Raw genomic sequence first — 112,451 nt, forward strand, 5'->3', positions numbered from 1 at the left:
GGCGCGCTGCCGCTGAGCCCCGGCGGGACGGCTGAGGCGCGGCTGCGACGATTGGGCTTGCGGGCGCCAAGAATCCGCCCCAAGTGTGAGCGCCTAGTGGGTGACCGATCCATTGCCGCCGCCGGCCGTCTCGGCCCGGCGGCCCGCCGCGAGGCCCGCGCCATGCTTCGATTCCTCGCCGTTTCGCGCCCGGCCGCCCCGGGCTTCCGGCGCGCATTCGCGTTGCTGCCGGTGCTCGTGCTCGTGCTCGTCTCGGCTCTCGTGTTCGGAGCGACGCCGGCCGGCGCCCAGTCGGCGGGCTCGGGCTCCGGTTCCGCGTCGAGCGGCAGCGGCGATGCCGTGACGCCGGTGGAGGAGTACGCCAAGCAGGTCGAGGAGCTGAAGAAGAGCTACCCGGACCTGTCGAAGCGGATCGAGGACACGACCCGCACCATCGACGAGCTCTCCGACGTCGGCAAGGCGCGCGCCGAGATCGAGGAGCTGCGCGGCATGGTCGCCGGCCTGCTCGGCGCCGTCTCCGACAACGGGACGGTCTCGCAGCTCGGCGCCAAGGCGCTGGCGCACGGGCGGGCGAAGCTGAAGGCGATCGAGCAGGACGCCCGCTTCCGGCCCGAGGAGAAGGAGTTCCTGCTCGACCAGTGGCGCAAGCTCGTCACCGAGACCGAGCGCGCCAGCGAGGATCTGGAGAGCGCCCGCAAGGAGTTCGCCGATCTCCTGCGCACCCTGCAGACCCGCGAGGACTTCATCGACGAGCTGATGCAGGTGCGCCGCGCCGCCGAGGCGATCGCCGTGATCCGCAACCTGACGCGCGAGATCCGCGACGCCTCGACCAAGCTGAAGTCGCTGATCGGTGGGCTGAAGCCGCCCGGAGTGTGAGATGCGTTTCTCTCGCGCGGCGCTTCTCGCCGCGACGTTCGTGACAGCGGCGCTCGTCGCCGTCGGCCTGTCGGCCTGCAAGCTCGAGAAGTCGACCGGCTACATCGAGATCCGCACCGTGCCGGCGAACCCGCCGCCACACCTGAAGCTCATCCTCGACTCCGAGCCGCTCGAGCCCTTGAAGAAAGGCGCCGCGGTGCTGCGCCAGCAGGTCGGCACCCACAAGCTCGCCGTCGCCGGCTCGGGCGACCCGTTGCCGCTGTGCGAGCTGGTCGTCAAGAAGGACCGCATCACCACCGTCACGGTGTCGCTGCTCGACCGCCCGCCACGCTGCCAATGCCGCGCCGCCACCGGCACGGACGCGGCGTCGAACAAGAAGTGCGAGGGGTAGGGGGGCGTCGCCCTTTTCCGTCGTTCCGGGGCGCGCACCGTCAGGTCCGCGAGCCCGGAAAACCGATCCCCCGCGCCCGGTGGCTTACGAAAGACAGGGATCACGGGTGCCGGGATCGGCGCTGCGCGCCGCCCCGGGACGACCGAGGGAAATCGAGGGCTGCATGCCGGAGGCGGAGCGAAGAGCTCGCCGGTGCGCGCCGCCGGGAACGGCCGGCGCTCCTTCCGCCGCCACGCGCGCGCCGAGCGGCGGACCGCCGCGGGCGGCGCCCCGCCGCCGCGACAGATCCTCGCTCGCCACCCCGTCGAAGCGGCGAGAATCCGCCTCGCGAGGCGGCGCGTCGTTCAGGACTCTGACGTCTCACACAATCCGATTGACAAGAACGCCTCGATCACCTATCGGCGGACCGCGGGCGACAGCCGCCTTTTTCTTCGCAACCACCAGAGAACCCGATGGACGGTTACCCTAGTAGCGGTCCGGTCTCTGCTGTGCAGACCGGCCGGACCTTCACCGACATTTTCTGCTCTCACGGTCCGTCCATGGATGTGACGGCGCGTCGCTGACGCGCGTCCCGCCTCCAGGCCGGCCGTGATGGCCGATGGAGGCGACCATGACCAAGCTCATCACATTCGCAATCGCTGCAGACCGCCCGGCGCGCCAGCTCGTGCTGCGCTGGACCGTCTGTCCCGAGACCGGCCGTCCGGTCGGTGCATGGATCCTCGAGCCCGTGCCGGCGCCCCGTGTCCAGGCGGCGACCGTCGATCGTCGGCTCGCGGCGCTGATCGATCGCCACCGGATGTTGCGAGCGGCCTGAGGCCGCGGCGTCGCGCTCGTCGGGAGAACGATCATGCGCCTCCTCCTCGCCGGAGGGCGGTGTCTTTCCGACGCCGCCCCGATCCTCGCCGCGCTCGATGCGGTTCGTCGGAAGCACCGCGTATCCGTCCTGATCCACGGCGGACACGCCGTCCTCGGCGCCGTCGCCGAGGACTGGGCGCGCGCGCACGACATCGACGTGATCCGCTATCCCGCCAACTGGAAGCTCCACGGCCGGCGCGCCGAAGCTCTGCGCAACGCGTTCATGCTGGCCGACAGCCGGCCGGACCTCGTGTTGGTCCTTCCCGGCGGCGCGGACACGGCCGATCTGATCGACCGCGCCCGCGCCGGCGGATTGCCTGTCCTTCACGGATGCGATGCCGAGGCCCGTGATCCCGTCACGCGAACGGCATCGATACTCGCGACGGCACGTCCCGCTCGCGCAGCGCGACTGCACGGTTCCTGAGAGGTTCGACATGACGGCACTCGCCACCGCTTTGACGACCTGGCTCGACGCCGGAGACGTGCACCCGATCCGCGAAGCGCTCAGGACCACGCATCCCGCCGACACGGCGAGGGAGATCGGCACGCTGCCCGTGGACCAGGCCGCGAAGGTGCTGACCGTGCTGCCCCCCGACCGGCAAGGCGTGGTGCTGGGTTATCTCGACGCTCCGTTCCAGGTTGCGCTCGCCAGAGCCCTGCCGCGGCCCGAGCTCGCGCGGATCGTCAGCAGCATGCGTCACGACGAACGTGCGGACCTCTGGAAGATGCTCGACCCCGCCGCGCGAGAGGCGTTGATGCCCGCCCTCGCGCAAGCCGAGCGTGACGACATTCGGCGACTGGCCGCTTATCCGGAGGGCACGGCCGGCGCGATCATGACCTCGGACTACGCGACGCTCCGCCCCGAGGAGACCATCCGGGAGGCGATCGCACATCTGCGCGCCGAAGCGCCCGACGCCGAGACGATCTACACCGCCTATGTGATCGACGACGATCGGTTCCTGAAGGGAGTCGTGTCGCTGCGGGATCTGATCCTGGCGGACGAAGGGTCGCGGATCCGCGACATCATGCAGGCCGATCCGGCCCGTGCCCGGGCGGACGATCTCAAGGACGCGGTGGCCGAGAAGATCGCCGCCTACGACGTGCTCGCACTGCCGGTGGTGACCGAGGGCAACCGGCTCGTCGGGATCGTCACGGTCGACGACGCCTTCGACATCGCCCGTCAGGAACGCGGACGGCGGCTCGTCCAGTTCGGTGCCGCGGCACCGCTCGCGGGCGGACCTGATCTCGACCTCCGGAGCTCGTCGTTCGGTCGGATCTTCCGCGTGCGGGCGTTCTGGCTGATCCTCCTCACGGCCTTCGGCGTCGTCACGTCGACATTCGTCGCGGCGCAGGAGAAGATGCTGTCCGAGGTGATCATCCTCGCCGCCTTCATCGCGCCGATCGTCGACATGGGTGGCAACACCGGGAGCCAGTCGGCCAGTCTCGTGATCCGCGGCATGGCGCTCGGCCAGTTCGCGCCGACGTGGCGCGACATCTGGTTCGTGATTCGTCGCGAATTGCCTGTTGCGCTGACGCTGGGCGTGGTGATCGCGGCGATCGAGGTGGTGCTGGCCTGGTTCTCGAAAGGGATCGGCTGGAACATCATGCTGGTCGTCGGGCTCGCCATGGCGAGCTGCACGGTGCTCGGCGCACTCATCGGAGCGTTGCTGCCCTTTGCCGCGAAGCGCATCGGAACCGATCCCGCGACGCTGTCCTCGCCGCTGCTGACCTCGATCATGGATCTGCTCGGCGTGATCATCTACTTCGCGCTCGCTTATCTGTTTCTCGGCGACCTTCTGACCGCGAGCTGAAGTCGCCCGCCGCGCCGCCGATGCCGCGTCGCCAACGGCACCGACGTCGCCTCCAACAAGAGGTGCGAGGGGTAGGGGGCGTCGTTCACGATGGCGCCTTTCTGCACCCTCTCCCTGAGGGAGAGGGTCGGGGCGCGCCGCCGGCGCGCACCGGGGTGAGGGTTTACGGCGCCACTTGGCTGGCCTCGGCACCCCCTCACCCGGAGTTCGCGAGGGCGCGAACTCCGACCTCTCCCCGCTGGGGAGAGGTGAAAAGAAGGCGGATCGTCTTCTTACGCCGCCAGCCGCTCGCCGAGGGCGAGGCCGACCCGGGCGGCGGTGAGGTTGAGCTCGGAGAACTTCTCCGGCGTCTCGCGCCGGATCGCCTCCTCGAGCGAGGCGGGGCGGACGAGGCCGGAGAGGGCCACGAAGGCGCCGAGCGCCACCATGTTGGCGATGCGGGCGTTGCCGGTCGCCACCGCGCGCTCGGCGAGCGGCAGCCGGTGCAGGCGCCGGCCCTGCGCCGCCGCGGTGTCGATGCGCAGATCGGCGATCACCAGCGCGTCGTGCTTCGTGAGCGCGATCGAGCGGTCGAAGCCGACCTGATCGAGCGCGATCAGCGCGTCGAGCCCGGTGACCAGCGGGAAGTCGGAGAGATCCTCGCTCACCACCACGTCGGAATGGCAGAAGCCGCCGCGCGAGGTCGGCTCGTAGCTCTGCGACTGCGAGGCGCGCCGCCCCTCCACGGCGAAGGCCTCGAACAGAATCCGGGCGCCGAGGATCAGGCCCTGGCCGCCCGAGCCGGCGAGGCGGATCTCGCGTCGGTGCGTGGCCGGCGTCATCGTCATGGCGTCGTCTCCCCGCGCAGGGTCGCGGCGTGGGCGCGCAGCCGCGCGCCGTATTCCGGCAGGTCGCGCTCGACGAACACGCCGGTCGGCAGCGCGTTCGGCCGGAACGGCTGGTCGGGCGCGTCGCGATGCGCCTCGGGGCGCATGTCGGCCTTCTGGCTGAGGATCATCTCGGGCGCCTCGCCGAGATCGTTCTTGCGGCCGTAGATCTCGGTGCAGTCGGACATCACCTCGACGAAGGAGAAGCCCTTGTGGCGCAGCGCCCGGGCGATCAGCGTCTTGAGCGCCGGCGCTTGGCGCGTCACCTCGCGGCCGACGAAGCCGGCGCCCGCCGCGGCGGCGAGCGCGCAGGCGTCGAAGGTCGGCTCGATGGCCCCGGCCTGCGTTGTCGAGGTGAAGCGGTTCGGCGCCGTGGTCGGCGAGGCCTGGCCGCCGGTCATGCCGTAGACCTCGTTGTTGAGCATGAGGCAGGTGATGTCGAGATTGCGGCGCGCCGCGTGGATCAGGTGGTTGCCGCCGATGGCGAGGCAGTCGCCGTCGCCCGTCACGACCACGACGGTGAGGTCGGGGCGGGCGAGCTTCAGACCGGTGGCGAAGGCGAGCGGCCGGCCGTGCGTGGTGTGCACCGTGTTGGCGTCGATGTAGCCGCCGACCCGGCCCGAGCAGCCGATGCCGCAGACCACCGCGAGGTCGTCCTTGGCGATGCCGCAGTCGTGCACGGCGGCGAGCAGCGCGCGCAGCGCGATGCCGTGGCCGCAGCCCGGGCACATGAAATGCGGCATGGTGGCGAGCCGCAGCCACTCCTTCGGGTCGAAGGTCGTGTGGGGCGTGGCGTCAAGCATGGACGGCGAGCTCCTTGACGGCGGTCGCGATCTCGTTCGGCGTGATCGGCTCGCCGTCGATGCGCGACAGCGGGCGCACCGGCGGGGCGTGGCCGACGATGCGCTGAATCTCCAGGACGAGCTGGCCGGCGTTCATCTCCGGCACCAGCAAGGCGCGGGCGCGCGCGGCGATCTTCTGCAGCGCCGCCTCGGGGAAGGGCCACAGCGTGATCGGGCGGAACAGGCCGGCCTTGATGCCGGCCTCGCGCAGCACCGCGACGGCGCGGCGCGCGGCGCGCGCCGTGATGCCGTAGGCGACGATCAGCACCTCGGCGTCGTCGGTCGCGAGCGTCTCGTATTTCTCGAGGAGCGCCGCGTGCACGTCGATCTTGCCGAGCAGGCGCCGCATCATGCGCTCGACCACGGGCGGCGCCTGGGTCGGGAAGCCGCTCTCGGAATGGGTGAGGCCGGTGGTGTGGACGCGATGCCCGTCGCCGGGTCGCGCCATCGCCGGGATGCCGTCCTCGTCCGCCGCATAGGGCTGGAACGGCTTGCCGGCGCCGTTCGCCCATTTGCGGTCGCGCACATGGATGGTCGAGGGCGCCGGCACGGCGACGCTCTCGAGAAGCTGCGCGATCACCTGATCGTACAGCACCGTGACGGGCGTGCGCAGCCGCTCGGCGAGATCGAAGGCGCGGATCGTCTCGGTGTAGATCTCCTGCACGGAGGCGGGGGCGAGCGCCACCACGGGCCGGTCGCCGTGGCTGCCGAAGCGCGCCTGCATCACGTCGCCCTGCGCCGGCCGTGTCGGCATGCCGGTCGAGGGGCCGCCGCGCATCACGTCGACGATCACGCAGGGCGTCTCGGTCATCGCCGCGTAGCCGATGTTCTCCTGCATCAGCGAGAAGCCGGGGCCGGAGGTCGCCGTCATGGCGCGAAGCCCGCCGAGCGACGCGCCGATCACGGCGGCGATCGAGGCGATCTCGTCCTCCATCTGCACGAAGGTGCCGCCGACCTTGGGCATCTCGTGCGACAGGTGCTCGGCGATCTCGCTCGACGGTGTGATCGGGTAGCCGGCGAAGAAGCGGCAGCCGGCCGCGACGGCGGCGAGCGCGCAGGCGTGGTTGCCGTGCAGGGCGGTGAGCCGCGTGGTGGCAAGTCCCGTCGTGCTCACCGTGCTCATGCCGGCACTCCCTCGTTGCGCACCGTGACGGCGAAGTCCGGGCACAGCCATTCGCACACCCGGCAGCCCGTGCAGGCCGTCGGCGTCTTCACGATCGCGGTCGGGCCGCTCATCGCCAGGCAACGCTCCGGGCACAGCTTCACGCAGATGCCGCAGCCCTTGCACCACGCCGCGTCGATGGTGACGCCGATGTGCAGATCGGGCGCCGGCGCCGCGACCGCCGGGGCGCTCGTCGCCGCGGTCTCGTCGGCAACGGGTGTCGTCCAGGCGCGGCCGGCATCGAAGGCGGCGCGGTTGATCTCGCGCGTCCCCTTGGGAACGATCGCGGCGATCACCTCGTGCCAGTCGGACACCGGATAATCGAGCCAGGCGGAGAGGCGGCCGAGCAGCACCGTGTTGGCGGCACGACTGTCACCCAGCGCCGTCGCGATGCCGGTGGCGTCGAGGGCGCAGCCCTCGGCGTGGCGGCCGACGACGTCGGCCGGCGTCTCGCGCGCATAGGCGGACGGCGCGCCGGGCTTGCGGCTGCGGCAGGCGAAGGGCGGCACGATGCGGCGCGTGTCGGCGATGAAGATGCCGCGGCCGGGGCGCAGGTGATCGAGCCAGCGCAGCGCCTCGGCCCATTCGAGCGCGACCAGCACGTCGGCTTCGCCGCGCGCGATGGTCGGCGACCACACCTGCTCGGCGAAGCGGACGTGACTGAACACGATGCCGCCGCGCTTCGCCATGCCGTGCACCTCGCTCTGCTTCACGGCGAAGCCGCGCCGCTGCGCCAACAGGGCGAGGGCCTTGGAGATCATCAGCACGCCCTGGCCGCCGACGCCGACCACCAGGATGTTGAGGCCGGCCGTCGCCGGGCGCGGCGCCGGCGCGGAGTCGTCTTCGTGCGGCAGCGGACGCATCAGGTGGGGGCTCCCCTGGTCACCGGCTGGATGCAGTCGGTCGGGCAGACCTGGGCGCAGATCGTGCAGCCGATGCAGGTCGTGGCGTCGATCGTCACCTTGTGGCGGCCCTCGAACAGCTCGCCCGACCAGGTGATCGAGGGACAGCCGAGATTCATGCAGGACTGGCAGGCGATACAGGCGCTGGCGCGCACCGCCACGGGCGCGCCCTTGATCTTCACCGGATCGAGCACGCAGGGCCGCGACGCGATGATCACCGACACGCCGCGATGCGCCGTCGCCTCGCGCAATGTCTGCAACAGCCGTCCGACCTCGTAAGGGTCGACGACCCGCACCCAGTCGATGCCGATCGCCCGGCACAGCGCCGCGTAGTCGACGCGCGGCGCCGCCGCGCCGCGCAGATCCCGGCCGGTGCCGGGATGATCCTGCCCGCCCGTCATCGCGGTGATGTGGTTGTCGAGGATCAGCACCGTGAGATCGGCCTTGTTGTAGACGGCGTCGATCAGCGGCGGGATGCCGGAATGCAGGAAGGTCGAGTCGCCGATGGTGGCGACGACCGGCTTCTCGGTGCCGGCCTTGGCCATGCCGACGGCGTTGCCGATGCTGGCGCCCATGCAGACGCAGGTGTCCATCGAGCGCAGCGGGTCGATGGCGGCGAGCGTGTAGCAGCCGATGTCGCCGGCGACATGGGCGCCGATGCTGCGCAGCGCGAAGAAGCTCGCGGTGTGCGGGCAGCCGGAGCACAGCACCGGCGGGCGCGCCATCGCGGTGACGTCGATCGGCGCGAGCGGCACCGGCGTGTCGACGAGGCCCGCCTTGGCGAGGCCTTCGCGAAGAAGCTCGACCGAGAGCTCGCCGAGCCGCGGGAACAGGCTCTTGCCCTCGGCCGGGATGCCCATCGCGCGGATCGATTCTTCGAGCACCGGCTCGAGCTCCTCGACGACGATGAGGCGATCGACCGTCGCGGCGAAGTCGCGGATCGCGTCGGCGGCGAGCGGGTAGGAGCCGGCGAGCTTCAGCACCGGGAACTGCGGCGCCGCCTCCTTGACGTACAGATAGGCGAGCCCGCTCGTCACGATGCCGCAGCGCCGGTCGGACCCGTCGTCGCGCTTGGTCAGCGGCGACGTCACCATCCACTGCGACAGCGCCGCCTCGCGGGCGATCACCTTCGGGTGCAGGCGGCGCGCGTTGGCCGGGATCGTCACGGTGCGGGTGTGGTCGCCGACGAAGCCGCGCGAGGGAACCTCGGTGCGGGCGCCGACCGTCACGATGCTGCGGGTGTGCGAGAGGCGCGTGGTGCCGCGCAGGATCACGGGCGTGTCGAACTGCTCGCTCAGGTCGAACGCCGCCTTGACGTAGTCGAGCGCCTCCTGGGCGTCGGCCGGCTCCAGCACCGGAACGCCGGCGAGGCGGGCGAACAGCCGCGTGTCCTGCTCGTTCTGCGAGGAGTGGATGCCGGGATCGTCGCAGACGACCAGCACCAGGCCGCCATGGGCGCCGATGTAGGAGAAGCTCATCAGCGAGTCGGCGGCGACGTTGAGACCGACATGCTTCATCGCGGCGAGCGTGCGCACGCCCGCGAAGGACGCGCCGATCGCGGTGTCGAGCGCCACCTTCTCGTTGACCGACCACTGCGCCGTGACGTCGGCGGGATCATAGGTCGCGAGGCTCTCCAGAATCTCGGTCGACGGCGTGCCCGGATAGGCGGCCGCGACCTTGACGCCGGCCTCCCAGGCGCCGCGCGCGATCGCCTCGTTACCGGTCAGCGGCAGCGCCTCGGCGGTCCGCCGGCGGGTCTCGGCTCGTTGGTCCTGCACCGCGTCGATGCTCACGTCGGGCTCCCTGTCGATCCGGTCGCGTGCGGACCGCCTCAGTTTGGAATCACTCTGGTCCGTCTCGTCGGATCGGGGGTTGAGAAAGGTCAAAGGGGTGGTGAGACAGCCAGGTCAGCGGCGCCACCAGCGTCACCTCTCCCCGCGTGCGGGGAGAGGTCGACATTCGCGCGCTTGCGCGCGGATGTCGGGTGAGGGGGCGTCACCACGAGTCTGTGCTGTCCGGAAGCGCCCCCTCATCCGACTCGCCGCGGCGCGGCGAGCCACCTTCTCCCCGCGCCCGGGGAGAAGGGACAGGGGCCGTCGCTCGGCATCATTCCGAAAGATGTCGCTGGTCCTTCACCCGCACCGCCTTGCCCTGCGAGCGGGGCACCTCGCCGGGGCGCTTGGCGACGATCTCGCAGGTGATGCCGATCGTCGACTTGATGCGGTGCTGAACCTCGTGGCCGATGCGCGCGAGCGTCGCATCGTCCTGCGCGACGTCGGGCGCGATCTCGACCTCCACGGCCATGTGGTCGAGCGCGTTGCGGCGCGTCAGCACGATCTGATAATGCGGCGCGATGCCGGGCAGGCCGACCAGCACGGCCTCGACCTGCGACGGATACACGTTGACGCCGCGGATGATCATCATGTCGTCGTCGCGCCCGGTCACCCGCATGATCCGCACATGGCTGCGGCCGCAGGCACAGGGCTCGTCGACCAGGCGGGTGATGTCGCGGGTGCGGTAGCGCACCATCGGCAGCGCCTGCTTGGTCAGCGTGGTGATGACCAGCTCGCCGGTCGCGCCCATCGGCAGCGGCTCGAGCGTCTTCGGGTCGACGATCTCGAACAGGAAATGATCCTCCCAGCCGTGCAGGCCGGCCTGCGCCGTGCATTCGCAGGCGACGCCGGGGCCGAGGATTTCCGACAGTCCGTAGATGTCGATCGCCTGCAGGCCGAGTCGCGCCTGGAGCGCGGCGCGCATCTGCTCGCTCCACGGCTCGGCGCCGAACACGCCGACCCGCAGCTTCAGCGTGTCGCGCCGGATGCCGCTACTCTCCGCGACTTCCGCGATGTTGAGCGCGTAGGAGGGCGTGCAGCACAGCACGTTGGCGCCGAAGTCGCGCATCAGCGTCACCTGCCGCTCGGTCATGCCGCCGGAGACCGGGACCACCATGGCGCCGAGCCGCTCGGCCCCGTAGTGGGCGCCGAGCCCGCCCGTGAACAGGCCGTAGCCGTAGGCGACATGGACGATGTCGTGCCGTGTCGTGCCGGCCGCGACGAGCGAGCGCGCCATCAGGTCGGCCCACAGCGCGATGTCGTCCGCCGTGTAGCCGACCACGGTCGGCTTGCCGGTCGTGCCCGAGGAGGCATGCACCCTCACCACGTCCTCGCGCGGCACCGCGAACATCCCGAACGGATAATTGTCACGCAGATCCGCCTTGCCGGTGAACGGGAAGTGGCGGATGTCGGCGAGAGTCTTCAGATGATCGGGCGTGACGCCGTGCTCGGCAAAGCGACGGCGCATGTGCGGCACGTTCCCGAAGGCGCGCGTCAGCGTCGTCTTCAGGCGGGCGAGCTGGAGGGCGGCGAGCTCCGCCCGCGGCATCGTCTCGGCGGCAGGATCGAACAAGGCCGCCACGGGGGCGGGCTTCAGGGCCGGCCGGTTCATTCATCTCCCCTTCGGTCTAGGCGCGGCCACAGGGCCGGACGCCCTGTCGCCGCGACGCGGGTGAACGATGTCGGGGGTATCGGCCGCCGGTCGATCCGGGGCGTGCGAAGAATGTCTGACGCACGGCAACAAACGGACCGCCGCGGTGGCGCGGAAGCGATCGCCTCGGGTCTGATAATGATGTTTCCATACGGGATGTGTCGGCGCAGCGCAATTGCGCAGAATGCCCGACGGACGACGCGGCGTTGCGGCCTGATCAGATCCGGCGCGTCGCGACGGTGGCCCCTGCCACCGGCTCATGTATTCGTAATGATGAAATATAGATCGCAGTTATGACACGGCGCGCGGCGCGGTCGAGCAGGCGCGCGTATCAGTTCATCTTTTGCATCATGCGGAAAATCGCATCAGCGAGCACGTGGCAACCGAGCACGATGTCGTCGTCTGTCGTGTTCTCGGACACATGATGGCTGATGCCGCCGATGCTCGGCACGAACAGCATGCCGGCCGGCAGCACGCGACCGAGCTCCATGGCGTCGTGCCCGGCGCCGCTCGGCAGCAGCATCGGCGCATGGCCGTGCGCCTCGGCCGCGGCCGACAGGGCGGCGACGATCCCGGCGTTCATCGGGGTCGGAGCGACCACGGTCGGGCGCACCATGGCGACCGCGACGCCGCCGCGGTTCTCCGCCGCGACACGCTCGGCGAGCGCCTGCTCCATCCGGTCGAGCAGCGCCACGTCGAGGTCGCGGATCTCGACCGCCATCTCGGCCTCGCCCGGCACCACGTTGGCGGCGCCGGGGCGGAACGCCATGGCGCCGATGGTCCATACCGTCTCGGTCGCGGCAAAGCCCGGGAACGCCTCGCCGATCCAGGCGGCGATCCGCACCAGCGCGGCGCCGGCGTCGCGCCGCATCGCCATCGGCGTCGTTCCGGCATGGTTCGCCGCGCCCGTCGCGGTCACCCGGAAGCGGCGGATGCCGGTGATGCCGGTGACGACGCCGATCTTCCGGCCCGACGCTTCCAGCCGCGGCCCCTGCTCGATGTGCGCCTCCAGGAAGGCGACGTGGCGGGCCGGGTCGAGCCGGAACGGCGCCGGCGCATCGGCGAGCGGCGTGAGCGCCGCCGTCAGCGTCGCGCCGTCCTCGGCGCGGGCGGCTTCGATCTCGCCGTCGCGCAGCGTCCCGCAGAAGGAGCGGCTGCCCAGGAAGGGCAGGTAGGTGCCTTCCTCGTCCTGGAACGAGGCGACGTCGATGCCGACTGGTCCGGACGCGCCGCTCTCGCGAAACGCGCGGGCGATCTCCAGGCCGTAGACGACGCCCATGGCGCCGTCGAGCCAGCCGCCGCGCGGCACCGTGTCGGTGTGCGAGCCGATCAGGATCGCCTTGCCGGCCGCCGGGTCGCGGCCCAGCACGTTGCCGACCCGGTCGAGCCCGGCGTCGAGCCCGGCCGCCCCCAGCCTGTCGACCAGCCAGCGCCGCGCCGAAAGATCCGCCTCGGAGAAGGCGATCCGATCGACCCCGGGAGTGAGGCCGCCGAAGCGGGCGAGGGCGCGCAGGTCGTCGAGCAGGCGGTCGCCGCGAATGGCGATCATCGGAGGGCTCCGGAAAACGCGATGCACCGCCGCGACCGGGGTCGCGGCGGGCGAAGCACGGGACGGAAATGCGAGCCGGGCTCAGGCCTTCGGCACGACGATGCGCCGATAGAGATGCCAGGTCGCGTGACCCAGCACTGGTAGCACGATCACGAGCCCGAGGAAGCCCGGAAGCGCGGCGACGACGAGAAGCAGCACGATCGTCGCTGCCCAGCCGATCATCGGCACCGGGCTCGTCACCACGGCGCGCACGCTGGTGATCATCGCGGTGACGAAGTCGACGTCGCGGTCGAGCAGCAGCGGGAACGACACCACGGTGAGCGAGAACAGGATCAGCGACAGCGCCGCCCCGACGACGTGCCCGATCAGCAGGAACAGCCAGCCCTCCGGCGTGGTCGTCACCACGGTGAGGAACTCCTGCATGGTCGAGAAGCTGCGCAGACCGAGCATGAGGGCGAGCAGCAGGCGGACCTGGTACATCCAGACGACGAAGACGAACAGCGTCACGAACGCCATCCAGCCGAGCTCGCGGTGGCGCTGCTCGAAGATGGTGCCGAGCACGCCCGACCAGGAGAGCGGCACGCCGGCCTCGCGGCGGCGGCTGACCTCGTAGAGGCCGACCGCGACGAACGGGCCGAGCAGGGCGAAGCCGGCGGCGAGCGGGTAGGCGAGATAGCCGACACCGGCCCAGAACGCGCAGGCGACGATCGCGAGGCCGCCGGCCGCGTAGAACGCCCCGAAGGCGAGGCCGTAGAGCGGCGCCGCCTGGAAGTCCCGCAGGCCGAGGATCACGGCCTCGGCGATGTCGCGCACCGTGACGGCGCGGACCTGCGGATCGGCGCGGCGGACGACCGGCGCGACCTCGGCCGCGCGGGTTTCGGGCGGAGTGGTGGACAGGCCGGTGGTGTGGGCGGCGTCCTGGTGGCTCATGGCGACCCCCTTGGCACGCTGACGTTTCCTCGGATCGGAAGAGTTGCGGAGACACCCAGGGGTGGCAAGGGGCTGCGGCGACGCACGCGATCACCATCGCGAGAGGGCGGCGTGCGGCGGGGCCGCGGGGCGGCACGACAGGCCTTCGCCGTCGGGGGCGTTACGGTGGGGCGGGACGGGGGCGCCGGTGCCGGGATCGGCAGTGCGGGGGATGGTGGTGCGGTTTGCGGCCCGGCGGCCGATCGCCTAGGGTCCGGCCGCGGCGATGGAGCCGTGCCCCTGGTTGCTGTTCGTCATGACCATGCCCGCCGCTCCGGCCGCCGATCCTGCGCCCGCCTTCCCTCCGCCTTCGCATCCGCGCCTGATCGTGCCGCGCCGCTTCGCCGATCGACGCGGCTGGTTCTGCGAGACCTGGAACGCGGCGCGCCTCGCCGGGCAGGGGCTCGACGTCGTCTTCGTCCAGGACAATCAGTCCTGGTCGGCGCGGCGCGGAACCATCCGGGGCCTGCATTTCCAGGCCCCGCCGCACGCTCAGGGCAAGCTCGTGCGGGCGGTGCGCGGGCGCATCCTCGACGTCGCCGTCGACATCCGCCGCGGCTCGCCGACCTATGGGCGGTTCGTCGCCGTGGAGCTGACCGCGGCGGGCGGCGAGCAGCTCTGGGTGCCGGTCGGCTACGCGCACGGCTTCTGCACGCTCGAGGACGACTGCGACGTCGTCTACAAGGTGACCGACGTCTACGCCCCGGCCTGCGAGGGCGGCCTCGCCTTCGACGATCCGGCGCTCGCGATTCCGTGGCCGGTCGCGCCGGGCGAGGCCAGCCTGTCCGACAAGGATACGACGTATGGGGGGCTCGCCGGCTTCGAGAGCCCGTTCGCCTACGACGGCGTGCCGCTGCGCCCGGAGCTCGTCGTCCCCTGACCGCGCAGCGGGCCGGTCCGTGCCCGTGGCGTCCCGATCAGACGATGTGATTCGCCCCGGTGCCGGAGAATGCCCCTCGAAACGGGACGTCGCCGGAAAAGGTCGGATTCGATCGAACCGTCTAGCGGCAGGCTAACTCTCACCATCGAAACCCGCCGACGTCGCGGGCCGCCGCACCTGCGGGTGTGGCGCCAAAGCCATGTCTTTTAAGAATTGCTGGCGAGAATAATCGATAAGGACGCCGGAACCTTGTTGGGGAGTTGGCGTTCTACTACCACGGCGCGATCGAGCTGCGACGCGCCGAGCAACACGGGGGGCTCTCGTGACCGACACGACGTGTGATGAAGTGCAGCGTGCGTGCCCGCGGACGATCACGGTGGGATCGTCGGGGCTCTACGGTCTCTCTGCGATCGCGCTCGGCGCGGCGCTGACCGTCCTGTCCGTCGGTACGGCCGACGCCTCCTATTATTACTATTACGGTCAGCCCGGGATGCGGGCGGCGCCCGGCGGTTACGTCGTGCCGGCGCAGCCGCGGCCGGCCCGCAAGGCCAAGCGCACCAAGACCGAGGAGCCGACCAAGGACACCGCCGCGGTGCGCCAGCCGCGCGGGCCGCTGGTCGTCTCGGTGTCGATCGGCGAGCAGCGCGTGCGCGTCTACGACGGCGTCGGCCAGATCGCCGAAGCGCCGATCTCGTCCGGCACCAAGGCGCACCCGACGCTCACCGGCGTGTTCAGCGTCATCCAAAAGAATCGCCACCACTACTCGAACCTCTATGCCGGCGCGCCGATGCCCTACATGCAGCGGCTGACCTGGTCCGGCACCGCCATGCACACCGGTGTGCTGCCCGGCTATCCGGCGTCGCACGGCTGCATCCGGCTGCCCAACTCGTTCGCGTCGCAGCTTTGGGGCATGACCAAGCTCGGCACCCGCGTGGTCGTCGCCCGCTCGGCCGTCGTGCCGGTGGAGTTCTCGCACGCCCAGCTCGCGCTCCTGAAGAAGAAGCCCGATCCGGCGACCCCGGTCTCCGACCTGTCGCGTGCCGCCGGCAAGACCGCATCCGCCCCCGAGGCGACGGCCACCGACGCGCCGAGTGCGGGCGCTCCGGCCGCGGCGGTGGTTCCGGCCGCGGCGGCTGTTCCGGCCGCCGTGCCGGTGCCGACCGAGGCGACGCCGGCCGCCCCGGTGACGGCCGCCCCGGCGAACGAGACGGCGCCGGTTCAGCCGGCCCCCCTCACGGCCACGCCGACCAGCGCTCCGACGACGGAGGCTCCGGTCACGGCCGAGCCGGCCGACGGGATCGTTCCGGCCATGCCGGTCGCCGAGCAGGGGCCACCGCCGCGGCCCCTGAAGCCCGGCCCGGTCGCCATCTTCATCAGCAAGAAGGAAGGCAAGCTCTTCGTCCGCAAGGGCTTCGAGCCGATCTACGACACCCCGATCCAGATCGCCGATCCGGACAAGCTGCTCGGCACCCACGTCTTCACGGCGACCGGCTTCGCCGAGGACGGCCGGACCCTGCGGTGGACCGCGATGACGCTGCCGCCGGAGCTCCGCGCCGAGGCGACGGCGGCGACCCGGAAGGGCGGCAAGGTGCAGCCCGCCGCGCCGATCGCAACCGGGCCGTCGGCCTCGGCCCAGGAGGCGCTCGACCGCGTCACCCTGCCGCCCGAGGCCGTCGAGATGCTCGCCCCGTTGATGTCGGCCGGCGCGTCGCTGGTCGTGTCGGACAAGGGCCTCGGCCCCCAGACCGGCCGCGGCACCGACTTCATCGTGCTGACCCGCTGAGAGCGGCCGCCGGCCGGGCGCCGCGACACATGATCGACGTTCGAACGGCCGGGGCTCTGCGCCGCCGGCCGTTTTGATTTGGCGCGGCGCCAAGGCGCACCTGGCCGGCGCGGGGCCGGGTCGCCGAGATAGTCCTGGAAACGACCATCTCCGTGCGTTAAGGACTCGTTTTCCGATCCTGCCGGACCGGCTTTCAGGAGTGGCGGTGCGCGTCGTGGTGCCGCCAGGACGTCGATTCGCGGCGTCCGGGTCCGGCGCTCGCGGCGCCCGTCGCCGCCCGCGGTGCCGCGCGGCGCTTCTGCCGTTCCGCGGCCCGCTCGCCGGATCGGTGCACGGGGTGGGGCATGCCGGAGGTCGGACTCGGTCTTTGGTGCATCGCGGGTTTTCTCGGGATCGGTGGCGTCGCCACGGTGCTGGGACAGCGCGCGGTCGCGACCCCGCTCGTCTACGGCCTCGGCCTCGCGGTGGCGCTCGCCGCCGTGCTGGTGGCGCTGACGACGCTTCTCGGCGGCGCCGGGCCGAGCAGCGTGGTGCTGCCGATCGGCCTGCCCGGCGTCGGCGCGCATTTCCGGCTCGACGCGCTTTCCGCCTTCTTCATGCTGGTCGTGAATCTCGGCGCCGCGGCCGCGAGCCTCTACGCGGTGGGCTACGGCCGCCACGAGCCCGCGCCGATGCGGGTGCTGCCGTTCTTCGGACCCTTCCTGGCCGGCATGAACCTGGTGCTGCTCGCCGCCGACGCCTTCTCGTTCCTGCTCTCCTGGGAGTTCATGTCGCTCGCCTCGTGGACCCTGGTCGTCTCGAACCACCGCGAGCCGGCCAACATCCGCGCCGGCTTCGTCTATCTCGCGATGGCGAGCTTCGGCACGCTGTGCCTGCTGGTCGCCTTCGGCCTGCTCGCCACGGCCGGTGCCGGCGACTTCACCTTCGCCGGCATGCGCGGCGCGACGGTCGGCGGGAGTGTCGCCGCGATGGCGACCGTGCTCGCCATTATCGGGGCGGGCTCCAAGGCCGGCCTGGTGCCGCTGCACGTGTGGCTGCCGCTCGCCCACCCGGCGGCGCCCAGCCAAGTCTCGGCGCTGCTCAGCGGGGTGATGACCAAGGTCGGCGTCTACGGCTTCGTGCGCATCGTCTTCGACGTGGTCGGCGACTACTCGTCCTGGGCCGGGCTCGTGGTCGTCGTGGCGGGCGGCGCCACGGCGGCGCTCGGCGTGCTCTACGCGGTGATGCAGCGCGACCTCAAGCGCCTGCTCGCCTACTCGACGGTGGAGAACATCGGCATCGTGTTCATCGGGCTCGGCCTCGCGCTCGCCTTCCGGGCGAACGGGCAGGGCGGGGCGGCGGCGCTCGCCCTCACGGCGGCGCTGTTCCATGTGTTCAACCATTCGATCTTCAAGAGCCTGCTGTTCTTCGGTGCCGGCGCCGTGCTGACCGCGACGGGCGAGCGCGACATGGAGAAGCTCGGCGGCCTGATCCATCGCATGCCGCAGACCGCGGTGGTGTTCCTGATCGGCTGCATGTCGATCGCGGCGCTGCCGCCGCTCAACGGCTTCGTCTCCGAGTGGCTGACCTTCCAGGCGATCCTGCTGAGCCCGCAGCTCCCGCAATGGGGCCTGAAGTTCGCCGTGCCGGCGGTCGGCGCCCTGCTGGCGCTCGCCGCGGCGCTCGCCGGGGCCTGCTTCGTCAAGGCGTTCGGCGTGGTGTTCCTGAGCCGGCCGCGCTCGCCGGCCGCCGCGCAGGCGCGCGAGGTCGACGGCTTCATGCTCACCGCGATGCTGATGCTGGCCTGGCTGTGCATCCTGGCCGGCACGCTGCCCGGCTTCGTGGTCGATGCGCTCGCTCCCGTCGCCCGCGAGCTCGCCTTCGTGTCGTTGCCGCCGCAGGCCGGCCTGCCGTGGCTGTCGCTGGTGCCGGTCGCCGACAGCCGCAGCTCCTACAACGGGCTGATCATCTTCTTCTTCCTGATCGCGTCGGGCACCACGACGGCCGTGCTGGTCCACCGGCTCGCCTCGCGCCAGACCCGCCGCGGCGCCATCTGGGACTGCGGCTACCCGCTCGATTCCCCCGTCACCCAGTACACCGGCTCGAGCTTCGCCCAGCCGATCCGCCGGGTGTTCGGCACCGTGGCGTTCGGCGTCGTCGAGACCGTCGACATGCCGCGGCCCGGCGAGCGGCGCGCCGCGCGCTTCCGCCTGCGGGTGCGCGATCCGGCCTGGCGTTTCCTCTACGGGCCGCTGGCGCGCGGCGTGCTGCGCACCGCCGTGCGGCTCAACCGGCTGCAGTTTCTCACCATCCGCCGCTACCTGGCGCTGGTCTTCGCCGCCCTGATCGTCCTCATGCTGGTGGTGGCGATATGGCGCTGACCATGGATCCGGGGCTCGCCCTCGCCCTCGCGCTGCAGCTCCTGCAGATCACCATCGTGGTGGCGATCGCTCCGCTGATCATGGGCATCACCCGAACGGTGCGGGCGCGTCTTCTCCGTCGGCGCGGGCCGCCGCTCGTGCAGCCCTATCTCGACCTGTGGAAGCTGTTCCACAAGGAGGCCGTGGTCGCCGACAACGCCTCGTGGGTCTATCGCCGCGCCCCTTACGTGATCTTCGCGGCGACCTGGGTGGCGGCCGGCCTGGTGCCGACCTACGCAACCGGGCTCCTGTTCTCCTGGTCGGCCGACCTGATCGCCGTCGTCGCGCTGCTCGGCACGGCGCGTTTCGCCCTGGCGCTCGCCGGCATGGACGTCGGCACCGCCTTCGGCGGGCTCGGCGCCTCGCGCGAGATGATGATCGCCTCGCTGGCCGAGCCGGCCATGCTGCTGATCGCCTTCGCGGTCGCGCTGATCGCCGGCACCACCCAGCTCTCCGCCATCGCGGCGCTGTTCGCCACCGGCGAGGTCGGCGTGCGGGTCTCGCTCGGCCTCGCGCTGCTCGCGCTCGTCATCGTCGGCATCGCCGAGAACGCCCGCATTCCGGTCGACAACCCGGCGACCCATCTCGAGCTCACCATGGTGCACGAGGCGATGATCCTCGAATATTCCGGGCGTCATCTCGCCATGATCGAGGCGGCGGCCCAGCTCAAGCTGGTGCTCTACTTCTCGCTGGTCGCCTGCCTGTTCGCGCCGTTCGGCATGGCGACGGCCGACAAGTCGCTCGCCGGGATGGCGCTCGGCCTCGTCACCTGGCTCGGCAAGATCGTCGCCTTCGCGGTGCTGCTGCCGATCGCCGAGACGACGGTCGCCAAGATGCGGGTGTTCCGCTATCCGGCGTTCCTCGGCAGCGCCTTCGCGGCCGCGGCGCTCGCCGTGTTCCTGCGCTTCGTGTCGCGGGGGTTCTGATGAAACGGTGCAGCCCGACATCCGGAGTCGTCATGCCCGGGCTTGTCCAGGGCATCCACGCCCTTTCGCTCCGCGCAGCCCGCAAGACGTGGATGGCCGGGACGAGCCCGGCCATGACGGAGCAGCGGGCGTCGAAGGACATCTCGGCATGAGCGCGCTGTGGTTCGACATCGCGCATCTGTTCGCCGCCGGCGTGCTGGTGCTCAGCCTGATGCTTCTTTATCAGGACCGCATCACCGCGGTGATCAACGTGTTCGCCCTGCAGGCCGTGGTGCTGTCGCTGTCGGTCGGCTGGCAGTCGATCGTCCAGGGCGCACCGCATCTGCTCGCCACGGCCGCCATCGCGCTCGTCGCCAAGGGCGTGATCATCCCGATGGCGCTGCACCGGATCGTCCGCAAGCTCGACGTTCACCGCGAGGTCGAGCGCGTCGTCTCGGGCGGGCCGACCATGCTGGCCGGGCTCGGCCTGGTCGCGTTGTCGATCCTCCTGGTGCAGCCCGTCGTCGAGACCGCCGATCCGGTCGCCCGCGAGGACTTCGCCTTCGCGCTCGCCGTCGTGCTGCTCGGGCTCCTCCTGATGATCACGCGGCGCAACGCCGTCACCCAGGTGGTCGGCTTCATGTCGCTGGAGAACGGCCTGATCCTCGCCGCCACCGGCGCCAAGGGCATGCCGCTGGTCGTCGAGGTGTCGGTCGCCTTCTCGGTGCTGATCGCCTTCATCGTGTTCGGCGTCTTCGTCTTCCGCATGCGCGAGCGGTTCGACACCGTCGACGTCAACGTGCTCGAACGCTTCCGCGGCGAGCGACGGGAGCATCTGTGATGGGGGCGTCGCGGAACAGGGAATGGTTGGATCGAGACGGGCCTCGCGGGGACGCTCCTACGTGGGGCTACCCCCCTCCCTGTCCCTCCCCCACAAGGGGGGAGGGAGCAGGCTGCGGCGAGCCGTCGAACCGCCGGATCAGAATCGATCCCGCGTATTGGCTTCACAGCGTGTCGGCTCTGGCGTTCCCTCCCCCCTTGTGGGGGAGGGACAGGGAGGGGGGTGAGCCCCGAGCTCCGGGCTCGATCGGCGACCAGAGGAACGGCCGATGATCGCCGAGCTCGTCGCCGCGCTGCCCGTGTCGCCGTCGACGCTCGTGCTGGTGGTGCCGACGCTCGCCGTGCCGGTGCTCGCCGTGATCTCCGGCTACCGGACGAGCGCCGGCCTCAACGTGCTCGCCTCCGGCCTCACGCTCGCCGCCGCGCTGATGCTGCTCGCCATGCCGCACGCGCGCGGCGACTTCCTGATCGTCGACGACTTCAACATCTTCCTCGTGGTGCTCACCGCCTTCGTCGGCTTCACCACCAGCATCTACAGCGCGAGCTACATCGGCCACGAGCTGGAGACCGGCAAGCTGACGCCGGCGTTCCTGCGCTTCTATCACGCCATGTACCAGGCCATGATGGGCGCCATGAACCTCGCGCTCCTCTCCAACAACATCGGGCTGATGTGGGTGGGTCTCGAGGTCGCGACCCTCGCGACCGTCATGATGGTCGGCATCTATCGCACCGCCGAGGCGATCGAGGCGGCGTGGAAGTACTTCATCCTCGGCAGCGTCGGCATCGGGCTCGCCTTCTTCGGCACGATCCTGATCTACATGGTGTCGTCGAGCGTGATCGGCAGCGGCGTGCCGGCGATGGCGTGGGACGAGATCGTCCGCAACGCCGCCCTCCTCGATCCGAAGCTGCTGTCCCTCGCCTTCGTGTTCCTCCTGGTCGGCTACGGCACCAAGGTCGGGCTCGCGCCGTTCCACGCCTGGCTGCCGGACGCCCACGCGGAAGGTCCGACGCCGATCTCGGCCGTGCTGTCGGGCCTGCTCCTCAACGTCGCGCTCTACGCGCTGCTGCGCTTCAAGATGGTGCTGGCCGGCAACCCGGCGACCATCGACGTCGGCGCCATCCTGACGACGCTCGGGCTGGTCAGCCTCGTCTTCGCCGGCTTCATGCTGTACCGGCGGCGCGACATCAAGCGGCTGTTCGCCTACTCCTCGATCGAGCACATGGGCATCGCCACCTTCGCGTTCGGCATCGGCGGGCCGCTCGCCAACTTCGCCGGGCTCTTGCACATGACCATGCACTCGCTGGTCAAGTCCGCGATCTTCTTCGCCGTCGGCCATGTCGCCCAGGCCAAGGGGACGCAGCGGCTCGCCGACATCGGCGGGTTGTCGTCGACGCATCCGGTACTGGCGGTCGGCTTCGCGCTCGGCGTCGTCGCGATCGTCGGGCTGCCGCCCTTCGGCGTGTTCATGAGCGAGTTCCTGCTCGTCTCCACGGCCTTCTCGCGCCAGCCGATCCTCACCGTCGTGCTGATCGCCGGCCTGGTGCTGGCTCTCGGTGCATTGTTGATGCGGATGCAACAGGTCGTGTTCGGAGAGCCACGTGGACGATCGGAGCCCGTGAAGGCCTCCTACGTGCCGCTGTTCGTCCATCTCCTGCTCGCATTGATCGCCGGCCTGTGGTTGCCGGAGGCGCTGGTGCGCTGGTTCCGCGGCGTCGCCGCGCTGCTCGGGTGACCGCGATGGCCGACCCCACCAAATCCGAGACCGCGAAAGCCGACACGGCGAAGGGCGGGGACCGCATCACGGCGCTGCTCGCCGACGCCGACGTCGCCGGGCCGCAGCGCCCGTGGCCACGCTATCGGGTCGATGCCACCGTGTTCGAGGCGATCGCCAAGCTCCTCGGCGAAGGCGAGCGCGACCTTCTCGGCCTGTGGGCCGAGACCGGGGCCGTGCATCTCGCGCTGCGCCGGGTCGGCGAGGATCCCTGCGTCGTCTCGACGCCTGTGATCGACGGCCGGTTTCCGTCGGTCGGTATCCGCCACGCGCCGGCGATCCGGCCCGAGCGGGCGATCCGCGATCTGTTCGGCTACGAGCCGGTCGATGCGCCCGACCTTCGGCCGTGGCTCGACCACGGCGCCTGGACGGCGTCGGCGCCGCTCGGCGCGGCCGGGCCTGCGGTGCCGCGCGACCCCGCGGACTACCCCGTCCTTCCCGTGACCGGGGAGGGCCTGCATCAGATTCCTGTCGGCCCCGTGCATGCCGGCATCATCGAGCCCGGCCATTTCCGCTTCACGGCGAACGGCGAGACCGTGGTGCGGCTGGAGGAGCGGCTCGGCTACGTCCACAAGGGCATCGACGGGCTGCTGATCGACGCGCCGCTCGACCGCGCCGCCAAGGTGGTGGCGCGCGTCTCCGGCGACTCGACGGTCGCTTCGAGCTTCGCCTTCGCCCGCGCCGTCGAGGCGGCGCTCGGCGTCGCGCCGCCGCCGCGCGCCGTCGTGGTGCGCGGCGTGATGGCGGAGCTCGAGCGGCTCGCCAATCACTTCGGTGACATCGGCGCGATCTGCAACGACGCCGCCTTCGCGATCGTGCTGGCCCACTGCGGCATCTTTCGTGAGAAGATCCTCGCGGCGTCGGCCGCCGTGTTTGCGCACCGGCTGATGATGGACATGATCGTGCCGGGCGGCGTCACGACGAACATAACGGCCGAAGGGGCGAAGCTGATCGTCGAGACGCTCGACGCGATCACGCCGGCCTTCGAGGAGATCGTGCGACTCTACGAGGACACGCCGTCGATCCAGGATCGCACCTGCGGCACCGGGCATCTTTCGGCGGACCTCGCGCGCCGCTTCGCCGCCGGCGGCCCGGTCGGTCGCGCTTCCGCGCGCGACTTCGACGCGCGGCGCGATCTCGCCTACGCGCCCTATGCGGGCCGCGTCTTCGAGGTACCGGTGCTCACCGCCGGCGACGTCGACGCCCGCATCCAGGTGCGCACCCGCGAGGTCGCCGCATCGATGAAGCTGATCCGCGAGCTTTTGCGCGCACTGCCGGCCGGCCCGGTCTTCGCAGCCCTGCCGGACGCGACCGAGGCGTGCGAGGGCATCGCCGTCACCGAGGCGTTCCGCGGCGATCTCCTGGTGTGGCTGCGCTTGCTGCCGGGCCGAATCGTCGCGCGCGGCCACGTCCGCGACGCCTCGTGGTTCCAGTGGCCGTTGCTCGAGGCGGCGATCGAGAACAACATCGTCGCCGACTTCCCGCTGTGCAACAAGTCGTTCAACTGCTCGTATTCGGGAGCGGATCTGTGAGCACCGGGTCGTCCGTCGGGAGCCGTAGGGTGGGCAAAGGCGCGCAGCGCCGTGCCCACGCGGTCGGTGTGCGGACCGTCTCGTGCGGCCGGTGGTGGGCACGCTTCGCTTTGCCCACCCTACGTGCTCCGAGCTCGATCGTGGATGGCCGAGCCGAGCCCGGCCATGACGGGGCCGGAAGGCCGGGGCACCTCACGGCAGGCACGAGGCCCCCATGCGCACCCTGATCCTGAAATCGCTGTTCGCGCGGCCCGTGACGCTGCCGGCGCCCGATGCCTCGGCGGCGGCGCTCGACGAGGTGGGGCGCGCGCTGGAGAGCCGGGTGCGCCGCGTCTACGGCCGCTCGCTGTCGATCCGCGAGGTCGACGCCGGCTCGTGCAACGGCTGCGAGCTCGAGATCCACGCGCTCAACAACGCCGTCTACGACTGCGAGCGCTTCGGCCTGAAGTTCGTCGCCTCGCCGCGCCATGCCGACGTGTTGATGGTGACGGGTCCGGTCGCCCGCAACATGACGGTCGCGCTGGAGCGCACCGTCGCGGCGACGCCGGCGCCGAAGTTCGTCGTCGCGGTCGGCGATTGCGCGGCGGGCTGCGGCGTGTTCGGCGAAAGCTACGCGGTGGTCGGCGCGGTCGACAAGGTCGTGCCGGTCGATCTCACGCTGCGCGGCTGTCCGCCGCGCCCGATCGATCTCCTGCAGGGCCTGATCGCGCTGGTCGACAAGGTGAGCGGCCGCGCCCCGCGCTGAGCCGCTCGCACCGGCGTCCCGAACGGAGAACGGCCGAGCGCGAGCCCGGCCGTTCTTGCATCCGCAAAGATGCGTGCCGTCGTCGCCGGCACGAGCAGGTGATCAGGAGATCGTCACCAGCGGCTGGTCGGCGTCGACCGCGTCGCCGTCCTTGACGTGGATGCCCGTGATGGTGCCGGCCTTGTGGGCGCCGATCACGGTCTTCATCTTCATCGCCTCGAGCACCACGACCTGATCGTCGACGTCGACCTTGTCGCCGATCTTGACGCTGACCTCGAGCACCACGCCGGCGAGCGGGGCGAGGCGGTCGTCGGCACCGCCCGACGGGCCGGCCCCCTCCTTGGCGGCGGGCGCCGCAGGTGCGGCGGCGGGCGCCGGAGCCGGGGCCGGGGGCGGCGCGACCGGGGCGGGCGCGGGCCGCGGCGCGGCGACCGGAGCGTAGGCGACGGGCGCCGGAATCGGAGCGGGCGTGTAGGCGCCGGACTCGGTGACGTCCTCGACGACGACGTCGAAAACCCGGCCGTCGACAGTGATCCGCAGGTGTCTCATCATGATTGGTCTCGTCCCGAACGGCGCGATGTCAGTGGTTGTTGGGCTTGTAAGGCGAGTGCGAGGCATGGTGGCGCGTGCGCGCCTGCGAGATCCAGCCGGAGCCGGGCCGTGCTTCGCCGATATAGACGATACGATGGCTGCCGAAGGCCGCCGCCGCGATCGCGGCGATCACGGCGAGGTCGTCGGCTCCGACGCCGGGGCCGAGCACCGGGGCGGCGTGCGCCGGCGCGGCGGCGGGAACCGCAGCGGTCGTCGCGGCCGGCTGGCGGCGCGTCATGATCCTCACCGTGACGATCGCCGTCAGGGCGGCGACCACGGCGCTCACCAGGAAGGAGCCGTAGAGCTGGAGGAGGAGGCCTCCCATCTCCTGAGTCATGGTCGATGGACTCCGTTGCTGAGCGTCATGGCGGTCCGTGCGTCGTTGCCTGGAAGTTGCGTCACAGCGGAATGAGCCCGTGCTTCTTGGCCGGCCGCAGCTCGCGCTTGGTCAGGAGCTTACGCAGCGACAGCGAGACCGTGGCCCGGGTCATCTCCGGCTCGATGATGTCGGTGATGTAGCCCTTGGAGGCGGCGAGGTAGGGCGAGGCGAACTCGTTCCTGTAGAGCTCGACGAACTCCTTGCGCTTCTTCGTCTTGGCGCCGGCGTCCTCGATCGCCTTCAGTTCCTTGCTGTACAGGATGTTGACGGCGCCTTCGCCGCCCATCACGGCGATCTGCGCGGTCGGCCAGGCGTACACCACGTCGGCGCCCATCTCCTGGCTGCACATCGCGAGATAGGAGCCGCCATAGGCCTTGCGGGTCACGATGGTGATCTTCGGCACGGTGGCGCTGGAATAGGCGAACAGCATCTTGGCGCCGTGCCGGATGATGCCGCCGCGCTCCTGGTCGATGCCGGGCAGGAAGCCGGGCACGTCGACGAAGGTCACGATCGGGATGTTGAAGGCGTTGCAGAAGCGGATGAAGCGCGCGCCCTTGTCGGAGGAGTCGATGTCGAGGCAGCCGGCCTTCTCCATCGAGTTGTTGGCGAGCACGCCGACGATGATGCCCTGCACGCGGCCGAAGCCGACGATCAGGTTCTTGGCGAACTGCGCGTGGATCTCGAACAGGTCGCCGTCGTCGAGAACGCGCCGCACGATGGCGTGCATGTCCATCGGGTCGGAGGCGTCGGATCGCACCAGCGCGTCCATGCCGCGGTCCGGCTCGAGATCGAGCTCCGGCGTAGGGTCGTGCGGCGGATCCTCGGTGTTGTTGCTCGGGAAGAACGACAGGAGCTTGCGGGTCAGCTCGATCGCATGCGCGTCGTCGTCGGCGAGCAGGTGGACGTTGCCGCTCACCGCGGCGTGCATCTCGGCGCCGCCGACGTCGTCCATGCTCACGTCGCGGCCCGACACCGACTTGATCACCTGCGGGCCGGTGATGAACATCTGGGCGTTCTGCCGCGTCATGATGATGAAGTCCATCAGCGCGGGCGAGTAGGAGGCGCCGCCGGCGCAGGGGCCGGCGATGATGGCGATCTGCGGCACCACGCCGGAGAGCACCACGTTGCGGTAGAACACCTCGCCGTAGCCGGAGAGCGCGTCGATCCCCTCCTGGATGCGGGCCCCGCCCGAATCCTTGAAGCCGACCAGCGGCACGCCGTTCTTCTCGGCGTAGTCCATGGCCCACACGATCTTCTGGCCGTGCATCTTGCCGAGCGTGCCGCCGACGACCGTGAAGTCCTGGCTGAAGGCGGCGATCTGGCGGCCGGCCACGTAGCCGGTGCCGACCACGACGCCGTCGGCCGGGATCTCGACCTCGCTCATGCCGAACGCCGTGCAGGCGTGCTTGGCGTGGGCGCCGTACTCCTGGAAGGTGCCGTCCTGGAGCAGTCCGGCGAGCCGCTCGCGCGCCGTCATCAGCCCCTTGGCGTGGCGCTCGTCGGTCTTCTTGGCGCCGCCGGCGGCCATGATCTTCCCGCGCCGCTTCGCGAGAGTCGACCGTAGTTCCTCGTCGAGCGCCATTGCCCGCCCCCTTCGTCACCGATGCCTGTTGGAAGACGCCGTGTCGTCCGTCCAGGATCGCACGCGGCCTTCGCTCACATCACCCCGCGACCGCGTCCGGAGCGACTACAACATAAGGCCGTGGCCTCGTCGATTCCCTCCGGCCGTCACGGCACCTCACATCAGAGCCAAAAACCAAGATAATTCAATAAGCACTGATCCGGAGTGGATTGTGACGGGGAGCCGCTATGACGCAGCGGCACGGATGGCTCTCCAGACTTTTTCGGGGGTCGCCGGCATCGTGACCGGATCTGCTCCGATGCGCAGGAGCGCGTCGGCGACCGCGCTGGCGATCGCCGACAGTGAACCGACCGTTCCGGATTCGCCGGCGCCCTTGACGCCGAGCGGGTTGGTGGCGGTCGGCACCTCGTTCTCACCCAGCAGGATCGGCGGGAAGTCGGAGGCGCGCGGCATCGCGTAGTCGGTGAACGCGCCGGTGACGAGCTGGCCGCTCGGGTCGTAGACGATCGCCTCCATCAGCGCCTGGCCGGCCCCCTGCGCGATGCCGCCGTGGATCTGGCCCTCGACGAGCAGCGGGTTGATCATCCGCCCGACGTCGTCGACGGCGGCATAGCGGACGAGCGTGACGACGCCGGTGTCGCGGTCGATCTCCACCTCGGCGACGTGACAGCCGTTCGGATAGGTCCGCACCCCGCCGTCCGAGGTGTGGGACTCGAACAATCCGGGATCGACGCCCTTCGGCAGCCTCGCCGGCGCGAACGAGGCGCGCGCCACCTCGGCGAGGCCGAGGCCGCGGTCGGTGCCGGCCACCGTGAAGCGGCCGTCGGCGAAGGCGATGTCGGCCGGATCGGCCTCCAGGAGCCCGGCGGCAATCAGCCGCGCCTTGGCGACGATCTTGTCGGCGGCGGCCACGATGGCGCTGCCGGCCGTGACGGTCGAGCGCGAGCCGAACGTGCCGGTGCCGATGTCGACCTCGGCCGTGTCGCCGTACCGGAACTCGATCTGGTCGGCCGGCAGGCCGAGCCGGTCGGCGACGATCTGGCGGAACGTCGTCTGGTGGCCCTGGCCGTGGTCGTGGGTGCCGACCGACACCGTGACGGAGCCGCCGGGATCGAAGCGGATGTCGGCGTGCTCGATCAGCCCGCCGTTCGACGCCTCCACCGTGCTCGACACGCCGATCCCGCGCAGCTTTCCGCGCGCCCGGGACTCCGCCAATCGGTGCGGGAAACCATCCGCATTCGCCAGCGCCAGCGCATCCGAGATGTTCTTGCCGAAGTCGCCGCAGTCGTAGGTGTAGACCAGCGCGGTCTTGTAGGGCATCGCATCGGCGGGAATCGTGTTGCGACGGCGGAGCTCCACCGGGTCGAGGCCGAGCTCGCGGGCGGCCGCGTCCATCATGGTCTCGATCACATAGGCGGCCTCGGGCCGGCCGGCGCCGCGATACGGCCCGGTGATCATCGTGTTCGACAGCACGCCCGTCACCTCGACTCGGATCGCCGGGATCACGTAGGTGCCGGCGAGCACGCCGAGATTGTTGAGCGGCGGGCCGGCGGTTCGGTCGGCGCCGTAATAGGCGCCGAGATTGGCGTAGGTCTTCACCCTCAGCGCCAGGACGCGCCCGTCGGCGTCGAGGGCGATCTCGGCGTCCGTGATATTGTCGCGGTGATGCTCGTCGGACAGGAACGTCTCGCTGCGGTCGGCCGTCCAGCGCACCGGGCGGCCGGTCAGCTTCGCCGCCAGGCAGGCGAGGGCGTATTCGGGGGCGACTTGGCCGCGCGCCCCGAAGCCGCCGCCGACATTCTCCGAGATCACGCGGAGGCGGGCCTCGGGCATGTGCAGGATCTCGCCGGCGAGAATCCGGCGCAGCGTGTGGGGCGCCTGGGTGGTGCAGCGGAGCGTCAGGCGGCCGCCGCGCGGATCCGGCTCGGCGAGGCAGCCGCGCGGCTCCATCGGATTGGCCAGCACCCGGCTGATCGTCAGCCGCCGTGTCACCACACGGGCAGCGCCGGCGATCGCCCGCGCGGTCGCGGCGGCGTCCCCCAGCGCATGAAAGAAGGCCTCGTTGTCCGGGCAACCGTCGTGGACGGCGAGCGCGCCGGGCGCGATGGCATCGGCCAGCGTCGGCACCGCGGGGCGAGGGGTGTACGCGACCGCGACCGCCTCGGCGGCGTCCTTGGCCTGGTTCAGGGTCTCGGCGACGACGAGCGCCACCGCCTCGCCGACATGGCGGACCCGATCGGTCGCCAGCATCGGCTGCGGCGTCACGAAGGCCGGCGACCCGTCTCGTCGGGTTCGCCGGGTGTGGGGGCGCTGGGTGCCGAGCGCCGCCGCCGCGGCGTCGCGCCCGGTCAGGACCAATACGACCCCCGGCATGCTCCGGGCCGCCTCGGCGTCGATCCCGAGAATGTCGGCATGGGCGTGCGGGGAGCGGACCACCACGGCGCGCAGCTCGCCCGGCAGTGCCACGTCGCCGACATAGCGGCCCTGCCCGCGCAGCAGGTAGGGATCCTCCTCCCGCCGCACCGGCTGGCCGATCCCGAACTCGCCCATCGCTCCCCCCACATGGTCATCCCGGGCGCCACAGGTGCCCCGACGGTCGTTTATAAATGTCTGTTATGCCGAGGCTTCGAGCGGCTGCAAGCCGCCGCGGCGCGTCATCCGCGGATCGCGCCCGGCATGCTAGGCTTGTGACACGGGCATGCCGGCCCTTCGGCCATGATGGGACACCGTCCGGGCAGGCCGCCGGCGGCGCCCCGGTGCAGGCTCGGGGCGTCCGGGTTCAGCGGGGATCGAACCGACCGATGGATGGGATGCACCACGCTGAGATGGCGCCGATTTCGCCTAGCCAGCGAGGCCCGAGTGTTGCACATCTGCCGCACCCGGTCCCGATCGACGCGACGGCCTCGATCCATGCCCGACGAGTTTGAACCCGTGCCATTTTCCGCGCGACTACCCTCACGAGCCGACCGTTGAAAGCCGATTCAAAGACTTCGGACGACGACCTGATCGCTCGGATCGCCGACGGCGACCGGCTCGCCATGCAGGTGCTGTTCTCCCGTCATCACGTGCGGGTCTATCGGTTCGTTCTGCGGATCGTCGGTCACCAGTCGGTGGCGGAGGACTTGATCAGCGAGGTGTTCCTCGACGTATGGCGGCAGGCCGGCCGGTTCGAAGGCCGCAGTGCCGTCTCGACGTGGCTCCTCGCGATCGCGCGGTTCAAGGCGTTGTCGGCGATCCGGCGCAAGAGCGACGAGGAGCTCGACGACGAGGCGGCATCGGCGATCGAGGATCCGTCCGACGATCCCGAGGTCGCGGTGCAGAAGAAGGACAAGGGTGCGGTGTTGCGGAAGTGCCTCCAGTCGCTGAGTCCGGAGCACCGGGAGATCATCGACCTCGTCTACTACCACGAGAAGTCGGTGGAGGACGTGGCCGGCATCGTCGGCATCCCGGAGAACACCGTGAAGACTCGCATGTTCTATGCGCGCAAGAAGCTGGGTGAGCTGCTGAAGGCGGCCGGGGTCGAGCGAGGTTGGCCATGATGACGACGGACGAACGAGGTCTCGACCGCGCCGCGCTCGAGGAGATGCTGCCGTGGCACGCCGCCGGCACGCTCTCGCGCGAGGAGGCCGAGGCGGTCGAGCAGGCGCTCGCCCGCGACCCCGAGCTGGCGCAGCGCTTCGAGCTGGTCTGCGAGGAGATGGCCGAGACCGTTCACCTCAACGAGAGTCTCGGGGCGCCCTCGGCGCGCGCCATGGACCGCGTGCTCGCCGCGATCGCGGCGGAGGAGGGGCCCGCCCGCCGGACGCGGGCCGCCGGGTTTCTCGGCCGACTGACCGGTGTCCTCGGCGCGCTGTCGCCGTCGGCCCTCGCCTGGGCCGGGGCCGCCGCCGCGCTCGTCATCGTCGTGCAGGCGAGCGTCATCGCCGGGCTCAGCCTCGCTCCGCAGGAGGGCGGCAAGCTCGAGATGGCCTCCTACGAGGGCTCCGCAGGCCCGGCCGCCGAGGCGACCGGAACGTTCGCGCTGATCCGCTTCCAGCCGCAGGCGAGCGCCGCCGACATCACCCGCGTCATGGAGGCGGGCCGGATCGCGATCGTCGACGGCCCGAAACCCGGCGGCCTGTTCAAGGTCCGCCTCTCCGACCAGGCGCTCGACGACGCCGAGCTCGGCCGCGTCATCGCCACCCTGCAGGCCGAGACCGCGGTGGTCGGCTTCGTCGCCAAGTCCCAGTGATCCCGTCCCGGTGATCTGGTCGCGATGACCACGTCCCGGTGACGACATCGCGGTGACGACATCGCGGTGGCGATCTCGCCGTCAGCTCGGGCGGGATCGGCGAGCGCCCGCATGCGATGCGGCCGAACCGATCAGGTCGCAACCGCACACCGGTCCTCGTCTCTTTACCCGGAGGCTTCCGGTCGATCGATGCGCGCTTCCGATGCTGCACTGCGGCCTGAGATGTGCGGCGCATGACGAGCTGATCATCTCGGGTCGAAAATTGTCCGCGATGCCCGGTCGTCGTGCGCGACTGTTGCAGATTTGCACGCTGTTGCAGGCTTGTCGCATTATCGTGAAAAATACGATGGTGGGTGACCGAGGCATCGCCATAAAGTCGTCACTGCGGCGCGTCGCTGATTCGGTCGCCTTTCTGTACGCGAGTTCCACCCTCGGGATCTCACAGAGAACGGGCGACTCTCATGCCCACGACGATTCCGCGTGCCTTCTCGGCCGCGACCAGCCGCAAGGGCCTCGATCTGGCCGAGCGGCGCCGCGCTCATCTGGTCGACCTCTACAAGTCGGGCCGATGGCGCCGTTACTTCGACGAGCAGGAGTTCCTGGCGCGCACCCGCGAGGCGATCCGCGAGGTCGAGTTCTGGACCGCCGCCATCGCGCTCTGGGACGAGCCCGGTGCGGCCGCCGCGGCCCCTGCACCCGAGCTGGAGACCGCGCCTGCGCCGCCACGAGAGCCCGCCCCGGAAATCCGCATGGCGTCGACGGCTGCGACCCCCGATCGTCCCTTCGAGGAGATCGCCGCCACGGTCGAAGCGATACCTGCGGCGGTGGTGAGCCAGGCGCCGAGCGGTGCCGATCAATCCTCCGCGGTGCTCGCCGGCTTGTCGTGACCGGCCTCCTCGAGCCACGTTTCGGCCTTCCACCAGACATGCTCGAGCCCGCACAGCGGGCAGCGTGACAGGATCAGCGTGTCGGGCAGGGCCGCGAAGGTGGCGTCCTCGATCTCGATTCGGGTCGAGACGGGCTGGCCCCGATAGGGGCAGCGGGCCATGACGATCTTCATGCCGTGCCCCGCGCCGGAGATGTCGGCTTCGTCGTCGAACGCGGATCGGGAGCGGAAGACACGGGGCAGCGATGATCGTGGCGGTTCGGACGGGAGGCACTATCGCGTGTCGGGGCCGCCCGGCGCGTCTTGGTGCGATTACTTAGTTCGCGGCCGCGCGCGGCACGCCGTCCCCGCCGCCGGCGGCCACGGCGGCGGGTGCCGGATCGAGGCCGATGCGGCCCCAGCCGGGCAGCTTGAGGGCCGGGTGCCGCAGATCGAGGCCGGCGACGAGGCCGAGCAGATTGACCTCGACGCCTTCGACCCAGCCGGCCTTCACCCCGATCACCCCGAAGGCGCTCGCCTCGATGCCGGTGCGGCTGTCGCTCGATCCGACATAGGGGCCGGGCCGGAAATCACGGCCGATCGCGTTCGCCGGCAGGGCGACGCCCAGTTCGGGGACGGCACGCAGAACGCTGGCCACGAACGTGTTGCTGTTCGGCCCCGGCCACACCCGGTAGTCGCCCGCATCGGCCCATCGATAGGTGCGGACGGCCTCGCGGATGCGGGGGATCAGCGCCTGCGCGGCATCCCCCGACACGTCGGCGACGACGAGCGGTGGATTGCCGTACCAACGGCCGTCCGGAGCCCAGCCGTTCAGCCGCACCGGATTGCCCCAGCCGACCACGTCGAAGCGCGACCAGCTCCGCGCGCCACGCTCCTTGACGACGATCCAGCTGTGCACGGCGACGACGCCCTTCCAGCCGCCGGTCTGCCCGCTCAGCACCAGAACGCGCGCGTCCGGGTGCTCGGCCGCGGGCGGCAGGCTGCCGATGCTCGACCAGTCGGCGTCACGCCAGCTCTTCGGCGCGGCGCCGGCGGCGTGGAGCGTCGCGCGCACGGCGAGCGGCAGCAGGAAGACGGCGAGAAGGGCGAGGATCACGATGCGGCGGCGACGCGACCGAGGCCGTTTCGGCAGGGCTTCGGACGGCAGCGGTGCCGGGGAGGAAAGGGCGGGCGGCTCCGTCATGGCGCGGCATCATACATGGTGCGCCACCCGCCGGCATGCCAGGGCCGGCGACGAACGTCCGGGTGCGGGCCCCCGGGCGTTCGTCAAACGCCCCGGGCGTTCTTCGAACTCGGTGTTCGCGTTTGCCGGTTCGAGCACGCGATCCACGATAGACGCTGAAATACGATCCGAAGCCGCTCTCCTTCGTCGCGCGCCGCGAAGGCCGAGCACCCGGTACGCCGCGGCAGTTCGACTGAACGACGACCTCCGGGGGCCAGGGATTCGTCCGCCTGCGCGGACGACGACCACCGCGGGCGCGGCTGACAGGTCTGACGAAGGCGATGGATGCGCGGGTCGAGCCCGCGCATGACACCGTGCCGCGATCGCCCCGAGAGGGCGAACGCGGCCGGCCGTCGTGATCGGCACCCTGCGGGGAGCTGATCACGATGCGGCCGGCCGGCCGATCACGAGCTGCTGCGCAGCCAATCGTCGACGTCCTTCTTCACCTGGTCGCGGGTGTAGCCGTAGCGATCCTGGAGCTTGCCCTCGAGCTGCTCACGCTTGCCGTCGATGGTCGTGAGATCGTCGTCGGTGAGCTTGCCCCACTTCTCCTTGACCGTGCCCTTCACCTGCTTCCAGTTGCCTTCGATGCGATCCCAGTTCATGCGATGCCTCCGTTCGCTGATGCCTGGGGAACGGCGCCGACAGACCGCGGTTCCGCCGGCCGGTGCGGCGAAACGCCGGCCCCCGCGGCTCTTGATCGGGAGGTGGCGCGACCTACCGGGCCGCGACGGCGGCGACGAGAAGGTGCTGGAGTGCGGCCACGAGGCGATCCTGCGCAGCGATCGGACCACGACCGAGCCGGCGCCGTGACGCGGACCGGTTTCGGTCGCGCAGCCGGTGCAGCGGTGGCACGTGCACGAACACGACGAGCCGTGGTCCGCCCGACATCTGCGCGGCCTCCAGGGCGCGCCAATAGGCGTAGTTGCACAGATAGCCGCCGGCGTGGCGTGACGAGAGCGGTGCTAGGCCGCCCTGCCGCAGCGCCGCGGCGAGGTGGGCGACCGGAAACCGTCCGGGCCGAAAGAACGGCGCGCCCGGCGCGATCCTGATCTCGTCGCTGCGGACGCCGCCGGCATCCGGAACCAGGATGGTCCTGCGATTGCGCGCCACCATCTCGATTCGCACCCGATCGGCCCGCGTCGCGACGCCGAGCAGCACCACGACCTCGGGCGTCTCACGCGCGAGCAGCATCGGCAGGTCGCGATCGACCGCGTCCCACCGCGTCTCGAACACGTGGCCGACGAGACGATGCGCGGCGAGCGCCGGCCGGCGGCGCCTGATCAGGTCGCGCACGATCGCCGCGGTCGGGTTCGACGCCGCCCCGGGAAAGCGCCCGAAGCCGGTGATCAGCAGGGTGGTCATACGGCGCAACGCTGTTCCGGAGCAACCAGAATGCCGTCGTGTCGGAGAGTGGGCAAAGCCGCGAAGCGGCGTGCCCACGCGGTCGTGAAGAGAAGCTGACGATCCGAAGGTGGGCTCGCTTCGCTTTGCCCATCCTACGGACTCGCGTCGCCTTCACCACTTCAGCGCGGCGAAAATCTGGTCGACGGCGACGGCCGGCGACAGGCGGCCGTCGGCCACCTCGGCCTCGATCTGTGGCAGCTTGGCCGTCAGCGTCGGGTCGGAGGCGATGCGACCGTGGACGCGGTCCTCGACCATCGACCACATCCACTTGACCTGCTGATCGCGCCGCCGTGCCGCGAGCTCGCCCGTCTTCGTCATGGTGTCACGGTGCTCGACCACCTTGGTCCACAGCGCCGCGAGCCCGTCGCCCGTGTAGGCCGAGTAGGTGACGACCGGCACCTGCCAGTTCGGCGAGCGCGGCGACAGGATGTGCAGGGCGGCCCGGTACTCGGCCGCGGCGGCGCGGGCGCGGGCGAGATTGTCGCCGTCCGCCTTGTTGACCGCGATCATGTCGGCGAGCTCGACCAGGCCCTTCTTGATCCCCTGCAGCTCGTCGCCGGCGCCCGGCAGCATCAGGGCCAGGAACATGTCGGTCATGTCGGCGACCGCCGTCTCCGACTGGCCGATGCCGACCGTCTCGACCAGGATCACGTCGTAGCCGGCCGCCTCGCAGATCAGCATGGTCTCGCGCGTCTTCGCCGCGACGCCGCCGAGCGTGCCGGCCGAGGGCGACGGCCGGATGAAGGCGTTCGGATCGGCGGAGAGCTGCGCCATCCGGGTCTTGTCGCCGAGGATCGAGCCGCCGGTGCGGGCCGAGGAGGGGTCGACGGCCAGCACCGCGACCCGGTGGCCGAGCCCGGTGAGATGGCTGCCGAGCGCGTCGATGGTGGTCGACTTGCCGACCCCGGGCGCCCCGGTGATGCCGACCCGCATCGCCTTGCCGGTCGCCGGCAGCAGCTTCTGCACCAGCGTGCGGGCGGCCTGCTGGTGGTCGGCGCGCTTCGACTCGGCGAGCGTGATGGCGCGCGCCAGCAGGGCGCGCTCGCCGGCCCGGACGCCGGCGACGAGGCGGTCGATGTCGGACACCGACGGGACGAGGGCAGGGCGCGGATTCATGGGATTCCTCTCGCTCGTCCCCTGTGTAGAGCAGGACGGCCCGAGGAGGAACGCCCGCCGGCTCGACCGCGCCATGCGTGCGCGGGGGCGGCGATCGTTCCGCTCTTGTCTCCAGCCTCGCGATTATCGGGCATAAACAGGATGCCCGCCGGCGCGGCAGCGGCTGCCGCGTGGCTCTCGGGTCGGGCTAGGATTCCATGGTTAATCAATGGTTTAAAGGCGTGGTTAACGACGATTGAACTTTCCTCTCCCACGCGGCGACCAAACCGATATCATTGGAGAAACCGGCGCCGGAGGGGGGACACTCATGCGCTCCAAAGCACTGATGGGCTCCAAGAACCTGATGCGGCCGACGTCGATCCTGGCGCTGTCGGTCGTCGCGACCACGGTCGCTCTGGCCGTCCCGGTCGGCGCCGCGCATGCCGCCGATCTGGTCTGGGAGGTCGAGAGCCCCTTCCGCTTCTTCAAGCGCACCGCCGCCTTCGATCTGCACGAGCGTGCCTACAAGGGCGTGCGCGGCAATCCGGCCGATCCCGTGCCCGGCAACATCGTGTGGCGCACCGAGCGCAAGCTCAACGATCCCGACTGCCGCGATCCCTCGACGCCGACCTCCTGTGCGGCCACGGCCGGCCGCAACTACGAGAAGAGCCGGCTCGGCTGGGCCGCCCAGACGCTCGACATGACCTGCTACGACCGCGACGCGCGGCCGCGCCGCTATCCGACCGTCTGCGAGCGGCAGTACTCCTGGGGCAAGGCCAAGGAGGACACCATCCTGCCGGACGCCCACACGGTCGTCGTGCGGATCGCGCCCGGGCTGCTCCAGGCCACGGCCGGCGCCGCGCCGGTCGCCGGCGACTGCACCTGGACGTGGCGGCCGCGTCGCGGCGGCGCCGGCGAGACGGCGCGCCAGTCCTGCGCCTCGCCTTACGTGATCAAGCGCGTGCCCTACTCGACCAACCGGGCGGCCTCGGGCGCCGTCGTCTCGGTCAAGCTGCCGGACGGGCGCGAGTTCACCGACGCCAACGTCATCGTCGAGGACGTGCTGGTGGTCGCCATGGGCGACAGCTTCGCCTCGGGCGAGAGCAACCCGGACCGCCCGGTGGTGTTCAGCGCCGGGCGCGAGATGGTCTACGACCCGGTCAACACCCGCGACGACGTCGCCACCCGCTCGATGCGGATGCCGACCTACAGCGTCGCCTCGGCGCCCGATGGCGTGAACCCGAAGTCGCTGCCCAAGCGCCTGATGGAGGACGAGGAGAAGGGCCTGATGTTCCGGCCGACCTCGCCGGAGTTCCAGGCCGCCTTCGACAGACGGCGTGCCCAGTGGTTGTCGGCCGACTGCCATCGCTCGCAATACGGTTATCCGTTCCGGGTCGGCATCCAGCTCGCGCTGGAGGACCGCCACCGCGCCGTCAGCTTCGTCAGCCTCGCCTGCTCGGGCTCCGACACGGTCGAGGGCCTGTTCGGCCCGCGCGAGCCGCGCGAGCAGACCACCGGTCCGAACGCGCAGAAGAGCGTCGTGCCGCAGCTCGACCAGCTCACCGAGCTGATCTGCCGGCCGGGCGCGCCGCGCTCGCGCGACGTCACCTACACGCTGCCCGTCTATCGCTCGGGCTCGACCTCGATCCAGTCGCAGGCCTTCACCAAGTTCTGGTGCCCGCCGGAGAGCCGCAAGCGGCCGATCGATCTCGTGCTGCTCTCGATCGGCGGCAACGACGTCGGCTTCGGCGCGCTGGTCGCCTACGGCATCACCGAGAGCGCCGCCGATCTCGCGCCGATCGCCGGGCTGGTCGGCCACACGCTGCGCTTCGAGCCGTCGGTGGCGCGCGTCTATCTCGACGTGCTCGACCGCCGCATGAAGGCGCTCAAGGACGCGCTGACGGACGGCTTCGGCGTCGACCCCTCGACCGTGCTGCACAACGCCTACGAGCCGGTGGAGTACGACGAGACCGGCCGGGTGTGCGGCACGCAGGCGACGCTCGGGCTCGACGTGCATCCGAAGCTGCAGTTCAGCGCGGCCCGCGTCCAGCAGGTCTCCGATTTCACCCGTGAGCTGCGCGCCCGTCAGGAGTGCATCGCCGACGCCCGCAAGCGGCCCGGCTGCCCGCGGCTCGCCACCGGCACCGGCACCGGCTTCCGCTTCGTGACCGAGCACACGAACCTGTTCGCCAAGCGCGGCGTCTGCGCCCGCGATCCGCAGCGGGCGCTGGTCGATCAGGTCAACATGGCGATGCCGCGCCTCGCGTTGTCGATCGACGACTTCAAGCCCTACTCGCCGGCGGCGGCGCTGCCCTACGGCAAGCGCTGGCGGCTGATCCACAGCCCCAACGACGCCTTCCTCACGGCCAACACGCATGCCGAAGGCATCTCGCCCTTCGACATCCTTCAGCCGGCCTATGCGGCGCTCTACTCCGGCGCCTTCCATCCGACCGCCGAGGGCCACGCCATCGTCGCCGACACGGTGGTCCGCCACGCCCGCGAGATCGTCGATCATCGTGCCGTCGTCGACGCGCGCTAGAACGAGCCAGATCGCTCGTAGGCCCGACGGCCCGCCTCGTCAGCCGGGGTGCCGTCTCTCCGAATCTTGATGGGCCGGCGCGCCGAGGGTGCCGCGGCGCGTTGTCGGCGGACCGGCGCCGATGTTAGCCTCGTGACATCGGTTCCCGGCACCGTCGATGTTCACATCGGTGCCGAGGGTGCCGCCGACGAGGCGCGACGATGGACGACCGTACCGGAGGGGCGGATGCCGCCGATCGGTCCATCGCGGACCGGCGGCCGGTGGAGTCGTTCGAGGCACGCGACGAGCCGCACCCCGTCCGGCGCCGCGCCGGCCGGGAGGTGCGGGCCGGCGATCCGCGCAGCTGGGGCGACGGCCCGATCGCGCGGGCGCGCCGTCCCGCCGAGGCGGTGACGATCGGGTCGCCGCGCCGCCCTGCGAGCGTCCCTGCCGAGACCCCCCCACCCGTAGCGGGATCCGGATCGTCGGCCGCGACCGTCTCTGCCGCGGCCGTTGCGGCCTCGACCGCACCCGAACCATCGTCGGCCGTGGCGACACACCACGACAGCCCGGTGCCGGCCGCTGCGTCGGGCGCCGCCGGCGACGTCGCGGCGACACTTTCGGCAGTCCCGGAACCACACCCGATGACGGAGCGCAGGGCGGCCGGGCGCGCCGCCGACGAGGCCTCGGCGGGGGCGCGCCGCACCGCCGCGGATTCGGAACCCGCCTTGATCGACGCGGCGCGGACGCTCATCGATCGCGCCGCCCGGCTCGCCGATCCGGTCGCGGCGCGGCGCCTGCTCGACGAGGCCGACGTGAAGCTGGCGGTGGCCGCCACGCTCGGCCCGCTCTCGGCCGAGGCGATGCTCGCCTGGGCGGTCGTGACCGCGGCGCTGGCGCGCCGGGCCGAGACGCCGGCCGGAGCCGAGCGGCTGTTCGACCTCGCGGACGACCGCTTCGCCGACGCCGCGCAGCGGCAGCCCGACTGCAGCGACGCCCTCGCCGTGTGGGCCGGCGACCTGGTCGCCCGCGCGGCCGCCTGCGACGATCCGCAGGAGGCCGAGCATCTGCACGGCCTGGCCGACGCCGTGTTCGCGCAGGCGTTGCGGGTCCATCCTCGTCATTACGACGTGCTGTGCGACCGAGTCGCCGCGCTGATCGCGCTCGCGCATCGCGCCGACGACCTCGACGCGGCCGACGCCGTGCTCGACCGCGCCGAGCAGGCCTGCCGGGCGGCGCTCGCTCTGGTGCCCGACGCGACCTACACGTTCGCCTGCATCGCGGCGCTGCGCGGACGCGCCGAGGACTGCCGCGAAGCCCTGGAGGCGGCCGAGCGCGCCGCCACGCTGCCGCCGGCCGAGCACGTCGCCGCCGACGAGGATCTCGCCGCGGTGCGCGGCGAGCCGTGGTTCCGTGAGCTTTTGGAGCGCCGCCGGCCGCGGAGCACGGCGCATTGACGCTGCCGCCCGCGCCTCGCCGCGGCGCATGGGCCCTGATCTCATGATGGCGTGAGCCGCTCAGCGGCCCGGCTCGTTCTGCAGCACCTGCTCGACGTAGGCCTTAAGCGGCGGGAGGTCGTTCTCGACCACGGCCCAGACGATCGCCGGGTCGATCCGGTGATAGGCGTGGCGCAACCGGTTGCCGAAGTCGACGATCCTGGCCCAGGGATTATCGGCCGCGCCGGCTTTCACGATCTCGGGCAGGTGGCGGGTCGCCTCGCAGACGATCTCCAGCGCACGCTCGGTGGCGAACTGGAGGTAACGCTCGGCGGCGTAGTCCGTCGGCGTCTTGTCGGCCAGCAGGATCTCGATGTCGGCGATTGCTCGAAGGATGTGGCGGACGCGGTCCGCGACGGTCGGCGGCATTCGGAACACCTCGATCACGTCATCGGCGATTCGTTCGGCCATCTGAGGCTCGAGCGATCGGCGCATCGTCACCTGGGTCGGAATCCCCGTCGCTTCCTCGACCACGAGCGCCACGCCGGAGAGGTTCAGGAGCGAGAATGCGGCGTCCGGATCGACCTCGATCAGCACGTCGAGGTCGCTGTCCGGCCGCGCGTCGCCGCGGGCGCGCGACCCGAAGATGGCGAGCGCCGTCACGCCCTCGGCGCGGATGTCCTCGGCCCTGGTGCGAAGCGTCGCGATGATCTCGTCGCGGGTCATGGCCCATTCTACAGCCGGCGCCCGGCCGCCGGCCAGACGGTGCGGTCGGTCGGCCTCAATCGTCCTGCTTCGGCGGCGGCGGGTCGCCGCCGAACACGGCGCGGCCCTCGGGCGAGAGGTACTGCGCGAAGGCGCGCCACGGGATCACGACCGTGTAGAGCCCCTCGGCATAGGGACCGACCGCGTAAGGGGAAAAATGCACCGACAGCCCGCCGCTCTTGCCGGGCTCGTTCGAGGGCGCGAGCACCAAGGGCCCGAGCTTGAGGAGCGACGGCGCGATGCCCTTGAGCCATTCGTCCTTCGCCGGGTCGGCGGCGACCTCGACGTCGCGCGCCTTCTTCTCCGTCGCCACGGCGTTCCGGATCAGCGTCGCGAGCGCCCGCATGGTCGGGCCGTCGTCGGCCGTCTCGGTGAAGAGCGGCCGGACGCTCACCTGCTTCTTGGCTTGCGTGTCCCACAGGATGGTGTCGACGACCGTATTGGGATGGGCGCCGCCCGTGAACGCGTAGTCGCGCCGCAGCACGCCGACATAGCGGCCGGCGGTCGAGAACAGCGAATACGCGCGCTCGAAGCCCCAGCGTCGCCCGTCGGAAAAATCGGACGGATCCTGGCGCCAGGCCTTGTCGGCGTCGCGGCGGTTCGCCTCGCCCCATCTCTTTCCTTCGGTGGCGAGGTTCTCGAACAGGCCGGGCGTGCTCTTCAGGGCGCCGTCGACCTCGACCTTGAGGTCGAGATATTTGGTCTTGGCCGACATCACCGTGTCGGCGGCGGCGGGCGCGAGCGCGATCGTCGTGGCGATCAGCAGCACGGCGGCGGTTGCGGCGGCAGTGCGGGGGAGGTGCATCGCGGGAGGTTCCGGATCACGGGGCCAGGCTGCCGTTCGTCTGCAGCAAGGCCTCGCGCTTGGCAATGGCGCGCTCGAGCTTGCGCCGCCGCGCCTCCTTGCGGTCCTCCTTGCGGTCCTCCTTGCCGGAGCCGAGATCGCCGAAATCGGGCATGTCCTCGAGCAGGATCACCAGGAGCCCGGTCACGATCAGGATCGCCAGCACGAGCCAGCGCCGGCCGATCGCGACGATGATCGCGCCGGCGGCGAGCGCACCGCCGATCCCGATCAGCGGGTGGTCGGTCAGCCAATTCAGCTTGAGGCCGACCAGAAAGCACAGCAGCGCCAGCAGCGGGATCGCCAGCACGGCGAGCACGATGTCGCGGGTGCGCATGTGGTTCCGCATCGCGTGGAGGGCCTTCAGCTCGCGGGCGAGCCGGCGGCCGCGGCGCCCGGACACGGGCCGGGCGAAGCGGGACGGCATCGGGGCCGAGGAGGCAGAGGGCGGGGAGGCGGAGCGCGAGGGCATACGGGGGGCACCTGTGAACGAGCCGGCCGGCCTTCGGGGAAAGGCCGGTCGCCACAGGCTTGGTCTCGCGGGTGGGGAGGCGGGTTCAGCCGTTCACAATAGGCTTTGGTGATCGGCTCGGCTGGTCGTTCCGGGGCGGCGCAGAGCGCCGAACCCGGAATCCAGCCCAGGATGTGGAATTTGCCGCTGGATTCCAGGTTCGCAGCTTCGCAGCGCCCCGGAATGAGTGCGTTGCTACTCCGCCGCCTCGCGGGTGTGGCCGAGGCGCTGGTTGAGCTTCTTGACGAGCTCGAGCGCCGCGTCGGCGATCACGGTGCCGGGCGGGAAGATCGCCTCGGCGCCCGACGCCTTCAGGGCGTCCCAGTCCTGCGGCGGGATGACGCCGCCGACCACGATCATGATGTCGGGCCGGCCCTCCGCGGCGAGCGCCGCCTTCAGCTCCGGCACCAGCGTCAGGTGCCCGGCGGCGAGCGACGACACGCCGACGATGTGGACGTCGTTCTCCACGGCCTGGCGGGCCGCCTCGCCGGGCGTCGCGAACAAGGGGCCGATGTCGACGTCGAAGCCGAGATCGGCGAAGGCCGAGGCGATCACCTTCTGGCCGCGGTCGTGACCGTCCTGGCCGACCTTCGCCACCAAGATGCGGGGCCGGCGGCCCTCGTCGCGCTCGAACTGGGCGACCATCTTCTGCACCCGCTCGATCCCCTGCGCCATCGCGCCGGCCTCCCGCTTGTAGACCCCCGAGATCGCCCGGATTTCCGCGCGATGCCGCCCGAACACCTTCTCCAGCGCCAGCGAGATCTCGCCGACCGTCGCCTTCTTCCGCGCGGCGTCGATGGCCAGCGCCAGCAGGTTGCCCTTGGCCGGGTCGGCGGCCGCGTGGGTGAGCGCGTCGAGCGCGGCGTCCACGGCCGTCGGGTCACGCTCCTTGCGCAGCCGCTCGAGCTTCTCGATCTGCATGGTGCGGACGGCCGAGTTGTCGACCTTGAGCACGTCGATGGGGGCCTCGTTCTCGGGCTTGTACTTGTTGACGCCGATCACCGACTGCACGCCGGAGTCGATGCGCGCCTGCGTCTTGGCGGACGCCTCCTCGATGCGCAGCTTGGGGATGCCGGCCTCGATGGCCTTGGCCATGCCGCCGAGCGCCTCGATCTCCTGGATGTGGCCCCAGGCGGTCTTGGCGAGCTCGTAGGTGAGCCGCTCGACGTAGAACGAGCCGCCCCACGGATCGGCGATCCGGCAGGTGCCGCTCTCCTGCTGCAGGAACAGCTGGGTGTTGCGGGCGATGCGGGCCGAGAAGTCGGTCGGCAGCGCGAGCGCCTCGTCGAGCGCGTTGGTGTGCAGCGACTGGGTGTGGCCCTGCGTCGCCGCCATCGCCTCGATCGCGGTGCGCACCACGTTGTTGTAGACGTCCTGCGCGGTGAGCGACCAGCCCGAGGTCTGCGAGTGCGTGCGCAAGCTGAGCGAGCGCGGATCCTTCGGGTCGAACGGCTTGATCAGCTTCGCCCACAGGAGGCGGGCGGCGCGCAGCTTCGCCACCTCCATGAAGAAGTTCATGCCGATCGCCCAGAAGAACGACAGGCGCGGGGCGAACTTGTCGATCGTCAGCCCGGCCGCGATGCCGGCCCGCACATACTCGACGCCGTCGGCGAGCGTGTAGGCGAGCTCGAGATCCTGCGTCGCGCCCGCCTCCTGCATGTGATAGCCGGAGATCGAGATCGAGTTGAACTTCGGCATGTTCTGCGAGGTGAACGCGAAGATGTCGGAGATGATCCGCATCGAGGGCAGGGGCGGATAGATGTAGGTGTTCCGCACCATGAACTCTTTGAGGATGTCGTTCTGGATCGTGCCGGCGAGCTTCACGGGCGGCACGCCCTGCTCCTCCGCCGCGACGATGTAGAGCGCCATGATCGGCAGCACGGCGCCGTTCATGGTCATCGACACGCTCATCTGGTCGAGCGGGATGCCGGAGAACAGCGTGCGCATGTCGTAGATGGAGTCGATCGCGACGCCGGCCATGCCGACGTCACCCGACACGCGCGGATGATCGCTGTCGTAGCCGCGATGGGTCGCGAGGTCGAAGGCGACCGAGAGGCCCTTCTGGCCGGCCGCGAGGTTGCGGCGGTAGAAGGCGTTGGAATCCTCGGCGGTCGAGAAGCCGGCGTATTGTCGCACCGTCCACGGCTGCGTCACATACATGGCCGGGTAGGGCCCGCGCAGGAACGGCGGCATGCCCGGATAGGTGTCGAGGAAGTCGAGCCCGGCGAGATCGCCACTCGTGTAGGCGGGCTTCACGGCGATGCCTTCCGGCGTCACCCAGGGCACCGCATCGGCTCCGGCCGGAGCGGGCGGATCGGCGGTGTCGGCGAACGCGACCGTGGCGAAATCCGGAATCCTCGTCATGTTCGAGCCTCGTGCGAGATGCGACCCGCCGGCCGCCATGTCCTCATCAGAGTATGCCGCGCCCGCGTCGCGGGCGAAGGGTCGTTCCGTCGCGTCGTTCTGGTCGACGACCCCGTCACGGCGCGAGGCACGCCCGTGCGGACAGAGGCCCGCACGGGCGGCCGCTGTCGCCGCGTCTCACGCCGCCGTCGTCCCGGCCAGCGTCTGCGCCTCCGTGAGCGTCGCGAGCACGTCGCAGCCCATGAAGATCGCGTGGCCGATGCCGGCGGCCTTGAACTCCGCCTCGCGCTCGCCGGGGCGGCCGGCGAGGTAGATGGTCGGGCAGCCCGCCGCGGTCAGCGCCTTGGCGGCTTCGACCGCTTCGGCCGCGTAACCGTCGTCCGACGAGCACAGGCAGGCGAGCGGCGCGCCCGACGCCTTGTAGGCGGCGGCGAGGGCGGCCAGGTCGGTCTTGCCGTCGGCGAAGAAGCCGTCGTTGGTGACCGCCTGGATGCCGCCCGCCTCGAAGAAGTTCTTGGTGAAGGTGGCGCGCGCCGTGAAGCCGGCGAGCTTGCCGAGATTGGCCAGGAACACCTTCGGCCGCGACCCGGTCTTGGCGAGCGCCGCGTCGGAGGCGTCGCGCAAGGCCTCGAACGCCTCGGCGGTGCGCATCGGCGCGAGCGGCGTCAGCGTCACGCCCGCCGGCAGCGGCGCCACGGCGGGCGGGGCGACGTCGAGCACGGCCGGAGCGCCTTCCGCGATGTTCGGGAACTCGCTGACGCCGGTGATCGGGTCGCGCCGGCCGGCCGCGGCCTTTTCACGCGCGGCGCGCACGCCCGCGACCTTCGTCTGCAGCAGGCCGCCGGTCAGGGCCGGCCAGATGCCGCCGGCGCCCTCGATCTCCTGGAACAGCGTCCAGGCGGTCGCGCACAGCTCCTGGGTCAGCGTCTCGATGCCACCGGCCCCGGCCGCCGGATCGGCGACCTTGGAGAGATACGACTCCTCCAGCAGGATCAGCTGCGTGTTGCGGGCGATGCGGCGCGCGGCGCGATCGGGCAGGCCGAGCGGCGCCGTCCACGGCAGCACGGTCAGCGCGTCGGCGCCGCCGACGCCGGCCGAGAACACCGCAACGGTCTCGCGCAGCATGTTCACGGCGGGATCGCGCTTGGTCATCATCCGCCACGCCGTCTCGGCCGAGACGAAGATGTGCGACGGTGCGAGGCTGCAGGCCGTCTCGACTCGCGCCCACAATTTCCGCAAGGCGCGAATTTTCGCGATCGTGAGGAACTGGTCGGCGTCCGCGGCGACGCGGAAGAACACCGTCTTGCGCGCCGCATCGAGGGGCACGCCCTCCGCCTCGAGCGCCCGCACATAGGCGAGCGCGACCGCGAGCATGGTGGCGAGCTCCTGCGCCTCCGAGCCGCCGGCGTCGTGGACGACGCGGCCGTCGGCGACCGCGAACGGCCCCTTGAAGCCGCGCGCCGCGAGATCGCGCACCCGCACGACGAACTCCTTCGTCATGTCGGGCCAGGCGATGCGCGCCTTGCCGAAGGCCGCCATGGCGCCGATCGGATCGATGCCGAAGCGGATGTCGAGGGCCGACGGCGAAAGACCCCGCGCCGCCACCAGATCGGCGAGGCGCTGCGGCGCTTCGCGCGCCTGCGGCGAGAGCTGCAGCTCGAGCGCGATGGCGTCGAGCCGCACCTGATCCAGAACCTTGGCGAGCGTGTCGGCGTCGCCGGCGATGCCGTAGCCGCGGGCGCCGAGGCTGCCGGCGAACACCAGAGTCAGGCCGGTGGCCCCGTTCTCGAGATCGTGCAGCGCCTGCGCATTGGCCGCTTTCGGATCGGGATGATCGACCCGCTGCATCACCTGCCAGGGCGCGCCGCTGGCGCGCGCCGCCACCGGATGGGCGGAGCGGTCGCCGGCATAGAGCGGCTCGATGCGCAGCCCGTCATAGGTCTTGGAGACGAGCCGTTTCTCGAAGGACGCGCCTTTCAGCGTGCCTTCGACGAGCGCGAGCCACTGCTCGCGGGTGGCCGGCGGAAACTCGCCGGCGAGCGTGAGGTCTTCGGCGGTCTGGGTCATGGCGCGGAAGATGCCACGATCGATGCGTTTCGCCAAGGAAACGATGGCGCCTGCATGGCTGGACCACCATGGGATCCGGGTCCGTCGCGGCAGTGCGTAAGTATAGGTCCGTATTTGCTGGTGCGGTCCGGCGCCGGAGGCGCGCGGCAGCCTCCGGCGATCTACGGATGCGACGTTATTTGCTCGGCAGTCTGGTGATGTCGCGTGTGTCGACCCGGCTCACCAGATCCCGCACCGGTGTGCCGCCGAGCAGACAGTCGGGTGCGATCTCGGCGAGCGGCACCAGCACGAAGGCGCGCGCCGCCGCGCGCGGATGCGGCAGTGCGAGATCCGGCGTGACGAGCGTCACCTCGCCGGGCGCGTCGTCCGTGCCGGAGGCGTCGCGATACGTGACGATGTCGATGTCGACGGGGCGCGGCCCCCAGCGCCGCTCGCGCCCGCGGTCGCGGCCGAGCGCCGTCTCCACGGCGCGGGCGCGGCGCAAGAGATCGTGCGGCGCGAGCGTCGTCGCGACGATGGCGCAGAGATTGACGAAGGCCGGCTGGTCGGGATCGCCCCACGGCGGCGTCGCGTAGTCAGAAGAGCGCGCGACAAGCGTCACGGCGCCGTCCTCGCACAGCATCTCCAGCGCGCGCGCGAGTGTCGCGCGGACGTCGCCGACATTGCCGCCGAGCGAGAGGACGGCCTCAGCCATTCCGCTTGCGCAGGATCGACACGCCGACATCCGTGAAGGTCGCCGGGATCGGGGCGTGCGGCTTGTGCACCGTGATGCGGATGTCGACGACGCGCGGGAACTGCGCCAGCACGGCGTCGGCGACGGCGGCGGCCGCCGCCTCGATCAGCCGGCAGCGCTTCTCGGCGAAGGCGCGAGTCGCGCACTCGACCACCTGGTCGTAGGAGACCGTGGTCGAATGCTTGTCGGTGCGCGACGCCTCCGACAGATCGGCCGACAGCGTGAGATCGAGATGGAAGGTCTGGCCGACCGTGCGCTCGTGCTCCATCACGCCGTGATAGGCATGCACGGCGAGGCCGGTGATGAAGACGGTGTCGTGCGCGGTCGTCATTCTGCGGTCCGGATGGCGGCGGCGACTCTCAGCGCCTGGACGGTCTCGGGCACGTCGTGGACGCGCACGATGGCGGCGCCGTCGAGGACGGCGAGGAGATGAGCGGCGATCGAGCCGCCGATCCGCTGGTCGGGAGGAGCGGGCGACACGCTGTCGATGAACCGTTTTCGCGAGGCGCCGATCAGCAGCGGCCGGCCGAAGCCGAGGAACCGTCTCGTCGCCGCGAGCGTCGCGAGGCTCTGCGCCGGCGTCTTGCCGAAGCCGATGCCGGGATCGAGGACGATCTGCTCGGCCGGCAGGCCCGCGTCCGCCGCGACGGCGAGCGAGCGGGCGAAGAACGCCTCGACATCGGCGACGATGTCGATCGCCGGGTCGGCCGTCTCGCGATTGTGCATGACGACGATCGGCACGCCGCGGCGCGCGGCGAGCGGCGCCATCTCGGGATCGCGCTGCAGGCCCCACACGTCGTTGAGGATGGCGGCGCCGTGGTCGAGCGCCCAGGCGGCGACGGCCGCCTTCATGGTGTCGATCGACACCGGAACACCCATCGCCACCACGGCCGGCAGCACCGGGGCGAGCCTCGCGATCTCGTCGTCGGCCGTCACCGGCTCGGCGCCGCCATAGGGACGGGTCGACTCCGCGCCGACATCGACGATGTCGGCGCCGGCCGCGACCATGCGTTCGGCCTGGGCGATCGCGGTCGCCGGATCGAGGAACTTCCCGCCGTCCGAGAACGAATCCGGCGTCACGTTGAGCACACCCATCACCAGCGGCCGGCCAGCACGCAGGAGATCGGCGAGGCGTGAAGAAGCGGCGAGGGCGGGGGAGGCGGTCATGGCCCGAGGGCTTTGCGCGGCGGCAGAGCGGAGTCAAGCGGGGGCGAGGCTTTGTTCCCTCTCCCCGCACGGCGGGGAGAGGTCAGCCGCACGCTCGGCGCCGCGCCTAGTAGCTGATCTTGACCGGCAGCTCCTTGGCGGCCTCGATCCAGCGCTCGACCGCCTTCTCGGTCGGCAGGGTGCGGACCAGCTTGCGGTGGCGGTTCACCTCGGCCATCCGCTTCGCCAGATTGGAGGGGTTGCGGTACTTCAACTCGCGCACCGTGTCGACGCCGGCCGCCTCCAGGAGCTCGGCATAGTCCTCGCCGACCCCCTTGATGCGCATCTTGTCGGCCATGTTGGCGATGCGCAGCAGGCATTGCGGCGCGAGCCCGGTGCGCTCGGCGAGCAGCTTGCGCCCCTTCGGATCCTTGGCCGCCTCGAGCAGCTTGGCGGTGGTGCGGATGCCGGCGCATTTCAGCGCTTCGGCGATCCCCGGCACGATGCCGTCGAGCTCGGTGATCGAGTATCTCATCGCGCAGCCTCGCCGGCTGCGTCACCCCACGACGACGACCCTCTCGAAACGCTCTCCGGCCGTGCCTCCGCCTGGCACGACGCACCGGAACGCGCAGCGATTCGGCTGGCAACGAACACGATGGCCCCCTCTCGCCCCGGCCTCTTCCATCACACCCACGATGGCGCTGTTGGTCATTATTCTGACATCCTGGGATCGAAACACAATCACGCCACGATTGCGATCGCCTTGTTGCAGGCCCGTGTTGCGATCCCGCAACGACGTCCTCGCGCCACGTCTATGGGCCATTCCGGCGAATGCGGCGCGATGCCGCCCGGCTCGCCCGGACGAAACGCAACCAGTATAAGCCTGTATCGATCGGAGTGGCGCGCTGCCGGGCAGGCCGGGCGGGCGCGGAGCGGCGGAAGCGAGCGCGAGGCGACCATGGGCACGCTGGATCAGGACGGAAAAATCCTCGTCGGCAAGGGCGAGAAGCCTGAATATCTGACGCTGGCATTGGGCAACCGGCACGGGCTGATCACGGGGGCGACCGGCACCGGCAAGACCGTCACGCTGCAGGTGCTGGCCGAAGGGTTCTCGCGCGCCGGCGTGCCGGTGTTCGCCGCCGACATCAAGGGCGACCTCTCCGGCGTCGCGGCCAAGGGCGAGCCGAAGCCGGCCTTCGTCGAGCGGGCGAAGCAGATGGGCTTCGACTACGTGCCCGACCAGTTTCCCGTGGTGTTCTGGGATCTGTTCGGCGAGCAGGGCCACCCGATCCGCGCCACCGTCCACGATCTCGGGCCGCTGCTGCTCGCCCGCATGCTCGACCTCAACGACGTCCAGGAGGGCGTGATCAACATCGCCTTCAAGGTGATGGACGAGGCCGACGGCACCGCCGACGGCGAGGCGCAGGATCTGGTAGACCTCGCCAATCTGCGCGAGCTTCTGGCGTTTCTCGGCAAGAACGCCAAGGACATCGGCAACCGCTACGGCAACGTGGCGCCGGCCACCATCGGGGCCGTGCAGCGTCAGCTCCTGGTGATCGAGAACCAGGGCGGCGAGAAGTTCTTCGGCCTGCCGGAGCTCGACCTGTCGGACTTCATGGCGGTCGATGCGCAGGGCCGCGGCCGCATCAACATCCTGGCGGCCGACAAGCTGATGCAGAGCCCCAGGCTCTACGCGACGTTTCTTCTGTGGCTCATCGCGGAGCTGTTCGAGCGGCTGCCCGAGGTCGGCGATCTCGACAAGCCGAAGCTCGTGTTCTTCTTCGACGAGGCGCATCTGCTCTTCAACGAGGCGCCGAAGGCGCTGCTCGACCGCATCGAGCAGGTGGTGCGGCTGATCCGCTCCAAGGGCGTCGGCATCTACTTCGTCACGCAGAACCCGCTCGACGTCCCCGACACGGTGCTGGCCCAGCTCGGCAACCGGGTGCAGCACGCGCTGCGCGCCTTCACGCCGCGTGACCAGAAGGCGGTGCGGGCGGCGGCCGAGACGTTCCGGCCGAACCCGAAGCTCGACACCGCGGCCGCCATCACCGAGCTCGGCAAGGGCGAGGCGCTGGTGTCGTTCCTGGAGGGCAACGGCACGCCCTCGATGGTCGAGCGCGCCCTGATCCGGCCGCCGGCGGCCCGCATCGGGCCGCTGACCCCGCAGGAGCGCCAGGCGCTGCTGGCGTCGAGCCCGCTGCGCGGCCGCTACGACAGGGCGCAGCCGCATCGACCGTTGACCGATCTCCTGAACGGCAACGCCGCGTCGGCCGGCGAGGCCGAAGAGGCGCCGGGCAACGGCTCCGGCCGCGGCGGCCGCGCCGGCGGCGGGGCGGCCGAGCAGCCGGGGCTCGGCAGCCGTATTCTCGGCGGCATCGGGGCGTTCTTGTCGCATCCGGTGGTGCGCCAGTTCGGCCGCTCGGTCGCCGCCGTGGTGGCCCGCACCGCCACCCAGGAGGCGATGAAACGGATGGGCATGTCGCCGTCGCGGCGCAGCTACGCCCAGTCGAGCCGCGGCCGCAACCGCACCTACGGCCTCGTCGACGACGGCGGCGCCGACATCGGCGCCGACACCGGCGCGAGCGCGGCGCGCGGCCTGTTCGGCAACCCGCAGCGCACCTCCGACCGCGGCTGACGCTTTCGTCGGCTCGCCGCGCCTCGGGCCAGCACGTTCTCGATCAGGAAAGTTCGCGAAACATGACCGTTCTCGACCAGGTTCTCGCCCGCATCGATGCCGATCTCGACAAGAGCCTCGAACGGCTGTTCGCCGTCCTGCGCATCCCGTCGATCTCGACCGATCCGGCCCATGCGGCCGACTGCCGGGCGGCCGCGGCGCATCTCGCCGCCGACCTGCGCAGCCTCGGCATCGCGGCGGATCTGTCCGAGACGGCCGGCCATCCGGTGGTGCTCGGCCGCGGCGGCGACCCTGCGAAGCGCGGCGTGCTGTTCTACGGCCACTACGACGTCCAGCCGGTCGACCCGCTCGACCTTTGGGAGAGCCCGCCCTTCGAGCCGCGCATCAGAACGCTCGACGACGGCCGCAAGGTGATCGTCGCCCGCGGGTCGTCCGACGACAAGGGCCAGGTGATGACCTTCGTCGAGGCCTGCCGCGCCTATGTCGCCGTCACGGGATCGCTGCCGCTCCCGGTCACCATGCTGATCGAGGGCGAGGAGGAGTGCGGGTCGAAGAGCCTGCCGGCCTGGATCGAGCAGAACCGCGGCGCGCTGTCGGCCGACCTCGCGCTCGTCTGCGACACCGGGATGTGGGACGCGGCGACGCCTGCCATCACGACGGCGCTGCGCGGCCTGCTCTACGAGGAGGTCGAGATCACGGCGGCCGACCGTGACCTGCACTCCGGCCTTTACGGCGGCCCGGCCCGCAACCCGATCCGGGTGCTCACCCATGTTCTCGGCGGCTTGTTCGACGCCGACGGCCGCGTCACGATCCCGGGCTTCTATGACGGCATCACGGACCCGCCCGCCGACGTGCTGGTCGCCTGGCGGAACCTCGATCTGACGCCGGACAACTTCCTGAAGCCGGTCGGCCTCGCCGAGCCCGCCGGCGAGCGCGGCCGCACCGTCGTCGAGCAGCTGTTCTGCCGGCCGTCCTGCGACATCAACGGCATCTGGGGCGGCTACACGGGGGCGGGGTCGAAGACCGTGATCCCGTCGAAAGCGTTCGCGAAGGTCTCGTTCCGCCTGGTCGCCGGGCAGGATCCCGACACGATCCGCCAAGCGTTCCGCGCTTACGTGCGCGACCGTCTTCCGGCCGACTGCGAGGCGCGGTTCGAGGACCACACCGGCGCCCCGGCCGTCGCGGTGCCGTGGGATCTGTCTCAGCTCGCCGCCGCGCGAAAAGCTCTCACCGAGGAGTGGGGCCGCGACGCGCTCCTCGTCGGCTCCGGCGCCTCGATCCCGATCGTCGCCGACTTCAAGCGGCTGGTCGGCCTGGACACGCTCTTGATCGGCTTCGCGCTCGACGACGACCGCATCCACTCGCCCAACGAGAAGTACGACCTGAACTCCTTCCACAAGGGCATCCGCAGCTGGGCGCGCATTCTTCACGCGCTGGCGGGGTGAGGCGCTCACCGGATGTCGGTGTCGGACAAGCCGGCCGTCTTCAGAAGGTGCTTGAACAGCCCGAGCTTCAGTGGCTGATTCCCGTGAAACGGGATCGATAGCCGGACAATGCTGCCCGGCTTGCCGTAGATTTGATGACTTCCGTGAATCCGAAGGAGTGTCCAGCCGTCACGCTCCAGCAAGCGTGCCAGCTCGCGGCCGGACAGCGGCGTCATAAGGCGATCTCGACGATCCTCGGATTGCCTGCAGATTGCGGTGCTTCGATCTCCACCGACAGGCAGCCCTCGATCGCCTCGTGCAGGTTCCGCATGAGCTCGTCGAGCGTTTCCCCCTCCGTCGCACAGCCGGGGATGGCCGGGACTTCGGCCCAGTAGCCGCCCTCCTCCGCCTCGTGCACCACGGCCTTGATCTTCATGGTCCACCTCGCATGGTCTGCGGCCTAGTGTAGGGGGATAGCTCGGGGTTGCAACCGGGCCCGGCCGGTTTCGCCGGTCGCAAGCCGGCGTCCGGGCGGTCTTCCGCTCGGCCTGTTCCCGCACGGCAGCAATGCCTCGCGTCGCCCGTGCTTGTTTCGCCGCGGCTGAGCGGCGAGATTGCGCCCCCTCGAAACGACCGAGACATGACGATGCGGACGCGCCGTCGAGACGCGCCGCCGAGACACGCCGCGAGGTGCCATGCTGCAAGGCTTCGCCATTCTGCTGGGCTGCCAGCTCGCCGGGGAGGCGTTCGTGCGCGCCTTCGCGCTTCCAGTACCGGGGCCGGTGGTCGGCATGGTGCTGCTCGCCGTGCTGATGCTCGCCCGCACGCCGCTGCCCGCCGAGGTCGGCGACGTGTCCGGCGGGCTTCTCAAGCATCTCTCGCTGCTGTTCGTGCCGGCCGGGGTCGGCATCGTCCAGCATCTCGGCCGGCTCGGCGACGAGGGGCTGCGCATCCTGCTCGTGCTGGTGCTCTCGACCGTCGTGACGCTCGCCGTCACGGCCGTGGTGTTCGCGGCCGTGGCGCGGCTGATGGGGCTCGCGCCCGTCCATCACGAGCCGGCGACCGAGGCCGTGGAGGAGGAGCAATGAGCCTCGTCGATCTCTGGGTCTATCTCTCGGGCGGCCCGCTCCTCTGGCTCACCACGACGTTGGTCGCCTATGTGGCGGCGGACGCGATCTTCGTCGCCGCCGGCCGTCGGCCGATCGCCAATCCGGTGCTGATCGCCGTGGCGTTCGTGGCGATCGTGCTGGTCGTCACGGGGACGCCGTTCCCGGCCTATTTCGCCGGCGCTCAGTTCGTCCACTTCCTGCTCGGGCCGGCGACCGTGGCGCTCGCCGTGCCGCTGGTGCGCTACCTGCCGCAGGTGCGCCGCCTGCTGGTGCCCATGGTCGTCGCGCTGGTGGTCGGCTCGGTGACGGCGATCACGTCGGCCGTGCTGCTCGCCCGCCTGGTCGGCCTCGACGCCTCGACGGCCCGCGCCATGGCGCCGAAGAGCGCGACGACGCCGATCGCCATGGGGACGGCGGAGGCGATCGGTGCCGACCCGGCGCTCGCCGCCGTGATGGTGATCATCACCGGCATCGTCGGCGCCATCGTGGTGACGCCGCTGATGAACGCGCTCGGCCTGAAGAACTACGCGGCGCGCGGCTTCGCGGCCGGGCTCGCCTCGCACGGCATCGGCACGGCGCGGGCCTTCCAGGTCGATCCGCTCGCCGGCACCTTCGCCGGCATCGCGCTCGGCCTCAACGGCCTCCTGACCGCCGTGCTGGTGCCGATTCTGCTGCCGTTCCTGTTGAAGTGAACGGGCGAGCCGATCACATCGGATCCCCGGCGGCCAGCCGCGGCAGCTCGGCGAGGCTCGCCAGGCGATGGCGCGGCGCGAGGTCGTGATACTCGTCGGGCGCCCCGGTGCGGTCGACCCAGACGGTGCGGAAGCCGAAGGCCGCGGCACCCATCACGTCCCAGCGATTGGACGAGACGAACACCACGGCGGCCGGCGTCACGGCGAAGGTGTCGACGACCAGGCGATAGACCTCCGGGCGCGGCTTGTAGACGCCGACCGCTTCGACCGACAGCACGGCGTCGAGATGCGGCCCGAGCCCGGCCGCCTCGGTCGCGCTCGCCAGCATGCGGAACGTTCCGTTGGACAAGATGGCGGTGCGGGCGCCTTGCGTCTTCAAGGCGACCAGGGCGTCGCGCCCGTCCGGATAGGCGTCGAGCACCCGATAGGCGTCGAGGAGCACGCGGCGCAGTTTCGGATCGACCGACGGGCAGCGCGCCAGCGCGTGGTCGAGCGCGCGCTCGGTCAAGGTCCAGAAGTCGACATAGCGACCGGCCAGCGTCAGCGTCCAGGTGTATTCGAGCTGCTTGCCGCGCCACAGCTCGGACAGCCGATCGGCGTCGGGGCCGACGGCGTCGCGGTGGCCGGCGATCGCCGCATGGACGTCGAACAGCGTGCCGTAGGCGTCGAACACGAAGACCGGCATGGTGCTTCCCCTCGCGAAAGCCGCATCGTGCGGACGCGCGGCGCCGCGCGCAAGCGCGCGGCCGGGCCCGCGCGGCTCAGGGCGGCAACGGCGTGAGCAGCGTGTCGAGGGTGCGGCCGCGAATGTCGTAGACGCGGGCGAAGACGACGCCGTCGCGCACCACCTCGGCGATCACCGGGGCGTCGAGCTTCGCGCAGTAGAACTCGTTGAGCGAGATCGCGAACTCGCCGCCCTGCGGCTGCCAGTCGGTGGGATAGGCCTTGCCGAGCTCGACCCGCACGGGGCGCTGCGGTCCGCAGATCGCCACGTGCCGCTTGGTCTTGCCGGTCGGCAGCTCGCCGCGCTTCGCCAGCTCCGTGCGCAGCGCCTGTGCGGCCTGCTTCATCGACAGGCCCCAGTAGTCGCGCATGTAGCGGCCGTCGGCGCCCTGGAGGCCGCCGGCGAGCGCGTTGAAATACGTGTACTGATAGGGGTGGATGCGGATCATCGTGACGATCGGGTGGACGAGCATCACGGCGAGCACCACGGCCGCGATCGCGGTGCGGCGTCCTTCGGTCGCGGCGGCGCGGCTCGCCAGCAGCGCGCCGACCAGGCCGCCGAGCACGGCGGCGGGCGGCAGCACGAAGACGAAATGGCGGATGCCGTTGTACATGGCTGGGCGCGTAATCACCGCGAAGGCGATCGGGAAGACCACCGACACGGCGAGGAACACCAGGCTGGCGCGGCGATTGAGCGGGCGGTCGCCGTGCGCCGCCGCGGCGAGCGCGGCGACGACCCCGGCGATGGCCAGCGCCCAGAACAGCTCCGGCGTCTGCAGGGCGAACAGCTCCGGCACGTAGCGCCGCGGCATGTCGACGACCCACAGGAGCTCGCCGTCGAACAGCTCCCGCCACGGCTTCTCGAAGAAGCGCGAGAAGTAGACGAGCGCCTTCACCGGGTTGAGGGGCGACACCACCGACCACGGCCAGATCAGCGCCATCAGCGCATAGGCGACGATCACGGCCGGCGTGAGCCGCAGCAGGAACGCGCCGGCCCGCCGGGCGGCGTCGCGGACGCCCTGCCGGCGTGCCTCGGCGACGACGATCAGCAGGAAGGCGGCGGCGGCCGGCACCGCAGCGAGCGCACCCATCACGCGGGAGCCGAAGGAGAGGCCCAGCCCGAGGCCGAGCAGCGCCGTCGTCGGCACGCTCGGATGTGGATACTCCGAGAAGGCCCGCACGAAGCCGAGCGTCGCGGCCAGCATCGCCACCGCGAAGGGCACGTCCTTCGGGTTGATGAACATGTGCCCGACCCAGAGCGGGCAGGTGGCGAGCAGCGTCACGGCGGCGAAGCCGGCGATCGGTCCGCCGAGCCGGCGGGCGATCCGCCACGTCATCGCCAGCCCGGCGATGCCGATGATCGCGCCGACCAGCCGGCGGGTCTCGAACAGCTCGAACGGCAACACCTTGGCGAGGAGCGCGGCGAGCATGTCGAAGCCGCCGCCATAGGCGTAGAGGTTGACGAAGGAGAGGGCGCGGCGATCCGTGAAGCCGGAGTCGTAGAGCCGCAGCAAGAGGCCGCCGTACTCGGCGTGGGCGTAGTCGTCCCAGCCCATGCCGAAATCCCGGAAGGTCGCGAGCGCCACGCCGCAGACCATCATCAGGACGAGGACGGCGGCGACGTCGGCGGGATGCAGGCCGCGCGGTCCGGTCCTGCGCGCGGGCGCGTCGGAGATCTCGGCGGGGATCGGCGGATGCATCGGAGGCTCGGGTGTGGTCGGGCGCGGCCGACGGGGCGAGGGAAGGGAAAGCCGAGGTGAAAAGGCGACGATCGCAGCCACTCTAGGCCGTGGAGACGGCGGAACGACGGCAACGCGTCCCGCGTCGAGCCCATCCGAATGCGACGACGCCGGCGCTCGCGTGCCCGCGAGGCCGGCGCCGACGGATCATCTCACATCCGACCGGTCACTTGAAAGTCGGGTACATCGAAGCGGTCACATCGAAGCTGTCACATCGAAGCGGTCGCTTGGACGCCGGTCGCTTGGAAGCCGGTCGCTTGGACGCCGGTCGCTTGGAAGCCGGTCGCTTGGAGGCCGGTCACTTGGCCGCAGCGGCGTAGAGCTCGGCCACGTACTCCCAGTTCACCAGGCTGTCGAGGAACGCCTTCAGGTAGTCGGGGCGCCGGTTGCGGTAGTCGATGTAGTAGGAGTGCTCCCACACGTCGCAGCCGAGGATCGGGGTCGCGCCGTGCACCAGCGGGCTCTCGCCGTTCGGCGTCTTGGTGACGACGATCTTGCCGTCCTTGACGGCGAGCCACGCCCAGCCCGAGCCGAACTGGGTGACGCCGGCCTGGGTGAAGTCCTCCTTCATCTTGGCGACCGAGCCGAGGTCGGCGACGATCGCCTTCTCGAGCGCACCCGGAATCTTGTCGCCGCCGCCCGCCGGCTTCATCCACTTCCAGAAGTGCAGGTGGTTGTAGTGCTGGCCGGCATTGTTGAAGAGGCCCGGGTTCTTGCCGAACGAGCCCTTGACGATCTCCTCGAGCGACTTGCCTTCCCACTCGGTGCCCTTGAGGAGGTTGTTGCCGTTGTTCACGTAAGCCAGGTGGTGCTTGTCGTGATGATATTCGAGCGTCTCGCGCGACATGTACGGCGCGAGCGCGTCGTGGGCGTAGGGCAGGTCCGGCAGCGAAAACGACATCGCGTTGCTCCTCGAGGGTTCGGATGAAATCGGGGGTGACCATTCACGGTCCGAGAACGGCGTCCGACCCCTCTCACGTAGAGATCGGGCGCGCTCCGCGCAACCTCGCCCTGGTGCCATGATGCCGCCGACGATGTCGGGGCCGGGCCTCCCGGAGGGCCGGCAGAACCGCCGCGCGCGCCAAATTGGTTGTGGTCCGTCAAAGGCCTGGATATCTTCGCCGCGAACCGGACGCGGGTTTTCGGCGCCCGGCCGGGCGCGCCCGGTCGTCGGCGAGGACGACCGACGGGCCGTCCGGGTCGACATCGGCGAGACGGGCGCCGCGCGGCGCCGTCGGCGTGGCCGTGCTTCCGGGTGGGCGTTGAGGGTGAAGCGATGGTCCTGGTCCTGTTCTCGGTCGGCGCGGTGTTGACGGTGGTCGGCCTGGGCGGCATCGCCTTCGGTATCCCCAACAACGAGTTCGGCACCGGGAACACGGCGATCGCGGCGGGCGTCACGGCGATGACGGGCGGGCTGGTGCTGATCGGCCTGTCCGTCGTGCTGCGCGAGCTGATCGCGATCCGCACCGCGCTCGCCGCCGGGGCGCCGGCCGGCGCCGTCGCCGGAGCACCCGCAGGCCGCACCGAGCGGCCCGAGCCGCCGGTGCGCGGCCGCCCGGCCGGCTTTTCGCCCGGCGCAGCGCCGGCCCCCGAGTCGTCGCTCGGGCCGCCGTTGTTCCCCGAGCCCGAGCCGCCCTCCGCCGCGATCGCGGCCGAGCGGCTGCGTGCCGCGCCGCCGCTGCCGCGGCCGCCGGTGTCGCCGCCCGATCGCACCGACCGGCCCGAGCTGCCGCCGCAGCCGCCCCTGAAGGCGCCGCCGACCTCGCCGCCGCCGCGCCGGGGCGATCTCGATCCGGCCACGGCCGAGCCGCCGCCGTACCGGCCGCCCGTGGTGGCGCCGGCGCCGCCGTTCGCCGGCGCGCCCGGATCCGGCGATATCGGCTTGCCGGATTCGCTGCGCGCTCGCCCGGCCCCCGCCGCGGCCGGTCCCGCCGCCGATCTCCCCGAGGACGAGCCGGACTGGACCCGCGACCCGCTGGCGCCGACTCCGGGCGGCGAGCGCAAGCGCTTCTTCGCCTGGACGCGCCGTCGCCAGACCGTCGCCTCCGACGCCGAGGCGCCGCTCGACGACGTGCCGCCGCCGCCGTTCGAGCGCCCCGCCGAGCGGGGCTTCGACCGCGGTCCGGGCCGAGTTCAAGAGCGTGCCCAGGAGCGTGCCCAGGACGGAGGCTTCGACCGCGGCGGCGATCGCGCCGCCGGGGATCGTGGCTACGACCGCGCGCCGCCGTCACCCCCGCCCGCCACCCCGGCTCCGGAGGCGTCGGCGGCCGACGCGGCGGCGCCCGTCACGGTGCTCAAGTCGGGCGTCATCGACGGGATGGGCTACACGCTCTACACGGACGGCTCGATCGACGCCGCCTTCGAGCACGGCACGCTGCGCTTCGCCTCGATCGACGATCTGCGCCGCCATCTCGAGCAGAGCCACGGCTGAGCCGACGGCGCGTGACGGCGTTCGGTGACGCCGCAACGCGATCCCGATCGATGGCACGCCGTCCCGATTCCGAGCTTCCTGCCCCGGACAAGGCGCGTCGGGCCGAAAGCCCGATGCGCCGCGGAGCCGGGGCCCAGGGGCCGCACGGTCGGCGCTCCGTCTCGTCGCTCCGGGGCCGGCTCGCGGCGCGGCGCACCGCGTCCGGGACACGCGGCGTCTGCTGGTCGGCGTCCGAGACCCGCGCCGCGCCTACAGCCCCGCCAGCGCCATCAGCTCGCGGACATGGGCGTGCGAGACGTCGAAGGCCGCCTGCTCCTCCTCGGTGAAGCGGCAGGCGATGATCTTCTGCACGCCGCGCCGGCCGATCACGCAGGGCACGCTCATCACGGCGCCGTCGACCCCGTACTCGCCCTCCAGCAGCGTGCCGACCGGTAGCACCGAGCGCTCGTTGCCGGCGACCGCCCGGATGATGCGGAATACGCTCGCGGCGATGCCGTGATTGGTGTTGCCCTTGCCGGCGAAGATGTCGAGGCCGATCTGCAGGACGCGCTGACGAACCGCCGCGCGGTCGATCGGCGCGACGCCGTTGAGCGCGCAGAAGGTATCGACGTCGAGCCCGCAGACATTGCACAGGCTCCACGGGACGAAGCCGGTGTGGCTGTGGTCGCCGAGCACGTAGCCGAAGATGTTCTTCGGATCGATCCCGACATGCTCCGAGACGATGCGCATGAAGCGCGCCGTGTCGACGATGGTGCCGAGCGAGATCACCCGCTCCTTGGGAAACGACGAATGCGCCACCGCGACCTGCGCCATCACGTCGACCGGGTTGGTCACCATCAGAACGATGGCGTTCGGCGAGGTCGCCTCGGTGCGCGCGATCAGATCCTCGATGACCTTGCTGTTGATCTCGACCAGGGAGTCGCGGTTCTGCCCCCGCTCGAGCTGGGCGCCGGCCGTGATCACGACGATGTCGCTGTTGACCGTCTCGGGCCAGCCGCCGGCGATCAGCCGCGGATTCTTGGCGTAGATGAACGAGGTGGTGTGGGCGAAGTCCCAGATCTCCGCCTGCGCCTTCTCGGCGTTGCGGTCGACCGCGACGATCTCGCTCGCCGCCGTGGAGGCGAGCAGATGGCCGACCACCTCGGTGCCGACCGCGCCCATGCCGATGACCGAAATTTTCACGGGAAGCCCCCTGGAGGCCGGGCGGGCGGACGTGCCGCCGCGCCGGATGCGGCGCGCCGCGACAGCGTTCGATCGATGCGGCGCGGCCTGTGGACGCCCGCGAGGATACGCGCCCACGACCGAAATTTCAGGGCGTAGTTGCGCAGCGTGACGGAAGGAGGTGTCGTCGCGGGCGGCGCGGCGTGCGTTCGATTGCGCGACCGCGGCGGCGGCGTACAGTGCGGCCGCAATGACCGCGTCTCTGGATCAATACCGCGCTCCCTGGTGGCTGCCGGGGGGCGACGCCCAGACCATCTGGCCGGCACTGTTCTCGTCGCCGCGCGCCGCCGCCATGCCGGCCTACGCGCGCGAGCGGTGGGACACGCCGGACGGCGACTTCGTCGACGTGGACCTTCTGCCGGCACCCGTGCTGTCGGCGCCCGGCCTGCCTCGCTCCCACGGTCCGGCGCCGTGGCTGGTGCTGTTCCACGGCCTCGAAAGCTCCTCGGCGAGCCGCTACGCCGTCGCCTTCGCGCTCGCCGCACAGGCGCGCGGCTGGCCCTTCTGCGTGCCGCATTTCCGCGGCTGCTCGGGCGAGCCGAACCGCGCCCCGCGCTCCTATCACTCCGGCGACTTCGAGGAGGTCGGCTGGATCCTACGGCGTTTGCGTGACCGCGCCGACGCGCCGCTGCTCGCGGCCGGCGTCTCGCTCGGCGGCAACGCGCTCCTGCGCTTCGTCGAGGAGGCGGGCGACAGTGCCGGCGCCGTGGTGCGGGCCGTCGCCGCCGTCTCGGCGCCGCTCGATCTCGCCGCGGCCGGCGCGGCGATCGACCGCGGCTTCAACCGCCTCGTCTATGCGCGCATGTTCCTGCGCAGCATGAAGCCTCGGGCGCTCGCGACGCTCGCCCGCCACCCGGGCCTGTTCGACCGCGATCGTCTCGTCGCCGCCCGCACGCTGCGCGCGTTCGACGACTGCTTCACGGCGCCCCTGCACGGCTTCTCCGGTGTCGACGACTACTGGCGCCGCGCCTCGGCGAAGCCGCATCTCGCTCTGATCCGCGTGCCGACCCTGGTGCTCAACGCCCGCAACGATCCCTTCGTGCCGGGATGGTCGCTGCCGACCCGGGACGCGGTCGGCCCGCATGTCACGGTGTGGCAGCCCGACGAGGGCGGCCATGTCGGCTTCGCGAGCGGGCCGTTCCCCGGCCATGTGCACGCGATGCCGGCGGCCGTGTGCGACTGGCTCGCCGCCGCGTCGTGAGATCGGCGGATGCGCTCGACCTGTCGCGCGGCGGGACGCCGCAGCATCGCGGCGTGTGCGACGTGATCCGTCTCGGAAGCGGCCGCGTAACCTTGGCATCGAACCCATAGAGGAGACCCCCGATGTTCGACTCCGTCACCGTCGCCGCCCCGGTTCTGCTCCCGCTGATGACGTTCGGCGTCGTCTTCTATCTGATCCTGCGCAGCGGCCCGACCCGTCGCGCCGCCACGCGCCGGTCCTGAGCCGTCGCGAAGCCACGGGCTCCGGGGAGGGTCGCAACGACGCTCTCCGGAGCCGGCGGCCCGCCGATCGCGTTCTGGTTCCGCATCGTCACGCGCCGGACGCGACCGGATCGGGTCGCGACGGGCCGGTGCGATCGGCCGTCCGTCTCGTCGCGAAGGCGTGGGCCTCAGCGCCCGACCAGGCGCATCGCTTCCGCCCCATAAGTCTCGCGCGCCTCGGCGAGCAGCGGCGCGACCGCGTCCCGGAACGTCGCGAGCTCGGCGGCGGTCGGCGTGATCAGCTCGCAGCCGGCGGCGGCGAGCGCGCGCCGCGCGTCGTCGTCCTCCTCGCCGGTCATCACCCGCTGCGCCGCCACGGCCTCGGCGACCGCCTCGCGCATCGTCTCCTGCAACGCCGTCGGCCAGGCGTCGAACTGGGCGCGGCAGACGAACACCGGGCGCGAGACGTAGAAGTGGTTCGTCACCGTGTGGAAGCGGTGGAAGTCGTGGACCCGATACGTCACCGTGTTGGCGAGCGGGTTCTCCTGCGCGTCGAGCGTGCCGGCTTTTATGCGCGCGATCGCTTCGGTGAGATCGAGGCGCAGCGGCGTCGCGCCGAGCAGCGCGAAGGTTCTCGCCTGGACGTCGCTCGGCAGTACTCGGATGCTCATGCCGGCGAGGTCCGCGGCCGTGCGCACCGGCCGCAGCCGGTTGGAGATCTGGCGAAAGCCGTTCTCGAACCAGCCGAGGATGCGATAGCCGACCTTCTCCTCGATCCTCTGCGCGAGCCAGGCGCCGAGCGCGCCGTCCATGGCGCTGCGCGCCTGCGCGTTGTCGGCGAACAGGAACGGCAGGTCGACGACGCCGATCTCCGGCACCCGGTCGGTCAAATAGCTCGACGACTGGTAGCCGAGGCTCAACACGCCGGACTCGACGAGCCACAGGATGTCTTCGGCCTTGTAGCCGAGATCCATGATGTTCCAGACGTAGCGCACCGTCACGGCGTCGCCGAAGCGCGCCACGACGCGGTCGCCGACGATCTTCAGGGCCTTGCTGAAGCAGGTGGTGGGCGGGCCGTAGCCGCCCATCCGGATCTCGATCGGAGTGCTCATGAGGGCTCGCGGGGGGGGGTGAGGCTCGCGGGGGTGAGACTCGCGAGAACAAGGCTCGCGGGGCGTTTCCTGGCCGCGGTTCTCGAGGACGCGGCTCCGAAGATCGAAGCTTAACGACGCCCCTCCGGCCTGTCGAATGCGGGAACGTCCCGGCTGGTGCGACGAATCCGCGGGGGCGACGTCGCTTGTCTTTCGTGCGGGGGACCGCCACAGTTGCCGAACGGTCGGCATACAAAGCCGGCGACAAGAACAGTCGGGGAAACGCATGACCAGGGTTTGGCTGGCCGCGGCCTGTGCCGCGGTGCTGGCGCCGTTGGCGCCGTTCGTGACACCCATCGGCGACGCGCAGGCGCAAGGGTTTCCGTCGCGTCCCGTCACCATGGTGGTGCCGCTCGGGCCGGGCGGCTCGACCGACGTCATCGCCCGCGTCGTCGCCGAGGGGATGCGCGCCACGCTCGGCCAGCCCGTGATCGTCGAGAACACGACGGGCGCCGGCGGCACGGTCGGGGTCGGGCGCGTCGCCCGCGCGGCGCCGGACGGCTACACGTTCGGCATCGGCCATTCCGGCACCAACGTGGTCAACGGCGCCATCTATCCGCTGCAGTACGATCTGATCGCCGACTTCGCGCCGATCGGCCTGATCTCGACGCAGCCGTTCTTCATCGTCGCGCGCAAGACCATGCCGGCCAAGAACCTCGCCGGGCTGGTCGCGTGGATCAAGGAGAATCCCGGCAAGGTCACCGAGGGCACGTCGGGCGTCGGCACGCCGAGCCACATCTCGGGCGTGCTCCTGCAGAACACGCTCGGGGTGAAGTGGACCATGGTGCCGTATCGCGGCGCCGGCCAGTCGATGCAGGATCTGATCGCCGGCAACACCGACATCCAGCTCGACACGCCGGCGACCTCGATGCCGCATATCCAGTCGGGCCTGATCAAGGTCTACGCCGTGACCAACAAGGAGCGCCTGAAGGTGGCGCCCGACGTGCCGACCACCGACGAGGCCGGCCTGCCGGGCTTCTACTACACGTTCTGGCACGCGCTCTGGGCCCCGAAGGGCACGCCCAAGGAGGCGATCGATACGCTCAACGCGGCGCTCCGGGCGGCGCTCGCCGATCCGACGACGAAGAAGAAGCTCGAGGATCTCGCCCAGGTGATCTTCCCGCCCGACCAGCAGACCCCTGCGGCGCTCGCCGCCTATCAGAAGGCCGAGGTGGAGAAGTGGTGGCCGATCGTCAAGGCGGCCGGTATCAAGCCGGAGTGAGGACCGGCGCGCGCCACGGTCTCTGACCCGTCATGCCCGGGCTTGTCCCGGGCATCCACGTCTGCAGAGCAAGCCGGCTCGAAGAACGTGGATGGCCGGGACGAGCCCGGCCAAGACGGAGCACGAATTTCCGGCCCGCTATTCCCGCCCCGCCACCGCGATGGCGAAGGCGTAGGCGAGAGCGACCTCGCGCAGGCGCTCGAAACGGCCGGCGGCGCCGCCGTGGCCGGCGTCGAGATTGGTCCGCAGCAGCACGAGGTCGTCGTTGGTCTTGAGTCGGCGCAGCCGCGCCACCCACTTGGCCGGCTCCCAGTAGGTGACGCGCGGATCGGTCAGCCCGGCGAGCGCCAGGATGGCCGGATAGGCTTGGGGCCTCACGTTGTCGTAGGGCGAGTAGGACCGAATGGTGTGGAACGCCGCCGCGTCGCGGATCGGGTCGCCCCATTCGGGCCACTCGGGTGGGGTGAGCGGCAGCGTCTCGTCCAGCATGGTGTTGAGCACGTCGACGAACGGCACCTCGGCGATGAGGCCCGCGAACAGATCCGGCCGCATGTTGGCGAGCGCGCCGATCAGCATGCCGCCGGCCGAGCCGCCGTGCGCGACGACGCGGTCGGGCGCCGCGATCTTCTCGGCGATCAGATGCTCGGTCGCGGATATCACGTCCTTGAACGTGTTCGGCTTGGCGGCGAGCTTGCCCTCGCGATACCAGCGCCAGCCCTTCTCGGTGCCGCCGCGGGCGTGGACGATGGCGTAGACGAAGCCGCGATCGACCAGCGACAGCCGGCTGGTCGAGAACGCCGCCGGCGTCGACATGCCGTAGGAGCCGTAGGCGTAGACGAGCGTCGGCGCGGTGCCGTCGAGCGGCGTGTCCTTGCGGGCGAGCAGCGACACCGGCACGGTCTCGCCGTCGTGCGCGGGCGCGAGCAGGCGGCGCGTCACATAGGCCGCCGGGTCGTGGCCGCTCGGCACCTCCTGGCGCTTGCGCAGCACGCGGCGGCGGCTCGCGCAGTCGTAGTCCCAGGTCTCGGTCGGCGTCGTCATCGACGAGTAGTTGAACCGCAGCGTGTCGGTCTCGAACTCGTAGCCGCCCGCCATGCCGAGCGAGTAGGCCTCCTCGTCGAAGGCGATCACGTGCTCGTCGCCGCTCCCGAGATGCCGCACGACGATGCGGGGCAGCCCGTCGACCCGCTCGAGCCGGACCAGCCAGTCGCGCGTCACGGAAAAGCCGAGGACGAAGACGCCGGGCCGATGCGGCACGAGATCGCGCCAATGGTCGCGGCCGGGCGTCGAAAGCGGCGCCGTCACGATCTTGAAGTCCTCGGCGTCGTCGGCGTTGGTGCGGATGAACAGCATCGGGCCGCCCGCGAAGGCCGGGTGATGCTCGACGTCGTAGCGCAGCTGCTTTTCACGCGGCGTCACGAGCCGCGGCGCCGTGTCGGGCGCGTCGAGATCGATCAGCCAGGCCTCGGCGGACTCGTGATCGTGCACCGAGATCTCGGCGAAGCGGCCGGATTGCAGCCGGGCGATCGAGACGAAGAAGCCCGGATCGTCGGTACGGAACACCTCGCGGTCGTCGCTCGCCTGCGTGCCGAGCCGGTGCAGGAAGACCTTGGTCGGGCGGTGCTGCTCGTCGAGCTTCACGTAGAAGAAGGCGCGCGAGTCGGTCGTCCACACGACGCCGCCCGAGGCCTCCGGCACCACGTCGATGAGATCCTGGCCGGTCGCGAGGTCGCGCACCCGGGTCGTGAAGAACTCCGAGCCGCGGTCGTCGGCACTCCAGGCGACGAGCCGATGGTCGGGGGAATGCTCGCCGCCGCCCAGGCTGAAGAACGCCTTGCCGGCGGCGAGCGCGTCGCCGTCGAGCAGAATCTCTTCCGCGCCGCCGTCGCGCGGGATGCGGCAGATGAGCGGGTGCTCGCCGCCCTCACGGTGGCGCGAGTAGTAGGCGAACGGCCCGTCGGGTGACGGCACGCCGGCGTCGTCCTCCTTGATGCGGCCCTTCATCTCGGCGAACAGCGTCTCCTGCAGGGCCGCGGTCGGGGCGAGGGCGGCCTCGGCATGGGCGTTCTCGGCCTCCAGCACGGCCCGGATCGCCGGGTCGAGCACGGAGGGATCGCGCATCACGGCCTGCCAGTTGGGATCGCGCAGCCAGGCGTACTCGTCGACGAGCGTGACGCCGTGATGCACCGAGACGCTCGGGCGTTCCTCGACACGGGGCGGGGCGGGCGGACGGGAGACACGGTCGAGCATCGGTCGGGCTTTCGGTCGGTCGACGTCCAGGCGGGGGCGCAGGACGACGGGAGCTTGCGCAGGGACGTGCGCCGGGAAGACTTCATCTAGGGTGGCCGCGTGCGCCTGCAAATCGGCATAACGTCGACTGTCCGACACATGGTGCCGTGCCGATCGCCGAGCGTGGCCTGTGCCGTGGCGTGCGGTACGGCATTTCGCATCGCAAAAACAAGGAGTTCTCGCGCGCGAATGAGATCTCGCCGGGATGCCCGGTCGGCTCGGTCGTTCGATGCCGGTATGGGAGCCATACCGATTTGAACGTACAAGCCTGTACTTCCCCTTGTCGTTCCGACGAATAGTTGGCCTGTTCTGTTGTCGAGTTCACGCGCACTTCTACAACGGTCGAATCTCTTCTTGCTTTCCTCAGCAATGGCGATACATAGAAAGAGTTCTCGCGAGTCGGCCGCGATGTCGCTTGGCTTCGGGGGTCGGCCGGACCTGGTGGGGCATTGCCGGCCCGGGCGGGAGCGATCGGGTCATTACAAAGAGAAATGAACGTAAGATGGGCGAGAGCGCGCAGAACTATATTGAGCTGACCGCCGATATCGTGTCGGCCTATGTCAGCAACAACAGCATATCGGCAGGCGATATTCCGAGCCTGATCAACCAGATTCACTCGGCGTTGCTGCGGGTTTCGGGCGGCCAGAGCGACGCCCCCGTCGAACCGCTGAAGCCGGCCGTGTCGGTCAAGAAGTCGATCACGCCGGAATACATCGTGTGCCTGGAGGACGGCAAAAAGTTCAAGTCGCTCAAGCGGCACCTGCGGACGCAGTACAACATGACGCCCGAGCAGTACCGCGACAAATGGGCCCTGCCGCCCGACTACCCGATGGTGGCGCCCAACTATGCGGCGGCGCGCTCGCAGCTCGCCAAGCAGATGGGCCTCGGCCAGCAGCGGCGGCGTCGCACGAAGTGACGCGGTGGCCGGCCCGGCCGTCCCGTCATCACGCCATACATCACAGGCCACACGCCCGGCGTTCCGGTCGGGCGTGTCGGGCCGGGCGAGACGTGGAACCAGACAAGACCTGGGACCGGACAAGATCTGGGACCGGACGAGACGGACACCGCCGGGTGGCCCCGGCGGTTTTTTGTTTTGTGCATCCGAGGCCCGCGGCCGACGTCGGGAGCGTCGCTCCGACGCGACCCCATAAATTAGAAAAAAATCCTAGTCAACGATCGGGCCGGCACCCCGATCCGGTCGATGACCATTCTTATTCATGCTGAAATCGTGAGCTCTCGGACGTCGCCTCCGACCGTCTTGACGGGCCGCGAGTAATAGGTAAAAGTTCCTACATCCATCTCGTGCGAGGTCGCCATGCGCCATCGGGTTTCGTTCTTTCGTCCGTCCGCCCGTCGCACCGTCGAACCGGTCGCTGCGTCGCTGGTCGCGCGGAGGCCGTGGTGAGCCGGCCGCCGCGCCGGGCCGCTGCCCGGACCGCCCCGGTGTCGCCCGCTGCCGCGGCCATCGACGCGGGCGACCTGGTCGGCCCGTTCCGGGCGAAGCGACTGCGCCTCGCTCGGCGGCCCGACCCCGCGGCGGCGGCCGGCTCCGTGCTGGTCGACGAGGCGGAGAGCCCGCTCGCCTGGCTGGCCCGCCGCAAGGGGCGCGACGGCCGCGCCATGATCGAGCCGGTGCAGCTCCTCGCCGGCGAGCGGTTGCGGGCCGACTTCACCTTCGCCCAGCTCGGTCCCCGCGTGACGGTCGACTGGAGCGCCACGCTCGCCCCGGGCGCATCGGGCGGGGGAGGGGGGCCGGCTGCCATGACGGACGCCGTTCTGGCGGCGCGGCAGCGTCTCGCCGCGGCGCTGCGGGCGTCGGGCAGCGAGTTCGCCGGGCTGCTGCTCGACGTCTGCTGCTTCCTGAAAGGTCTCGAGGAGATCGAGCGCGAGCGCGGCTGGCCGGCCCGCTCGGCCAAGGTGGTGCTGCAGCTCGGGCTCGACCGGCTGGCGCGCCACTACGGGCTCGCGGCCGCGGCGCGCGGCCGCCCCGGAGCGCCGATGCGGGCCTGGCGGGCGACGGTCACGGATGCCGCGGATCCTGACGCTGCGGATCCCGGCGCCGCGGATCCTTGAGGATGTCGATCAGGGCGCGCAGGCCCGCCGGCATGTAGGCGCGGTGCGGGTAGTAGAGGAACACGTCGTCGAAGTGCGGCGTCCAATCCTCCAGGCAGCGCACCAGCGCGCCGCTGGCGAGATGGCGGCTGACCCGGTCCTCGAACACGAAGGCGAGGCCGGCGCCGGCGAGCGCCGCCTCGGCGATCAGCTCCTGGTCGTTCGAGACCACCGGGCCGTCGACCGCCACGGTGAGCGGCTCGCCGTCCTTCTCGAACTCCCATTGGAACATCGCTCCGCTCGGGAAGCGGTAGCGGATGCAGCGATGCGCGTGCAGGTCGGCGGGGCGCTCGGGACGGGGGTGGTCGTCGAAATAGGCCGGCGCGCCGACCACGGCGAAGCGCATCGGCAGGGCGATGCGGGTCGCGATCATGCCCTGCTGCAGCCGCTCGCCGAACCTTATGCCGGCGTCGAAGTCGGCGGCGACGATGTCGATGAGCGCGTCGTCGGACGAGACCTCGACGGCGAGCCCGGGACAGTCGCGCACCAGCCGGGCGATCACCGCGCCCATCATCATGAGGCCGACCGGCCGCGGCACGGTGATCCGGATCGTGCCGGCCGGCGTGTCGCGCCAGCGGCTCACCTCGTCGATCGCCTGGGCGACGTCGCCGAAGGCCGGCTTCAGCCGGGCATGCAGGAGACGGCCGGCCTCGGTGAGCGACACGCTGCGGGTGTTGCGGTTGAGCAGCCGGACCCCGAGATCCTGCTCCAGCCCCTTCACGGCGTGGCTGAGCGCCGAGCGGGTGACGCCCCGCTCCGCCGCGGCGCGCTGGAAGCTCAGGTGATCGGCGACCGCCACGAAGGCGGCGAGGTCGGTCCAGCGATGGTTCATTGGTGAAGCTTACTCACCATTGTGTCGCTCATTGTCAATCTGTGAAAAGCGTCCGGTCGGGTCTATGTAGCGGGCCGTGCAACACACGGAGGCATCCATGGACCAGAACATCACCGGCAAGGTCGTCGTGATCACCGGCGCGAGCAGCGGGATCGGCGAGGCGACGGCCCGGCATCTCGCGGCGCGCGGCGCCGTGGTGGCGCTGGCGGCGCGTCGCACCGACAAGCTCGCGGCGATCGTCGCCGAGATCGAGGCGGCCGGCGGCAAGGCGAAGGCCTACACGGTCGACGTCACCCGCAAGGAGCAGGTCGACAAGGTCGTCGCCGACGTCGTGGCGGCGTTCGGCCGGCTCGACGTCATCGTGAACAATGCCGGAATGATGGCGATCGCGCCGATGAGCCAGCGCCGCACCGACGAGTGGGACCGGATGATCGACATCAACGTGAAGGGCCTCTTGTACGGCGTCGCCGCCGCGCTGCCGGTGTTCGAGCGGCAGGGCGCGGGCCATGTCGTGAACATCTCGTCGGTCGCCGGCATCAAGGTGTTCAGCCCGGGCGGCACCGTCTATTCGGGCACCAAGTTCGCCGTGCGGGCGATCTCGGAAGGGCTGCGGCACGAGGTCGGTCGGACCATCCGGGTGACGACGATCGAGCCGGGGGCGGTCGAGTCCGAGCTGAAGTTCGGCAGCAGCGACCCGGCGAGCCGCGCCGCCCTCGAGGAGTTCTACAAGACCAGCCAGATCCCGGCCTCGTCGATCGCCCGCGCCATCGCCTACGCGATCGAGCAGCCGGCCGATGTCGACGTGAACGAGATCGTGCTGCGTCCGACCTCACAGGACTTCTGATCCGATCGCCGGCGGGGCGACGCCCGTCGGTCCCCGAACAGCGGAACCCCGCTGCGCTGCGAGGCGCGGCGGGGTTTGCTTCATGTGGCCGTGCGAGCGGGAGCGGCTCGGCCCGCTCGCACGGGTGGGGGGACCGGTCCGCCCGCGTCGCCGTGCGGCTCGCGCACGCCCCGGCCGGGTCGGCGCGGTCGAGGCCTGGGCGGTCGAGGCCTGGGCGGTCGAGGCCGGGGCGGTCGCCGTTCGCCGGATGGCGACGCCCGCGGCGCGCGTCGGTCTCCCGGAGAACGGTGCGCCTGCGACGATTGCGACGGGTTTATGAACTGGCGGACCCGGTCGGCGCGCGCTCTAATCGGGGCGATCCGCGTCGACGAGGGATCGCCATGAAAACCCGGATCATCGCGCATCTCGGCCAGTCCGAGATTCTGCTGCCGTCGCTGATCGCCGAGGCACTCGCTGCCAACGATCGCGCCAAGCTGCGCATGAGCGTCCTGCAGGCCGTCGCCCAGCAGGCCCGGCGTCCGGGCGGTCCGGTGCCGGATCTCGTGGTCGAGGCCCGCGCGGCCGGGCTCGATGCGCAGGCGTTGCGCGGCCTGGTGCTCGGCGCCCGCGCCGGGCCGGGCGAGCTCGTCGCGGCGCCCGGGCTCGACCGCCTCAAGGCGGATCTCGTCGCCGACGGCGAGGCGATGATCGCCCCCCTCGCCGCCGCCGATCCGGCGGCCGGTGCCGCCGCGACGGCCCGGCTGGAGCGGGTCGCCGCCGATCTCGCGGCGCCCGGTCCCGACCAGATCGCGCTCGCCGACATCGCCCATCTCACCGCCGCGCCGCACGATCGGGACGACGACACGCTGCACCGGCTGGTGATGGACCTGCATCGCGAGATCAACCGCCTCGCCGCCGCCTGCGCCGAGGAGACGGTGGCGGGCGCCCGCGCGCACGGGCTGACCTACGCCGACCGCCCGCTGGTCGAAGCGTTCATGCGCGGGGTCGACGCGACCCGCGGTCTCAAGTTCGACCATCCCGGGCTCGACACGCTGGCGACCCGGGTCGGCGAGCGCCTGGTGCTGCAGAACGACATCGGCACCACCGATGCGCATGTGCTGGTCGTCGCCGTGGCGCGCGACCAGGTCACGGTCACCTATTCGGACGTGCACCGGTCGCGCGCCCAGTTCTTCATCGGCCTCCTGGACGGGTTTCCGGTGCTCTGGAGCGGGCTCGAGCAGGCGCGCGCCGCCGGGCTCGGCGAGGGTGGGGCGTTCTATCTGGTCACCGGCCGGCTCGTCGGCGACGTGGCCGCGCAGGCCGCCTTCCTGGAGGCGCTCGGCGCCTCGCTGGTTTTCCTGATCGACTGGAACCGGGCGCGAAAAATCCTGCGCACGCTGCTCGGAAAGGGCGACGCCGTGCGGGTGCTGGAGCGCGCCGCCCGCATGCGGGTCGGGCATCGCGCCTTCCTGGAGCTCGGCGGTGCCGAGCTGGTCGCCGCGGCGGTGCGCCACGCGGCGCCGACCCGCATCGGCTTCGGCGAGCGGCTCGACGACGTGCTCGGCCGCGAGGCGGCGCTCGACTTCGTCGTCGGCGTGCTCGCCATCGCGACGGAGACGCTGCAGGAGGGCCGCTCGCTGCGGCTCGCCAACAACGCCGTCGAGGCCGAGCTCGCCCGTCATCTCGACCGGTCCGACAGTCGCCTCCTCGCCGTCGCGGTCCGCCAGGCGGGACTGGCCCGCGAGGTCGCCGCCCGCATCGCCGCCGACCTCGCCGAGCGCGTCGCCGGGCGGCCCGGCCAAGGCCCGGCCCTCGCGGCGCTCGCCCGGCGCATCGAGGTGAAGGCCGACCGCATCGCCGTCGAGGCGCGCGCGGCTGCCCGGCGTTTCAATGCGGGCGAGGCCATCGCGCGGCTCGTCGACACGGTCGAGGAGGCGATCGACGAGCTCGAGCAGGCGGCGTTCCTGGCCTCGTTGATCGATCGCGACACCGACACGACGGTGCTGCGCGAGCTCGCCGGCCTGTGCGAGGCGGTGGTGAGCGCGGCCGAGGCCGCCGCGGTGGGCATCGACGCCGCCGCCGACGTGCCGGAGGGCCGGCGGGCCGATTCCGACGATGCGCTCGCGGCGGCGGCGCGGCTGTCCGAGCTCGAGCACGCCTGCGATGCGAGCGAGCGCGCCCTCACGGCGCTGGTGCTGCGCGGCGACGGCCCGGCCCGCGTCCTGATCGGCCCGCTCGAGCTCGCCCGCGCCCTCGAACGGGCGAGCGACCGGCTCGCCGCGGCCGGTCATCTGGTCCGCACCCATGTTCTCGCCCATCTCTCCGCGTGAGGAGCGGTCCATGACCATCGTCAGGCTGGGATCGGGGGACGGTCCGCAATTCGAGGCCGAGGCGATCGGCGCCAAGGCCGCCAATCTGAACCGGTTGATGCGGCTCGGCGTGCCGGTGCCGCCGGGCTTCGTCCTGCCGATCGTCATGTGCGGCGCCGTGCTGGCCGGCGATCGCGGCGCGAAGGCGCAGGTGACGGCGGCGCTGAGCGAGGGCATCGCGTGTCTCGAGCAGGCGACCGGGCGCCGCTTCGGGGCGCGCCGCGACCCGCTGCTCGTCTCGGTGCGCTCGGGGGCGGCCCGCTCGATGCCGGGCATGCTCGACACGGTGCTGGACGTCGGCGCGACGCCGGCCGCGGTGCGCGGCCTCGTCCGCGCCACCGGCAATCCACGATTCGCCTTCGACTGCCGCCGCCGCCTGCTCGAATCCTACGGCGAGACCGTGCTCGGACTCCCCCGCGCGGCGTTCGCGGGGCGGCGCGACGAGCTGTTGCGCAGCGAGGGCGTGCCGTCCGAGGACGACCTCGACGGCGAGGCGCTGGAGCGCCTGGCCGCCGCCTATGAGGACGTCGTGGCGCGGGCCGATGCGGTGGTGCCGGACGATCCGATGGCCCAGCTCGCCGACGCCGCCATGGCGGTGTTCCGCTCGTGGACGGGCGAGCGGGCCGAATCGTACCGCGCACTGGAGGGCCTCGGCGACCTGCGCGGCGTCGCCGTCACGGTGCAGGCGATGGTGTTCGGAAACCGCAGCCTGCGCTCCGGCGCCGGCGTCGCCTTTTCGCGCGATCCCTCGACCGGGGCGCCCGAGCCGGTGATCGAGATGCTGTTCTCGGCGCAGGGCGAGGATGTGGTGTCGGGCCGCCGCACGCCGCAATCCGGCGAGGCGTTCGCCCGCGCGCTGCCGGAGGCGGCGACCCGGCTCGCCGCCCTGCTGGCCCGCCTGGAGCGCGAGCTCGCCGACGTGCAGGACGTCGAGTTCACGGTCGAGGACGGCACCTTGTGGATCCTGCAGACGCGCGCCGCCAAGCGCACCCCGCGGGCGGCGCTGCGCTTCGCCGTCGATCTCGTCGCGGCCGGGGTGATCGATCCTGCCGAGGCGCTGCGGCGGATCGGCGGCATCGACGCGGCGGCGCTGGTGCGCACCCGGCTGGTGGATGCCGGTCCGCCGGTCCTGTGCGGGATCGCGGCGTCCGCCGGCGTGGCGGTCGGTCGTGCCGCGTTCGGGCCGGACCGGGCCGTGGCGCTCGCCGCCGACGGCGATCCGGTCGTGCTGGTGCGGCCCGACACCAGCCCGGCGGACGTCGCCGGGTTCGCCGCCGCGGCCGGCATCGTCACGGCGGCGGGCGGGCGCACCGCGCATGCCGCGCTGGTCGCCCGCCAGATGGCGAAGCCCTGCGTGGTCGGCTGCGCCGGGCTGCTCGTCGCCCCCGGCGAGGGGCGCGCCAGCTTCGCCGGGACCGTGGTGCGGGACGGCGACTTCATCGCGGTCGACGGCGATCGCGGCACCGTCCATCTCGGTCGCCCCGAGGTGGTCGCGGAGCGCCCGGCCGAGTTCGACGAGATCGCCCGCTGGCGAGCCGGGCTCCACGGCGCCGCCGACGGCGTCGTCCCGGTCGGCTGAGCCCGGCCGGCCACGACACGTGGCGACGAGGCCGGAGGACCGTGAAGGGCGCCGCCCTCGCGCGCGGCGCCCTTCGGGATTCGGCCTCGGCCCGGACGACGAGCCGCAGCGCTCGTGTCTCCGGTCAGCCCTTGTCGCCGAGCAGCTTGCGGGCCCACCAGCCGGTGCGGCGCGGCTTTGCCGATTCCGACTCCGGCGACGATTCGGCGACCGCCGGCGTGTCGGGCGTCGGCGCCGGCTCGACCGGACGCGGCGTCACATCGCCGTTGCTGAACGACGGGCCGTTGCCGCCGAGCACGACGGACACCGGCTCGCGCACCGTCGAGCGCCGGCGCGGCGGCTCGGCCGCGGCCGGAGCCGGCTCGGGCGCCGGAATGCGCGCGGGCGCCGGGGCGATCGGGGTCTGCACCACCGACTCGGGAGCGAGCGCCTGCAGCGGCTCGGGCGGATCGACCGGGCCGAAGTCCGGCGGCGGCGGGGGCGCGTCGACATGGCGGGCGCGACCGCGGCCGCGGCGCGGCTCGGGACGCAGCGGGGCGTCGAAGCCGGCCTCCGGCTCGGGCAGGTTCTCGGGTCCGATCTCGTCGGCGTTGGCAGTGGCCCCGATCACCGGCGCGGGGAACGAGTCGCGCTCGCCCCGCGCATCCGGCGGGGTCTTGATCGTCATCACCCTCGGCTCGCGGTCGGCCGTGTCGAACGTCGCCGCGATGTCGGCCGACGCCGGCAGCTCGGGCTGCTCGCCGGACGGGATGTCCTCGCCGAGGCGCGGGCCGCCGAAATCCTCGATGGCGTGGGCGAGCTCGGGCTCGACCAGATCGAAGCCGGGCTCGGGACCGCCGAGCGGGCCTGGGGTGCCGTCCTGCCGGCGGTTGCGGCGGCCACCGCGGCGGCCGCGCCGGCGACGCCTGCGTCCGCCTTCGCCGTTCTCGCCCTCGCCCTCGTGCCGCGCGGTCTGGCCGTCGCCCTCGGCCTCGTCGCCCTCGGCCTCGTCGTCGCCTTCCGGCTCGCCCGACTCGGCCTCGCCGGCCGGCGTCCGCGCCACCATCGGGCCGCGCTCGCCGCGCTCGTCGCGCTCCTCGCCGCGCCGACCGCGCCGCCGCCGGCGGCGCCGGCGGCCGCGACCTTCGCCCTCGCCGTCACCGTTGTCGGTGTCGGCGCGCGCCTCGATCTCCTCCGCCTCGTCCTCCTCGACCTCGGCCTCGTAGGCCTCGGCCTCGATCTCGTCCTCGTCGTCCTCGTCGATGCGGCGCGGCGCCGGCAGCGCCGCCGCCGACTGCGCCGCGATGGCGCGCGCCTGCTCGAGCGAGTGCACCTGCTCGTTCTTTTCGATGACGAACGGATGCGCCCCCATCACGCTCTCGTCGGCCTTCACGGTGAGGACCAGGCGGAAGCGCTGCTCCAGCTCGGCGAGATGCGCGCGCTTGTGGTTGAGGATGTAGAGCGCTGTGTCGGTGCCGGTGCGGATCGTGAGATTATGCGTGGCACCGCGCATGAGAGTCTCTTCGAGCATGCGCAGGCACTGCAGCGCGACCGAGGAGACCGAGCGCACGTGACCGGTGCCGCCGCAATGCGGGCACTTCTCGGTCGAGCTCTCGAACACGCTGGTGCGGATGCGCTGCCGCGACATCTCCATCAGGCCGAAATGCGAGATCCGGCCGACCTGGATGCGGGCGCGATCGTTCTTCAGGCACTCCTTGAGCTTGCGTTCGACGGCGCGGTTGTTCCGCTTCTCGTCCATGTCGATGAAGTCGATGACGATCAGGCCGGCGAGGTCGCGCAGGCGTAGCTGGCGGGCGACCTCCTCGCAGGCCTCGAGATTGGTCTTGAGGGCCGTGTCCTCGATGTGGTGCTCGCGCGTCGCGCGGCCCGAGTTCACGTCGATGGCGACCAGCGCCTCGGTCTGGTTGAGCACGATGTAGCCGCCGGAGCGCAGCTGCACGGTCGGCGAGAACATCGCGTCGAGCTGGGTCTCGACGCCGTAGCGGGTGAGCAGGGGCTGCGGCTCGACGTAGAGCTTCACGTTCTTCGCATGGCTCGGCATGAGCATGCGCATGAAGTCCTTGGCCTCGCGATAGGCCGCCTCGCCGGCGACGATGACCTCGTCGATCTCCTTGTTGTAGAGATCGCGGATCGCCCGCTTCACCACCGAGCCTTCCTCGTAGACGAGGGTCGGGGCCGAGGACTTGAGGGTGAGGTCGCGGACCTGCTCCCAAACGCGCAGCAGATACTCGAAATCGCGCTTCACCTCGGTCTTGGTGCGCGCCGCGCCGGCGGTGCGCAGGATGACGCCCATCCCCTCCGGAACCTCGAGATCCTGGGCGATCTCCTTCAGGCGCTTGCGGTCCTGCGTGTTGGTGATCTTGCGGCTGATGCCGCCGCCGCGCGCCGTGTTGGGCATCAGCACCGAGTAGCGGCCGGCGAGCGAGAGGTAGGTGGTCAGCGCCGCGCCCTTGGTGCCGCGCTCCTCCTTGACGACCTGCACCAGCATGACCTGCCGGCGCTTGATCACCTCCTGGATCTTGTACTGGCGACGATAGCGCGGGGTGCGATCGGGCAGCTCCTCGAGCGCGTCGGCTCCGCCGACCGACTCGACGACCTCCTCTTCCTCCTCGTCGTCGTCCTCCTCGTCCTCGTCGTCGTCCTCGTCGTCCTCGTCCTCGTCGTCCTCGTCATCCTCGTCGGCGTCGTGGCCGTTGCCGGGCGTGGACGAGTCGGCGGCGGGGGCAGGCGGCAGAACCTCGCCGTCGAGGGCGACGACGGGCGCGGCCTCGGCCGGAGCGGCCGGCTCGCTCGCCGCGGTCTCGCCTTCGGCGACGACGACCGCGACCGTCTCGGTGGCGGCGACGGCGTCGCCCGGCGGAACGACCGGCTCCGTGGCAGCCGCCTCGGCGGCCGGCGGCGGCGTCTCCGGCGCGGCCGGGGCCGGGGGGATGTCGCTCTCGGAGCGGGCGAAGTCGAGCTCGGTCTGCGCCTCCCCGGGCGAGGGGACGTGCGGGGGCTCGACCATGCCGCCCGTGGCCGCTGCAGCGCCAGCGGTGGTCGCCTCCGACCCGGGCGCTTCCGACCCGGGCGCTTCCGACCCGGGTGCTTCCGATCCGGGCGCTTCCGACCCGGGTGCTTCCGACCCGGGCGCCTCGCCGACGGACGCATCATGGACGGGCGCATCGGCGGCGGGGGTCTCCGGCACCGGCTCGCTCGCCACCCGGTCGTCGCGATGGGGCGGGCGCTCGGCCGGGATCTGGCGGGCACCCGAGCGGGCGGCGGCGCGCCGGTCGGCTTCGGCCTCGGCGGCCCGGTGGGCGCGCTCCTCCTCGTCGATCAGCATCTGCCGATCGGCGACCGGGATCTGATAGTAGTCCGGGTGGATTTCGCTGAACGCCAGGAAGCCGTGGCGGTTGCCGCCGTAGTCGACGAACGCGGCCTGGAGCGACGGCTCGACCCGCGTCACCTTGGCCAGGTAGATGTTGCCTCGCAGCTGCCGGCGGCTCGCCGACTCGAAATCGAATTCCTCTACGCGGTTTCCACGGAGCACGACGACCCGGGTCTCTTCCGGGTGGGTCGCGTCGATGAGCATCTTATTCGCCATGTCGGTGTCTCGTTGCGGCGCGGCCGCGCGCGATCCGGTCCACCCGCGGGACCGGGATCAAGCGTCGGACGATGCGCGCCGAAGGGGGGGTGGAAAGCAGGAACGACACGAAGCGCGAGTCGCGGTCCGCGGGAGGACGGGAGCGCCGGCGCTCTTTCACAGCGCCCGGCAAAGTGCTCCTCGTTCATTGTCCCGGACATCGGCTCCGAATCCTGGGGTGCTGGGCCACGCGCCGTGGCCATGACGGGTCTTAGGGGCTGAGGATGTCTCGCGTGAACGTCCGACCGGATCGCAAACGCATCGAATCGTCCTTCGAAGGCGGCGGCCTCTCGCGACGGACCCGCTGCAAGTCTCGCGCTGCAAGTCTCGCGCTGCAGGCCGTTCGCTGCAAGCCTCTCGCAAGCAAAGCCTCTCGCAAGTAAGCCTCTCGCGACCGTTTTCGCGTTCCGCCGTGCGGGGCGACGGCGAAAACGGTGGACGGACCTTCGAGGGCTCCGGACGCCGAAACGGGAGCGTTCGGGCTCTCTCGATCCACCAGCAGCTCTTATTAAGGCGCGTCATGCCCTATTGGCAAGCCGCATGCGTGTCACGGAACTGCGAGGGTGGGGCGGGAATCGCTTGATGATCAGCCAGTTGCCTCGCAGACAGGCACTCTGGTGCCGACCGGATGGCGAGCCCGGGCCGGCGCCGCCGCGAGAAAGCCCACGTTAACCGTCAGAGTTTATTCGGGAAGCAGCACGGGGAGGCATGCGGCGGTGGGACGGGGACTGGCCCTCGCCTTGGGGATTGCCGCCTTTGTCGGCGCGCTGCACGCCCCCGTTGCACGGGCGGCGGAGACGCCGCGCGCCTCGGGCGCCGCCGTTCCGGCCACGGTGCCGGACTTTCCGGTCGCCACCGATGCGCGCCTCGCCGGCGATGCCGGGCAGACCCGATTCGTCGTCGACCTCACCAAGACCATCGAGGTGCGGGCGTTCACGCTCGCCGACCCCTACCGGGTCATCGTCGACATGCCGCAGGTGACGTTCCAGCTCCCGGCCAAGACGGGCGAGCGGGCGCGCGGCCTCGTCAAGGCGTTCCGCTACGGCCTCGTGATGCCGGGGGGCTCGCGCATCGTCCTCGACACCACCGGCCCGGTGCGGGTCGAGCGCGCCTTCGTGCTGGAGCCGGCCGACGGGCTGCCGGCCCGCCTGGTGCTCGATCTCGCCGCCGTCGACCGGGCGACCTTCCTGCGCGCCGCCGCGATCGACAACCGCCTGCCGCGCGAGCCGCGCCGGACCGAGACGGACGCCAAGCCGAATGGCGATCCGCGCCCGATCATCGTCGTCGATCCCGGCCATGGCGGCATCGACAACGGCACCCGCGCGCCGAGCGGCGAGGAGGAGAAGGGAATCGTCCTCGCCTTCGGGCTGATGCTGCGCGACAAGCTCGAGCAGACCGGCAAGTACCGGGTGGTGATGACCCGCTCGGACGACCGCTTCATCCCGCTCGGCGAGCGCGTGCGGCTCGCGCGCAGCCGCGAGGCGGCGCTGTTCATCTCGATCCATTGCGATGCGCTCGCCCGCCGCGACGGCGGCGCCGAGGGAGCCACCATCTACACGCTCTCCGAGACCGCCTCCGACGCCGAGGCCGGGCGCCTCGCCGAGGCCGAGAACAAGGCCGACGTGATCGCCGGCGTCGACCTCTCGGCCGAGCCCGACGACATCGCCGACATCCTGATCGACCTCGCCCAGCGCGAGACCAAGAACTACTCGAACCAGTTCGCCCGCACTTTGGCGGGCGAGCTGAAGGCGGCCGCCAAGCTGCACAAGCACCCGTTGAAGTCGGCCGGCTTCCGGGTGCTGACCGCCCCCGACGTGCCCTCCGTGCTGGTCGAGCTCGGCTACGTGTCGAACAAGGCCGACCTCAAGCAGATGCTGTCCGACGCCTGGCGCGCCAAGGCGGCCGAGTCGATCGTCCGCGCCGTCGACGCCTTCTTCCAGCCCCGCCTCGCCGCCCCGGCCGGCGAAGCCAAAGCCGCCGGCGGGGCAGGGGTCGGGGCGGGGGGGAATTGAACAACGAACTATATATTGGAGCCTGCTTGGCGCCGAGGAAAAGCTTGGCTCGATCGACGATCAAAATCGTTTTTGTTTGCAGCAGAAGCAGTTGCAAAGTTCGGTCGTCGGCTTCAAGTGCGTCAAGCCGTGGACGACGCCACCCTCCGAATCGAATCGAGGCGCAATGATGTCGAAGAATGTGCCATCGCCATATTCGAAGTAACGCCGCGTCGCGTATGCGACCATGTCGGCGTATTGAACCATTCTGGTCGCGCGAGAGTCGACGAAAAGCGGAACGTCGGCGAGATTGTAGAGCTGTCCCCATCGATGGCCTATCGTGCGGAAATCCCTGGCCAGTCCTTGGAGCGACGTCTCGCAAGTCGATTTATCCAGAATGATAAGTCCGCGTTGCGTATTTGCCCGACGGTGCAAACGTCCAAGAAATTTATCGAAGCGATTGCAGAGCTGCTCGAAAGCCCGTTCCATCGGATCGTCTGGCGAAACGGCTGCCCGATGCACGGCAGCGCCAAACAAATGAACCAAGCTTGAATTGCCGAGAATGCCCAGCGCCTCCTTTAGCGCATCTGTCCGATCGCTCTTTGGAACTCCGCGCCAATGTTTTCGACCGCTCAACATGTCTCCGCCGCGGAACTCGAGAGTCGCCGGACTGTCGGGCCAAATTCGCTGGGCGATAGCATCGAGCTTTGCGCTGAACCAGTGCGGCTGCCGCTCGAACAAGGCGACGCCGGCCAATATCACATGACGATCGGCCAAGTTGCCTGCAGAGCCGGAATCATCGAGATATAACAGATACATATGAATCAACAAACGCTAGCTAGAGAATAAGATAGATGACGATGTCAAATACAAAAAAGGCGGCCGGGCGGGGAAAACTCCCCGACGGATCGCATCGGCGAACCTCCCAACCGCTCTCTTGAAAATAAGCTGCCTGTAGGCTTGCCGCAAGGTCCATGCTGCCGATCCTCGCTTTCGCTCACCCCGGGCTACGGGCTCGTCTCAACCGCGCCAAGCCTCAGTTTGACCATAAAACCGGGCGACCTACGGGCGGCACGACGGGTGGATTCCGCCCGGGCGGCCGACGGTTCGTGGCAAGGCGGGCTGGGCGCGTCAGGGCCGTGCCGGGCACGAGCGACACCGCCGGCAGCCGGTCAGGCCGCCTCCGGGCAGCGCCAACGGGGATGGGGCGATGCGATTGATGCTGCGGTTTCTCGGCTTCCTGTTCACGCTCGGGACCATCGTGTTCCTGGTGGGGATCGCGGCCGCCGCCGGGATGATCTGGCATTTCTCCAAGGATCTGCCCGACTACACCCAGCTGCAGGAATACGAGCCGCCGGTGATGACCCGCGTCCACGCGGTCGACGGCGCCCTGCTCGCCGAATACGCCCGCGAGCGGAGGCTCTACCTGCCGATCCAGGCGATCCCCAAGCGGGTGATCAACGCCTTCATCTCGGCCGAGGACAAGAACTTCTACGAGCACGGCGGCCTCGACTTCACCGGCATCGCCCGCGCCGGCCTGCTGTTCGTCCAGAACATCGGCTCGAGCCGGCGCCCGCAGGGCGCCTCGACCATCACCCAGCAGGTCGCCAAGAACTTCCTGCTCACCAACGAGGTGTCGTTCGACCGCAAGATCAAGGAGGCGCTGCTGGCGCTCAAGATCGAGCGGACCTACTCGAAGGACCGCATCCTCGAACTCTATCTCAACGAGATCTATCTGGGCTTCTCGGCCTACGGGGTCGCGGCCGCCTCGCTCCTCTACTTCGACAAGTCGGTCAACGACCTCACCGTCGCGGAGGCGGCCTATCTGGCGGCCCTGCCGAAGGCGCCGTCGCAGCTCCACCCGTTCCGCCAGCGCGACCGCGCGGTCGAGCGGCGCAACTACGTCATCGATCGCATGGTCGAGAACGGCTACGTGACGGCCGCCGACGGCGAGGCCGCCAAGAAGAGCCCGCTCAACGTCACGCCGCGGCCGACCGGCGCCCACATCTTCGCCGGCGAGTACTTCGCCGAGGAGGTGCGCCGGGAGATCCTCGAGAAGTTCGGCGAGAAGCGCCTCTACGAGGGTGGCCTGTCGATCCGCACGACGCTCGATCCCAAGCTGCAGGTGGTCGCCCGCAAGGCGTTCACGGACGGGCTGGTCCGCTTCGACGAGACGCAGGGCTGGCGCGGGCCGGTCACCAGGATCGACGTCGCCGGCGACTGGGGCCCGCGGCTCGCCGACGTGCGCGCCCTGAGCGACGTCGCGCCGTGGCGGCTCGCCGTCGTGCTGGAGACGGCCGATCAGGCGGCCCGCATCGGCCTGCAACCCGGTCGGGAGCCCGGCGGCGCCGTGAAGCGCGAGCGCGAGGTCGGCATCCTGCCGCTCGACAACCTCAAATGGGCGCGGCCGCTCAATGGCCCGAACAAGGGCAAGGCGGTCGCCAGGACGTCGCAGGTGCTGGAGCCGGGCGACGTCGTCTATGTCGAGCCGGTCGCCGGCAAGGACGGCCAGTTCCGGCTGCGCCAGATCCCCGAGATCTCGGGCGCCATGGTGGTGATGGACCCGGTGACCGGCCGCGTGCTGGCGCTGGTCGGCGGCTTCTCGTTCGACCAGAGCCAGTTCGACCGTGCCACCCAGGCGATGCGGCAGCCCGGCTCGTCGATCAAGCCGCTCGTCTATGCCGCCGCGCTCGACAACGGCTACACGCCGTCCACCATCGTGGTCGACGCTCCGATCGAGATCGATCAGGGGCCCGGCATCGGGGTGTGGCGGCCCGAGAACTACTCGACCGGCAAGTATTACGGCCCGCAGACGCTGCGCTTCGGCATCGAGCACTCGCGCAACGTGATGACGGTGCGGCTCGCCCAGGACATCGGCATGCCGCTGATCGCCGAATACACCAAGCGGTTCGGCGTCTACGACCACATGCCGCCCTATCTCTCCTATGCGCTCGGCGCCGGCGAGACGACCGTGATGCGGATGGTCACGGCCTATTCGATGGTGGCCAATGGCGGGCGCCGGATCACCCCGACCTTGATCGACCGGATCCAGGATCGCACCGGCAAGACCGTCTACAAGCACGACCAACGCGAGTGCCGCGGCTGCGACGCCGATGCCTGGCAGAACCAGCCCGAGCCCGGCCTCATCGATCGGCGCGAGCAGGTGCTCGACCCGATGACGGCCTACCAGATCACCTCGATCATGGAGGGCGTGGTGCTGCGCGGCACCGGCAACGCGGTCGCCGCGGTCGGCAAGCCGGTGGCCGGCAAGACCGGCACGACCAACGACGAGAAGGACGTGTGGTTCGTCGGCTTCACGCCCGAGCTCGCGGTCGGCGTCTATCTCGGCTACGACAAGCCGCGCCACATCGGCCGCGGCGCCTCGGGCGGCCACATGGCGGCGCCGATCGTGCGGGATTTCCTCAAGGTGGCGCTGGCCGACAAGGCACCGGTGCCGTTCCGGGTGCCGCCCGGCATCAAGCTGATCCGCATCGACGCGGCGAGCGGCACGCGCGCCGGCCCGGGCACCACCAAGGCGATCCTCGAGGCCTACAAGCCCGGCACGGCGCCGGCCGAATCGACGGCCTATGCGGGCACGCTCGGTCCCGACGGTCAGCCGCTCGGAGTGACGCCGGAGGTCGACCGGGCGGTACGCACCGGCACAGGCGGGCTGTACTGAGCCGCCGCTGCGCGGACGTCGGCGGTCTCGCGCCCGGTCCGTGATCCGCCGGCAACCCGGATCCGCAGACAACAAAAAACCCCCGCCGGTGCGGGGGTCTTTTGCTCGGAGCTCCCGCGCGGGGGCGTCGGGGCTCCGATGTCGAGAGGTCGCCCGGCCCGCCGGCGTCACGGCGCCCGGCGGCTCGCGACCCTGATTCGTTCAGTCTTGGACGAACGGATAGCGCTCGGCGGCCTCGCGGCGCATCCGGGAGACCTCGGCGAAGCTGCGTCTGACCTCGCCGAAAACGGCCTTCACGGTCGCGACGGCGCGCGACACGGCACCACCGGTGGTGGGACGGGTCGGGATGGCGAAGTCGGTCATGGTCGGCTCCTCGAATTCTTGAAGCAGCGGTTCACCGCTGTTTGTCTCGCTTCATATGGCCGCACGGGCACGGTCGAAAAACCCCGGCTTCGCGCATGCACATTTGCCGTGTGTTCAACAATCCTGGACTATTCGTCTAATTCCCCGTCTCGGACCGACCTAATCCGACCCTGCAGGCCCACGTCCCGTGCCGGCCCTGCCTCGGGCACGCGCTCATCGGCCCTGGGCGCGGACCCGCTCCGGGCGCCGGCCTTGCAGGCGTTGTCGGACAGATCGACGACGATACGCGGCATTCGGGCCGGCGGATCACGCCGGCCCGGCCCGCCCGTCAGGTTTCGACGAAGGGATACCGGCGCTGGGCGTCCGCCCGCATGGCTTGGGCCTCGCGCAGCACCTCCAGCATCGAGCCGACGCCGGCGATGGCGCGGCCGAGCAGGGTGGCCTTGCGGGTGTGCGTGGGGGCCGTGCCGGGAGTCGAAGCATGAATCATTCTTATAGCGCTCCTGATCGCATTTTCGGTCATCGATCGCCGAAGGCGCCGCGAGTCGGCGTGTCCGGGGTCGTTGGATCCTTCATGATCTGATATTGCGGCGCAGCAATGGCAAGGATTTAAGTAAGATTTTATTGATTAATTTTTGGTTGCGTCGCGAAATTCTCGATTCGAAGCAGGCTTCGGGGCGTCGCAGGAAAGTCGCAGGAAAGAAGTGAATCAAAAGCTCTGTTCGTTCGCCGGCCGTTGCGGCCGGCTCGCGGCAATGTGCATGCCAGCCGGGGCCGTCGGGGTTGCGCGCCGCCCGGATGATCGGCACCGTGACGACGGGGGACGTCCGGTCACGTCTCGCGGGGCAGACCCGCGGGCGACGAAGCGCCACAGGCGGGGAGACGCCATGGGATTCGTCTTGGCACGCCTCATCGTTCTCCTGGCCGGCTGGGCGGCGGCGCTCGCCACCGCGCTCACCGCCTCGGCCCTGATGTCGACGCCGCGCCTCTCCGTCTTCCTCGTCTCGGGCGGCTTATGGACGGCCGTGATGCTGCTCGACTGACCCCACCCGACGCAGCGATCGGCTCCGGCGCGCCGCCTGCCGTCCGTCGGCGTGCGGCCCGCCGCCGCGTGGGTTGCGCCGGCGCGCCCGGGCCGCTACATGCGGCACCGGCATTCGAGACGACGCCACGGCCGCCCGGCCGCGGCAGCTCCACGAGGTCCGTGGCCGGAGACGGCTCGGCGGCCGGAGACGGCCGGGAAGGTGACAGGCGATGCGCGCGGAAACTCAGTCCGTGGTGGAAGAGATCAAGCAGTCGGTCGGGCTGCTGAGGAGGCATCTTTGACTTCGACAAGGCCCGCGCGCGCCTTGCGGAGCTGAACAAGCTCGCCGAGGATCCCGAGCTCTGGAACGACCCGCAGAAGGCCCAGCGCCTGATGCAGGAGCGCACCAGCCTGGAAGACAGCCTCACCGCGATCGGTCGCATCGAGCAGGAGCTCGACGACCAGATCATGCTGATCGAGCTCGGCGAATCCGAGAACGACGCGGGCGTGGTCGGCGAGGCCGAGGCGGCCCTCAAGGGGCTCAAGGCCGAGGTCGACCGCCGCCAGCTGGAGGCGCTGCTGTCCGGCGAGGCCGATCCGAACGACACCTATCTCGAGGTGCATGCCGGCGCCGGCGGCACCGAGAGCCAGGACTGGGCCAACATGCTGCTGCGCATGTACACGCGCTGGGCCGAGCAGCACGGCTACAAGATCGAGTACCTGGAAGAGACCGAGGGCGAGGAGGCCGGCATCAAGTCGGCCACCCTCATCATCAAGGGTCACAACGCCTATGGCTGGCTGAAGACCGAGCGCGGCGTGCACCGGCTGGTGCGCATCTCGCCGTTCGATTCGAACGCCCGCCGGCACACGAGCTTCGCCAGCGTCGACGTCTATCCGGTGATCGACGACCGCATCGTCATCGACGTCAAGGAATCGGACGTGCGCACCGACACGATGCGGTCGGGCGGCGCCGGCGGCCAGCACGTCAACAAGACCGAATCGGCGGTGCGTCTCACCCACATCCCGACCGGGTTGGCGGTCGTCTGCCAGGCCGAGCGCTCGCAGCACAAGAACCGGGCGACCGCCTGGAACATGCTGCGCGCTCGCCTCTACGAGATCGAGCTGAAGAAGCGCGAGGCGGCGGCCGCGGCCGAGTTCGAGGCCAAGACCGACATCGGCTGGGGCCACCAGATCCGCTCCTACGTGCTGCAGCCGTACCAGATGGTGAAGGATCTGCGCACCGGCGTGCAGACCTCCGACACCGGCGGCGTGCTCGACGGCGACCTCGACCGCTTCATGGAGGCGACGCTCGCCCAGAAGGCGTTCGGTGGCGGCCCGGAGCAGGTCGAGGACGTGGAGTAGGGGCCGCGGCCTCACGGTTCACGGCCACACGGTTCCGCGATCGTCGCGGCTCCGCATGGCGTCGTGCCGCGTCGGTGCGAGCGTTTCCGCGCCCGCGTGATGGCGTGAAATTTGCATTTTTCCCAACGTGCTGTAGAATGTTTACGACTCGGAAACCATCTCGCCGTGCGAGCTGATTCGCGGGTCGTGGGCGGGGTCGGACCGACGGGCCGGCCGGTCCGCAGGGCAGTTGCGCCGGCGCGCGCCTGAAAGCGGTGGGTCGGCCGTTAAAGGTTGGTTAACCGTCGGTGTCGGCATCGGGCGCCAGACCTCGTATCGCGCACTGAGCGGGAGCGCCACGTCACGCGTCCTCTGCCGGCGGGCAGGTCGCTGGGCAGACGCTCCTCACGAAGCCCCCGAGAGTGGCACTTGGACGATCGGGACTTGGACGATCGGGACTTGGACGATCGGGACTTGGACGATCGGGACTTGGACCGTCCTGGCCAGGAGGGTGGATGTCCAGCGCGAGAATCACGTCCGCCGGAATGGCGGACACCGAGACCCTGCTGAACCTGCTCTCGCGCAAGGGCGCGGTCCGGGGCGAGCTGCAGCGACCGCCCGGCTCGACCGAGCACGGGCAGGGCTTCCTGCCGGCCATCGGCGCCGCCGTCGACGTCAACGGTCCGGGCGGCGCCGGCAAGTATTCGCTGAGCAGCGAGACCATGGCGTTCCTGCTCACCGTCCAGCAGACCGCGTCCGACGGGACCGGCAGGGTGCGGACGGGGGCTCGCGGCAGCGAGGCCGGAGCCGGAGCGGACGGCCGGATCGACCAGGTCTTCCGCGCCATGGACACCGACGGGGACGGCCGCATCGGCCGTGCCGAGTTCGTCTCCTTCATCGAGGCGCGCGGCGGCTCGACGAGCTTCGCCGAACGCATGTTCACCAAGATCGACACCACGGCGCAGGGCTTCATCACCCGCGACGGCATGGCCGCGGCGCTGCGTCAGTCGGCCGAGACGGCGGAGGCGACGCTCGGGGCCGACGGGCGACGGCCGCCGTTCTCGGCCTCGGCGTGAGCGGCGCCGGCGTCAGGCCATCTGTCCTGACGCGCCGGCGAGACTGTCGCTGCGACGTTTCCGTCCCCTCGACGAGTTCGTCCGCTCGACGACTCCGTCGCAGTGGGGCCGTCGCCGCGGCACCGCCGACACACTCCGAAACGCATTTCCGGACCGCCGCCCTGTCGCGCGCTGCCGGAACCCGCGTCCCCGCCCGTATAAGCCGCGTACACGCTCACGCGGACGATCCTCGCCGGGCCGGGCCTGCGCCCCCGACGCGCCCCGGCGGCGGCGACGTGCGCTTCGGGAGAACCGGATGTCCACCACCTCCAGCGCGACCGATACCACGAGCCTGTGGTCGCTGATGCGGCTCCTGCAGGCGAGCAGCGCGGCCGGCACGTCGAGCAGCGCATCGAGCCGCGCGACAGGGGCCGCGATCGGCATGTCGGGCGGCTCGTCCTTTCTCGACATGCTCGGTGACGCGGGTGAGGCGTCGCCGCCCCCGGGCGACGGTCGCGACGGCCGCGCGGGTTCCGGCCGCAGTCTCGGCGGCGAGGTGATGGCGATGCTGATGATGCTGCAGCAGGTCTCCGGCGCCGGACGCGACGATTCGGCGGCGGCGTCGAGCGGCTCGAGCGTCTCGGCGGTCGGCGGCGCCGGACCGTCGACCGGCGCCGCGGCCACCGTCGAGAATCCGCTCCGGCAGATGGTCGACACCATCGACGTCGACGACGACGGCAGCATCACGGCGTCCGAGTTCTCGACCTATGTCCAGGCGCTCGGCGGCTCGGAGGAGCTGGGCGAGAGCCTGTTCTCGATGCTGGACACGAGCGGGTCCGGCTCGCTCACGGAATCGCAGTTCGTCTCGGCGATCGGGGCGCCGCCGCCGCCGCCGCCGGGCGGGCCGGCTGGCGGCCGCGGCCTCGACGGCACGGCCTCCGACATCGTCGCGGCCCTCGACACGGATGGCGACGGCGCGCTGTCGCAGAGCGAGCTGGAAGACCTGGCGACCGCGAGCGGCGACACGAGCGACGATGCCGACAGCATTTTCGCGTCGCTCGACGACGACGGGGACGGGTCGGTCACGCCGACCGAGCTGTCGCGCAGTCTGAAGGCGATGCTCGACACCCTCGCGGCGTCGATGGCTTCCGCCCGCGACGCCCGAAGCAGCGTCGCCCGGAGTGCGTGATCCGATCGTGGCCGGTGGGGGTGGGCTGCTCGGATCTCCGGGGCCTTCCGGGGCGCGGCGAAGCCGCGAACCCGGAATCCGGATTCCAGAATCCAGTGGGAAGCTCGGAACCGTCGGCTGGAGTCCGGGTTCGGCGCGGCGCGCCGCCCCGGAAGGCCCAGGTCTTCCAGCTTCGGGTCTTCCAGCTTCAGCCTCACGCCGCCTTGGCGCCGAAGCCCGCGGCCTCGATCGCCTCGACCAGCGCGGCCGGCGCCGCCGAGGTCGTCGCCTCGACCCGGCCGCTGCCGAGATCGATCGTGACGCTCGCCTGCGGATCCTGCGCCTTGATGATTCGCTCGACCGCGCGGACACAGCCGTCGCAGGTCATCCCGGTGACATTCAACGTAACCATGGTGCTCTAGACCTTTCTTCCTGTCTCACCTGGGTCGCCACGACCCGCGCGGCAAGGGTTGCTGTGGCCGTATGACGGCATATCGACAGATTTCGTCCCGACGCGCTTGCACCCCTCGGCACGGTTGTCGAGAGTGTGAGGCGGCGCGGCGAATCACCTTGATATCCCGCAACCTGTCTCGGTGTTCTCGGAGCTCGTAATGGCCCGCGTCGGTGCCGTCTTCGTCGGCCTGTGCATGGCGATGATCGCCGGTTCGCTCGGCACGCTGATGTACCTCTACGTGGGCACCAACGCGGCCGAGACGGCGATCGTCACGCTGGTCGCCTTCACGGGGCTCGCCGTCTACAACGCCGTCGCCCTCAAGGCGCGCGATCGCGGCGGTGACGCGACGGGCTCGCTCGCCGACCTGTCGCGCGGCACCACCGACCTCGCCCGCCAGGTGCTCGATCTCGGTCGCCGCGTCGCCACGATGGAATCGCGCCTCGACGGTGTCCTCGACCGGGTCGGCGAGGCGGCGAAGCCCCTGTCCGACGAGCTGGGCGAGCTCGGGGCGCTGCTGAGCCAGCTCGCCGAAACGGTCGCCACCCACGACACGCTGCTGCGCTCCGGCGCGCCGGGCAGCCCCTACAAGGCGGCGCCCGCCGGCGCCGAGTCGTCCGGCCCGGGGCTCGCCGTCGCGGCCGCGCCGGCGAGCGCGCCGGATGCTCCGGCCACCGAGGCCGGCGTCGTCGCGCCGGCCGTGGTTCCCGGCGCGACGGAGACCGGCTCGGCCGCGGCGGCGGCGCCGGCCGCGACCGGCAGCCGCTTCTCGCGGCTGCCCCGCGAGGCGGCGATCGAGACGGTCCGCGAGGCGCTCGACGCCAACCGGCTCGACCTCCTGCTGCAGCCGATCGTGATGCTGCCGCAGCGCAAGGTGCGCTTCTACGAGGCGGTGGCGCGGCTGCGCTCGCGCGACGGCGAGGTGCTGATGCCGGCCGAGGTTCTGCCGGTCGCCGAGGCGGCCGGCCTGGTCGCCCGGCTCGACAATGCGATGCTGTTCCGCTGCGTCCAGATCGTCCGCCGGCTGATCGGCAAGAACCGCGACATCGGATTGTTCTGCAACGTCTCGGCCGCGACCCTGGTGGACCCGCAGTTCTTCACGCAGTTCAACGAGTTCGTCGACGCCAACCGGGCCATCGCGCCGTCCTTCGTGTTCGAGTTCCGGCAGGACGCCTACCGGTCCTTCGGGCCGATGGAGAACGAGAGCCTCGCCGCGCTCACCGACCGCGGCTTCCGCCTCTCGCTCGACCATGTCGTCGACATGCGGTTCGAGCCGCGCGACCTCGCCGAGCGCGGCTTCCGCTTCGTCAAGGTGCCGGCCTCGCTGCTGCTCGCCCGCCACACGGCGACCACCGACATCCACCCGGCCGACCTCTCGGGCCTGCTCGGCCGCTACGGCATCGAGCTGATCGCCGAGAAGATCGAGACCGAGGCGACGGTCGTCGACCTGCTCGACTACGACCTGAAATACGGCCAGGGCTTCCTGTTCTCGCCGCCCCGTCCGGTGCGGCCCGAGGTGCTGCAGGGCGGCGCCGAGAGGCTCGGCGATCTCGGCATGCTCGACAACCGGCCGACGGCGGTCGGGGCGAGCGGTCCGGCCCTCGGCTCCATGCCGCTGGCGTCGGCGGCCGCGCCCGTTCCGGGGGCTCTCGCGGCACCCGCCGCGGCGCCCGTTCTCGCGCCCGCCCCGTCGGCGCCAGCCGCGGCTCCGGCTCCGGTCGCCGCTCCGGCGGCGCCGTCGTCGCCCGCGGCGAGCCTCGCCTCCATCCTGGGCCTGCGCCCGGCCGTGGTGGTGCCGTCGGCGGCGGCCCTCGCGACGCCGCTGCCCGGGGCGGTGATCCCCCCCGTCGCCACCCCGATCGCGCCGGCCCCGGCGGCGCCCGCGTCGCTGTCCGCCGCGGCGCCCGTCACCACGACGATGCCGCCCGGCGCCCTGTCGATGAGCGGCGCCGTGCCGATCGCCACGCTCACGCCGGCCGCCGCACCCGCCGCAGCGCCGCCGCCCGCGGCGGCCGCGCCGCCCGCTGCGTCGCCCGACCAGGCGGCCGAGTTGCCGGTGATTCCGCCGGTCCCGACCCTCGTCGCGTCGGGCAGCCCGCCGTCCGCCGCGGTGGCACCCGCCGTGCTGCCGCCGACCATCCCGGGCGACCGCCGCGCCGGCTCGGCGGCGCGCGGTCATCCCGGCACGGTGCTGGCCCAGATCGCCCGCGGCATGATGGCCCGCAAGTCGACGACGGGCGGCTGATCGGCCCTCGGGGGCGCAGTGGCGCCAAGTCAGGTCCGAAGCCTCTCGGTCGCCATGCTCCGCGACGGCGGAGCGCCCGGTACGCCGAAACGTCTCGACTCGAACGACGAAGGGCGGTGGATACCGGGTCGTCCGCCGGGACGGGTGACGTGACGACCACCGGGAGGCTGTACCTTACACCTGAGCGCAGCGCCGGTGCGCGCGGGCGGGCGGCGTCACGCCCACGGGGTGACGGCGCCATGCCGATCGGATAGACCTCGGCTCCCTCCGACCGACCGGTTCACGATGAGCATCCCGTTTCCGATCCTGACCGACCATTTCGCGCCGCTCGCGAGCCGCTACGACGTCCTGTTCTGCGACGTGTGGGGCGTGGTGCACAACGGCATCGCACCGTTTCCCGAGACCATCGACGCCCTGCAGCGCTTCCGGGCCGGTGGCGGCCGCGTCGTCCTGCTCACCAACGCGCCGCGCGACGGCGACGTGGTGGCCGACTTCCTCGACGGCCTGAAGGTGCCGCGCGACACCTGGGACGCGGTCGTCACCTCGGGCGACGTCGCCCGCGCCGAGATCGAGGCGCGCCGCGACCAGCCCGTGCTGCACATCGGCCCGGAGCGCGATTTTTCCATGTTCGACGGGCTCGACCTGCGGTTCACGACGGTCGACGAGGCGCGCTACGCCGTCTGCTCCGGCCTGTTCGACGACGAGACCGAGACGCCGGAGGACTATCGCGCCCTCGCCGTCGCCATGAAGGCGCGCGACCTGTTCATGGTCTGCGCCAATCCGGACCGGGTGGTGGAGCGCGGCGATCGGCTGGTCTATTGCGCCGGCGCCGTGGCGGATCTCTACGAGAGCCTCGGCGGCGCCGTGATGTTCACGGGCAAGCCCTACCGGCCGATCTACGAGCGGGCACTCGCCTGCGCCGAGCGGCTGCGCGGCGCCGCGGTGCCGCACCGGCGCATCCTGGCGGTGGGCGATTCGGTGCGCACCGACCTCAAGGGCGCGGTGGCGTTCGGCATCGACTGCCTGTTCGTCACCGCCGGCATCCACGCCGAGGAGCTCGGCGGCCGCGAGACCGTCGACCACGGCGCGCTCGCCGCGATCTTCACCGAGGCGGGTGTGCTGCCCACCGCGGTGACGCGCCGCCTGGCGTGGTGAGCCGCGTCTCCTGCTGAGGAGCGCCCGAAACGCGAAAGGCCGGGCATGCCCGGCCTTCGGTCGTTCGTCGTGGCGTGACGGCGCGCCGCTCGGGCCGGCCCGGTCACTCGAACCCACTCACTTGAACATGTCGTCGACCGCCTTCTGGTCGATGGCGTAGCCGTCGAGCTGCGGGCCGTTGAGGAGCAGGCGCTCCTTGCGCTCGGCGCGGGCGCGCTCCTCGTCGCTCGCGAAGGCCGGAGCCTCGACGCCGGTCGGCCCGACCACGCTGGCGAAGCGGCTGACCCGACTCTCGATGTTCTGCAGCGTCTCGATCACCTTGGCGATGCGCTGGCCGGTGATGTCCTGGAACGAGCAGGCCTCGAAGATGACCAGCATCTTGTCCTGCACGAGCGCCTGGAAGGTGGCCGGATCGCTGGTGTCGGCGGCCATCAGGGTCTCGGCGCATTCCATGATCGTGTTGGTCGCGCCCTCGGTCGCCTTGACGATCGCGCTCAGCTCGTGGCCGGCGGCCGGGATGCGGTTCTGCTTGATCTCGTCGACCCGCAGGGCGCCGATCTCGCCGCGCATCCGCTCGATGTAGCCGGCGATCTCGTGCATCTCGCGGTAGATCGCCGTGTCCATCGCCTCGAAGAAGACGTGCAGCGACTTCGCCGTGATCTCGGCCAGCGAGAGGACATCGGCGAGCGAGACGTCCTCGCCCTTCTTCTGGTGCAGGCACTCGATCAGGCTCTCGAGCTGCTGCGTCTTGACCCTCGCCATCGCGAGCTCTCCTTGGGCTGTGCTGCGGCGTGCCGGGGGCGGGGCGCCGGACCGGTGGCCCGGGGCCGCCGCGACGGCGGCCCGGACGGCTAGTCGGCGAACACCGCCTGGATCTTGCTCTGCAGGGTCTGGGCGTTGAACGGCTTGACGATGTAGTTGTTCACGCCCGCCTTCTTGGCCGCGATGACGTTCTCGGTCTTCGACTCGGCCGTCACCATGATGAACGGGGTCTTCGACAGGCTCGGATCGGCGCGAACCTCCTTGAGGAGCTCGTAGCCGGTCATCGGCTCCATGTTCCAGTCGGAGATGACGAGGCCGTAACGCTTCTCGCGCATCTTGCCGAGCGCCGCGGACCCGTCGGCCGCGTCGTCGATATCCTCGAAACCGATCTGCTTGAGCAGATTGCGGATGATCCGGATCATCGTGTTGTAGTCGTCCACGACGAGCACGGGCATCGAAAGGTCGATCGCCATGTCCTCACTCCGTTACGCAACAAACCGGGAGTACGCAGTGTCCTGTCGCTTGTGCGGCATGTGGACAGGTCCCACCGCCCGAGATACACCCAGGTTTCTCCCCACTGCTCGGACGTTAGCCGGGCCCTTTGAATATCCGGTTAATCGAGCCTCTAGGAGATCGCGGAGGCAGGCCTCCGGGCGGATTTGTGGCAAACGAGAAGACCTAAGTTTGCTCGTGGTTTAGCCGCGGTCGTCGAGATTCGTTAACCGCAGATTCGGAACATGACACCGGAGTCCTCGAAATCGGCCCGCAGCCCCGTTCCCGGGCCTCGTCGTCGCACTCCGCCGCCGCGCGGTGCCACCATCGCGTGCCGACATCTCCCCCTCGTTTGCCACCTGCTCGTTCGTCACCCGCACGTTCGTCACCCGCTCGTCCGCAACCCGTGACCGTACCGCATCCATGACCGACATCTCGTTTCCCGCGACCTCGTTCCGGCTGATCCGCGACCACCTCGACGGGCCCGCCCCGGCGGGACTCGAAGGTGCCGTCGTCGCGCTCGGCAATTTCGACGGCGTCCATCGCGGCCACCGGGCCGTCATCCAGGCCGCCGAGGCACGCGCCCGCGCGCTCGGAAAGCCGGCCGCCGCGATGACGTTCGAGCCGCATCCGCGCGTCTTGTTCAGTCCGGAGACGCCGGAGTTCCGTCTCTCGAGCGTCGACGAGAAGGTGCGGCTGCTCGCCGCCACGGGTCTCGACGGGGCGATCGTGATGGGCTTCGACAAGGCGCTCGCCGCGCTGACCCCGGCCGAGTTCGTCCAGAAGGTGCTGGTCGAGCGCTACAAGGTGGCGGGCGTCGCGACCGGCTTCGACTTCCAGTTCGGCAAGGGCCGGGCCGGCACCACCGAGTTCCTCCGCAAGGAGGGCGAGCGGCTGGGCTTTGCGGTCGACATCGCCCCGCCACTCCTCGACGCCGGCGAGCGGGTGTCGTCGGGCGGCGTGCGCTCGGCGCTGACGCGCGGTGAGGTCGAGCACGCCTGGCGGCTGCTCGGCTATCCGTGGTTCCAGTCCGGCGAGGTGGTGCATGGCGACAGCCGCGGCCGTGACCTCGGCTATCCGACCGCCAACCTCAAGCTCGACCCCAACTGCAAGCTGCGCCACGGCGTCTATGCGGTGCGGGTCGGGGTCGAGGGCAAGCGCTACGACGGCGTCGCCAATTTCGGCCGCCGACCGATGTTCGACACCGGCGTCACCCTGCTCGAGGCGTTCCTGTTCGATTTCAAGGGCGATCTTTACGGCAAGACGATCGACGTCGCCTTCTACGCCTTCCTGCGGCCGGAGCTGAAGTTCCGTTCGGTCGAGGATCTGATCGATCGAATGAACGAGGATTCGAAATCCGCCCGCCAGATCCTCGCGGGCGCCGGCAACGCGTTCCCGCAGCTCGCCGACGTCGCGGTGGCGAGGCGCGGGTAGGGGCCGCATCCTCGGCATCTGCCGCTTGCCCCCCACGCCCGCCCCCTCCCCGCCACGCCCTGCGGGCGCGGGGGGAGGGGAGGTGAGGGGCTTCGTCGTTCGTTGAGCCCACTCTCCAGTCGCGCACGGCGCCCCTGCTCCCCTCCCCCCGCTCGCGAAGCGAGTGGCGGGGAGGGGTCGGGGGTGGGGGGAAGCCACGCAGAAGGGCATCGCCGTTTCCCCTCGAGGGGAGGATGACGCGGTCCTTTGCCCTTCACGGGCCGCGAGCGCCTTGTTAAGAACGGCGCGCCATGACCGATGCCGTGACGACGACCCGCGACTACTCGAAAACGCTGTTTCTGCCGGTGACCGACTTCCCCATGCGGGCGGGTCTGCCGCAGAAGGAGCCGGACATCCTGGCCCATTGGGCGACGATCGACCTCTACGGTCGGTTGCGCCAGGCCTCGCAGGGGCGCGCGAAATTCGTCCTGCACGACGGGCCGCCCTACGCCAACGGCCACATCCATATCGGCCACGCGCTCAACAAGGTTCTGAAAGACCTGGTGACGCGCTCGCAGCAGATGCTCGGCTTCGACAGCAACTACGTGCCGGGCTGGGACTGCCACGGCCTGCCGATCGAGTGGAAGATCGAGGAGGAGAACTACCGCAAGAAGGGCAAGTCGAAGCCCGACCTGTCGGACCCCGCCGCCATGATCGCGTTCCGCCAGGAATGCCGCGCCTATGCGCAGCACTGGCTCTCCGTACAGCGCGAAGAATTCAAGCGGCTCGGCGTGGTCGGCGACTGGGACCACCCCTACACCACGATGAGCTTCCCGGCCGAGGCGCAGATCGCCCGCGAGATCATGACGTTCGCGGCCAACGGCACGCTCTATCGCGGCTCCAAGCCGGTGATGTGGTCGGTGGTCGAGCGCACCGCGCTCGCCGAGGCCGAGGTCGAGTACGAGGATTTCATCAGCGACACCGTGTGGGTGAAGTTTCCGGTGGTTCGTTCCGCGACGATCCGGCCAGACCAGGACGGAGAGCGAAGGGCGATAGTCGGCGACTTTCACAGAGAGCTGAGAGGGGCGTCCGTCGTCATCTGGACGACGACGCCGTGGACGCTGCCGGGCAACCGCGCCATCAGCTTCTCGCACAAGATCGGCTACGGCCTCTACAAGGTCACGGATGCGCCCGCCGACAACTGGGCGAAGACCGGCGATCGCCTGATCCTCGCCGACAACCTCGCCGAGGACGTTTTAAAACAAGCCCGCGTCGTCGCCTTCGAGAAGGTGCGAGCCGTGTCGGCCGACGTGCTGGCCGAGCTCGTCTGCGACCATCCTCTGAAGTCCGTCGGCGGCTACGACTTCGCCGTCCCGCTGCTCGACGGCGATCATGTCGACGACTCGACCGGCACCGGCTTCGTCCACACCGCCCCCGGCCACGGCCGCGAGGATTTTGAAATTTGGATGGAGTACGGCCGCAGGCTCTCGGAGCGCGGCATCTCCACGAGAATCCCCTACACGGTGGATGCCGACGGTCGTTACACGGCGGATGCACCAGGCTTCGAAGGCCGCCGCGTCATCACCGAAAAAGGGGAAAAGGGCGATGCCAACGAGGCCGTCATCAAGGCCCTCGTGGACGCCGGCAATCTGTTGGCGCGCGGAAAACTGAAGCATCAGTATCCGCATTCGTGGCGCTCCAAGAAGCCGGTGATCTTCCGCAACACGCCGCAATGGTTCATCGCCATGGACCAGGACATCGCGGCAGCGGGCTCCTCGTCACCTCTCCCCGGCGGGGAGAGGTCGGGGCCCGCGCAAACGGCGCGGGCTCCGGGTGAGGGGGAGCCCACCTCTCGACGGCGCGAGCCCCCTCACCCGACGCCTGCGGCGTCGACCTCTCCCCCCTGGGGAGAGGTGAAGGGAAGTGCGGCGGGCGACACGCTGCGCGCCCGGGCGCTCAAGGCCATCAAGGCGACCCGCTGGGTGCCGCCGCAGGGCCAGAACCGCATCACCGGCATGATCGAGAGCCGGCCCGACTGGGTGATCTCGCGCCAGCGCGCCTGGGGCGTGCCGATCACGGTGTTCATCCGCGACAAGGGCCACGGCGAGGTCGAGATTCTTCAGGACGAGGCCGTCAACGCCCGCATCGTCGCGGCGTTCGAGCAGGAAGGGGCGGACGCCTGGTATGCGGAAGGCGCGCGCGAGCGCTTCCTCGGCGACCGCGCGGCCGAAGGCTGGCAGAAGGTCGACGACATCCTCGACGTCTGGTTCGACAGTGGCTCGACGCACGCCTTCGTGCTGGAGGATCCGCAGAACTTCGCGACGCTGGCCGGCATCCGCCGCAAGGTCGACGGCGGTCGTGATCAGGTCATGTATCTGGAAGGCTCGGACCAGCATCGCGGCTGGTTCCACTCGTCGCTGCTCGAGTCGTGCGGCACCCGCGGCCGCGCGCCCTTCGACGTCGTCGTCACCCACGGCTTCACGCTCGACGAGCAGGGCCGCAAGATGTCGAAGTCGCTCGGCAACACGGTGGCGCCGCAGGATCTGATCAAGCAGCACGGTGCCGACATCGTGCGCCTGTGGGTCGGCTCCTGCGACTACTGGGACGACCAGCGCATCGGCCCGGAGATCATCAAGACCACGGTCGACACCTATCGCAAGCTGCGCAACACGCTGCGCTGGATGCTCGGGAATCTCGCGCATTTCCGTGATCAGGATCGCGTCAAGCTCGAGCGCATGCCGTCGCTCGAGCGCTACATGCTGCACCGCCTCGCCGAGCTCGACGGGACGGTGCGCGAGGCCTACGCGAACTTCGACTACAAGCGCATCTTCGCGGTCCTGAGCCAGTTCATGACCGTGGATCTCTCGGCGTTCTATTTCGACGTCCGCAAGGACGCGCTCTACTGCGATCCGATCTCGTCGGTGACCCGCAAGGCGTGCCTCACCGTGCTCGATCAGATCTTCCGCTGCACGGTCACGTGGCTGGCGCCGATCCTCTGCTTCACGGCCGAGGAGGCGTGGCTGGCGCGCTATCCGGGGCTCGACGGCTCGGTGCATCTCGAGACCTTCCCCGAGGTGCCGGAGAGCTGGCGCAACGAGGGATTGGCCGAGACTTGGCGCAAGGCGCGCGCGGTGCGCCGCGTCGTCACCGGAGCGCTGGAGCTGGAGCGCGCCGGCAAGCGCATCGGCTCGTCGCTGGAGGCCGACCCGCTCGTCTATGTGAGCGACGACGATCTGTTCCGCGCCGTGGTCGATCTGGACCTGGCCGAGATCTGCATCACGTCGGGCGCCTCGCTGATCGAGGGCGACGGGCCCGAGGATGCGTTCCGGCTCGCCGAGGTGCCGGGCGTCGCCGTGTCGCCGCGCCGCGCCGAGGGCAAAAAATGCGCCCGCTCGTGGAAGATCTCGCCGGCGGTCGGCTCCGATCCGCAGTACCCCGACGTCACCCCGCGCGACGCCCAGGCGCTGCGCGAGCTCGACGCCCTCTCCCCGGCGGCGGAATGACACGCCGACAGCGCGTAGGGTGGGCAAAGCGAAGCGTGCCCACCATCAGCGCCTCGGTCGGATCGGCGCCACTGCGTGGGCACGGTGCTTCGCGCCTTTGCCCACCCTACGTAAATTGCTGACCATGGCGTCCAAAATCCTCCTCTCCTTCGGCCGCTTCACCGGGCTCGGGCTGCTCGCGGCGGCGCTCGTCGTCGGCCTCGACCAGGCGTCGAAGCTGTGGCTGCTCTACGGCTTCGCGCTGCCCGACAAGGCGCCCCTGCACGTCCTGCCGGGGCTCGACCTCGTCGTGGTGTGGAACACCGGCATCAGCTACGGCCTGTTCCCGCAGACCGGGCCGTTCGGCCAGTGGGCGCTGCTCGGCCTCAAGGTGATCGCCGTGCTGCTGCTCGGCATCTGGCTCACCCGGGTGGACCGCCGCGCCGGCGCGTTGGCGCTCGGCCTGATCATCGGCGGGGCGATCGGCAACGCCATCGACCGGGCGACGTTCGGGGCCGTGTTCGATTTCGTCCTGCTGTACGTCGCTACCGCGACCTGGCGATTCAACTGGTACGTCTTCAACATCGCCGACGTAGCCATCGTCGCCGGCGTGGTTCTGCTCCTGTGGGAGACCCTGGTCGCCCCCGACGCCGCAAAAGCGCCCTGATCCGCGATATACAAGAGCGATCGGGGGACGTGCCGGCGGCTTCGTCGCGCGTCCATGCACGGGGAAACCACATGCGAGCATTCTCGACGCGCGCTCCCTCGATGCGCGCTCCCTCGATGCGCGCGTCGTCTCGGCGCGCGTCCGTGTTGAGCGCCTGCACCTGCGCCGCCATGGCCGGCGCTCTCGCGCTCGGCCTGGTGCTCGGCAGCGGCCCGGCCCGCGCCGAGGACGACGAGGACGAGCTGCCGGACGTCAAGGTGATGCGCAGCATCATGCGTGGCCTCGGCCTCAAGCGTCCGGGCGAGGAAGCCAACATCGAATACCGCGAGCGGTCGCCGCTGGTGATTCCGCCGAGCCGTGACCTGCCGCCGCCCGAAGCCGCCTCGCTCGCCGAGCGCAATCCCGCTTGGCCCGACGATCCGGACGTCAAGGCGCGCCGCGACGCCAAGAAGAACGCCCGCAAGTCGATCAATGTCGAGGAAGAGTCGCGCGCGCTGACGCCGGCCGAGCTGAACCGAAAGGGCGCCCCCCGCACCGCGTCGGCCGGCGGCGCCCCGATCAAGTCGGGCGAGGAGGCGATCAACCAGAAGTCGCCATCCGAGCTCGGCTACGCCGGCGGCCTCTTCAACTGGCGGAACTTCGTCGGCGCCGAGCCGAAGGAGGAGGTCGGCACCTTCGAGAAGGAGCCGCCGCGCAGCGACCTCACCCAGCCGCCGCCCGGCTATTTGACGCCCTCGCCGAACCAACCCTACGGGGTCGGCAAGACGATCGAGCGCCCGACCAAGGCGAAGAGCTACGACCAGGCGGCCGGCAGCGCCGAGCAGCGCTGATCCTCCGGCACCGCCCCGATCTTGACGCGCACGGCCCGCCGCCGTGCGCGTCGTCGTTTTCGGCGGCTGACGCGGGCCGCCGCCCTGCCGGTGCGGCATTTGCGACCGGCCCCGCAGCTCCCGCGCCGCGCCCCGAATTCCGCCAAGAACCTGACCGATTTGTCATTTGAGCCGCCGGATCGTTTCCGGAACAATGCCCGCCGTCGTCCCAGAAAGGCCCGCCGCATGATCCGATCCGCCCCGACGTCGCTCGCCCTCGCCGTGGCGGTCGCGCTGCTCTCGACCACGGCGGTCGGCCGGGCCGAGAGCGGCCCGGCCGGCGCGAAGGCGAGGATCGGCCAAACGACGGCGCAGGCGGCGCCCGCCCAGACCGTGCCGGCGCCGCTGCCGCGCCCCGCCACGGCGCCGTCGTCGTCGCAGCCCGTGCAGGCCGCCAAGGTGACCGACTTCAAGCTCGCCAACGGGCTCGAGGTCGTGGTGGTGCCGGATCGCCGCACCCCGGTCGTCACCCACATGATCTATTACAAGGTCGGCTCGGCCGACGAGGCGCCGGGCAAGTCCGGCATCGCGCATTTCCTCGAGCACCTGATGTTCAAGGGCACCGAGAAGAACCCGAGCGGGCGCTTCTCCAAGATGCTCGCCACCATCGGGGGCCAGGAGAACGCCTTCACGACCACCGACTACACGGGCTACTTCCAGCGCGTGCCGAAGGAGCATCTCGGCGAGGTGATGGCCTTCGAGGCCGACCGGATGACCGGGCTGGTGCTCACCGACGCCAACGTGCTGCCGGAGCGCGACGTGGTGCTGGAAGAGTACAACATGCGGGTCGCCAACAGCCCCGACGCCCGCATCGGCGAGCAGGTGGCGGCGAGCCTGTATCTGAATCACCCGTACGGCCGGCCCGTGATCGGCTGGCGCGCCGAGATCGAGCAGCTCAACCGCGAGGACGCGCTCGCCTTCTACAAGCAGTTCTACGGGCCGAACAACGCCGTCGTCGTGATCGCCGGCGACGTCGAGCCCGACGCCGTCAAGGCACTGGCCGAGAAGACCTACGGGGCGATCGCGGCGAGGAGCGACATCGGCCCGCGCAAGCGGCCGCAGGAGCCGCCGCCCGTCGCGGTGCGCCAGGTGACGCTCGACGATCCGCGCGTCGCGCAGCCCAGCCTGAACCGCAGCTATCTGGTGCCGTCCTACACCACGGCGAAGCGCGGCGAGGCCGAGGCGATCGACGTGCTCGCCCAGATCCTCGGCAGCGGCCAGAACAGCCGGCTGTACCGGCGCCTCGTCGCCGAGGGCCGCCTCGCCACCACGGCGGGCGCCTGGTACCAGGGCTCGGCCGTCGACGCGACGCGGCTCGGCGTCTACGCCCGTCCGACCCCGGACCACACGCTCGCCGACGTCGAGAAGGCGATCGACGCCGTGATCGCCGAGACGATCACCGACGGTGTCACGGCCGACGAACTGGAGCGCGCCAAGACCCGGATGATCGCCGACGCCGTCTATGCCCAGGACAACCAGTCCAGCATGGCGCGCTGGTACGGCACCGCGCTCTCCACCGGCTCGACGGTCGCCGACGTGCTGTCGTGGCCGGACCGCATCCGCGCCGTGACGGCGGATCAGGTGCGCGAGGCCGCCAAGACCTGGCTCGACAAGCGCCGGTCGGCGACCGGCTATCTGGTCAAGTCGCTGCCCGCCTCCGAGGAGAAGCGCTCGTGATCACGTCCCTCCGCCGTCTCGCGGCCGCGTTCTTCGCCGTCGTCGCGATCGCGCTCGCCTCCCTGGCTTCGGTTCCGGCCGCGCACGCCACCACGATCGAGCGGGTGAAGACCCAAAAGGGCATCGAGATCTGGCTGGTGCGCGAGCCCTCGCTGCCGATGATCGCCATGGAGTTCGCCTTCCGGGGCGGCAGCGCCCAGGATCCGGCCGACCGCGACGGCCTCGCCAACATGGTGGCATCGTTGCTCGACGAAGGCGCCGGCGATCTCGATGCGCGCGCCTTCCAGCAGCGCCTGGAATCGAAGGCGATCGAGTTCTCGATGTCGGCCTATCGCGACTCGCTGATGGGCTCGCTGCGCACGCTGTCGGAGAATCGCGACGAGGCGTTCGGGCTCCTGAAGCTGGCGCTGACCGCGCCGCGCTTCGATCCCGAGGCGGTCGAGCGCATCCGCACCGGCATCGTCGCGGCGCTGCGCCGCGACGCCGTCACGCCGAACGATCTCGCCGGCCGAAAATTCTGGGAGACGGCCTTCGCCGGGCATCCCTATGGCCGCGTCACCCGCGGCAGCGTGGAGAGCGTGCAGGCCATCACGGTGCCGGACCTGAAGGCCTATGTCGGCCGCGTGCTGGCGCGCGACAACCTCGTCGTCGGCATCGTCGGCGACGTCGACGCGGCCACCGCGTCGCGGCTCGTCGACGAGGCGTTCGGGTCGCTGCCCGAGACGGCGCAGCTTAGCGTGGTGCCGCAGGCGATGCCGCAGGATCTCGGCCGCCGCGTCCAGGTCGACGTCGATGTGCCGCAATCGACCCTGATGCTGGGCGGCGCCGGCATCGCCCGCAAGGATCCGGACTTCATCCCGGCCTATGTGGTCAACCACATCCTCGGCGGCGGCTCGTTCTCGTCCCGGCTCTATCGCGAGGTGCGCGAGACCCGGGGCCTCGCCTACGGGGTCTCCTCGTCGCTGGTGCCGCTGAAGAGCACGGCGCTGTTCTTCGTCTCCACGGCGACGCGGGCCGACCGCGTCAAGGAGTCGATGGACGTGATCGAGGCCGAGATCCGCCGCATGGCCGAGGAGGGGCCGACGGCGGACGAGCTCGCCCAGGCGAAGTCGTATCTCAAGGGCTCCTACGCGCTGTCCTTCGACACCTCGGCCAAGATCGCCAACCAGCTCGTGCTGATCCAGCTCGAGGATCTCGGCATCGACTACATCGATCGCCGCAACGGCCTGATCGAGGCTGTCACGCTCGACGACGCCAAGCGCGTGGCCAAGCGCCTCTTGTCCGGCAAGCTGCTCGCCACCGTCGCGGGCCGCCCCGAGGCGGCCACCGCCGCCGCCCCGGCCGCGGCCCAGCCGGCCCCGGCCGTGAAGGCGCAGTAGGGCGGTGGCTTACGGCAGGGCGGGCGGAGTAACTTTCGCGGACGTTTGCGCCCGGCGCTCACCCCCCTCCCCAGCCTTCCCCCACAAGGGGGGAGGGAGCACGCTGCAGCGGGCGCCGGCCCAGTGCATAGACGCTGCGATGGGACAGACGTTGCGACACTTCGATCTTCGGCGCGCTCTCGGCTCCTGCGTTCCCTCCCCCCTTGTGGGGGAGGGACAGGGAGGGGGGGTAACCTCGGCACGACGCGTCGAGGTGATCCACGCACCCTGCTCTTGACCGCGGCCGCGGTCTCGCCTTCAAGGGCGGCATGATCCGGGTCACCGACCATATCGAGATCGACGAGGCGGAGCTCGAGGAGAGCTTCGTGCGCGCCGGCGGTCCCGGCGGGCAGAACGTCAACAAGGTCGCGACGGCCGTGCAGCTGCGCTTCGACGTGCGCGGCTCGCGCTCGCTGCCGAACGACGTGGCGATCCGGCTGATGCGCATCGCCGGCTCCCGCCTCACCAACGACGGCGTCGTGGTGATCACGGCGCAGCGCTTCCGTACCCAGGAGCGCAACCGCGAGGACGCTCGCGAGCGCCTGTTCGAGATGATCCGCGCGGCGGCCGTGCGGCCGACCCCGCGGGTGAAGACGCGCCCGACCTTGGCCTCCAAGAAGCGCCGGGTCGAGGCGAAGAAGCGCCGCTCCACCGTGAAGAGCCTGCGTCAAGGGCGGCCGGAGGAGTAGGTTCATCCCCCGTCATCCCGGGGCGCGGACCTTAACGTCCGCGAGCCCGGGATCCATACTCCCGGTGCTGTTGGCTCACGATAGACAGGGGCTATGGATCCCGGGCTCGGCGCTGCGCGCCGACCCGGGACGACCGAGAGACGAAACGATGCGTACACGCCGGGACAGGGCGACCGCGTGCGTGGCGGCGGTCTTCGCCCTATAGATATCCCGGTCCCAAACCCCGAGTCGCACCATGCCCGTCCGGCAGCTCACCGAGGCCGTCATCAACCGCATCGCCGCCGGCGAGGTGGTCGAGCGGCCGGCGAGCGTCGTCAAGGAGCTGGTCGAGAACGCGCTCGACGCCGGGGCGCGCCGCATCGACGTGATCACCGAAGGCGGCGGCCGGCGCCGCATCACCGTCACGGACGACGGCTGCGGCATGACGCGGCCCGACCTCGTGCTCGCGGTCGAGCGCCACGCCACCTCCAAGCTCGACGACGAGGATCTGCTCGACATCCGCACGCTCGGCTTCCGCGGCGAGGCGCTGCCCTCGATCGGTGCCGTGGCGAAGCTCCTGATCACGACCCGACACGCCGACGAGCCGCACGCCTGGGCGCTCGCCGTCGAGGGGGGCCGCAAGGGCGCCCCGAAGCCGGCGGCGTTGACGCAGGGCACCCGCATCGACGTGCGCGACCTCTTCTACGCGACGCCGGCGCGGCTGAAGTTCTTGAAGGCCGAGCGCAGCGAGACCGAGGCGATCCGCGACGTGATGCGCCGCCTCGCGATGACACGGCCCGACGTGTCCTTCACGTTCGCCGGCGAGGAGCGCGCACCCGTGACGTTCCCGGCCGCCGACCCGACGCTGCTCGGCTCTGATCACGTCGGTGGAACGGCGTCGAGTGGCCGCCTGCGCCGGCTCGCCGACGTGCTGGGTGCCGAGTTCTCGCAGAACGCCGTGCCGGTGCGGGGCGGGCGCGACGGCCTGTTCGTCGAGGGCTTCGCGGCGCTGCCGACCTTCAACAAGGCGAACTCGCTCTCGCAGTATCTGTTCGTCAACGGCCGGCCGGTGCGCGACAAGCTCCTGTTCGGCGCGGTGCGGGCGGCTTACGCGGATCATCTCGCCCGCGACCGCCATCCCGTCGTCGCGCTGTTCGTCGAGGTCGATCCGCGCGAGGTCGACGTCAACGTCCATCCGGCCAAGGCCGAGGTGCGGTTCCGCGACGCCGGCCTGGTGCGCGCCACCCTGGTGCGCGCCCTGATGGACGCGCTGACGGCCGGCGCCGGCCGGGCCGCGACCACGGGCGGCGGCGCGACGCTCGCGGCGCTGCGGCCGCAGGCGGCCTCGTCCGTCGCGGTGCGCCCGCCGTCCGCCTGGACGACGCCGCGGCCGGGATCGTGGGATTGGCGCGGCTCGCCGGCGCGGCCGCCGGGGGGAGCCGATCAGGCTGAATCCGATCACGACGCGTTCGATCCGGGCGGATACGACCAGGCGCTGCCGCCCGGCTTCACCGCGCTGCCGCAGGCGAGCTTCGACGTCGGCCCGCCGTCGGCGGACGCGCGGGCCAGCGCGTTCCAGCCGCGCGACATGGCGCCTGACGCCGGCCTCGACGAGCGCCCGCTCGGCGCCGCGCGGGCGCAGCTCCACGAGACCTACATCGTCGCGCAGACCCGCGACGGCATCGTCATCGTCGACCAGCATGCCGCCCACGAGCGCATCGTCTACGAGCGCATGAAGGCGGCGCTGGCGGCGGGCGGTATCGCCCGCCAGCTGCTGCTGATTCCCGAGGTGGTCGAGCTCGACGAGGCGGATGTCGATCGCCTCGTCGCGCGTGCCGAGGAGCTCGCCGGCTTCGGCCTGGTGCTGGAGGCGTTCGGCCCCGGCGCCGTCGCGGTGCGCGAGACGCCGGGCCTGCTCGGCCGCCTCGACGTCGGTGCGCTGGTGCGCGATCTCGCCGAGCATCTCGCCGAGTGGGACACGACGCTGCCGCTGGAGCGCCGCCTTCTGCACGTCGCCGCGACGATGGCGTGCCACGGCTCGGTGCGGGCGGGGCGCCGGCTCAGGCCGGAGGAGATGAACGCGCTCCTGCGCGAGATGGAGCAGACGCCCAACGCGGGCCAGTGCAACCACGGCCGTCCGACCTATGTCGAGCTGAAGCTCGCCGACATCGAGCGCCTGTTCGGGCGGACGTGATCGGGCGGAAGCCAACGGCCGGTCCGCCGGCCCGCCACGGTCGCCGCGTGCACGGCGGCCACGTGAAAGACCCGCTGGTCAGCGACCGCAGGCTCGTGCGACCATTCGAGACGCTCCTCTCCGCGCCGCCGCCTGCCGACGACCCGGTCCCGTTCGTCCCGCCTCGCCCGTCCGGCGCGCCGCCGCCAACCGTTCGGTCCCGCACCAGCCGCTCGTTCACGCCCTCGCCTTTCGTTCACGATGGAGACCCGCATGCGACGACTTCTCGGCCCCGCCTCCCGGCTGGCCGCCGCTCTCGTCCTCGCCACCGCCGTCGCCGGCGAGCCGGCGGCCGCCCAGGACGCCGCCGCCTGGCCGACCCGGCCCGTCACCCTGATCGTCCCGTTCCTGGCCGGTGGCCCGATCGACGTGATCGCCCGCGTGCAGGCCCAGAAGCTCGGCGAAATCCTCGGCCAGACCGTGGTGGTCGAGAATGTCGGCGGCGGCGGCGGTGCGCTCGGCGCCCAGCGCATCGCCCGCGGCGCCCCGGACGGCTACCTCTTCGTGATGGGCAATGTCGGCACCCACGCCTATCACCCGACCCTGTATGCCAAGCCGCTCTACGATCCGGTCGCCGACTTCCAGCCGGTCGGCCTGACCACCGAATCGCCGCGCCTTCTGGTCGCGCGGCCGACCCTGCCGGCCGACGACCTGAAGGGTTTCGTCGCCTTCGCCAAGGCCAACCACGCGACCATGAGCTTCGGCTCCGGCGGGCTCGGCTCGGCGACCCACATCCCCTGCCTGCTGGTCAACCAGGCGATGGGCGTGACCGTGACGCACGTGCCGTATCGCGGCGCCGCGCCGGCCATGCAGGACGTGATCGGCGGCCGCACCGACTATATGTGCGACTCGATCCAGACCGCCGTGCCGCAGGTCAAGCAGAAGAACGTCAAGGCGCTCGCCGTGCTGTCGGGCACCCGCTCGCCGTTGCTGCCCGAGGTGCCGACCGCCGCCGAGGCGGGGCTGCCGGGTGTCGAGGCCGACGCCTGGAACGCCATCTTCCTGCCCAAGGGCACGCCCGAGCCGATCGTGAAGAAGCTCGTCGCCGCCGTGAACCAGACGCTCGACGACCCGACCGTGAAGAAGCGCCTCGACGAGCTCGGCCTGTCGATCGTCCCGCCCGAGCGCCGCGGGCCGGACTATCTCGCCGGCTATGTGAAGAGCGAGATCGACCGCTGGGCCCCGGCCATCAAGGCCGCCGGCCTGAAGGTCGAGTAGGGGACGTCCGGTTCGCATCGGGGCGGTCGGACGGCCGCCCCGCCCGGTCTCATGCGGGACGCTGCCGCGCGCCGTCGAGGAACAGCGCCCAGGCCTTCTCGAAATAGGCGTTCTGGGCGCGGGTCGTGGCGTAGGTCGTCCGCCCCAGCATCGCGTCGACGGTCGGGCCGACCGCGATGCAGTTCAGCATCTGGCCGGCCAGGAACCGCACGTCGCCGGCGCCGAGCGCCCCCGCCTCCTGCGCCTCCGCGATCAGCGCGACGATGCGGTCCATGATCGGATCGTGAGGATTGCGCGCCACCGCCTGCCCGACCACCAGCGCCTCGCTCAGCGCGATCCGCTGGAAGGCGATGAGGGTCGGATCGAGATTGGTCGACAGGAGCCAGCGCGCGGCGCCGCGCAGGCGGCTCATCACGTCGCCGGTCTGCGCCGCCACGGTCGCCTGGAAGCGCGCCTGGGTCTTCTTGCGGGCGTGATCCACCACGCCCTCGAACAGCGCGAGCTTGGAGGGAAAGCGGCGGTACACCGTGTCCTTGCCGACCCCGCAGGCGGCGACCACCTGCTCGACCGAGGTCGCCGCATAGCCCTGCTCGGCGAACAGGCGCGACGCGGTCTCGATGATGCGCGCCGATTTCGCCTCGCCGTCGACCTTGGAGGGCCGCCCCGTCCGCCGAGTCATCGCTTGGTCCTGCGCGCGAATCCGCCGATCGCGCTTCTCCGGCTCGGGCTCGTTCACTGACCGCGGCATGCTCGTCAAGCTCTGTTGGCCGAAGCAATTCTCGAATTATTCCAATTACATGTTTGCTCTCGCGATGGCAATGCATCTGGACAGGACGGTCCCGTCCCGTTTATTCGTCGTCGTCGGGCAAGGTGACAGTGAGCGGGTGTCGAGATGGCGATCGATCGTGCAGTTGTCGTGTGGGCGGCGCTCGCCGCCGTGACGGCCGGTGTCGGCGAGGGGCGGGCGCAGAGCTCCGCCTCGGCCGAGACGGCGCTGCAGCCCATCGTCGTGGACGCGGATCGCGGCGCGACCGACACGCGGGACAGCTATCTCGACAAGACCTCGTCGGCGGCGACCAAGACCGACACGCCGGTGGTCGAGACGCCGCAGTCGATCTCGATCGTCACGCGCCGTCAGATCGACGACCAGAACGCCCAGACGGTCGGCAACGCGCTGCGCTACACGTCCGGCGTGCTGTCCGACGCCGACACCAACGCGCGCTACGACAGCGTGTTCATCCGCGGCTTCGGTGGCTTCGGCACGTCGACCAACTATGTCGGCTTCCTCGACGGCCTGAAGCTGCCGCGCGGCCAGGCCTTCGCCAACACGGCGATCGATCCCTTCCTGCTCGACCGGGTCGAGGTGCTGAAAGGGCCGTCGGCGCTGCTCTACGGTCAGACGAGCCCGGGTGGCCTCGTCGATCAGATCAGCCGGATGCCGAGCGCGACCCCCTACAACGAGGTGCGGCTCGAGGGCGGCTCGCACGGGCGCATCCAGTCCGGCGTGACGAGCCAGGGCGCGATCGACAAGGAGGGGCACTGGCTCTACAGCCTGACCGCGATCGGCCGATCGTCGGGCACGCGATACGACGACGTCGACGAGAAGCGCGTCGCCGTCGCCCCGGCCCTGACCTGGGCGCCCGACGCCGACACGCGGCTGACCATCCTGAGCTACTATCAGCGCGATCCGGAGGGCGGCTACTTCAACTCGCTCTATCCGACGTTCCTGGCGCCGGCGCAGTATCGGCCGTTCCTCAATTCCACGCTCAATGTCGGCGATCCGGGATTCGACGCCTTCAAGCGCGAGCAGTACGGCATCGGCTACAAGTTCGACCACCGGTTCAACGACGTCGTCAGCGTCCATTCCGGTCTGCGCTACTCCCATGTCGACGTCGACATGCAGTCGCTGCAGATGAATGGGCCGCTCTCGTCCACCGGCGTCCTGCCGCGCTGGGCGGTGCGCTCCATCGAGTCGGTCGACGGGGTGTCGACCGACAATCGCCTGCAGTTCGACGTCGCCACCGGTCCGGTGAAGCACAAGATCCTCACCGGCGTCGATTATCAGAACAGCAGCAGCAGCTGGGTCTACAAGCTCGGTGCGGCGACCTCGCTCGACGTCGCCAACCCGCTCTACTATCAGCCGGTGGGGTCGCTCGCGAGCGTGATCGACAACGACCAGACGCTGACCCAGACCGGAGTCTACGTCCAGGATCAGATCAGTCTCGGCGGCTGGCGCGCGACGCTCGGCGTTCGGCACGACTGGACCAAGCAGAGCACCGACAACCGGCTCGCCGCCACCACCAGCGACCAGTCGGCCGACAAGACGACCTACCGGGCCGGTCTCCTCTATCTGTTCGACAACGGCATCGCGCCCTATGCGAGCTACTCGACCTCGTTCGAGCCGGTGATCGGCGTCGGCGTCGACGGATCGCCCTTCGTGCCGACCACGGGCGAGCAGGTCGAGGTGGGCATCAAGTACCAGCCTGCCGCGATCCCGATTCTGCTGACCGCATCGGCCTTCGACATCCGCCAGAAGAACGTCCTGACGCCGTCCGCCGTGACCGGATTCAACGTCCAGCAGGGCGAGATCCGCTCGCAGGGCCTCGAGCTCGAGGCGCGCGGCAACGTGACCGACAGCCTGGAGCTGATCGGCGCGCTGACCTTCCTGGACACGCGGGTGACCGAATCGGCCACCGCGAGCCTGATCGGCAACCGTCCGCAGGCCGTGCCCGACTATTTCGGCTCGATCTGGATGAACTACACGATCAAGTCGGGCGGGCTCACCGGTCTCACGCTCGGCGGCGGCGTGCGTCGTGTCGGCCCGACCTTCGCGGACGACGCCAACACGATCGAGAACCCGGGCTACACGGTCGTGGACGCGGCGATGCGCTACGACCTCGAGAACCTCCGGCCCGCGCTGAAAGGCGCCGAGCTCACGCTCAACGTCACCAACCTGTTCGACAAGGAGTACTATTCGAGCTGCTCGTCGAACTATTACTGCCAGTTCGCGAACCGCAGGCTGATCCTGGCCGGGCTGCGCTACCGATGGTGACCACGCTTCGATCGCGGTTCGGCCGCCGACCGGAGCGGCCGCGATGACGCCGCGCACCGTCCGGGTCTGGTCGTGGGTTCATCGCTGGAGCAGCCTGATCTGCACGGTGTTCGCGCTGCTCTTGTGCCTGACCGGGCTGCCGCTCGTCTTTCACGACGAGCTCGGTCCGAGCCCGCGGCTCGCCGACGTGCCGGCCGATCGGCCGCCCGCCTCGGTCGATGCGATGATCGCGCAGGCCATGGCGGCCCGACCGGGCCACGTCGTACCGTACCTGTTCTTCGATCGCGACCGGCCGATCGTGAAGGTGCCGACCGCGCCGCGCATGACGACGGAGCCGGCGGCGTTCCATTATCTCGTGTTCGACACCCGCACCGGCGCGGCGCTCGACGTCTCGCAGCCCAACCAGGGCTTCATGAACGTCATGCTGCGCCTGCATCTCGATCTGTTCGCCGGCGTGCCCGGCACGCTCTTTCTCGGCGGCATGGGGCTGCTGCTGGTCGTCGCGATCGTGTCGGGCGTCGTGCTCTACGGACCGTTCACCCGCCGCCTCGATTTCGGGACCGTTCGCCGCGGCGGCAGCCGGCGGCTGAAGTGGCTCGACCTGCACAACCTGTTCGGCATCGTCACGCTGGCGTGGTTCGGCGTGGTCGCCCTCACCGGCGTGATCAACACGCTCGCGGCGCCGATCGAGCTCGCCTGGCAGGCCGGCCAGCTGGTCGAGATGGCGGCGCAGGCCAAACCGGCTTCGGCCCCGGCACCGTCCGAGCATGAACGCGACCGCGGCCAGCGCGCTTCGATCGACGCGCTGCTGAACAACGTCCGCGCCGCCGTGCCCGGCATGGCGATCACGACGGTCGCGTTTCCGGGAACACCGTTCTCGACCGAGGCTCATGTCGCGATCTTCCTGACCGGCGACACGCCGATCACCAGCCGCGTCCTCAAGCCGGCGCTGGCCGACGCGGCGACGGGGCAGGTGATCGCGGTGCGCGACATGCCGTGGTACGCGACGATGCTGTTCATGTCGCAGCCGCTGCATTTCGGCGACTACGGCGGGCTGCCGCTGAAGATCCTCTGGGCGCTCTTCGACGTCGCGACCATCGTGGTGCTGGTCAGCGGCTTGTATCTCTGGTGGCCGGGGCGACGTCGGTCGTCGGCGGACGTGGCGTCCGGCACGGAGCACGAAACCAGGCCGGTTCCGGCCGAGGTGGTCGAATGAGGGCGCCGGATAAGGCCGTGCGGCAGTGGCGGTGGCCGATCGTGTTGGCCGTGTCGACCCTGGTCGGGCTGCTCGCGGCGCTGATCGGCGGGGGCGGCGTCTGGTGGGCCGTGTCCTGGGCGGCGCTGGCGAGTCCGCTCGTGGTCCTCGTCGTCTGCCTGATCCCGCACGACCGGCGGGCCGCCAGCGGCCTCCCCCCGCTTCGACGAACCGAGCTCACCCCGCCCTGAGAAACGTCACGGCGGTGTCGTCGTAGACGCGGCGTTCCAGCTCCGCGAAGCCGTCGAGCGCCGGCAGGGGGGCGTCGGCCGCCTCCTCCACCACGATCAACGCCTCGGGCCGGAGCCAGCCGCCGTCGCGGGCGGCGCTCAGCGCGGGGACGGCGAGGCCGCGGCCGTAGGGCGGATCGAGGAATACCAGCGAGAACGGCGGCATCGGGTGGGCGATGCCGAGCTTCGTCGCGTCGCGGCGGTAGATCTTCGTCACGCCACCGAGCCCGAGGTTCTCCACGTTCTGGCGGATCAGGGCGCGCGCCTCGGCGCCGTCGTCGACGAACAGCGTGAAAGCGGCCCCGCGCGACGTCGCCTCCAGGCCGAGCGCGCCGGTGCCGGCGAACAGGTCGAGGACGCGGCCGTCCGCGACCGGATCGCCATAGGCGTGCATCAGGATGTTGAAGAGCGACTCGCGCAGACGGTCGGCGGTCGGCCGGATCGCGGCCGAGCGCGGACCTGCGAGCAACCGCCCGCGCAGCCGGCCGCCGACGATGCGCATCAGCCGCCCCGCGGCCCGGAGCGAGACCCGCCCGGCCGCCCGCCACCGCGGCCGCCCGGCTTGCCGCCGGAGGGCTTGCCGCCGAAGGGCCGTCCTCCGGACGGCTTGCCACCGGACGGCTTGCCACCGGACGGCTTGGCGCCGAACGGCTTGGCACCGGACGGCTTGCCGCCCGACTTGAAGCCGCCGGGCTTGCGGTCGCCGAACGGCTTGCGGTCGCCGAACGGCTTTCCGCCGCCTTCGCCGCGGGGCCGGAACGGCCGGTCACCGGCCGGCTTGTCGCGGAACGGCTTGCCGCCCCCCTCGG

Annotated in this window: 96 protein-coding genes (2 of these 96 cut by a window edge); 51 read left to right on the forward strand and 45 right to left on the reverse strand. The window is 70.8% G+C overall.

Annotation, left to right across the window (positions count from 1 at the left end):
- The 6 genes from ACFSOX_RS07575 to mgtE all read left to right on the forward strand — a co-directional run.
- A protein-coding gene (locus tag ACFSOX_RS07575; protein WP_378477190.1) for an FUSC family protein crosses the window boundary here: on the forward strand, positions 1–16 show its 3' portion. Its footprint begins 1,034 nt before the window's first position; 16 of the gene's 1,050 nt are visible here — the last part of the coding sequence; its start codon lies off the left edge, out of view; its stop codon occupies positions 14–16.
- 146 nt (positions 17–162) lie between these two features.
- Positions 163–876, forward strand: coding sequence for a hypothetical protein (locus tag ACFSOX_RS07580; RefSeq protein ID WP_378477191.1), 714 nt, complete (start codon positions 163–165; stop codon positions 874–876).
- A 1-nt stretch (position 877) separates the two neighbouring features.
- Positions 878–1,267 carry a hypothetical protein gene (locus ACFSOX_RS07585; protein WP_378477192.1) on the forward strand — a complete coding sequence of 130 codons (390 nt, stop codon included), beginning with the start codon at positions 878–880 and terminating at the stop codon, positions 1,265–1,267.
- A gap of 610 nt (positions 1,268–1,877) precedes the next feature.
- Entirely contained in the window at positions 1,878–2,081 is a 204-nt protein-coding gene (locus ACFSOX_RS07590; protein ID WP_378477193.1) for a hypothetical protein, read from the forward strand.
- A gap of 33 nt (positions 2,082–2,114) precedes the next feature.
- Positions 2,115–2,546 carry a DUF2493 domain-containing protein gene (locus ACFSOX_RS07595; RefSeq protein ID WP_378477194.1) on the forward strand — a complete coding sequence of 144 codons (432 nt, stop codon included), beginning with the start codon at positions 2,115–2,117 and terminating at the stop codon, positions 2,544–2,546.
- Between the two features lie 10 nt (positions 2,547–2,556).
- Positions 2,557–3,933 (forward strand): magnesium transporter, encoded by a 1,377-nt coding sequence (gene mgtE / locus ACFSOX_RS07600; RefSeq protein ID WP_378477195.1) that lies wholly within the window; start codon positions 2,557–2,559, stop codon positions 3,931–3,933.
- A gap of 272 nt (positions 3,934–4,205) precedes the next feature.
- Here mgtE and ACFSOX_RS07605 read toward each other — a convergent pair whose 3' ends face one another.
- From ACFSOX_RS07605 to ACFSOX_RS07640, 8 genes are all read right to left on the reverse strand, one after another.
- Positions 4,206–4,760: a 2-oxoacid:acceptor oxidoreductase family protein gene (locus tag ACFSOX_RS07605; RefSeq protein ID WP_378477196.1), complete on the reverse strand. Its 555-nt coding sequence runs from the start codon at positions 4,758–4,760 to the stop codon at positions 4,206–4,208.
- The gene (locus ACFSOX_RS07610) at positions 4,757–5,602 is read right to left on the reverse strand and encodes a thiamine pyrophosphate-dependent enzyme (RefSeq protein WP_378477197.1); all 846 of its coding nucleotides are present in this window, start codon (positions 5,600–5,602) and stop codon (positions 4,757–4,759) included. Before ACFSOX_RS07610 ends, ACFSOX_RS07605 begins: the two co-directional genes overlap by 4 nt.
- Positions 5,595–6,764, reverse strand: coding sequence for a 2-oxoacid:acceptor oxidoreductase subunit alpha (locus ACFSOX_RS07615; protein ID WP_378477198.1), 1,170 nt, complete (start codon positions 6,762–6,764; stop codon positions 5,595–5,597). The genes ACFSOX_RS07610 and ACFSOX_RS07615 overlap by 8 nt, the downstream gene beginning before the upstream one ends.
- Positions 6,761–7,666 (reverse strand): 2-oxoacid:acceptor oxidoreductase family protein, encoded by a 906-nt coding sequence (locus tag ACFSOX_RS07620; RefSeq protein ID WP_378477199.1) that lies wholly within the window; start codon positions 7,664–7,666, stop codon positions 6,761–6,763. Before ACFSOX_RS07620 ends, ACFSOX_RS07615 begins: the two co-directional genes overlap by 4 nt.
- Complete coding sequence (gene iorA / locus ACFSOX_RS07625; RefSeq protein ID WP_378477200.1) at positions 7,666–9,498, reverse strand: indolepyruvate ferredoxin oxidoreductase subunit alpha; 1,833 nt, start codon at positions 9,496–9,498, stop codon at positions 7,666–7,668. Before iorA ends, ACFSOX_RS07620 begins: the two co-directional genes overlap by 1 nt.
- 313 nt (positions 9,499–9,811) lie before the next feature.
- A complete protein-coding gene (locus ACFSOX_RS07630; RefSeq protein WP_378477201.1) occupies positions 9,812–11,149 on the reverse strand; it encodes a phenylacetate--CoA ligase family protein in 1,338 nt (445 codons plus the stop codon).
- A 370-nt stretch (positions 11,150–11,519) separates the two neighbouring features.
- A complete protein-coding gene (locus ACFSOX_RS07635; protein ID WP_378477202.1) occupies positions 11,520–12,737 on the reverse strand; it encodes a hydantoinase/carbamoylase family amidase in 1,218 nt (405 codons plus the stop codon).
- A gap of 81 nt (positions 12,738–12,818) precedes the next feature.
- The gene (locus ACFSOX_RS07640) at positions 12,819–13,667 is read right to left on the reverse strand and encodes a DUF2189 domain-containing protein (RefSeq protein ID WP_378477203.1); all 849 of its coding nucleotides are present in this window, start codon (positions 13,665–13,667) and stop codon (positions 12,819–12,821) included.
- Between the two features lie 301 nt (positions 13,668–13,968).
- Between ACFSOX_RS07640 and rfbC the strand changes: the two genes are divergently transcribed.
- The 8 genes from rfbC (at position 13,969) to ACFSOX_RS07680 (ending at position 24,562) form a co-directional block, all read left to right on the forward strand.
- Positions 13,969–14,586, forward strand: a complete 618-nt coding sequence (gene rfbC, locus ACFSOX_RS07645; RefSeq protein WP_378477293.1) for a dTDP-4-dehydrorhamnose 3,5-epimerase — start codon at positions 13,969–13,971, stop codon at positions 14,584–14,586.
- A gap of 376 nt (positions 14,587–14,962) precedes the next feature.
- The gene (locus ACFSOX_RS07650) at positions 14,963–16,369 is read left to right on the forward strand and encodes a L,D-transpeptidase (protein WP_378477204.1); all 1,407 of its coding nucleotides are present in this window, start codon (positions 14,963–14,965) and stop codon (positions 16,367–16,369) included.
- Between the two features lie 344 nt (positions 16,370–16,713).
- Positions 16,714–18,729 carry a hydrogenase 4 subunit B gene (gene hyfB, locus ACFSOX_RS07655; RefSeq protein ID WP_378477205.1) on the forward strand — a complete coding sequence of 672 codons (2,016 nt, stop codon included), beginning with the start codon at positions 16,714–16,716 and terminating at the stop codon, positions 18,727–18,729.
- Positions 18,720–19,694 carry a respiratory chain complex I subunit 1 family protein gene (locus ACFSOX_RS07660; RefSeq protein ID WP_378477206.1) on the forward strand — a complete coding sequence of 325 codons (975 nt, stop codon included), beginning with the start codon at positions 18,720–18,722 and terminating at the stop codon, positions 19,692–19,694. Before hyfB ends, ACFSOX_RS07660 begins: the two co-directional genes overlap by 10 nt.
- 148 nt (positions 19,695–19,842) lie before the next feature.
- Positions 19,843–20,514: a hydrogenase-4 component E gene (locus tag ACFSOX_RS07665; protein ID WP_378477207.1), complete on the forward strand. Its 672-nt coding sequence runs from the start codon at positions 19,843–19,845 to the stop codon at positions 20,512–20,514.
- Positions 20,515–20,782: 268 nt separating this feature from the next.
- The gene (locus ACFSOX_RS07670) at positions 20,783–22,246 is read left to right on the forward strand and encodes a hydrogenase 4 subunit F (RefSeq protein ID WP_378477208.1); all 1,464 of its coding nucleotides are present in this window, start codon (positions 20,783–20,785) and stop codon (positions 22,244–22,246) included.
- A 5-nt stretch (positions 22,247–22,251) separates the two neighbouring features.
- Positions 22,252–23,817: a hydrogenase large subunit gene (locus ACFSOX_RS07675; RefSeq protein WP_378477209.1), complete on the forward strand. Its 1,566-nt coding sequence runs from the start codon at positions 22,252–22,254 to the stop codon at positions 23,815–23,817.
- A 214-nt stretch (positions 23,818–24,031) separates the two neighbouring features.
- Positions 24,032–24,562: an NADH-quinone oxidoreductase subunit B family protein gene (locus ACFSOX_RS07680; protein ID WP_378477210.1), complete on the forward strand. Its 531-nt coding sequence runs from the start codon at positions 24,032–24,034 to the stop codon at positions 24,560–24,562.
- Positions 24,563–24,664: 102 nt separating this feature from the next.
- Here ACFSOX_RS07680 and ACFSOX_RS07685 read toward each other — a convergent pair whose 3' ends face one another.
- The 4 genes from ACFSOX_RS07685 to ACFSOX_RS07700 all read right to left on the reverse strand — a co-directional run bounded on the left by ACFSOX_RS07685 (position 24,665) and on the right by ACFSOX_RS07700 (position 29,664).
- Positions 24,665–25,114: a biotin/lipoyl-containing protein gene (locus tag ACFSOX_RS07685; RefSeq protein WP_378477211.1), complete on the reverse strand. Its 450-nt coding sequence runs from the start codon at positions 25,112–25,114 to the stop codon at positions 24,665–24,667.
- Positions 25,115–25,142: 28 nt separating this feature from the next.
- Positions 25,143–25,490, reverse strand: coding sequence for a hypothetical protein (locus ACFSOX_RS07690; RefSeq protein ID WP_378477212.1), 348 nt, complete (start codon positions 25,488–25,490; stop codon positions 25,143–25,145).
- A gap of 61 nt (positions 25,491–25,551) precedes the next feature.
- Positions 25,552–27,114: an acyl-CoA carboxylase subunit beta gene (locus tag ACFSOX_RS07695; protein WP_378477213.1), complete on the reverse strand. Its 1,563-nt coding sequence runs from the start codon at positions 27,112–27,114 to the stop codon at positions 25,552–25,554.
- Between the two features lie 225 nt (positions 27,115–27,339).
- Entirely contained in the window at positions 27,340–29,664 is a 2,325-nt protein-coding gene (locus ACFSOX_RS07700; RefSeq protein WP_378477214.1) for a xanthine dehydrogenase family protein molybdopterin-binding subunit, read from the reverse strand.
- A 419-nt stretch (positions 29,665–30,083) separates the two neighbouring features.
- Between ACFSOX_RS07700 and ACFSOX_RS07705 the strand changes: the two genes are divergently transcribed.
- From ACFSOX_RS07705 to ACFSOX_RS07715, 3 genes are all read left to right on the forward strand, one after another.
- The gene (locus tag ACFSOX_RS07705; protein WP_378477215.1) at positions 30,084–30,653 is read left to right on the forward strand and encodes a sigma-70 family RNA polymerase sigma factor; all 570 of its coding nucleotides are present in this window, start codon (positions 30,084–30,086) and stop codon (positions 30,651–30,653) included.
- Complete coding sequence (locus ACFSOX_RS07710; protein WP_378477216.1) at positions 30,650–31,345, forward strand: hypothetical protein; 696 nt, start codon at positions 30,650–30,652, stop codon at positions 31,343–31,345. The genes ACFSOX_RS07705 and ACFSOX_RS07710 overlap by 4 nt, the downstream gene beginning before the upstream one ends.
- 461 nt (positions 31,346–31,806) lie before the next feature.
- Positions 31,807–32,232, forward strand: a complete 426-nt coding sequence (locus ACFSOX_RS07715; RefSeq protein WP_378477217.1) for a TIGR03809 family protein — start codon at positions 31,807–31,809, stop codon at positions 32,230–32,232.
- On the opposite strand, the gene ACFSOX_RS07720 is transcribed toward ACFSOX_RS07715, so the two are convergent.
- From ACFSOX_RS07720 to meaB, 5 genes are all read right to left on the reverse strand, one after another.
- Complete coding sequence (locus tag ACFSOX_RS07720; RefSeq protein WP_378477218.1) at positions 32,199–32,405, reverse strand: hypothetical protein; 207 nt, start codon at positions 32,403–32,405, stop codon at positions 32,199–32,201. The genes ACFSOX_RS07715 and ACFSOX_RS07720 overlap by 34 nt on opposite strands.
- Before the next feature lie 142 nt (positions 32,406–32,547).
- Positions 32,548–33,327: a DUF3750 domain-containing protein gene (locus tag ACFSOX_RS07725; RefSeq protein WP_378477219.1), complete on the reverse strand. Its 780-nt coding sequence runs from the start codon at positions 33,325–33,327 to the stop codon at positions 32,548–32,550.
- A 530-nt stretch (positions 33,328–33,857) separates the two neighbouring features.
- The gene (locus ACFSOX_RS07730; protein WP_378477220.1) at positions 33,858–34,058 is read right to left on the reverse strand and encodes a CsbD family protein; all 201 of its coding nucleotides are present in this window, start codon (positions 34,056–34,058) and stop codon (positions 33,858–33,860) included.
- 112 nt (positions 34,059–34,170) lie between these two features.
- Positions 34,171–34,818 carry a pyroglutamyl-peptidase I gene (locus ACFSOX_RS07735; RefSeq protein ID WP_378477221.1) on the reverse strand — a complete coding sequence of 216 codons (648 nt, stop codon included), beginning with the start codon at positions 34,816–34,818 and terminating at the stop codon, positions 34,171–34,173.
- Positions 34,819–34,971: 153 nt separating this feature from the next.
- The gene (gene meaB / locus ACFSOX_RS07740; RefSeq protein ID WP_378477222.1) at positions 34,972–35,976 is read right to left on the reverse strand and encodes a methylmalonyl Co-A mutase-associated GTPase MeaB; all 1,005 of its coding nucleotides are present in this window, start codon (positions 35,974–35,976) and stop codon (positions 34,972–34,974) included.
- A gap of 307 nt (positions 35,977–36,283) precedes the next feature.
- On the opposite strand from meaB, the gene ACFSOX_RS07745 reads away from it, so the two are divergent.
- A complete protein-coding gene (locus tag ACFSOX_RS07745) occupies positions 36,284–38,494 on the forward strand; it encodes an SGNH/GDSL hydrolase family protein (protein ID WP_378477223.1) in 2,211 nt (736 codons plus the stop codon).
- 623 nt (positions 38,495–39,117) lie between these two features.
- Positions 39,118–39,930, forward strand: a complete 813-nt coding sequence (locus ACFSOX_RS07750; protein WP_378477224.1) for a hypothetical protein — start codon at positions 39,118–39,120, stop codon at positions 39,928–39,930.
- Between the two features lie 60 nt (positions 39,931–39,990).
- Here the strand turns inward: ACFSOX_RS07750 and ACFSOX_RS07755 are convergent, their stop codons facing one another.
- The 9 genes from ACFSOX_RS07755 to ACFSOX_RS07795 form a co-directional block, all read right to left on the reverse strand.
- Positions 39,991–40,635: a HepT-like ribonuclease domain-containing protein gene (locus ACFSOX_RS07755; RefSeq protein WP_378477225.1), complete on the reverse strand. Its 645-nt coding sequence runs from the start codon at positions 40,633–40,635 to the stop codon at positions 39,991–39,993.
- A gap of 55 nt (positions 40,636–40,690) precedes the next feature.
- Complete coding sequence (locus tag ACFSOX_RS07760; RefSeq protein ID WP_378477226.1) at positions 40,691–41,479, reverse strand: RsiV family protein; 789 nt, start codon at positions 41,477–41,479, stop codon at positions 40,691–40,693.
- Positions 41,480–41,495: 16 nt separating this feature from the next.
- Positions 41,496–41,918: a hypothetical protein gene (locus ACFSOX_RS07765; RefSeq protein WP_378477227.1), complete on the reverse strand. Its 423-nt coding sequence runs from the start codon at positions 41,916–41,918 to the stop codon at positions 41,496–41,498.
- Between the two features lie 303 nt (positions 41,919–42,221).
- Positions 42,222–44,390, reverse strand: a complete 2,169-nt coding sequence (scpA, locus tag ACFSOX_RS07770; protein ID WP_378477228.1) for a methylmalonyl-CoA mutase — start codon at positions 44,388–44,390, stop codon at positions 42,222–42,224.
- Between the two features lie 177 nt (positions 44,391–44,567).
- Positions 44,568–46,457, reverse strand: coding sequence for a methylmalonyl-CoA mutase family protein (locus ACFSOX_RS07775; RefSeq protein WP_378477294.1), 1,890 nt, complete (start codon positions 46,455–46,457; stop codon positions 44,568–44,570).
- Positions 46,458–46,632: 175 nt separating this feature from the next.
- Positions 46,633–47,151, reverse strand: a complete 519-nt coding sequence (gene folK / locus ACFSOX_RS07780) for a 2-amino-4-hydroxy-6-hydroxymethyldihydropteridine diphosphokinase (protein WP_378477229.1) — start codon at positions 47,149–47,151, stop codon at positions 46,633–46,635.
- Positions 47,144–47,521 carry a dihydroneopterin aldolase gene (folB, locus tag ACFSOX_RS07785; protein WP_378477230.1) on the reverse strand — a complete coding sequence of 126 codons (378 nt, stop codon included), beginning with the start codon at positions 47,519–47,521 and terminating at the stop codon, positions 47,144–47,146. Before folB ends, folK begins: the two co-directional genes overlap by 8 nt.
- Complete coding sequence (gene folP / locus ACFSOX_RS07790) at positions 47,518–48,357, reverse strand: dihydropteroate synthase (RefSeq protein WP_378477231.1); 840 nt, start codon at positions 48,355–48,357, stop codon at positions 47,518–47,520. The genes folB and folP overlap by 4 nt, the downstream gene beginning before the upstream one ends.
- 106 nt (positions 48,358–48,463) lie before the next feature.
- On the reverse strand, positions 48,464–48,871 hold the full coding sequence (locus ACFSOX_RS07795) for a DUF4332 domain-containing protein (protein ID WP_378477232.1): 408 nt from the start codon (positions 48,869–48,871) through the stop codon (positions 48,464–48,466).
- A 423-nt stretch (positions 48,872–49,294) separates the two neighbouring features.
- On the opposite strand from ACFSOX_RS07795, the gene ACFSOX_RS07800 reads away from it, so the two are divergent.
- A complete protein-coding gene (locus tag ACFSOX_RS07800) occupies positions 49,295–50,971 on the forward strand; it encodes a helicase HerA-like domain-containing protein (RefSeq protein WP_378477233.1) in 1,677 nt (558 codons plus the stop codon).
- Positions 50,972–51,033: 62 nt separating this feature from the next.
- Entirely contained in the window at positions 51,034–52,416 is a 1,383-nt protein-coding gene (locus ACFSOX_RS07805; RefSeq protein ID WP_378477234.1) for a M20/M25/M40 family metallo-hydrolase, read from the forward strand.
- A 5-nt stretch (positions 52,417–52,421) separates the two neighbouring features.
- On the opposite strand, the gene ACFSOX_RS07810 is transcribed toward ACFSOX_RS07805, so the two are convergent.
- Positions 52,422–52,631, reverse strand: coding sequence for a type II toxin-antitoxin system HicA family toxin (locus tag ACFSOX_RS07810; RefSeq protein WP_378477235.1), 210 nt, complete (start codon positions 52,629–52,631; stop codon positions 52,422–52,424).
- A complete protein-coding gene (locus tag ACFSOX_RS07815) occupies positions 52,628–52,831 on the reverse strand; it encodes a type II toxin-antitoxin system HicB family antitoxin (protein WP_378477236.1) in 204 nt (67 codons plus the stop codon). Before ACFSOX_RS07815 ends, ACFSOX_RS07810 begins: the two co-directional genes overlap by 4 nt.
- Positions 52,832–53,090: 259 nt before the next feature.
- Between ACFSOX_RS07815 and ACFSOX_RS07820 the strand changes: the two genes are divergently transcribed.
- The gene (locus ACFSOX_RS07820; RefSeq protein WP_378477237.1) at positions 53,091–53,483 is read left to right on the forward strand and encodes a CidA/LrgA family protein; all 393 of its coding nucleotides are present in this window, start codon (positions 53,091–53,093) and stop codon (positions 53,481–53,483) included.
- Positions 53,480–54,196, forward strand: a complete 717-nt coding sequence (locus tag ACFSOX_RS07825) for an LrgB family protein (protein WP_378477238.1) — start codon at positions 53,480–53,482, stop codon at positions 54,194–54,196. The genes ACFSOX_RS07820 and ACFSOX_RS07825 overlap by 4 nt, the downstream gene beginning before the upstream one ends.
- A 13-nt stretch (positions 54,197–54,209) precedes the next feature.
- Here ACFSOX_RS07825 and ACFSOX_RS07830 read toward each other — a convergent pair whose 3' ends face one another.
- The 3 genes from ACFSOX_RS07830 to ACFSOX_RS07840 all read right to left on the reverse strand — a co-directional run bounded on the left by ACFSOX_RS07830 (position 54,210) and on the right by ACFSOX_RS07840 (position 57,559).
- Positions 54,210–54,881 carry a haloacid dehalogenase type II gene (locus ACFSOX_RS07830; protein WP_378477239.1) on the reverse strand — a complete coding sequence of 224 codons (672 nt, stop codon included), beginning with the start codon at positions 54,879–54,881 and terminating at the stop codon, positions 54,210–54,212.
- A gap of 76 nt (positions 54,882–54,957) precedes the next feature.
- Positions 54,958–56,619 carry an ArnT family glycosyltransferase gene (locus ACFSOX_RS07835; RefSeq protein ID WP_378477240.1) on the reverse strand — a complete coding sequence of 554 codons (1,662 nt, stop codon included), beginning with the start codon at positions 56,617–56,619 and terminating at the stop codon, positions 54,958–54,960.
- Positions 56,620–56,956: 337 nt separating this feature from the next.
- The gene (locus tag ACFSOX_RS07840; protein WP_378477241.1) at positions 56,957–57,559 is read right to left on the reverse strand and encodes a superoxide dismutase; all 603 of its coding nucleotides are present in this window, start codon (positions 57,557–57,559) and stop codon (positions 56,957–56,959) included.
- A gap of 375 nt (positions 57,560–57,934) precedes the next feature.
- Between ACFSOX_RS07840 and ACFSOX_RS07845 the strand changes: the two genes are divergently transcribed.
- Entirely contained in the window at positions 57,935–59,089 is a 1,155-nt protein-coding gene (locus ACFSOX_RS07845; RefSeq protein WP_378477242.1) for a hypothetical protein, read from the forward strand.
- Positions 59,090–59,338: 249 nt separating this feature from the next.
- Here ACFSOX_RS07845 and ACFSOX_RS07850 read toward each other — a convergent pair whose 3' ends face one another.
- A complete protein-coding gene (locus tag ACFSOX_RS07850) occupies positions 59,339–60,271 on the reverse strand; it encodes a lactate/malate family dehydrogenase (protein ID WP_378477243.1) in 933 nt (310 codons plus the stop codon).
- Between the two features lie 229 nt (positions 60,272–60,500).
- On the opposite strand from ACFSOX_RS07850, the gene ACFSOX_RS07855 reads away from it, so the two are divergent.
- The gene (locus ACFSOX_RS07855; RefSeq protein WP_378477244.1) at positions 60,501–61,511 is read left to right on the forward strand and encodes a YheT family hydrolase; all 1,011 of its coding nucleotides are present in this window, start codon (positions 60,501–60,503) and stop codon (positions 61,509–61,511) included.
- 409 nt (positions 61,512–61,920) lie between these two features.
- On the opposite strand, the gene ACFSOX_RS07860 is transcribed toward ACFSOX_RS07855, so the two are convergent.
- Positions 61,921–62,844: a TRAP transporter substrate-binding protein gene (locus ACFSOX_RS07860; protein WP_378477245.1), complete on the reverse strand. Its 924-nt coding sequence runs from the start codon at positions 62,842–62,844 to the stop codon at positions 61,921–61,923.
- Positions 62,845–63,109: 265 nt separating this feature from the next.
- Here ACFSOX_RS07860 and ACFSOX_RS07865 point away from each other — a divergent pair, with 265 nt between their 5' ends.
- Positions 63,110–64,105, forward strand: a complete 996-nt coding sequence (locus ACFSOX_RS07865; protein WP_378477246.1) for a tripartite tricarboxylate transporter substrate-binding protein — start codon at positions 63,110–63,112, stop codon at positions 64,103–64,105.
- 138 nt (positions 64,106–64,243) lie between these two features.
- On the opposite strand, the gene ACFSOX_RS07870 is transcribed toward ACFSOX_RS07865, so the two are convergent.
- The gene (locus ACFSOX_RS07870; protein WP_378477247.1) at positions 64,244–66,355 is read right to left on the reverse strand and encodes a S9 family peptidase; all 2,112 of its coding nucleotides are present in this window, start codon (positions 66,353–66,355) and stop codon (positions 64,244–64,246) included.
- Positions 66,356–66,896: 541 nt separating this feature from the next.
- Here ACFSOX_RS07870 and ACFSOX_RS07875 point away from each other — a divergent pair.
- Positions 66,897–67,310, forward strand: a complete 414-nt coding sequence (locus ACFSOX_RS07875) for a Ros/MucR family transcriptional regulator (RefSeq protein ID WP_378477248.1) — start codon at positions 66,897–66,899, stop codon at positions 67,308–67,310.
- A 527-nt stretch (positions 67,311–67,837) separates the two neighbouring features.
- Positions 67,838–68,467 carry a DUF6456 domain-containing protein gene (locus ACFSOX_RS07880; RefSeq protein ID WP_378477249.1) on the forward strand — a complete coding sequence of 210 codons (630 nt, stop codon included), beginning with the start codon at positions 67,838–67,840 and terminating at the stop codon, positions 68,465–68,467.
- On the opposite strand, the gene ACFSOX_RS07885 is transcribed toward ACFSOX_RS07880, so the two are convergent.
- On the reverse strand, positions 68,415–69,338 hold the full coding sequence (locus ACFSOX_RS07885) for a LysR family transcriptional regulator (RefSeq protein ID WP_378477250.1): 924 nt from the start codon (positions 69,336–69,338) through the stop codon (positions 68,415–68,417). The two genes, ACFSOX_RS07880 and ACFSOX_RS07885, sit on opposite strands and share 53 nt — an antisense overlap.
- 97 nt (positions 69,339–69,435) lie before the next feature.
- On the opposite strand from ACFSOX_RS07885, the gene ACFSOX_RS07890 reads away from it, so the two are divergent.
- The 3 genes from ACFSOX_RS07890 to ACFSOX_RS07900 all read left to right on the forward strand — a co-directional run bounded on the left by ACFSOX_RS07890 (position 69,436) and on the right by ACFSOX_RS07900 (position 74,109).
- Positions 69,436–70,182: an SDR family oxidoreductase gene (locus ACFSOX_RS07890; RefSeq protein WP_378477251.1), complete on the forward strand. Its 747-nt coding sequence runs from the start codon at positions 69,436–69,438 to the stop codon at positions 70,180–70,182.
- A gap of 380 nt (positions 70,183–70,562) precedes the next feature.
- Positions 70,563–72,491 carry a hypothetical protein gene (locus tag ACFSOX_RS07895; RefSeq protein WP_378477252.1) on the forward strand — a complete coding sequence of 643 codons (1,929 nt, stop codon included), beginning with the start codon at positions 70,563–70,565 and terminating at the stop codon, positions 72,489–72,491.
- Positions 72,492–72,501: 10 nt separating this feature from the next.
- Positions 72,502–74,109 (forward strand): PEP/pyruvate-binding domain-containing protein, encoded by a 1,608-nt coding sequence (locus ACFSOX_RS07900; protein WP_378477253.1) that lies wholly within the window; start codon positions 72,502–72,504, stop codon positions 74,107–74,109.
- Between the two features lie 124 nt (positions 74,110–74,233).
- On the opposite strand, the gene ACFSOX_RS07905 is transcribed toward ACFSOX_RS07900, so the two are convergent.
- Positions 74,234–77,695, reverse strand: a complete 3,462-nt coding sequence (locus ACFSOX_RS07905; protein WP_378477254.1) for an Rne/Rng family ribonuclease — start codon at positions 77,693–77,695, stop codon at positions 74,234–74,236.
- A gap of 755 nt (positions 77,696–78,450) precedes the next feature.
- Between ACFSOX_RS07905 and ACFSOX_RS07910 the strand changes: the two genes are divergently transcribed.
- Positions 78,451–79,746: an N-acetylmuramoyl-L-alanine amidase gene (locus tag ACFSOX_RS07910; protein WP_378477255.1), complete on the forward strand. Its 1,296-nt coding sequence runs from the start codon at positions 78,451–78,453 to the stop codon at positions 79,744–79,746.
- 60 nt (positions 79,747–79,806) lie between these two features.
- Here the strand turns inward: ACFSOX_RS07910 and ACFSOX_RS07915 are convergent, their stop codons facing one another.
- On the reverse strand, positions 79,807–80,544 hold the full coding sequence (locus ACFSOX_RS07915) for a DUF3800 domain-containing protein (protein ID WP_378477256.1): 738 nt from the start codon (positions 80,542–80,544) through the stop codon (positions 79,807–79,809).
- A gap of 391 nt (positions 80,545–80,935) precedes the next feature.
- On the opposite strand from ACFSOX_RS07915, the gene ACFSOX_RS07920 reads away from it, so the two are divergent.
- Positions 80,936–83,404 (forward strand): penicillin-binding protein 1A, encoded by a 2,469-nt coding sequence (locus ACFSOX_RS07920; RefSeq protein ID WP_378477257.1) that lies wholly within the window; start codon positions 80,936–80,938, stop codon positions 83,402–83,404.
- A 201-nt stretch (positions 83,405–83,605) separates the two neighbouring features.
- Here ACFSOX_RS07920 and ACFSOX_RS07925 read toward each other — a convergent pair whose 3' ends face one another.
- The gene (locus tag ACFSOX_RS07925; protein WP_378477258.1) at positions 83,606–83,767 is read right to left on the reverse strand and encodes a hypothetical protein; all 162 of its coding nucleotides are present in this window, start codon (positions 83,765–83,767) and stop codon (positions 83,606–83,608) included.
- Between the two features lie 328 nt (positions 83,768–84,095).
- The gene (locus tag ACFSOX_RS07930) at positions 84,096–84,257 is read right to left on the reverse strand and encodes a hypothetical protein (RefSeq protein WP_378477259.1); all 162 of its coding nucleotides are present in this window, start codon (positions 84,255–84,257) and stop codon (positions 84,096–84,098) included.
- Positions 84,258–84,654: 397 nt separating this feature from the next.
- Here ACFSOX_RS07930 and ACFSOX_RS07935 point away from each other — a divergent pair, with 397 nt between their 5' ends.
- The 4 genes from ACFSOX_RS07935 to ACFSOX_RS07950 all read left to right on the forward strand — a co-directional run bounded on the left by ACFSOX_RS07935 (position 84,655) and on the right by ACFSOX_RS07950 (position 88,376).
- Entirely contained in the window at positions 84,655–84,810 is a 156-nt protein-coding gene (locus tag ACFSOX_RS07935; protein ID WP_378477260.1) for a hypothetical protein, read from the forward strand.
- Positions 84,811–85,021: 211 nt separating this feature from the next.
- Positions 85,022–86,153, forward strand: a protein-coding gene (gene prfB / locus ACFSOX_RS07940) for a peptide chain release factor 2 (protein WP_378477261.1) whose coding sequence is annotated in 2 segments (ribosomal slippage) — positions 85,022–85,090 and positions 85,092–86,153 — 1,131 coding nt in all. Because the reading frame shifts where the segments join, the coding sequence is not laid out codon by codon here.
- 494 nt (positions 86,154–86,647) lie between these two features.
- Positions 86,648–87,208: an EF-hand domain-containing protein gene (locus ACFSOX_RS07945; RefSeq protein WP_378477262.1), complete on the forward strand. Its 561-nt coding sequence runs from the start codon at positions 86,648–86,650 to the stop codon at positions 87,206–87,208.
- Positions 87,209–87,503: 295 nt separating this feature from the next.
- A complete protein-coding gene (locus ACFSOX_RS07950) occupies positions 87,504–88,376 on the forward strand; it encodes an EF-hand domain-containing protein (RefSeq protein WP_378477263.1) in 873 nt (290 codons plus the stop codon).
- Positions 88,377–88,569: 193 nt separating this feature from the next.
- On the opposite strand, the gene ACFSOX_RS07955 is transcribed toward ACFSOX_RS07950, so the two are convergent.
- Entirely contained in the window at positions 88,570–88,767 is a 198-nt protein-coding gene (locus tag ACFSOX_RS07955) for a heavy-metal-associated domain-containing protein (RefSeq protein ID WP_378477264.1), read from the reverse strand.
- A 199-nt stretch (positions 88,768–88,966) separates the two neighbouring features.
- Here ACFSOX_RS07955 and ACFSOX_RS07960 point away from each other — a divergent pair, with 199 nt between their 5' ends.
- Together ACFSOX_RS07960 and ACFSOX_RS07965 are read left to right on the forward strand one after the other, a co-directional pair.
- Positions 88,967–91,051, forward strand: a complete 2,085-nt coding sequence (locus ACFSOX_RS07960; RefSeq protein WP_378477265.1) for an EAL domain-containing protein — start codon at positions 88,967–88,969, stop codon at positions 91,049–91,051.
- 285 nt (positions 91,052–91,336) lie between these two features.
- A complete protein-coding gene (locus ACFSOX_RS07965) occupies positions 91,337–92,206 on the forward strand; it encodes a TIGR01459 family HAD-type hydrolase (RefSeq protein ID WP_378477266.1) in 870 nt (289 codons plus the stop codon).
- A 117-nt stretch (positions 92,207–92,323) separates the two neighbouring features.
- Here ACFSOX_RS07965 and ACFSOX_RS07970 read toward each other — a convergent pair whose 3' ends face one another.
- Positions 92,324–92,968 (reverse strand): protein phosphatase CheZ, encoded by a 645-nt coding sequence (locus ACFSOX_RS07970; protein ID WP_378477267.1) that lies wholly within the window; start codon positions 92,966–92,968, stop codon positions 92,324–92,326.
- Positions 92,969–93,057: 89 nt separating this feature from the next.
- Positions 93,058–93,441: a response regulator gene (locus ACFSOX_RS07975; RefSeq protein ID WP_111359976.1), complete on the reverse strand. Its 384-nt coding sequence runs from the start codon at positions 93,439–93,441 to the stop codon at positions 93,058–93,060.
- Positions 93,442–93,883: 442 nt separating this feature from the next.
- Here ACFSOX_RS07975 and ACFSOX_RS07980 point away from each other — a divergent pair, with 442 nt between their 5' ends.
- The 9 genes from ACFSOX_RS07980 (at position 93,884) to ACFSOX_RS08020 (ending at position 107,105) form a co-directional block, all read left to right on the forward strand.
- Entirely contained in the window at positions 93,884–94,894 is a 1,011-nt protein-coding gene (locus ACFSOX_RS07980) for a bifunctional riboflavin kinase/FAD synthetase (protein ID WP_378477268.1), read from the forward strand.
- Between the two features lie 290 nt (positions 94,895–95,184).
- Positions 95,185–98,376 (forward strand): isoleucine--tRNA ligase, encoded by a 3,192-nt coding sequence (locus ACFSOX_RS07985; protein WP_378477269.1) that lies wholly within the window; start codon positions 95,185–95,187, stop codon positions 98,374–98,376.
- A 124-nt stretch (positions 98,377–98,500) separates the two neighbouring features.
- Complete coding sequence (gene lspA, locus ACFSOX_RS07990; protein ID WP_378477270.1) at positions 98,501–99,022, forward strand: signal peptidase II; 522 nt, start codon at positions 98,501–98,503, stop codon at positions 99,020–99,022.
- Between the two features lie 143 nt (positions 99,023–99,165).
- Entirely contained in the window at positions 99,166–99,852 is a 687-nt protein-coding gene (locus ACFSOX_RS07995) for a hypothetical protein (protein WP_378477271.1), read from the forward strand.
- A gap of 225 nt (positions 99,853–100,077) precedes the next feature.
- A complete protein-coding gene (locus tag ACFSOX_RS08000; RefSeq protein ID WP_378477272.1) occupies positions 100,078–101,568 on the forward strand; it encodes a M16 family metallopeptidase in 1,491 nt (496 codons plus the stop codon).
- Entirely contained in the window at positions 101,565–102,947 is a 1,383-nt protein-coding gene (locus ACFSOX_RS08005) for a M16 family metallopeptidase (RefSeq protein ID WP_378477273.1), read from the forward strand. Before ACFSOX_RS08000 ends, ACFSOX_RS08005 begins: the two co-directional genes overlap by 4 nt.
- Positions 102,948–103,255: 308 nt before the next feature.
- Positions 103,256–103,675: an alternative ribosome rescue aminoacyl-tRNA hydrolase ArfB gene (arfB, locus tag ACFSOX_RS08010; protein ID WP_378477274.1), complete on the forward strand. Its 420-nt coding sequence runs from the start codon at positions 103,256–103,258 to the stop codon at positions 103,673–103,675.
- Between the two features lie 235 nt (positions 103,676–103,910).
- The gene (gene mutL / locus ACFSOX_RS08015) at positions 103,911–105,848 is read left to right on the forward strand and encodes a DNA mismatch repair endonuclease MutL (RefSeq protein ID WP_378477275.1); all 1,938 of its coding nucleotides are present in this window, start codon (positions 103,911–103,913) and stop codon (positions 105,846–105,848) included.
- A 252-nt stretch (positions 105,849–106,100) separates the two neighbouring features.
- Positions 106,101–107,105, forward strand: a complete 1,005-nt coding sequence (locus tag ACFSOX_RS08020) for a Bug family tripartite tricarboxylate transporter substrate binding protein (RefSeq protein WP_378477276.1) — start codon at positions 106,101–106,103, stop codon at positions 107,103–107,105.
- 49 nt (positions 107,106–107,154) lie between these two features.
- Here ACFSOX_RS08020 and ACFSOX_RS08025 read toward each other — a convergent pair whose 3' ends face one another.
- Positions 107,155–107,784: a TetR/AcrR family transcriptional regulator gene (locus tag ACFSOX_RS08025; protein WP_378477277.1), complete on the reverse strand. Its 630-nt coding sequence runs from the start codon at positions 107,782–107,784 to the stop codon at positions 107,155–107,157.
- Positions 107,785–107,997: 213 nt separating this feature from the next.
- Here ACFSOX_RS08025 and ACFSOX_RS08030 point away from each other — a divergent pair, with 213 nt between their 5' ends.
- From ACFSOX_RS08030 to ACFSOX_RS08040, 3 genes are read left to right on the forward strand one after another with little or no spacing between them, the layout of a single operon-like run.
- Positions 107,998–110,157: a TonB-dependent siderophore receptor gene (locus ACFSOX_RS08030; RefSeq protein ID WP_378477278.1), complete on the forward strand. Its 2,160-nt coding sequence runs from the start codon at positions 107,998–108,000 to the stop codon at positions 110,155–110,157.
- A gap of 43 nt (positions 110,158–110,200) precedes the next feature.
- Positions 110,201–111,373 (forward strand): PepSY-associated TM helix domain-containing protein, encoded by a 1,173-nt coding sequence (locus ACFSOX_RS08035; protein ID WP_378477279.1) that lies wholly within the window; start codon positions 110,201–110,203, stop codon positions 111,371–111,373.
- Entirely contained in the window at positions 111,370–111,603 is a 234-nt protein-coding gene (locus tag ACFSOX_RS08040; RefSeq protein WP_378477280.1) for a hypothetical protein, read from the forward strand. Before ACFSOX_RS08035 ends, ACFSOX_RS08040 begins: the two co-directional genes overlap by 4 nt.
- Here the strand turns inward: ACFSOX_RS08040 and rsmD are convergent.
- The gene (gene rsmD / locus ACFSOX_RS08045) at positions 111,590–112,144 is read right to left on the reverse strand and encodes a 16S rRNA (guanine(966)-N(2))-methyltransferase RsmD (protein ID WP_378477281.1); all 555 of its coding nucleotides are present in this window, start codon (positions 112,142–112,144) and stop codon (positions 111,590–111,592) included. The two genes, ACFSOX_RS08040 and rsmD, sit on opposite strands and share 14 nt — an antisense overlap.
- Positions 112,144–112,451, reverse strand: partial view of a pseudouridine synthase gene (locus tag ACFSOX_RS08050; protein WP_378477282.1) — the 3' end only. The gene runs 1,786 nt beyond the window's last position; the window shows 308 of its 2,094 coding nt (coding positions 1,787–2,094); its start codon lies off the right edge, out of view; its stop codon occupies positions 112,144–112,146. The genes rsmD and ACFSOX_RS08050 overlap by 1 nt, the downstream gene beginning before the upstream one ends.

Origin of the sequence: Rhodoplanes azumiensis (assembly GCF_042682915.1) — a bacterium.
GTDB lineage: Bacteria > Pseudomonadota > Alphaproteobacteria > Rhizobiales > Xanthobacteraceae > Rhodoplanes > Rhodoplanes azumiensis.

What these genes read in the sequence shown, in the direction of transcription:
- ACFSOX_RS07810 (WP_378477235.1), bottom strand. Translation starts at nt 52,631, where the DNA reads ATGACGCCGCTGTCCGGCCGCGAGCTGGCACGCTTGCTGGAGCGTGAC.
- mgtE (WP_378477195.1), top strand. Translation starts at nt 2,557, where the DNA reads ATGACGGCACTCGCCACCGCTTTGACGACCTGGCTCGACGCCGGAGAC.
- ACFSOX_RS07980 (WP_378477268.1), top strand. Translation starts at nt 93,884, where the DNA reads ATGACCGACATCTCGTTTCCCGCGACCTCGTTCCGGCTGATCCGCGAC.
- ACFSOX_RS07840 (WP_378477241.1), bottom strand. Translation starts at nt 57,559, where the DNA reads ATGTCGTTTTCGCTGCCGGACCTGCCCTACGCCCACGACGCGCTCGCG.
- ACFSOX_RS08025 (WP_378477277.1), bottom strand. Translation starts at nt 107,784, where the DNA reads ATGACTCGGCGGACGGGGCGGCCCTCCAAGGTCGACGGCGAGGCGAAA.
- ACFSOX_RS07930 (WP_378477259.1), bottom strand. Translation starts at nt 84,257, where the DNA reads ATGATTCATGCTTCGACTCCCGGCACGGCCCCCACGCACACCCGCAAG.
- ACFSOX_RS07615 (WP_378477198.1), bottom strand. Translation starts at nt 6,764, where the DNA reads ATGAGCACGGTGAGCACGACGGGACTTGCCACCACGCGGCTCACCGCC.
- ACFSOX_RS07585 (WP_378477192.1), top strand. Translation starts at nt 878, where the DNA reads ATGCGTTTCTCTCGCGCGGCGCTTCTCGCCGCGACGTTCGTGACAGCG.
- ACFSOX_RS07735 (WP_378477221.1), bottom strand. Translation starts at nt 34,818, where the DNA reads ATGACCACCCTGCTGATCACCGGCTTCGGGCGCTTTCCCGGGGCGGCG.
- ACFSOX_RS07755 (WP_378477225.1), bottom strand. Translation starts at nt 40,635, where the DNA reads ATGACCCGCGACGAGATCATCGCGACGCTTCGCACCAGGGCCGAGGAC.
- ACFSOX_RS07900 (WP_378477253.1), top strand. Translation starts at nt 72,502, where the DNA reads ATGACCATCGTCAGGCTGGGATCGGGGGACGGTCCGCAATTCGAGGCC.
- ACFSOX_RS07800 (WP_378477233.1), top strand. Translation starts at nt 49,295, where the DNA reads ATGGGCACGCTGGATCAGGACGGAAAAATCCTCGTCGGCAAGGGCGAG.
- ACFSOX_RS07745 (WP_378477223.1), top strand. Translation starts at nt 36,284, where the DNA reads ATGCGCTCCAAAGCACTGATGGGCTCCAAGAACCTGATGCGGCCGACG.
- meaB (WP_378477222.1), bottom strand. Translation starts at nt 35,976, where the DNA reads ATGAATCCGCGCCCTGCCCTCGTCCCGTCGGTGTCCGACATCGACCGC.
- ACFSOX_RS07885 (WP_378477250.1), bottom strand. Translation starts at nt 69,338, where the DNA reads ATGAACCATCGCTGGACCGACCTCGCCGCCTTCGTGGCGGTCGCCGAT.
- ACFSOX_RS07670 (WP_378477208.1), top strand. Translation starts at nt 20,783, where the DNA reads ATGATCGCCGAGCTCGTCGCCGCGCTGCCCGTGTCGCCGTCGACGCTC.
- ACFSOX_RS07675 (WP_378477209.1), top strand. Translation starts at nt 22,252, where the DNA reads ATGGCCGACCCCACCAAATCCGAGACCGCGAAAGCCGACACGGCGAAG.
- lspA (WP_378477270.1), top strand. Translation starts at nt 98,501, where the DNA reads ATGGCGTCCAAAATCCTCCTCTCCTTCGGCCGCTTCACCGGGCTCGGG.
- ACFSOX_RS07905 (WP_378477254.1), bottom strand. Translation starts at nt 77,695, where the DNA reads ATGGCGAATAAGATGCTCATCGACGCGACCCACCCGGAAGAGACCCGG.
- ACFSOX_RS07950 (WP_378477263.1), top strand. Translation starts at nt 87,504, where the DNA reads ATGTCCACCACCTCCAGCGCGACCGATACCACGAGCCTGTGGTCGCTG.
- ACFSOX_RS07715 (WP_378477217.1), top strand. Translation starts at nt 31,807, where the DNA reads ATGCCCACGACGATTCCGCGTGCCTTCTCGGCCGCGACCAGCCGCAAG.
- ACFSOX_RS07895 (WP_378477252.1), top strand. Translation starts at nt 70,563, where the DNA reads ATGAAAACCCGGATCATCGCGCATCTCGGCCAGTCCGAGATTCTGCTG.
- ACFSOX_RS07720 (WP_378477218.1), bottom strand. Translation starts at nt 32,405, where the DNA reads ATGAAGATCGTCATGGCCCGCTGCCCCTATCGGGGCCAGCCCGTCTCG.
- ACFSOX_RS07985 (WP_378477269.1), top strand. Translation starts at nt 95,185, where the DNA reads ATGACCGATGCCGTGACGACGACCCGCGACTACTCGAAAACGCTGTTT.
- ACFSOX_RS07610 (WP_378477197.1), bottom strand. Translation starts at nt 5,602, where the DNA reads ATGCTTGACGCCACGCCCCACACGACCTTCGACCCGAAGGAGTGGCTG.
- ACFSOX_RS08040 (WP_378477280.1), top strand. Translation starts at nt 111,370, where the DNA reads ATGAGGGCGCCGGATAAGGCCGTGCGGCAGTGGCGGTGGCCGATCGTG.
- ACFSOX_RS07920 (WP_378477257.1), top strand. Translation starts at nt 80,936, where the DNA reads ATGCGATTGATGCTGCGGTTTCTCGGCTTCCTGTTCACGCTCGGGACC.
- rsmD (WP_378477281.1), bottom strand. Translation starts at nt 112,144, where the DNA reads ATGCGCATCGTCGGCGGCCGGCTGCGCGGGCGGTTGCTCGCAGGTCCG.
- ACFSOX_RS07890 (WP_378477251.1), top strand. Translation starts at nt 69,436, where the DNA reads ATGGACCAGAACATCACCGGCAAGGTCGTCGTGATCACCGGCGCGAGC.
- ACFSOX_RS07870 (WP_378477247.1), bottom strand. Translation starts at nt 66,355, where the DNA reads ATGCTCGACCGTGTCTCCCGTCCGCCCGCCCCGCCCCGTGTCGAGGAA.
- ACFSOX_RS07955 (WP_378477264.1), bottom strand. Translation starts at nt 88,767, where the DNA reads ATGGTTACGTTGAATGTCACCGGGATGACCTGCGACGGCTGTGTCCGC.
- ACFSOX_RS07960 (WP_378477265.1), top strand. Translation starts at nt 88,967, where the DNA reads ATGGCCCGCGTCGGTGCCGTCTTCGTCGGCCTGTGCATGGCGATGATC.
- ACFSOX_RS07665 (WP_378477207.1), top strand. Translation starts at nt 19,843, where the DNA reads ATGAGCGCGCTGTGGTTCGACATCGCGCATCTGTTCGCCGCCGGCGTG.
- ACFSOX_RS07680 (WP_378477210.1), top strand. Translation starts at nt 24,032, where the DNA reads ATGCGCACCCTGATCCTGAAATCGCTGTTCGCGCGGCCCGTGACGCTG.
- ACFSOX_RS07640 (WP_378477203.1), bottom strand. Translation starts at nt 13,667, where the DNA reads ATGAGCCACCAGGACGCCGCCCACACCACCGGCCTGTCCACCACTCCG.
- ACFSOX_RS07605 (WP_378477196.1), bottom strand. Translation starts at nt 4,760, where the DNA reads ATGACGATGACGCCGGCCACGCACCGACGCGAGATCCGCCTCGCCGGC.
- ACFSOX_RS07730 (WP_378477220.1), bottom strand. Translation starts at nt 34,058, where the DNA reads ATGAACTGGGATCGCATCGAAGGCAACTGGAAGCAGGTGAAGGGCACG.
- ACFSOX_RS07805 (WP_378477234.1), top strand. Translation starts at nt 51,034, where the DNA reads ATGACCGTTCTCGACCAGGTTCTCGCCCGCATCGATGCCGATCTCGAC.
- ACFSOX_RS07975 (WP_111359976.1), bottom strand. Translation starts at nt 93,441, where the DNA reads ATGGCGATCGACCTTTCGATGCCCGTGCTCGTCGTGGACGACTACAAC.
- ACFSOX_RS07695 (WP_378477213.1), bottom strand. Translation starts at nt 27,114, where the DNA reads ATGGCGCTCGACGAGGAACTACGGTCGACTCTCGCGAAGCGGCGCGGG.
- ACFSOX_RS07835 (WP_378477240.1), bottom strand. Translation starts at nt 56,619, where the DNA reads ATGCATCCGCCGATCCCCGCCGAGATCTCCGACGCGCCCGCGCGCAGG.
- ACFSOX_RS08035 (WP_378477279.1), top strand. Translation starts at nt 110,201, where the DNA reads ATGACGCCGCGCACCGTCCGGGTCTGGTCGTGGGTTCATCGCTGGAGC.
- ACFSOX_RS08000 (WP_378477272.1), top strand. Translation starts at nt 100,078, where the DNA reads ATGATCCGATCCGCCCCGACGTCGCTCGCCCTCGCCGTGGCGGTCGCG.
- ACFSOX_RS07915 (WP_378477256.1), bottom strand. Translation starts at nt 80,544, where the DNA reads ATGTATCTGTTATATCTCGATGATTCCGGCTCTGCAGGCAACTTGGCC.
- scpA (WP_378477228.1), bottom strand. Translation starts at nt 44,390, where the DNA reads ATGACGAGGATTCCGGATTTCGCCACGGTCGCGTTCGCCGACACCGCC.
- ACFSOX_RS07855 (WP_378477244.1), top strand. Translation starts at nt 60,501, where the DNA reads ATGACCGCGTCTCTGGATCAATACCGCGCTCCCTGGTGGCTGCCGGGG.
- ACFSOX_RS07685 (WP_378477211.1), bottom strand. Translation starts at nt 25,114, where the DNA reads ATGATGAGACACCTGCGGATCACTGTCGACGGCCGGGTTTTCGACGTC.
- ACFSOX_RS07595 (WP_378477194.1), top strand. Translation starts at nt 2,115, where the DNA reads ATGCGCCTCCTCCTCGCCGGAGGGCGGTGTCTTTCCGACGCCGCCCCG.
- ACFSOX_RS07760 (WP_378477226.1), bottom strand. Translation starts at nt 41,479, where the DNA reads ATGCACCTCCCCCGCACTGCCGCCGCAACCGCCGCCGTGCTGCTGATC.
- ACFSOX_RS07830 (WP_378477239.1), bottom strand. Translation starts at nt 54,881, where the DNA reads ATGCCGGTCTTCGTGTTCGACGCCTACGGCACGCTGTTCGACGTCCAT.
- ACFSOX_RS07865 (WP_378477246.1), top strand. Translation starts at nt 63,110, where the DNA reads ATGACCAGGGTTTGGCTGGCCGCGGCCTGTGCCGCGGTGCTGGCGCCG.
- folB (WP_378477230.1), bottom strand. Translation starts at nt 47,521, where the DNA reads ATGACGACCGCGCACGACACCGTCTTCATCACCGGCCTCGCCGTGCAT.
- ACFSOX_RS07750 (WP_378477224.1), top strand. Translation starts at nt 39,118, where the DNA reads ATGACGGAGCGCAGGGCGGCCGGGCGCGCCGCCGACGAGGCCTCGGCG.
- ACFSOX_RS07775 (WP_378477294.1), bottom strand. Translation starts at nt 46,457, where the DNA reads ATGACCCAGACCGCCGAAGACCTCACGCTCGCCGGCGAGTTTCCGCCG.
- ACFSOX_RS07660 (WP_378477206.1), top strand. Translation starts at nt 18,720, where the DNA reads ATGGCGCTGACCATGGATCCGGGGCTCGCCCTCGCCCTCGCGCTGCAG.
- ACFSOX_RS07635 (WP_378477202.1), bottom strand. Translation starts at nt 12,737, where the DNA reads ATGATCGCCATTCGCGGCGACCGCCTGCTCGACGACCTGCGCGCCCTC.
- ACFSOX_RS07710 (WP_378477216.1), top strand. Translation starts at nt 30,650, where the DNA reads ATGATGACGACGGACGAACGAGGTCTCGACCGCGCCGCGCTCGAGGAG.
- ACFSOX_RS07875 (WP_378477248.1), top strand. Translation starts at nt 66,897, where the DNA reads ATGGGCGAGAGCGCGCAGAACTATATTGAGCTGACCGCCGATATCGTG.
- ACFSOX_RS07970 (WP_378477267.1), bottom strand. Translation starts at nt 92,968, where the DNA reads ATGGCGAGGGTCAAGACGCAGCAGCTCGAGAGCCTGATCGAGTGCCTG.
- hyfB (WP_378477205.1), top strand. Translation starts at nt 16,714, where the DNA reads ATGCCGGAGGTCGGACTCGGTCTTTGGTGCATCGCGGGTTTTCTCGGG.
- ACFSOX_RS07860 (WP_378477245.1), bottom strand. Translation starts at nt 62,844, where the DNA reads ATGAGCACTCCGATCGAGATCCGGATGGGCGGCTACGGCCCGCCCACC.
- ACFSOX_RS07945 (WP_378477262.1), top strand. Translation starts at nt 86,648, where the DNA reads ATGTCCAGCGCGAGAATCACGTCCGCCGGAATGGCGGACACCGAGACC.
- ACFSOX_RS07845 (WP_378477242.1), top strand. Translation starts at nt 57,935, where the DNA reads ATGGTCCTGGTCCTGTTCTCGGTCGGCGCGGTGTTGACGGTGGTCGGC.
- ACFSOX_RS07620 (WP_378477199.1), bottom strand. Translation starts at nt 7,666, where the DNA reads ATGCGTCCGCTGCCGCACGAAGACGACTCCGCGCCGGCGCCGCGCCCG.
- ACFSOX_RS07935 (WP_378477260.1), top strand. Translation starts at nt 84,655, where the DNA reads ATGGGATTCGTCTTGGCACGCCTCATCGTTCTCCTGGCCGGCTGGGCG.
- ACFSOX_RS07590 (WP_378477193.1), top strand. Translation starts at nt 1,878, where the DNA reads ATGACCAAGCTCATCACATTCGCAATCGCTGCAGACCGCCCGGCGCGC.
- ACFSOX_RS07795 (WP_378477232.1), bottom strand. Translation starts at nt 48,871, where the DNA reads ATGAGATACTCGATCACCGAGCTCGACGGCATCGTGCCGGGGATCGCC.
- ACFSOX_RS07820 (WP_378477237.1), top strand. Translation starts at nt 53,091, where the DNA reads ATGCTGCAAGGCTTCGCCATTCTGCTGGGCTGCCAGCTCGCCGGGGAG.
- ACFSOX_RS07825 (WP_378477238.1), top strand. Translation starts at nt 53,480, where the DNA reads ATGAGCCTCGTCGATCTCTGGGTCTATCTCTCGGGCGGCCCGCTCCTC.
- rfbC (WP_378477293.1), top strand. Translation starts at nt 13,969, where the DNA reads ATGCCCGCCGCTCCGGCCGCCGATCCTGCGCCCGCCTTCCCTCCGCCT.
- folP (WP_378477231.1), bottom strand. Translation starts at nt 48,357, where the DNA reads ATGACCGCCTCCCCCGCCCTCGCCGCTTCTTCACGCCTCGCCGATCTC.
- ACFSOX_RS08030 (WP_378477278.1), top strand. Translation starts at nt 107,998, where the DNA reads ATGGCGATCGATCGTGCAGTTGTCGTGTGGGCGGCGCTCGCCGCCGTG.
- ACFSOX_RS07965 (WP_378477266.1), top strand. Translation starts at nt 91,337, where the DNA reads ATGAGCATCCCGTTTCCGATCCTGACCGACCATTTCGCGCCGCTCGCG.
- folK (WP_378477229.1), bottom strand. Translation starts at nt 47,151, where the DNA reads ATGGCTGAGGCCGTCCTCTCGCTCGGCGGCAATGTCGGCGACGTCCGC.
- ACFSOX_RS07580 (WP_378477191.1), top strand. Translation starts at nt 163, where the DNA reads ATGCTTCGATTCCTCGCCGTTTCGCGCCCGGCCGCCCCGGGCTTCCGG.
- arfB (WP_378477274.1), top strand. Translation starts at nt 103,256, where the DNA reads ATGATCCGGGTCACCGACCATATCGAGATCGACGAGGCGGAGCTCGAG.
- mutL (WP_378477275.1), top strand. Translation starts at nt 103,911, where the DNA reads ATGCCCGTCCGGCAGCTCACCGAGGCCGTCATCAACCGCATCGCCGCC.
- ACFSOX_RS07630 (WP_378477201.1), bottom strand. Translation starts at nt 11,149, where the DNA reads ATGAACCGGCCGGCCCTGAAGCCCGCCCCCGTGGCGGCCTTGTTCGAT.
- ACFSOX_RS07815 (WP_378477236.1), bottom strand. Translation starts at nt 52,831, where the DNA reads ATGAAGATCAAGGCCGTGGTGCACGAGGCGGAGGAGGGCGGCTACTGG.
- ACFSOX_RS07925 (WP_378477258.1), bottom strand. Translation starts at nt 83,767, where the DNA reads ATGACCGACTTCGCCATCCCGACCCGTCCCACCACCGGTGGTGCCGTG.
- ACFSOX_RS07690 (WP_378477212.1), bottom strand. Translation starts at nt 25,490, where the DNA reads ATGACTCAGGAGATGGGAGGCCTCCTCCTCCAGCTCTACGGCTCCTTC.
- ACFSOX_RS08020 (WP_378477276.1), top strand. Translation starts at nt 106,101, where the DNA reads ATGCGACGACTTCTCGGCCCCGCCTCCCGGCTGGCCGCCGCTCTCGTC.
- ACFSOX_RS07700 (WP_378477214.1), bottom strand. Translation starts at nt 29,664, where the DNA reads ATGGGCGAGTTCGGGATCGGCCAGCCGGTGCGGCGGGAGGAGGATCCC.